This is a genomic window from Reyranella soli (genome assembly GCF_007992495.1).
Taxonomy (GTDB): domain Bacteria; phylum Pseudomonadota; class Alphaproteobacteria; order Reyranellales; family Reyranellaceae; genus Reyranella; species Reyranella soli.
This window is the reverse complement of the sequence record NZ_BKAJ01000004.1, coordinates 108,741-220,491: the sequence shown is the minus strand read 5'-3', so window position 1 is coordinate 220,491 and position 111,751 is coordinate 108,741. Positions and strand designations below refer to the sequence as shown.

Annotated in this window: 112 protein-coding genes (2 of these 112 only partly in view); 55 read left to right on the top strand and 57 right to left on the bottom strand. The window is 66.1% G+C overall.

Features of this window, described 5'->3' with window-relative positions; all coding sequences use genetic code 11:
* Window positions 1-272, bottom strand: partial view of a cupin domain-containing protein gene (locus RSO01_RS01730; RefSeq protein ID WP_170302787.1) — the 5' portion only. Its footprint begins 112 nt before the window's first position; only the first 272 of its 384 coding nucleotides appear in the window; its start codon is at window positions 270-272; the stop codon falls past the left edge of the window.
* 86 nt (window positions 273-358) lie between these two features.
* On the opposite strand from RSO01_RS01730, the gene RSO01_RS47060 reads away from it, so the two are divergent.
* From RSO01_RS47060 to RSO01_RS01690, 9 genes are all read left to right on the top strand, one after another.
* Complete coding sequence (locus tag RSO01_RS47060; protein WP_170302786.1) at window positions 359-523, top strand: hypothetical protein; 165 nt, start codon at window positions 359-361, stop codon at window positions 521-523.
* A gap of 8 nt (window positions 524-531) precedes the next feature.
* Window positions 532-978 (top strand): GNAT family N-acetyltransferase, encoded by a 447-nt coding sequence (locus RSO01_RS01725; protein ID WP_147145518.1) that lies wholly within the window; start codon window positions 532-534, stop codon window positions 976-978.
* A 49-nt stretch (window positions 979-1,027) separates the two neighbouring features.
* Window positions 1,028-2,914 (top strand): adenylate/guanylate cyclase domain-containing protein, encoded by a 1,887-nt coding sequence (locus RSO01_RS01720; protein ID WP_147145516.1) that lies wholly within the window; start codon window positions 1,028-1,030, stop codon window positions 2,912-2,914.
* Between the two features lie 70 nt (window positions 2,915-2,984).
* Window positions 2,985-4,529 carry a benzoate-CoA ligase family protein gene (locus tag RSO01_RS01715; protein ID WP_147145514.1) on the top strand — a complete coding sequence of 515 codons (1,545 nt, stop codon included), beginning with the start codon at window positions 2,985-2,987 and terminating at the stop codon, window positions 4,527-4,529.
* A gap of 60 nt (window positions 4,530-4,589) precedes the next feature.
* The gene (locus RSO01_RS01710; RefSeq protein ID WP_147145512.1) at window positions 4,590-5,765 is read left to right on the top strand and encodes an ABC transporter substrate-binding protein; all 1,176 of its coding nucleotides are present in this window, start codon (window positions 4,590-4,592) and stop codon (window positions 5,763-5,765) included.
* 98 nt (window positions 5,766-5,863) lie between these two features.
* The gene (locus RSO01_RS01705; RefSeq protein ID WP_147145510.1) at window positions 5,864-6,778 is read left to right on the top strand and encodes a branched-chain amino acid ABC transporter permease; all 915 of its coding nucleotides are present in this window, start codon (window positions 5,864-5,866) and stop codon (window positions 6,776-6,778) included.
* Window positions 6,779-6,863: 85 nt separating this feature from the next.
* A complete protein-coding gene (locus RSO01_RS01700) occupies window positions 6,864-7,853 on the top strand; it encodes a branched-chain amino acid ABC transporter permease (RefSeq protein ID WP_147145508.1) in 990 nt (329 codons plus the stop codon).
* Complete coding sequence (locus RSO01_RS01695; RefSeq protein WP_147145506.1) at window positions 7,846-8,598, top strand: ABC transporter ATP-binding protein; 753 nt, start codon at window positions 7,846-7,848, stop codon at window positions 8,596-8,598. Before RSO01_RS01700 ends, RSO01_RS01695 begins: the two co-directional genes overlap by 8 nt.
* A complete protein-coding gene (locus RSO01_RS01690) occupies window positions 8,598-9,299 on the top strand; it encodes an ABC transporter ATP-binding protein (RefSeq protein ID WP_147145504.1) in 702 nt (233 codons plus the stop codon). Before RSO01_RS01695 ends, RSO01_RS01690 begins: the two co-directional genes overlap by 1 nt.
* Here RSO01_RS01690 and RSO01_RS49395 read toward each other — a convergent pair whose 3' ends face one another.
* On the bottom strand, window positions 9,300-10,901 hold the full coding sequence (locus tag RSO01_RS49395) for a sensor histidine kinase (RefSeq protein ID WP_147145502.1): 1,602 nt from the start codon (window positions 10,899-10,901) through the stop codon (window positions 9,300-9,302).
* 1 nt (window position 10,902) lies between these two features.
* Window positions 10,903-11,577 carry a response regulator transcription factor gene (locus RSO01_RS01680; RefSeq protein WP_147145501.1) on the bottom strand — a complete coding sequence of 225 codons (675 nt, stop codon included), beginning with the start codon at window positions 11,575-11,577 and terminating at the stop codon, window positions 10,903-10,905.
* A gap of 131 nt (window positions 11,578-11,708) precedes the next feature.
* On the opposite strand from RSO01_RS01680, the gene creD reads away from it, so the two are divergent.
* The 7 genes from creD (at window position 11,709) to RSO01_RS01645 (ending at window position 18,772) form a co-directional block, all read left to right on the top strand.
* Window positions 11,709-13,058, top strand: a complete 1,350-nt coding sequence (gene creD, locus RSO01_RS01675) for a cell envelope integrity protein CreD (protein ID WP_147145498.1) — start codon at window positions 11,709-11,711, stop codon at window positions 13,056-13,058.
* 87 nt (window positions 13,059-13,145) lie between these two features.
* The gene (locus RSO01_RS01670) at window positions 13,146-14,228 is read left to right on the top strand and encodes a polyamine ABC transporter substrate-binding protein (RefSeq protein WP_147145496.1); all 1,083 of its coding nucleotides are present in this window, start codon (window positions 13,146-13,148) and stop codon (window positions 14,226-14,228) included.
* A gap of 1 nt (window position 14,229) precedes the next feature.
* Window positions 14,230-15,231 carry an ABC transporter ATP-binding protein gene (locus tag RSO01_RS01665; protein WP_147145494.1) on the top strand — a complete coding sequence of 334 codons (1,002 nt, stop codon included), beginning with the start codon at window positions 14,230-14,232 and terminating at the stop codon, window positions 15,229-15,231.
* Between the two features lie 129 nt (window positions 15,232-15,360).
* Window positions 15,361-16,197, top strand: a complete 837-nt coding sequence (locus RSO01_RS01660) for an ABC transporter permease subunit (RefSeq protein ID WP_147145492.1) — start codon at window positions 15,361-15,363, stop codon at window positions 16,195-16,197.
* Window positions 16,198-16,301: 104 nt separating this feature from the next.
* Window positions 16,302-17,063, top strand: coding sequence for an ABC transporter permease (locus RSO01_RS01655; RefSeq protein ID WP_147145708.1), 762 nt, complete (start codon window positions 16,302-16,304; stop codon window positions 17,061-17,063).
* Window positions 17,064-17,150: 87 nt separating this feature from the next.
* A complete protein-coding gene (locus RSO01_RS01650; protein ID WP_246157937.1) occupies window positions 17,151-18,335 on the top strand; it encodes a sulfite oxidase in 1,185 nt (394 codons plus the stop codon).
* Window positions 18,332-18,772 (top strand): hypothetical protein, encoded by a 441-nt coding sequence (locus RSO01_RS01645; RefSeq protein WP_147145488.1) that lies wholly within the window; start codon window positions 18,332-18,334, stop codon window positions 18,770-18,772. Before RSO01_RS01650 ends, RSO01_RS01645 begins: the two co-directional genes overlap by 4 nt.
* Here RSO01_RS01645 and RSO01_RS01640 read toward each other — a convergent pair.
* Window positions 18,765-19,073 (bottom strand): winged helix-turn-helix transcriptional regulator, encoded by a 309-nt coding sequence (locus RSO01_RS01640; protein ID WP_147145486.1) that lies wholly within the window; start codon window positions 19,071-19,073, stop codon window positions 18,765-18,767. The genes RSO01_RS01645 and RSO01_RS01640 overlap by 8 nt on opposite strands.
* 63 nt (window positions 19,074-19,136) lie before the next feature.
* Between RSO01_RS01640 and RSO01_RS01635 the strand changes: the two genes are divergently transcribed.
* Both RSO01_RS01635 and RSO01_RS01630 read left to right on the top strand, forming a co-directional pair.
* Window positions 19,137-19,679 carry a carboxymuconolactone decarboxylase family protein gene (locus RSO01_RS01635; protein ID WP_147145484.1) on the top strand — a complete coding sequence of 181 codons (543 nt, stop codon included), beginning with the start codon at window positions 19,137-19,139 and terminating at the stop codon, window positions 19,677-19,679.
* Window positions 19,680-19,740: 61 nt separating this feature from the next.
* A complete protein-coding gene (locus RSO01_RS01630) occupies window positions 19,741-21,285 on the top strand; it encodes a serine hydrolase (protein ID WP_147145483.1) in 1,545 nt (514 codons plus the stop codon).
* Here the strand turns inward: RSO01_RS01630 and RSO01_RS47055 are convergent, their stop codons facing one another.
* The 4 genes from RSO01_RS47055 to RSO01_RS01615 all read right to left on the bottom strand — a co-directional run bounded on the left by RSO01_RS47055 (window position 21,286) and on the right by RSO01_RS01615 (window position 25,098).
* Entirely contained in the window at window positions 21,286-21,510 is a 225-nt protein-coding gene (locus RSO01_RS47055) for a hypothetical protein (RefSeq protein ID WP_170302785.1), read from the bottom strand.
* A 145-nt stretch (window positions 21,511-21,655) separates the two neighbouring features.
* Window positions 21,656-22,810 (bottom strand): benzoate/H(+) symporter BenE family transporter, encoded by a 1,155-nt coding sequence (locus RSO01_RS01625; protein ID WP_147145480.1) that lies wholly within the window; start codon window positions 22,808-22,810, stop codon window positions 21,656-21,658.
* Window positions 22,807-24,051 carry a Zn-dependent hydrolase gene (locus RSO01_RS01620; protein WP_147145478.1) on the bottom strand — a complete coding sequence of 415 codons (1,245 nt, stop codon included), beginning with the start codon at window positions 24,049-24,051 and terminating at the stop codon, window positions 22,807-22,809. The genes RSO01_RS01625 and RSO01_RS01620 overlap by 4 nt, the downstream gene beginning before the upstream one ends.
* Before the next feature lie 63 nt (window positions 24,052-24,114).
* On the bottom strand, window positions 24,115-25,098 hold the full coding sequence (locus RSO01_RS01615; protein WP_147145476.1) for a ribose-phosphate diphosphokinase: 984 nt from the start codon (window positions 25,096-25,098) through the stop codon (window positions 24,115-24,117).
* Window positions 25,099-25,285: 187 nt separating this feature from the next.
* Between RSO01_RS01615 and RSO01_RS01610 the strand changes: the two genes are divergently transcribed.
* Complete coding sequence (locus RSO01_RS01610) at window positions 25,286-26,464, top strand: CaiB/BaiF CoA transferase family protein (RefSeq protein WP_147145474.1); 1,179 nt, start codon at window positions 25,286-25,288, stop codon at window positions 26,462-26,464.
* Between the two features lie 88 nt (window positions 26,465-26,552).
* Here the strand turns inward: RSO01_RS01610 and RSO01_RS01605 are convergent, their stop codons facing one another.
* A complete protein-coding gene (locus RSO01_RS01605; RefSeq protein ID WP_147145472.1) occupies window positions 26,553-26,843 on the bottom strand; it encodes a hypothetical protein in 291 nt (96 codons plus the stop codon).
* A gap of 322 nt (window positions 26,844-27,165) precedes the next feature.
* On the opposite strand from RSO01_RS01605, the gene RSO01_RS01600 reads away from it, so the two are divergent.
* From RSO01_RS01600 to RSO01_RS01590, 3 genes are read left to right on the top strand one after another with little or no spacing between them, the layout of a single operon-like run.
* Window positions 27,166-27,453 carry a hypothetical protein gene (locus tag RSO01_RS01600; RefSeq protein ID WP_147145470.1) on the top strand — a complete coding sequence of 96 codons (288 nt, stop codon included), beginning with the start codon at window positions 27,166-27,168 and terminating at the stop codon, window positions 27,451-27,453.
* Entirely contained in the window at window positions 27,444-27,932 is a 489-nt protein-coding gene (locus RSO01_RS01595) for a hypothetical protein (RefSeq protein ID WP_147145468.1), read from the top strand. The genes RSO01_RS01600 and RSO01_RS01595 overlap by 10 nt, the downstream gene beginning before the upstream one ends.
* Window positions 27,933-27,966: 34 nt before the next feature.
* Complete coding sequence (locus RSO01_RS01590; RefSeq protein ID WP_147145466.1) at window positions 27,967-28,995, top strand: histone deacetylase family protein; 1,029 nt, start codon at window positions 27,967-27,969, stop codon at window positions 28,993-28,995.
* A gap of 49 nt (window positions 28,996-29,044) precedes the next feature.
* Here RSO01_RS01590 and RSO01_RS01585 read toward each other — a convergent pair whose 3' ends face one another.
* Window positions 29,045-29,386: a hypothetical protein gene (locus RSO01_RS01585; RefSeq protein WP_147145464.1), complete on the bottom strand. Its 342-nt coding sequence runs from the start codon at window positions 29,384-29,386 to the stop codon at window positions 29,045-29,047.
* Between the two features lie 203 nt (window positions 29,387-29,589).
* Here RSO01_RS01585 and poxB point away from each other — a divergent pair, with 203 nt between their 5' ends.
* A complete protein-coding gene (poxB, locus tag RSO01_RS01580; protein WP_147145462.1) occupies window positions 29,590-31,308 on the top strand; it encodes a ubiquinone-dependent pyruvate dehydrogenase in 1,719 nt (572 codons plus the stop codon).
* 20 nt (window positions 31,309-31,328) lie between these two features.
* On the opposite strand, the gene RSO01_RS01575 is transcribed toward poxB, so the two are convergent.
* From RSO01_RS01575 to RSO01_RS01560, 4 genes are all read right to left on the bottom strand, one after another.
* Window positions 31,329-32,216 carry a sulfurtransferase gene (locus tag RSO01_RS01575; protein WP_147145458.1) on the bottom strand — a complete coding sequence of 296 codons (888 nt, stop codon included), beginning with the start codon at window positions 32,214-32,216 and terminating at the stop codon, window positions 31,329-31,331.
* A gap of 24 nt (window positions 32,217-32,240) precedes the next feature.
* On the bottom strand, window positions 32,241-33,290 hold the full coding sequence (locus RSO01_RS01570; protein WP_147145456.1) for a zinc-dependent alcohol dehydrogenase family protein: 1,050 nt from the start codon (window positions 33,288-33,290) through the stop codon (window positions 32,241-32,243).
* 62 nt (window positions 33,291-33,352) lie between these two features.
* Window positions 33,353-34,375: an amino acid ABC transporter substrate-binding protein gene (locus tag RSO01_RS01565; RefSeq protein ID WP_147145454.1), complete on the bottom strand. Its 1,023-nt coding sequence runs from the start codon at window positions 34,373-34,375 to the stop codon at window positions 33,353-33,355.
* Window positions 34,376-34,392: 17 nt separating this feature from the next.
* On the bottom strand, window positions 34,393-35,715 hold the full coding sequence (locus RSO01_RS01560; RefSeq protein ID WP_147145452.1) for an aspartate aminotransferase family protein: 1,323 nt from the start codon (window positions 35,713-35,715) through the stop codon (window positions 34,393-34,395).
* A gap of 121 nt (window positions 35,716-35,836) precedes the next feature.
* Between RSO01_RS01560 and RSO01_RS01555 the strand changes: the two genes are divergently transcribed.
* Entirely contained in the window at window positions 35,837-36,715 is an 879-nt protein-coding gene (locus RSO01_RS01555) for a LysR substrate-binding domain-containing protein (RefSeq protein WP_147145706.1), read from the top strand.
* Here the strand turns inward: RSO01_RS01555 and RSO01_RS01550 are convergent.
* Both RSO01_RS01550 and RSO01_RS01545 read right to left on the bottom strand, forming a co-directional pair.
* Complete coding sequence (locus RSO01_RS01550) at window positions 36,690-37,475, bottom strand: aminoglycoside phosphotransferase family protein (RefSeq protein WP_218037208.1); 786 nt, start codon at window positions 37,473-37,475, stop codon at window positions 36,690-36,692. The two genes, RSO01_RS01555 and RSO01_RS01550, sit on opposite strands and share 26 nt — an antisense overlap.
* 8 nt (window positions 37,476-37,483) lie before the next feature.
* Complete coding sequence (locus RSO01_RS01545) at window positions 37,484-38,317, bottom strand: MBL fold metallo-hydrolase (protein WP_170302784.1); 834 nt, start codon at window positions 38,315-38,317, stop codon at window positions 37,484-37,486.
* Window positions 38,318-38,619: 302 nt separating this feature from the next.
* Between RSO01_RS01545 and RSO01_RS01540 the strand changes: the two genes are divergently transcribed.
* The 6 genes from RSO01_RS01540 to RSO01_RS01520 are packed head-to-tail and all read left to right on the top strand — an operon-like array spanning window position 38,620 to window position 45,923.
* Window positions 38,620-39,456: an ImuA family protein gene (locus tag RSO01_RS01540; RefSeq protein ID WP_147145446.1), complete on the top strand. Its 837-nt coding sequence runs from the start codon at window positions 38,620-38,622 to the stop codon at window positions 39,454-39,456.
* Window positions 39,377-41,020, top strand: a complete 1,644-nt coding sequence (locus tag RSO01_RS01535; RefSeq protein ID WP_147145444.1) for a Y-family DNA polymerase — start codon at window positions 39,377-39,379, stop codon at window positions 41,018-41,020. The genes RSO01_RS01540 and RSO01_RS01535 overlap by 80 nt, the downstream gene beginning before the upstream one ends.
* Entirely contained in the window at window positions 41,017-41,259 is a 243-nt protein-coding gene (locus RSO01_RS47050; protein ID WP_170302783.1) for a FitA-like ribbon-helix-helix domain-containing protein, read from the top strand. Before RSO01_RS01535 ends, RSO01_RS47050 begins: the two co-directional genes overlap by 4 nt.
* Window positions 41,256-41,693, top strand: a complete 438-nt coding sequence (locus RSO01_RS47045; protein WP_170302782.1) for a type II toxin-antitoxin system VapC family toxin — start codon at window positions 41,256-41,258, stop codon at window positions 41,691-41,693. Before RSO01_RS47050 ends, RSO01_RS47045 begins: the two co-directional genes overlap by 4 nt.
* A 4-nt stretch (window positions 41,694-41,697) precedes the next feature.
* On the top strand, window positions 41,698-44,991 hold the full coding sequence (locus RSO01_RS01525; protein ID WP_147145440.1) for an error-prone DNA polymerase: 3,294 nt from the start codon (window positions 41,698-41,700) through the stop codon (window positions 44,989-44,991).
* Entirely contained in the window at window positions 44,991-45,923 is a 933-nt protein-coding gene (locus RSO01_RS01520; protein WP_147145439.1) for a TIGR03560 family F420-dependent LLM class oxidoreductase, read from the top strand. Before RSO01_RS01525 ends, RSO01_RS01520 begins: the two co-directional genes overlap by 1 nt.
* A gap of 191 nt (window positions 45,924-46,114) precedes the next feature.
* Here RSO01_RS01520 and RSO01_RS01515 read toward each other — a convergent pair whose 3' ends face one another.
* Window positions 46,115-48,595 carry a ligase-associated DNA damage response DEXH box helicase gene (locus RSO01_RS01515; RefSeq protein WP_147145437.1) on the bottom strand — a complete coding sequence of 827 codons (2,481 nt, stop codon included), beginning with the start codon at window positions 48,593-48,595 and terminating at the stop codon, window positions 46,115-46,117.
* Between RSO01_RS01515 and RSO01_RS01510 the strand changes: the two genes are divergently transcribed.
* The 3 genes from RSO01_RS01510 to moaA are packed head-to-tail and all read left to right on the top strand — an operon-like array spanning window position 48,585 to window position 52,215.
* Window positions 48,585-49,601 (top strand): ligase-associated DNA damage response exonuclease, encoded by a 1,017-nt coding sequence (locus tag RSO01_RS01510; RefSeq protein ID WP_147145435.1) that lies wholly within the window; start codon window positions 48,585-48,587, stop codon window positions 49,599-49,601. The two genes, RSO01_RS01515 and RSO01_RS01510, sit on opposite strands and share 11 nt — an antisense overlap.
* A complete protein-coding gene (locus tag RSO01_RS01505; RefSeq protein ID WP_147145433.1) occupies window positions 49,601-51,226 on the top strand; it encodes a cisplatin damage response ATP-dependent DNA ligase in 1,626 nt (541 codons plus the stop codon). The genes RSO01_RS01510 and RSO01_RS01505 overlap by 1 nt, the downstream gene beginning before the upstream one ends.
* The gene (gene moaA / locus RSO01_RS01500) at window positions 51,223-52,215 is read left to right on the top strand and encodes a GTP 3',8-cyclase MoaA (RefSeq protein WP_147145431.1); all 993 of its coding nucleotides are present in this window, start codon (window positions 51,223-51,225) and stop codon (window positions 52,213-52,215) included. Before RSO01_RS01505 ends, moaA begins: the two co-directional genes overlap by 4 nt.
* Window positions 52,216-52,458: 243 nt before the next feature.
* On the opposite strand, the gene RSO01_RS01495 is transcribed toward moaA, so the two are convergent.
* The 3 genes from RSO01_RS01495 to RSO01_RS01485 all read right to left on the bottom strand — a co-directional run bounded on the left by RSO01_RS01495 (window position 52,459) and on the right by RSO01_RS01485 (window position 54,645).
* On the bottom strand, window positions 52,459-53,385 hold the full coding sequence (locus RSO01_RS01495) for a DMT family transporter (protein ID WP_147145429.1): 927 nt from the start codon (window positions 53,383-53,385) through the stop codon (window positions 52,459-52,461).
* A 62-nt stretch (window positions 53,386-53,447) separates the two neighbouring features.
* Window positions 53,448-54,167, bottom strand: coding sequence for a gamma-glutamylcyclotransferase (locus tag RSO01_RS01490; protein ID WP_147145427.1), 720 nt, complete (start codon window positions 54,165-54,167; stop codon window positions 53,448-53,450).
* Window positions 54,168-54,177: 10 nt separating this feature from the next.
* A complete protein-coding gene (locus tag RSO01_RS01485) occupies window positions 54,178-54,645 on the bottom strand; it encodes a MaoC family dehydratase (RefSeq protein WP_147145425.1) in 468 nt (155 codons plus the stop codon).
* A 239-nt stretch (window positions 54,646-54,884) separates the two neighbouring features.
* Here RSO01_RS01485 and RSO01_RS01480 point away from each other — a divergent pair, with 239 nt between their 5' ends.
* Entirely contained in the window at window positions 54,885-55,709 is an 825-nt protein-coding gene (locus RSO01_RS01480; protein WP_147145423.1) for an enoyl-CoA hydratase, read from the top strand.
* A gap of 79 nt (window positions 55,710-55,788) precedes the next feature.
* Here the strand turns inward: RSO01_RS01480 and RSO01_RS01475 are convergent, their stop codons facing one another.
* The 7 genes from RSO01_RS01475 to RSO01_RS01445 form a co-directional block, all read right to left on the bottom strand.
* Window positions 55,789-56,526, bottom strand: a complete 738-nt coding sequence (locus RSO01_RS01475) for an ABC transporter permease (protein WP_147145704.1) — start codon at window positions 56,524-56,526, stop codon at window positions 55,789-55,791.
* 61 nt (window positions 56,527-56,587) lie between these two features.
* Complete coding sequence (locus tag RSO01_RS01470) at window positions 56,588-57,409, bottom strand: ABC transporter ATP-binding protein (protein ID WP_147145421.1); 822 nt, start codon at window positions 57,407-57,409, stop codon at window positions 56,588-56,590.
* Window positions 57,409-58,443, bottom strand: a complete 1,035-nt coding sequence (locus RSO01_RS01465) for an ABC transporter substrate-binding protein (RefSeq protein WP_246157935.1) — start codon at window positions 58,441-58,443, stop codon at window positions 57,409-57,411. The genes RSO01_RS01470 and RSO01_RS01465 overlap by 1 nt, the downstream gene beginning before the upstream one ends.
* 63 nt (window positions 58,444-58,506) lie before the next feature.
* Window positions 58,507-59,370: a crotonase/enoyl-CoA hydratase family protein gene (locus RSO01_RS01460; RefSeq protein ID WP_147145419.1), complete on the bottom strand. Its 864-nt coding sequence runs from the start codon at window positions 59,368-59,370 to the stop codon at window positions 58,507-58,509.
* Window positions 59,371-59,398: 28 nt separating this feature from the next.
* Window positions 59,399-59,731 carry a DMT family transporter gene (locus RSO01_RS01455; RefSeq protein WP_147145418.1) on the bottom strand — a complete coding sequence of 111 codons (333 nt, stop codon included), beginning with the start codon at window positions 59,729-59,731 and terminating at the stop codon, window positions 59,399-59,401.
* 3 nt (window positions 59,732-59,734) lie between these two features.
* Window positions 59,735-60,778, bottom strand: coding sequence for a glycosyltransferase family 2 protein (locus RSO01_RS01450; protein ID WP_147145416.1), 1,044 nt, complete (start codon window positions 60,776-60,778; stop codon window positions 59,735-59,737).
* Window positions 60,771-61,511 carry a class I SAM-dependent methyltransferase gene (locus RSO01_RS01445; protein ID WP_218037207.1) on the bottom strand — a complete coding sequence of 247 codons (741 nt, stop codon included), beginning with the start codon at window positions 61,509-61,511 and terminating at the stop codon, window positions 60,771-60,773. The genes RSO01_RS01450 and RSO01_RS01445 overlap by 8 nt, the downstream gene beginning before the upstream one ends.
* Before the next feature lie 61 nt (window positions 61,512-61,572).
* Here RSO01_RS01445 and RSO01_RS01440 point away from each other — a divergent pair, with 61 nt between their 5' ends.
* Window positions 61,573-63,189 (top strand): hypothetical protein, encoded by a 1,617-nt coding sequence (locus RSO01_RS01440; protein ID WP_147145415.1) that lies wholly within the window; start codon window positions 61,573-61,575, stop codon window positions 63,187-63,189.
* 39 nt (window positions 63,190-63,228) lie between these two features.
* On the opposite strand, the gene RSO01_RS01435 is transcribed toward RSO01_RS01440, so the two are convergent.
* From RSO01_RS01435 to RSO01_RS01415, 5 genes are all read right to left on the bottom strand, one after another.
* On the bottom strand, window positions 63,229-64,326 hold the full coding sequence (locus RSO01_RS01435; protein ID WP_147145413.1) for an ISAs1 family transposase: 1,098 nt from the start codon (window positions 64,324-64,326) through the stop codon (window positions 63,229-63,231).
* 245 nt (window positions 64,327-64,571) lie between these two features.
* A complete protein-coding gene (locus RSO01_RS01430) occupies window positions 64,572-65,033 on the bottom strand; it encodes a PaaI family thioesterase (RefSeq protein ID WP_147145411.1) in 462 nt (153 codons plus the stop codon).
* Complete coding sequence (locus RSO01_RS01425) at window positions 65,030-65,473, bottom strand: acyl-CoA thioesterase (protein WP_170302781.1); 444 nt, start codon at window positions 65,471-65,473, stop codon at window positions 65,030-65,032. The genes RSO01_RS01430 and RSO01_RS01425 overlap by 4 nt, the downstream gene beginning before the upstream one ends.
* 4 nt (window positions 65,474-65,477) lie before the next feature.
* On the bottom strand, window positions 65,478-66,323 hold the full coding sequence (locus tag RSO01_RS01420; RefSeq protein WP_147145407.1) for a VOC family protein: 846 nt from the start codon (window positions 66,321-66,323) through the stop codon (window positions 65,478-65,480).
* The gene (locus RSO01_RS01415) at window positions 66,320-66,778 is read right to left on the bottom strand and encodes a MaoC family dehydratase (RefSeq protein ID WP_147145405.1); all 459 of its coding nucleotides are present in this window, start codon (window positions 66,776-66,778) and stop codon (window positions 66,320-66,322) included. Before RSO01_RS01415 ends, RSO01_RS01420 begins: the two co-directional genes overlap by 4 nt.
* Window positions 66,779-66,861: 83 nt before the next feature.
* Here RSO01_RS01415 and RSO01_RS01410 point away from each other — a divergent pair, with 83 nt between their 5' ends.
* Entirely contained in the window at window positions 66,862-68,532 is a 1,671-nt protein-coding gene (locus tag RSO01_RS01410; RefSeq protein ID WP_147145403.1) for an adenylate/guanylate cyclase domain-containing protein, read from the top strand.
* Window positions 68,533-68,579: 47 nt separating this feature from the next.
* On the opposite strand, the gene RSO01_RS01405 is transcribed toward RSO01_RS01410, so the two are convergent.
* The gene (locus RSO01_RS01405) at window positions 68,580-69,737 is read right to left on the bottom strand and encodes an acyl-CoA dehydrogenase family protein (protein ID WP_147145402.1); all 1,158 of its coding nucleotides are present in this window, start codon (window positions 69,735-69,737) and stop codon (window positions 68,580-68,582) included.
* A gap of 103 nt (window positions 69,738-69,840) precedes the next feature.
* Here RSO01_RS01405 and RSO01_RS01400 point away from each other — a divergent pair, with 103 nt between their 5' ends.
* Window positions 69,841-70,272, top strand: a complete 432-nt coding sequence (locus tag RSO01_RS01400; RefSeq protein ID WP_170302780.1) for an acyl-CoA thioesterase — start codon at window positions 69,841-69,843, stop codon at window positions 70,270-70,272.
* An 84-nt stretch (window positions 70,273-70,356) separates the two neighbouring features.
* The gene (locus tag RSO01_RS01395) at window positions 70,357-70,560 is read left to right on the top strand and encodes a (2Fe-2S)-binding protein (RefSeq protein ID WP_147145399.1); all 204 of its coding nucleotides are present in this window, start codon (window positions 70,357-70,359) and stop codon (window positions 70,558-70,560) included.
* A gap of 46 nt (window positions 70,561-70,606) precedes the next feature.
* On the opposite strand, the gene bfr is transcribed toward RSO01_RS01395, so the two are convergent.
* Both bfr and RSO01_RS01385 read right to left on the bottom strand, forming a co-directional pair.
* Entirely contained in the window at window positions 70,607-71,092 is a 486-nt protein-coding gene (gene bfr, locus RSO01_RS01390) for a bacterioferritin (protein WP_147145397.1), read from the bottom strand.
* A 223-nt stretch (window positions 71,093-71,315) separates the two neighbouring features.
* On the bottom strand, window positions 71,316-71,495 hold the full coding sequence (locus tag RSO01_RS01385; protein WP_147145395.1) for a hypothetical protein: 180 nt from the start codon (window positions 71,493-71,495) through the stop codon (window positions 71,316-71,318).
* Window positions 71,496-71,562: 67 nt separating this feature from the next.
* On the opposite strand from RSO01_RS01385, the gene RSO01_RS01380 reads away from it, so the two are divergent.
* Together RSO01_RS01380 and RSO01_RS01375 are read left to right on the top strand one after the other, a co-directional pair.
* On the top strand, window positions 71,563-72,174 hold the full coding sequence (locus RSO01_RS01380) for a superoxide dismutase (protein ID WP_147145393.1): 612 nt from the start codon (window positions 71,563-71,565) through the stop codon (window positions 72,172-72,174).
* A gap of 12 nt (window positions 72,175-72,186) precedes the next feature.
* Window positions 72,187-72,342, top strand: a complete 156-nt coding sequence (locus RSO01_RS01375; RefSeq protein WP_147145391.1) for a DUF3309 family protein — start codon at window positions 72,187-72,189, stop codon at window positions 72,340-72,342.
* Window positions 72,343-72,360: 18 nt separating this feature from the next.
* Here RSO01_RS01375 and RSO01_RS01370 read toward each other — a convergent pair whose 3' ends face one another.
* Window positions 72,361-73,455 carry a lipid A deacylase LpxR family protein gene (locus RSO01_RS01370; RefSeq protein ID WP_147145390.1) on the bottom strand — a complete coding sequence of 365 codons (1,095 nt, stop codon included), beginning with the start codon at window positions 73,453-73,455 and terminating at the stop codon, window positions 72,361-72,363.
* Window positions 73,456-73,490: 35 nt separating this feature from the next.
* Window positions 73,491-74,741, bottom strand: coding sequence for an MFS transporter (locus RSO01_RS01365; protein WP_147145388.1), 1,251 nt, complete (start codon window positions 74,739-74,741; stop codon window positions 73,491-73,493).
* A gap of 305 nt (window positions 74,742-75,046) precedes the next feature.
* Between RSO01_RS01365 and RSO01_RS01360 the strand changes: the two genes are divergently transcribed.
* The 3 genes from RSO01_RS01360 to RSO01_RS01350 are packed head-to-tail and all read left to right on the top strand — an operon-like array spanning window position 75,047 to window position 78,545.
* Window positions 75,047-76,861 carry a B12-binding domain-containing radical SAM protein gene (locus RSO01_RS01360; protein WP_147145698.1) on the top strand — a complete coding sequence of 605 codons (1,815 nt, stop codon included), beginning with the start codon at window positions 75,047-75,049 and terminating at the stop codon, window positions 76,859-76,861.
* 56 nt (window positions 76,862-76,917) lie between these two features.
* Window positions 76,918-77,406, top strand: coding sequence for an acyltransferase (locus RSO01_RS01355; RefSeq protein ID WP_147145386.1), 489 nt, complete (start codon window positions 76,918-76,920; stop codon window positions 77,404-77,406).
* Entirely contained in the window at window positions 77,403-78,545 is a 1,143-nt protein-coding gene (locus RSO01_RS01350) for a DegT/DnrJ/EryC1/StrS family aminotransferase (protein WP_147145384.1), read from the top strand. The genes RSO01_RS01355 and RSO01_RS01350 overlap by 4 nt, the downstream gene beginning before the upstream one ends.
* Here the strand turns inward: RSO01_RS01350 and RSO01_RS01345 are convergent.
* From RSO01_RS01345 to RSO01_RS01305, 8 genes are all read right to left on the bottom strand, one after another.
* A complete protein-coding gene (locus tag RSO01_RS01345; RefSeq protein WP_147145382.1) occupies window positions 78,542-79,243 on the bottom strand; it encodes a class I SAM-dependent methyltransferase in 702 nt (233 codons plus the stop codon). The two genes, RSO01_RS01350 and RSO01_RS01345, sit on opposite strands and share 4 nt — an antisense overlap.
* Complete coding sequence (locus RSO01_RS01340) at window positions 79,240-80,259, bottom strand: glycosyltransferase family 2 protein (protein ID WP_147145380.1); 1,020 nt, start codon at window positions 80,257-80,259, stop codon at window positions 79,240-79,242. The genes RSO01_RS01345 and RSO01_RS01340 overlap by 4 nt, the downstream gene beginning before the upstream one ends.
* A gap of 7 nt (window positions 80,260-80,266) precedes the next feature.
* Entirely contained in the window at window positions 80,267-81,241 is a 975-nt protein-coding gene (locus tag RSO01_RS01335) for a class I SAM-dependent methyltransferase (RefSeq protein ID WP_147145378.1), read from the bottom strand.
* The gene (locus RSO01_RS01330; RefSeq protein WP_147145376.1) at window positions 81,238-81,891 is read right to left on the bottom strand and encodes a hypothetical protein; all 654 of its coding nucleotides are present in this window, start codon (window positions 81,889-81,891) and stop codon (window positions 81,238-81,240) included. Before RSO01_RS01330 ends, RSO01_RS01335 begins: the two co-directional genes overlap by 4 nt.
* A gap of 13 nt (window positions 81,892-81,904) precedes the next feature.
* The gene (locus RSO01_RS01325; RefSeq protein WP_147145374.1) at window positions 81,905-83,263 is read right to left on the bottom strand and encodes a class I adenylate-forming enzyme family protein; all 1,359 of its coding nucleotides are present in this window, start codon (window positions 83,261-83,263) and stop codon (window positions 81,905-81,907) included.
* Window positions 83,264-83,501: 238 nt separating this feature from the next.
* A complete protein-coding gene (locus RSO01_RS01315) occupies window positions 83,502-83,750 on the bottom strand; it encodes an acyl carrier protein (RefSeq protein ID WP_170302779.1) in 249 nt (82 codons plus the stop codon).
* Window positions 83,734-84,468 (bottom strand): LbetaH domain-containing protein, encoded by a 735-nt coding sequence (locus tag RSO01_RS01310; RefSeq protein ID WP_147145368.1) that lies wholly within the window; start codon window positions 84,466-84,468, stop codon window positions 83,734-83,736. Before RSO01_RS01310 ends, RSO01_RS01315 begins: the two co-directional genes overlap by 17 nt.
* Before the next feature lie 3 nt (window positions 84,469-84,471).
* Entirely contained in the window at window positions 84,472-85,251 is a 780-nt protein-coding gene (locus RSO01_RS01305) for a polysaccharide deacetylase WbmS family protein (protein ID WP_147145366.1), read from the bottom strand.
* A 139-nt stretch (window positions 85,252-85,390) separates the two neighbouring features.
* Between RSO01_RS01305 and RSO01_RS01300 the strand changes: the two genes are divergently transcribed.
* Window positions 85,391-86,395, top strand: a complete 1,005-nt coding sequence (locus RSO01_RS01300; RefSeq protein WP_147145364.1) for a GNAT family N-acetyltransferase — start codon at window positions 85,391-85,393, stop codon at window positions 86,393-86,395.
* Here RSO01_RS01300 and RSO01_RS01295 read toward each other — a convergent pair.
* Genes RSO01_RS01295 through RSO01_RS01280 form a run of 4 tightly spaced genes read right to left on the bottom strand, consistent with a single transcriptional unit; the run spans window position 86,392 to window position 90,591 of the window.
* Window positions 86,392-87,336 (bottom strand): lysylphosphatidylglycerol synthase transmembrane domain-containing protein, encoded by a 945-nt coding sequence (locus RSO01_RS01295; protein WP_147145362.1) that lies wholly within the window; start codon window positions 87,334-87,336, stop codon window positions 86,392-86,394. The two genes, RSO01_RS01300 and RSO01_RS01295, sit on opposite strands and share 4 nt — an antisense overlap.
* Window positions 87,333-88,520, bottom strand: coding sequence for a DegT/DnrJ/EryC1/StrS family aminotransferase (locus RSO01_RS01290; protein ID WP_147145360.1), 1,188 nt, complete (start codon window positions 88,518-88,520; stop codon window positions 87,333-87,335). Before RSO01_RS01290 ends, RSO01_RS01295 begins: the two co-directional genes overlap by 4 nt.
* Complete coding sequence (locus RSO01_RS01285; RefSeq protein WP_147145358.1) at window positions 88,517-89,560, bottom strand: NAD-dependent epimerase/dehydratase family protein; 1,044 nt, start codon at window positions 89,558-89,560, stop codon at window positions 88,517-88,519. The genes RSO01_RS01290 and RSO01_RS01285 overlap by 4 nt, the downstream gene beginning before the upstream one ends.
* A complete protein-coding gene (locus RSO01_RS01280) occupies window positions 89,557-90,591 on the bottom strand; it encodes a Gfo/Idh/MocA family protein (protein ID WP_246157933.1) in 1,035 nt (344 codons plus the stop codon). The genes RSO01_RS01285 and RSO01_RS01280 overlap by 4 nt, the downstream gene beginning before the upstream one ends.
* Before the next feature lie 288 nt (window positions 90,592-90,879).
* Between RSO01_RS01280 and RSO01_RS01275 the strand changes: the two genes are divergently transcribed.
* Window positions 90,880-93,072, top strand: a complete 2,193-nt coding sequence (locus tag RSO01_RS01275; protein WP_147145356.1) for a hypothetical protein — start codon at window positions 90,880-90,882, stop codon at window positions 93,070-93,072.
* 36 nt (window positions 93,073-93,108) lie between these two features.
* Here RSO01_RS01275 and RSO01_RS01270 read toward each other — a convergent pair whose 3' ends face one another.
* A complete protein-coding gene (locus tag RSO01_RS01270) occupies window positions 93,109-93,987 on the bottom strand; it encodes a TauD/TfdA dioxygenase family protein (RefSeq protein ID WP_147145353.1) in 879 nt (292 codons plus the stop codon).
* A 269-nt stretch (window positions 93,988-94,256) separates the two neighbouring features.
* Between RSO01_RS01270 and RSO01_RS01265 the strand changes: the two genes are divergently transcribed.
* The 3 genes from RSO01_RS01265 (at window position 94,257) to RSO01_RS01255 (ending at window position 96,919) form a co-directional block, all read left to right on the top strand.
* Window positions 94,257-95,039 carry an NAD kinase gene (locus RSO01_RS01265; RefSeq protein ID WP_147145351.1) on the top strand — a complete coding sequence of 261 codons (783 nt, stop codon included), beginning with the start codon at window positions 94,257-94,259 and terminating at the stop codon, window positions 95,037-95,039.
* Window positions 95,036-96,118 (top strand): AbrB family transcriptional regulator, encoded by a 1,083-nt coding sequence (locus RSO01_RS01260; protein ID WP_147145349.1) that lies wholly within the window; start codon window positions 95,036-95,038, stop codon window positions 96,116-96,118. Before RSO01_RS01265 ends, RSO01_RS01260 begins: the two co-directional genes overlap by 4 nt.
* 96 nt (window positions 96,119-96,214) lie before the next feature.
* On the top strand, window positions 96,215-96,919 hold the full coding sequence (locus RSO01_RS01255; RefSeq protein WP_147145347.1) for a hypothetical protein: 705 nt from the start codon (window positions 96,215-96,217) through the stop codon (window positions 96,917-96,919).
* 389 nt (window positions 96,920-97,308) lie between these two features.
* Here the strand turns inward: RSO01_RS01255 and RSO01_RS01250 are convergent, their stop codons facing one another.
* The 4 genes from RSO01_RS01250 to RSO01_RS01235 all read right to left on the bottom strand — a co-directional run bounded on the left by RSO01_RS01250 (window position 97,309) and on the right by RSO01_RS01235 (window position 101,116).
* Complete coding sequence (locus tag RSO01_RS01250) at window positions 97,309-98,124, bottom strand: SDR family NAD(P)-dependent oxidoreductase (protein ID WP_147145345.1); 816 nt, start codon at window positions 98,122-98,124, stop codon at window positions 97,309-97,311.
* Window positions 98,125-98,128: 4 nt separating this feature from the next.
* Complete coding sequence (locus RSO01_RS47040) at window positions 98,129-99,001, bottom strand: CobW family GTP-binding protein (protein WP_170302778.1); 873 nt, start codon at window positions 98,999-99,001, stop codon at window positions 98,129-98,131.
* 64 nt (window positions 99,002-99,065) lie between these two features.
* Window positions 99,066-100,700 carry an amidohydrolase gene (locus RSO01_RS01240; RefSeq protein WP_308933079.1) on the bottom strand — a complete coding sequence of 545 codons (1,635 nt, stop codon included), beginning with the start codon at window positions 100,698-100,700 and terminating at the stop codon, window positions 99,066-99,068.
* Complete coding sequence (locus RSO01_RS01235; RefSeq protein ID WP_147145343.1) at window positions 100,697-101,116, bottom strand: DUF1801 domain-containing protein; 420 nt, start codon at window positions 101,114-101,116, stop codon at window positions 100,697-100,699. The genes RSO01_RS01240 and RSO01_RS01235 overlap by 4 nt, the downstream gene beginning before the upstream one ends.
* An 85-nt stretch (window positions 101,117-101,201) precedes the next feature.
* Between RSO01_RS01235 and RSO01_RS01230 the strand changes: the two genes are divergently transcribed.
* Genes RSO01_RS01230 through RSO01_RS01215 form a run of 4 tightly spaced genes read left to right on the top strand, consistent with a single transcriptional unit; the run spans window position 101,202 to window position 105,842 of the window.
* Entirely contained in the window at window positions 101,202-102,197 is a 996-nt protein-coding gene (locus tag RSO01_RS01230) for an extracellular solute-binding protein (RefSeq protein ID WP_170302777.1), read from the top strand.
* A gap of 1 nt (window position 102,198) precedes the next feature.
* Window positions 102,199-103,191 (top strand): ABC transporter ATP-binding protein, encoded by a 993-nt coding sequence (locus RSO01_RS01225; protein WP_147145340.1) that lies wholly within the window; start codon window positions 102,199-102,201, stop codon window positions 103,189-103,191.
* Complete coding sequence (locus RSO01_RS01220) at window positions 103,188-104,846, top strand: ABC transporter permease (RefSeq protein WP_147145338.1); 1,659 nt, start codon at window positions 103,188-103,190, stop codon at window positions 104,844-104,846. Before RSO01_RS01225 ends, RSO01_RS01220 begins: the two co-directional genes overlap by 4 nt.
* A 27-nt stretch (window positions 104,847-104,873) precedes the next feature.
* Window positions 104,874-105,842: a Bug family tripartite tricarboxylate transporter substrate binding protein gene (locus RSO01_RS01215; protein ID WP_147145336.1), complete on the top strand. Its 969-nt coding sequence runs from the start codon at window positions 104,874-104,876 to the stop codon at window positions 105,840-105,842.
* A gap of 437 nt (window positions 105,843-106,279) precedes the next feature.
* Here the strand turns inward: RSO01_RS01215 and RSO01_RS01210 are convergent, their stop codons facing one another.
* The 3 genes from RSO01_RS01210 to RSO01_RS01200 form a co-directional block, all read right to left on the bottom strand.
* Window positions 106,280-107,641 carry an MFS transporter gene (locus RSO01_RS01210; protein WP_147145334.1) on the bottom strand — a complete coding sequence of 454 codons (1,362 nt, stop codon included), beginning with the start codon at window positions 107,639-107,641 and terminating at the stop codon, window positions 106,280-106,282.
* A gap of 64 nt (window positions 107,642-107,705) precedes the next feature.
* Entirely contained in the window at window positions 107,706-108,365 is a 660-nt protein-coding gene (locus RSO01_RS01205) for a dienelactone hydrolase family protein (protein WP_147145332.1), read from the bottom strand.
* Window positions 108,366-108,446: 81 nt separating this feature from the next.
* Window positions 108,447-109,967 (bottom strand): AMP-binding protein, encoded by a 1,521-nt coding sequence (locus RSO01_RS01200; RefSeq protein WP_147145330.1) that lies wholly within the window; start codon window positions 109,965-109,967, stop codon window positions 108,447-108,449.
* A gap of 57 nt (window positions 109,968-110,024) precedes the next feature.
* Here RSO01_RS01200 and RSO01_RS01195 point away from each other — a divergent pair, with 57 nt between their 5' ends.
* The 3 genes from RSO01_RS01195 to bufA2 (RSO01_RS01185) form a co-directional block, all read left to right on the top strand.
* Window positions 110,025-111,164: an NAD(P)/FAD-dependent oxidoreductase gene (locus RSO01_RS01195; RefSeq protein WP_147145328.1), complete on the top strand. Its 1,140-nt coding sequence runs from the start codon at window positions 110,025-110,027 to the stop codon at window positions 111,162-111,164.
* 97 nt (window positions 111,165-111,261) lie between these two features.
* Window positions 111,262-111,507 (top strand): BufA2 family periplasmic bufferin-type metallophore, encoded by a 246-nt coding sequence (gene bufA2 / locus RSO01_RS01190; RefSeq protein ID WP_147145326.1) that lies wholly within the window; start codon window positions 111,262-111,264, stop codon window positions 111,505-111,507.
* A 230-nt stretch (window positions 111,508-111,737) separates the two neighbouring features.
* Window positions 111,738-111,751, top strand: the 5' portion of a protein-coding gene (bufA2, locus tag RSO01_RS01185) for a BufA2 family periplasmic bufferin-type metallophore (protein WP_147145324.1). It continues 220 nt past the right edge of the window; 14 of the gene's 234 nt are visible here — the first part of the coding sequence; the start codon lies at window positions 111,738-111,740; its stop codon lies beyond the right edge, outside the window.

Here is a 111,751-nt window from a genome sequence, read left to right as displayed (position 1 = left end):
CAGGCATGCGCGGCGTTGGCAGGAATGATCACGCACTGCCCGGGCGTCGCCGTCGTGCGGACCTTGTCCATCTCGACCCAGATCTTGCCGGCCTCGACGAGGATGATCTCCTCGTACTCGTGGCGGTGCAGCGGCGCCCCGCAACCGGCCTCTATGGTGTTGGAGAGGACGCCAACGCCGGCGGCGCCGCGTTCGCGACTGGCGATCCACTTGCCGGTGATGCCCGGTCGCATGGGAAATTCCGGCAGCGCTCCGTAGTCAACGACCGGCATTGCGTTTCCTCCACCCCATTGAGACGCAAACTCTGCCATTTGGTACGGGCCTGGGCTACTGAAGAAGCCTCCAATCTGGTCGGACCATGACGCTCTGTTCGATTCGCCAGGTCGAGGCGAAGGACCTCGACGCCTGCTACGCGATTTCCCTGGCGACGGGGCTTGCCGGCGGCGATGCCTCGCATCTCTACTGCGATCCGCGAATGATGGGATTTACATCGCCCCGTATGCGCTGCTCGAGCCCGGCCTGACGCTCGTCGTGGAGGACGAAGCCGGCGTGGCAGGCTTCGTGGCCGGCACGGAAGATACCGTCGCCTGGGAGGACAGGCTCGAACGTGACTGGTGGCCGTCGCTGCGAGAGCACTGTGTCGATCCCTCCGACATTCCATCGGCATCGCGGACTGCCGATCAGCGCCGGGCGTTCATGATCCATCATCCGGCTAAAACCCCGCCTGCGGTTGTCGCGCGATATCCGGCCCACCTCCATATGAACCTCCTGCCGCGCTTGCAGCGTCGTGGCATGGGATCGAAGCTGCTGGACGCTTGGTTGGGCCTCGCGACCTGCCGCGGCGCCCGGGCATTTCACGTTGGTGTGAACCGCGAGAATACGGGAGCCGTGCAATTCTGGCGGGCGCGCGCTTTCGAGGTGTTGGCATTCGACAGTCTGCCGGAAGGACGAACGCTCTGGATGGGCCGCAGCGGCTAGTTGCGGACCGCGCCACTTTTTTGACGCGCTCTTGCGCGAGCGTTCCCGGATGGTGCTTGAACTGACGGGCCCCGGCCCACGATCGACGAGGCCCTCAGGCTGGCCGATCACGCGACTGCTGCCCGTCGTGCTCGTCGGCCTGATCTTCCTCGCCATGGTGCCAGTGATCGGCATCGCCTACTACGCCGCCCAGAGCAATTTCGAGAGTTCGTCACGCCAGCTCAACGAGGTCATGGTCGACATGATCGAGCAGCGTCTGCAGGCCCACGTCAGCCCGGTGCGCGACCAGCTCGCCTATATCAGCGACGCCGTCGCCAAGGGCGAGATCGACTTCGACAACCGCGAGCAATGGAAGGCCTTCGCGCTGGGTACGCTCGCCGCCGCACCGCAGGCCGTTGGCTTCGTCGTCATTCCCGTCGACGGCGAGCCGATGCGCTTCACCCGCACCGACCGCAGCGTGCAGCTCGAGCGGCGCGAGAACCTGCCCTTCACCGACGCCCTGTTCGCCCAGGCCCGCAACTTGAACGGCCCGCAATGGGCCGAGCCGCAATGGTCGCTCGTGGTCGGCGAGCCGATCCTGCCGATCATCGTGCCGATCCGCGTGCGTGGGCAGTTCCGCGGCGTCATCGGCGCGGCCATCGGCACGTCGGACCTGTCGCGCTTCCTCAAGAGCCTCGAGCTCGCGGGTGAGCGCAAGCCGTTCATCCTGGCCGGGCGTGACAAGGTGCTGGCCCATCCCTGGCTCGGCAAGGAGCAAGGCACAGTCGAGCAGCGCGCCCGTGGGCGGCTCTCTGGCCTGAACGAGGTCAACGATCCGGTGCTGGCGGCGATGTGGGGGCCTGAGCCCAACGAGATCTCCTGGCTGAACGGCGGCAGCACGGTGTCAGGCCATTGGAACTGGGTCGGCGACAGCAGCCACGGCTGGATCTACCGCAAGATCGACGAGTACCAACCCGCGTCGCTGATCATCGGCTATCACATCGCCGGCCGCGAATCGGCATGGGCGCGCTGGATCGTGCGCGGCATCCTGATTGCGGGCGCCGTCCTGATGCTGTTGACGGGCATCATCGCGATCATGGTCGGCCGTCGCCTGTCACGGCCCATCCTGGCGCTGGCCGACGCCGCGCGCGCCGTCGAACGGCTGGAGCTCGAGAAGGTGCCGAAGCTCAGCGACAGCAAGGTGCGCGAGCTCAACCTCGCGAACCGCGCCTTTGAGCGCATGGCGCGTGGTCTGCACCTCGCCGCCACCTACCTGCCGCGTGCCCTGGTCGCGCGACTGATCGCTCAGCAGGGCGCCCTGCCACCCGCCGAGGATCGCGCTATCACCATCCTGTTCTGCGATCTCGAAGGTTACACCGCCTACTCGCGCGGCCGCCCGGCGACCGAGACCGCCACTTATCTCAACGACCTGATGGCGCGCGTCGGTCCGGCGATCGAAGCGACGGGCGGCACCATCGATAAATACATGGGTGACGGGCTGATGGCCTTCTGGGGCGCACCCGAGCCCAACGCCCAGCATGCGCGCGCGGCCTGCCTCGGCGCGCTGTCCATCGCGCACGAGGTCGAGGCGTTCAATCGCGAGCGCCGCTTCGCCGGCCTCGCCGCCTGCCGCATGCGGGTTGGCCTGCACACCGGGACGGTCCTGGTGGGCAATGTCGGCTTCGCCGGCCGCGTCGACTACACCGCGATCGGCGAGGCGGTGAACGTCGCCTCGCGGCTGGAGCAGTTCGGCCGCCGCGCGCCGCGGCACGGCGAGGTCACGATCGTAGCCAGCGCGAGTTGCCGGACGGCCGCGCTCGACGGTTTCCTCTGGCTGCCACTCGACGGCGGCCCGGCCGATGTCGCGGCCGATGCCGTCCCGTTGTCCCTGCTCAGGGGCCGGTTAGATGGCTTGATAGAGGGCGGTCTAATAAGGGACTTGCGAGGGGAAGCTTAAATAGGTATTTCAGTACCAAATTACGCAATAAGAAGCTCAACAGCCGAAGCATGGGAGGAATGGGATCGGCATGATCGAAGGCATTGAATTCGGGTCGGACCTCAAGGTGAGGTTACCCGCCCGCTTCAACGTCGCCGTGCCGTTCGTCGACCGGCACATCGCGGAAGGCCGCGGCGCCAAGGTCGCCATCCGCACGGCCAGCGAGACCGTCACGTATGCCGAGCTCGCCGAGCGCGTGAACCGCGCTGGCAATGCCTTGCTGGCCTCCGGGCTGAAGCCCGGCGACCGCGTGCTGATGGTCGTGAAGGACTGCCCGGCCTTCTTCTATCTGTTCTGGGGAGCCATCAAGGCAGGCATCGTCCCGGCGCCGCTCAACACCATGCTGCGCGCCGCCGACTACGCCTACCTGTTCGAGGATTCGGGCTGTGGGCTCGTGGTCTATTCCACCGAATTCGCCGCCGAGGTCGAGCCGGCCTTGACGCAGGTCGGCGTCAAGGCGAGCACCATCGACGCCTTCCTGGCCGAGCTGCCCAAGGCCTCCGACAGGCTGGAAGCGCGGCTCGCCTCGCCGACCGCCGACTGCTTCTGGCTCTACTCCTCCGGCTCGACCGGACGGCCCAAGGGGGCCGTGCACCTGCAGCGCGACATGGTGGTGACCAGCGAGTGCTACGGCGTGCGAGCACTGGGAGTACGCGAGGACGATGTGAGCTACTCCGCGGGCAAGCTCTTCTTCGCCTACGGGCTCGGCAACTCCATGACCTTCCCGCTGTGGACCGGCAGCACCGCGGTGCTCGACGACCGCCGTCCGACGCCCGACTCGACCTTCGAGACCATCGAGACCTTCAAGCCCACGCTCTACTTCGGCGCACCGACGCTCTTTGCCGCCCAGCTCGCGGCGCTGGAGAAGAAGCCGCGCGACTTCTCCAGCATCCGCGCCTGCGTCTCGGCAGCCGAGGCGCTGCCCTCCGACATCTTCCGCCGCTGGAAGGAGAAGACGGGCACCGTGATCCTGGACGGCATCGGCTCGACCGAGTGCCTGCACATCTTCATTGGCAATCGGCTCGACGAGTACAAGCCGGGCACCAGCGGTAAGCCGGTGCCGGGCTACGAGGTCAAGATCGTCGACGAGCACGGCAAGCCGGTGCCCCAGGGCGAGAGCGGCCGGCTGTGGATCCGCTCGGAATCGGCGGCCAAGTACTACTGGAACAAGCCCGAGAAGACGGCCGAGACCATGGTCGAGGGCTGGCTCAACACCGGCGACACCTATCGCCAGGACGAGGATGGCTTCTTCATCTATGACGGCCGCAGCGACGACATGCTGAAGGTCGGCGGCATCTGGTGCTCGCCGGTCGAGGTCGAGAGCTGCCTGATCACGCATCCCGCGGTGCTGGAGGCGGCCGTGGTTGGCCATGCCGACGAGCATAGCCTGATCAAGCCGAAAGCCTTCGTGGTGCTGAAGCAGGCGGGCGTTGGCGGGCCGGCGCTCACCGAGGAATTGATGGCGGTCTGCAAGAAGACGCTCGCACCGTACAAATATCCACGCTGGGTCGAGTACGTACCCGAGCTGCCCAAGACCGCGACTGGCAAGATCCAGCGCTTCAAATTGCGCAGCTAGGCGTTTTCGGGTTTTATGCCGTCATCAGGGGACGGGGATCACGACAGGGAGCGAGAACCCATGAAAATCAGGTTGTTTGGTACCGCAACAATTGCGGCGCTGGCCTTTGGCCTGCCCGCGGTGGCTCAGACGCCGATCAAGATCGGCTTCGTCAGCACCTTCTCAGGCCCGCAGGCCGCGATCGGCGAGGACATGCGCCGCTCGGTCGAGCTCGCCAAGGAGCATCTCGGCGGCAAGATGGGCGGCGTGCCCTTCGAGATCATCTACGAGGACGACCAGTTCAAGCCCGACGTCGGCAAGGCGCGCTCGGAGAAGCTCGTCCAGCAGGACAAGGTGAACGTCATCGCGGGCTACATCTGGTCCAACGTGCTGCTGGCCTCGCTGAAGAGCGTGACCGACGAGGGCGATACCATCCTGATCTCGTCCAACGCTGGCCCCTCGCAGATCGCGGGCGAGCTCTGCAACAAGCACTTCTTCTCGACCTCGTGGAACAATGACCAGACGCCGATGGCGATGGGTCAGTACCTGCAGGAGAAGGGCGTCAAGAGCCTCTACCTGATGGCCGGCAACTACGCCGCCGGCAAGGACATGCTCGCGGGCGTGAAGCGCACCTTCAAGGGCGAGATCAAGGGCGAAGACCTGACCAAGTGGCCCGACCAGCTCGACTTCTCGGCCGAGCTCGCCAAGATCCGCGCCGCCAAGCCGGACGGCATCTTCATCTTCTATCCCGGCGCGCACGGCGTGCAGTTCCTGCAGCAGTACGTGCAGGCCGGTCTCAAGGGCCAGATCCCGCTCTACCAGGTGTTCTCGATCGACGCGATCACCCTGCCGCAGCAGAAGGAGCTGGCGCTCGGCACCCTGGGTGCGCAGGAGTGGGTCAACGACCTGCCCAACGACGCCAACAAGAAGTACGTCGCCGACTTCAAGAAGAAGCATGGCGTCTACCCGTCCTACTATGGCGCGCAGAGCTACGATTCGATCATGCTGATCGCGTCGGCCGCCGAGGCGCTGAAGGGCGACCTGTCGAACAAGGACAAGGTCCGCGCCGAGATGAAGAAGGCCAACTTCAAGTCGCTGCGCGGCGACTTCAAGTACAACACCAACCAGTTCCCGATCCAGAACTTCTACATCCAGGAAGCCGTCAAGGATCCGGAAGGCATGATGACGGTGAAGACCATCGCCACCGCGGTGAAGGACGGCAGGGATCCGTACTACGAGAAGTGCCCGATGAAATGACAGCGGCGCGCAGCGTCGCTGTCATCCCGAGCGTAGCGAGGGATCTTTGAGGCAGCGGAAAAGGTCCCTCGACTACGCTTCGCTCCGCTCGGGATGACATGGATTACTTACTGCTCCAGATGCTGAACGGCGTGCAGCTCGGTCTGCTGATGTTCCTGCTCGCCGCCGGACTGACGCTCACTTTCGGCATCATGGACCTGGTGAACCTGGCGCACGGGTCGCTCTACATGATGGGCGCCTACATCGCCTGGACGCTGATCGGCTGGACCGATTCGTTCGTGCTGGGCGCATTGCTGGCGCTGCCCGCCACCTTCCTGCTGGGCATCGTCGTCGAAGCCGTTGTGATGCGAAGGCTCTACGTGCGCGACCATCTCGAGCAGGTGCTGGCGACCTTCGGCCTGATCCTGTTCTTCAACGAGCTGGTCCGCGTGATCTGGGGCCCGGCCGGCAAGAGCATCGCCGTGCCGGCATTCCTCAACCGCACCGTCGAGATCCTGCCCGGCGTCCCCTACCCCGCCTACCGCTTCGCCATCATCGTCGTCGGTGCGGTGGTGGCGGTCCTGCTGGCCTGGCTGGTGGCCCGCACGCGCATCGGCATGCTGATCCGCGCCGGCGCTTCCAATCGGCGCATGATCGGCGCGCTCGGCATCAATATCGAGCTGCTGTTCAGCCTGGTGTTCGGCCTGGGCGCGGTGTTCGCCGGCCTTGCGGGCCTGATGGCGGCGCCCCTCACCTCGGTGAAGATCGGTATGGGCGACGACATCCTGATCCTCGCCTTCGTCATCATCGTCATCGGCGGCATCGGCTCGATCAAGGGCGCCTTCGTCGCCGCCATGGTGGTTGGCCAGATCGACATCGTCGGCCGCGCGTTCCTGCCCGATCTGCTGAAGACCTTCCTCAGTGCCAGCGCCGCCTCGAGCGCCGCGCCGGCGATCTCGCAGGTCCTGATCTACGTCGTCATGGCGGGCGTTCTGGTGTGGCGCCCGACCGGCCTGTTCGGGCAGCGCACGTGATCCGGTTTTCATGCTCTTCCGGACCGCGAGCCTTTGGCTCGCTCATGAGCTTGAGCGAGCCAGAGGCTCGCGGTCCGGAAGAATCATGAGCTTCATCGCCTCCCTCCGCACGCCGCGCGGGCTCATCACCGCCCTGCTGCTGGTCATCCTCGCCGTCCTGCCGTTGCTGACCCAGGCCTTCGACCAGCGCTATCTCCTGTCGATCGGCACCCGCATCGTCATCTGGGCGATCGCCGCCGTCAGCCTCAACATGATCCTGGGCTATGGCGGCCTGGTGAGCTTTGGCCACGCCGTGTTCTTCGGCATCGGCGGCTATGCCGTCGGCATCCTGAGCCATCACGGCGTCGCCAGCGGCTGGATCCAATGGCCCGTCGCCATCATCGCGGCGACGCTGTGGGCTGCGCTGGTCGGTGCGCTGTCACTGCGCACGCGCGGCCTCTACTTCATCATGATCACCTTGGCCTTCGCCCAGCTCGTCTTCTATGTCGGTGGCGGGCTGGAGGCCTACGGCGCCGACGACGGCCTCAATATCAGCCGCAGCCGCTTCCCCGGCGTCATCGACCTGCGCGACAAAGCGTCGTTCTACTGGCTGTGCTTCGCGCTGCTCTGCGGCACCCTTTGGTTCTGCAGCCGCTTCGCCAACTCGCGCTTCGGCCTGGTGATCCGCGGCGCCAAGTCCAACGACCTGCGCATGACGGCGCTGGGCTTCCCGGTGTTCCGCTATCGCCTGGCTGCGTTCACGCTGTCGGGCGCCTTTGGTGGCCTCGCCGGCATCCTGCTCGCCAACGAGGGCGCCTACATCTCGCCCGCCATGATGTCCTGGGTGAAGTCGGGCGATCTCATCGTCATCGTCGTGCTGGGCGGCATGGGCACCTTGTTCGGACCGCTCTACGGCACCATCGCCTTCTTCGTGCTGGAGGAATCGCTGAAGCCGATCCTCGACCTGTTCCACAAAGGCTGGGGCGAGTACTGGCAGATCGTGTTCGGCCCCATGCTGGTGCTGATCGCGCTCTACGCCAAGGGCGGCATCGATTCCCTGTTTGGTTCACCGAAAGAGTGGCGCCGCCATGGCTGAGCCGCTGCTCTCCGCCACCGGCCTGATCAAGCGCTTCGGCGGCTTGGTCGCGACCGACAACGTCTCGATCGACGTGCGCCCAGGCGAGATCCATGCCCTGATCGGCCCGAACGGCGCCGGCAAGACCACCTTGGTGAGCCAGCTCACCGGCAACCTCAGGCCCGACACCGGCACCATCCATTTCGCCGGCCGCGACATCACCCATCTGCCCATGCATGCGCGGGTGCGGCTCGGCCTCGCACGCTCCTTCCAGATCACCTCGGTGCTGCGCGAGTTCACCGCCCTCGACAACGTGGCGCTGGCCGTGCAGGCCCATGCCGGCCATTCCTTCCGCTTCCTGGCCGACACGCGCCGCGACGAAAGCCTGCGGGCGCCTGCGCGGCGCGGTCTCGAAGCGGTCGGACTGCCCGCCCGCGCCAACACGCCCGCCTCGGCGTTGAGCCACGGTGAGCAGCGCCAGCTCGAGATCGCCATGGCGCTGGCGGGCGATCCCAAGCTGCTGCTGCTCGACGAGCCCATGGCCGGCATGGGTGTCGAGGAATCGCAGCGCATGATCGGCTTCCTGCAGGGGCTGAAGGACCGCCGCGGCATGCTGCTGATCGAGCATGACATGGATGCCGTCTTCCAGCTCGCCGACCGCATCACCGTGCTGGTCTACGGCCGCGCCATTGCCTCGGGCACGCCGGCCGAGATCCGCGCCAACGCCGAGGTGCGCCAGGCCTATCTCGGCGAGGGAGACGCCTGATGCTGCGCGTCCGCGAGCTGGAGGCCTTCTATGGCGCCAGCCAGGCGTTGTTCGGCATGGAACTCGGCATCGATGCCGGCGAGGTCGTAACCCTGATGGGCCGCAACGGCATGGGCAAGACCACGACGGTGAACACCATCATGGGCCTGCTGCCGGCCCGCCGCGGCACCGTCGAATTCCTGGGCCAGCGCGTCGAGCATCTGCCGTCCTTCCGCATCGCCCGGCTGGGTCTGGGCCTGGTGCCCGAGGGCCGGCAGATCTTCCCCAACCTCTCGGTGCGCGAGAACCTTGTCGCCGCCGCGGCCAACCGGCTGGGCGCCAACGAGCCCTGGACCTTGGCCCGCACCTTCGACTTCCTGCCCCGGCTCGCCGAGCGGCAGCGCAACATGGGCAACCAGCTATCGGGCGGCGAGCAGCAGATGCTGGCGATCGGCCGGGCGCTGATGACCAATCCCAAGCTCCTGATCCTCGACGAGGCAACCGAAGGCCTCTCGCCGCTATTGCGCCAGGAGATCTGGACCTGCCTCGCGCGGCTGAAGCGCGACGGCCAGGCCATCCTGGTGATCGACAAGAACGTCGGCGCTCTGATCAAGCTCGCCGATCGCCATCACATCGTCGAAAAAGGCCGCGTCGTCTGGACCGGCACCTCCGATGCCCTGGCCCGCGACAGCGACCTGCAGCACAAGTACCTCGGCGTCTAGCTAGGCCGCCCGCAGCCTGACGCGAAACGCCGCGCCGCGCTCGGCCGGCAGCAGGGTGATGTCACCACCGAACGCCGCCACGCGCTGGCGAGCGATCGCGAGGCCAAGGCCCGTGCCGCCGGCCTCGCGCGCCGTCGTGAAGAAGCGGTCGAACACGCGCTCGCTGTTGCCCGATGAGATGCCGCGCCCATCGTCCGAGACCTCGACCACCACGCCGTCTGGCGCGGCGCGCGCCGCGATGCGTACCGACGCCGCGGGCCCGCCGTGTTGCCAGGCATTCTCCAGCAGGTTCGAGAGCACGATATCGAATGACTCACGGTCAATCGCGGCGGCGAGCGGCTCCGCGCCCTCGACCGACACCTTCTGCCCCTTGCCGCGCGCGGTCTCCGCCATCTCACGCACGATGCCGGCCACGTCGCAGGTCTCCTTGCCGCTCGGCATGAGAGCATCGGCCCGCGCCAGTTCGAGGATGCGGCGCACCAGCCGCTCCAGCCGCGCGGTATCGTCCAGGATGTTGGCCAAAAACTTGGCGCTCTCCTCCGCGGACATCTCCTCGAGATGGTCGCGCAAAAGCTCGGTGCTGCCGCGGATGCCGGTGAGCGGCGTCTTGAGCTCGTGGCTGACGCTGAGCGCCAGTTCGCGCACATAGTCGGCACGCGCCTGCAGGGTGCGCGCCATGACCATGATCGAGTCCGACAGCGATTGCGCCTCGCGCGTCATCGGCGCCGCCAGCGGCTGGACGGCGCGCACATCGCCTGCCGCCACGCGCTCGGCCATTGCCGCCAGCTGGCGCGTCGGCCGCACCACCGTATAGCCCGCGAACCAGGCCAGCACCGCCACCGCAGCGATCAGCACCACCGCCAGCGCCAACAGGGCATGGCGCTTGCTGTACAGCGTCTGCACGATGTTGCGCGGCGTCCGCGACACCAGCACGGCCCCCAGCACGTGCCCGTCCGCCACCACCGGCACCGTGACGAACACGCGCAGCGTCGTGGCGCGGCTGATCGATTCCCAGCTCGGGCTGCCGGTGATCGGTGGGCGTTCGCGCAGCACTGCCACCGGTGCCCCCTGCAGCGCCTGCGCCACCTCCTGCTGGCCGATCAGGCTCCGGCCGAGATCGGCATCGGCGGTCGCCGCGACCACGATCCCGTGCGCATCGACGACGCGGATGGCAGCCAGCGTCATCTCGCGCACGTTGGCGAGCACCGGTGTCAGCGTCTTGGCCACGGCGCGCGCAATCGGGTCGGCCGGCTCGTTTGCCGGCGCAGCTTCGGGCGCGCGCGGCAGGATGGGCGAATCGGCGAGATCGAGTTGCGGTAGCAGGGCGCGCCAGCGCTCCGGCGAATAGGGCGTGGGCGTCACATTCCAGTCCGCGGTTGCGCGCGGCGTGGCGACGAGTTCGGCCGGCGTAGCGCGCTCGAGCCAGGCCGTGCGATAGGCCGCCGACAGCACGGCGGCCTGGGCCAGAAGCTCGGCCTCGGTCTGGCGGATCAGCGCGCTTTCATAGAGCCGCAGGAAGGTGATGCCGCCCACCGGCAGCAGCAGCACGGCGAGATACGTCGCGAGCAGCAGCGTGCGCGCGCGCGGCAGGCGGCGGCGCATGTCAGGTCGCGGCCAGGCGATAGCCTACGCCATGCACCGTCTCGATCGGATCGCCGCCCGCCGACTGGAACTTGGCGCGGATGTGGCGGACGTGGCTGTCGATGGTGCGGTCGCTGACGAAGCGGGCGCCGGCATAGGAGGCGGTCATCAGGTTCTCGCGCGTGAAGACGCGGCGCGGCTGGGCGGCGATCGCCTTCAGGAGCGCGAACTCGGTGGCGGTGAGCGGCACCTCGGTGCCATCCCAGCGCGCCGCGATCGCCTCGACGTCGATCACCAGCCGGCCGCGCACCAGCCTCTGCTGCTCGCTCTCCACCGGTGCCTTGCGGCGCAGCACAGTCTTGACGCGCGCCACCAGCTCGCGCGGGCTGAACGGCTTCACCACATAGTCGTCGGCGCCGAGCTCGAGGCCCAGGATGCGATCCAGTTCCTCGTCCTTGGAGGTGAGGAAGATGATCGGCACGTCCGAGCCCTTGCGCAGGCGCTTGCACACTTCGGTGCCGTCGAGCTCGGGCATCAGGATATCGAGGACCACCAGCGCCGGTCTCTCGCGCCCGGCAACGTCGAGGGCGGCCATGCCATCGCCCGCGGTCAGCGGCTGGTAGCCGGCGCGCCGCAGGGCAAAGCACACGACATCCCGGATATGCGGATCGTCGTCGACGACCAGGACCTTCTGCATGACAGGAGTCTAGCGCCCGGCCCGACGGTGTCGACGGGCGTGAAGGCATTTGCACCAAATCTCCACAAACGCTCCACCGGTGCTGCACGCCGCCAACCGATCCTGCCGCCTCCGCCCCGTGGAGGTATTCGATGACCGACGACGCCCTGCCCCCGCCCCTTCCGACGCCGCCGCGGCAAACCGCGCCCGGCGGGCTGCAGCAGCTGCGGACGTTCCTGGCAAGCGACAACCTTGTCGCGCGCCTGGCCGTGCTGGGCTTCCTGACGCTCGTGCTCACCATTCCCCTCAACATGATCGGCGGCGTCATCGCCGATCGGCTCACCTTCGAGGCCGAGGCGACCAAGAGCGTCAGCGAGGCATGGGGCGGCGAGCAGACCTTCGTCGGCCCGATGATCGTGGTGCCCTACCGGCGCACCTACCTGGGAGCACTCACTCTCCTGCCCGAGAAGCTCACGATCGACGGCCATATCCAGCCGCAGCAGCGCCGGCGCGGCCTGTTCAGCGTCAACGTCTACACCGCCACGCTCGACGTCACGGCCGAGTTCCAGACCAGCGCCCTGCGCGAGCTTCTCGCCGACCAGCGCGAAGCCGAATGGTCGGCGGCCCGCCTCGAGATCGGCGTCAGCGATACGCGCTCGATCGACGGCGACGGCGTCGAGATCGATGGCCAGAAGGTCGACTGGACGTCGATCTCGGGAGGCTCGCTGTCGTCGCTCAAGGCCGCGGTTGCCGCCGCCACGCTCAGCGACCGCGAGGTCGTCCAGGTGCGCTTTCGCATCGCCATCGCCGGCAGCGGCAAGCTTGCCCTGGTGCCGCTCGGCCGCCGCACGGAGGCGACGCTCGACGCCCCATGGCCCTCGCCCAGCTTCTTCGGACGACTGCCCCTCAGCCAGACGGTCGCCACCGGCGGCTTCAGCGCCAAATGGGCGACGTCGGATCTCGGCCGGCCCTACGGCCAGCTCTGGGACACCCTCAACGTGCGCAACGACCCTTCGGCGAAAACCGTGCTGGGCTCGGCCTTCGGCGTGACGCTGCTAACGCCGGTCGACGCCTATCGCGAGACCGACCGCGCTATCAAGTACGGCATCATGTTCATCGGGCTCACCTTCGCGGCCAGCCTCCTGTTCGAGCTCGCCACCGGCACGCGCCCGCACGCCGCCCAATATGGCCTGATCGGCCTGTCGCTCTGCGTGTTCTACCTGCTGCTGCTGTCGATCAGCGAACAGATCGGCTTTGCCCTGGCCTACCTGGCGAGTGCGGCGGCCGTGGTCATCCAGGCGACGATCTACAGCCGCGCCCTGCAGGGCCGCACCGCCCCGGCGTTGGCCTTCGGCACCATCCTCGCCGGCCTGTTCGGCGGTCTCTACGGCCTGCTCCAGCTCGAGGATGTGGCCCTGCTCACGGGCTCGGTAGTGCTGTTCGCGGTGCTGTCCATCGCCATGTGGCTGACGCGCAATCTGCATCGGCAGCAACTGGCCTGAAGGACGAAAGGGCGCGGCCGTCCGGCAGGGGCCGCTTGCCTTTCACAGGGCCCGCCGGAATGATGCCGCGTCGTTCCGGAGTATTTAATGCGCCTGCCTCGTCTCGCCTCGCTGCTTGCCTTCGCGGTCGCCCCCGCCTTCGGCCAGGGGCAGGTCAACGTCTACAACTGGTCCGACTATATCGCCGAGGATCAGCTAAAAGCCTTCGAGAAGGACACCGGCATAAAGGTCAACTACACGACCTACGATTCCAACGAGATCCTGGAAGCCAAATTGCGCGCCGGCCGCTCGGGCTACGACGTCGTGGTGCCGACGGCCTCGCCGTTCTTCGTGCGCCAGCTCGCCGCCAACCTCTACAAGCCGCTCGACAAGGCCAGGCTCAAGAACCTGAAGAACCTCGATCCCGAGATCATGGGCGCGCTGGCCAAGTACGATCCGGGCAACGCGCACGCCATCCCCTGGATGTGGGGCACCACGGGCATCGGCTACAACGTCGACGCCGTGAAGAAACGCATGGCCGACGCGCCGGTCGATTCGCTGAAGATGATCTTCGATCCCGCGATCGTGTCGAAGTTCGCCGATTGCGGCGTCATGATCCTCGACAGCGCCACCGACGTCTTCCCCGCGGCGTTGAAATATCTCGGGCTCGACCCCGATTCCAAGAAGCCCGAGGACCTCGCCAAGGCGGCCGACGTCGTGAAGGCGGTGCGACCCTTCATCCGCAAGTTCCATTCCTCGGAGTACATCAACGCGCTGGCCGGCGGCGACATCTGCCTCGCCTTCGGCTATTCCGGCGACATCTTCCAGGCGCGCGATCGCGCCGCCAAGGCCAAGGACAAGCAGACCATCGCCTATGCCATCCCGCGCGAGGGCTCGCTGCTGTGGATCGACGTCGCCGCGATCCCCAAGGATGCGCCCAACGCCGACAATGCGCTGCGCTTCCTCGACTTCCTGCTCGAGCCCAAGGTCGCGGCGGCCTCGAGCGAGCTCACCGGCTACGCCAACGCCAACCTGCCGGCGACGGCACTGCTGCCCAAGGACATTTCCAGCAACCCGCTGATCTATCCGCCCGCCGACGTGCGCGCCAAGTTCTATACCATCACCGCCGGCAACGCCGAGCAGACGCGCGAGCGCACCAGGCTGTGGACCACGGTGAAGACGGGTCGATGAATTGAGCGCCGGGCCGATCGTCAGCATCGCCGGGGTCGCCAAGCGCTTCGGCACGGTCGTCGCCGTCGACGGCGTCGATCTCGACATCCAGCGCGGCGAGCTGTTCGCCCTCCTGGGTGGCTCGGGCTGCGGCAAGACCACCTTGCTGCGCATGATCGCGGGCTTCGAGACGCCCGATACCGGCCACGTCCTGATCGATGGCCAGGACATGACCGGCGTGCCGCCGCATCGCCGGCCGGTCAACATGATGTTCCAGTCCTACGCCCTGTTCCCGCACATGGATGTGGCGGCGAACGTGGGGTACGGCCTGCGCCGCGAGGGCCTGCCGGCCAGCGAGATCGCGCGACGCGTCGGCGAGGCGCTGGACCAGGTGCGGCTTGGCGACCACGGCAAGCGCCGGCCGGCGCAGCTCTCGGGTGGGCAGCGCCAGCGCGTGGCGCTGGCCCGCGCGCTGATCAAGCGGCCGAAGCTCCTGCTGCTCGACGAGCCGCTGGCCGCGCTCGACCGCAAGCTGCGCGAGGGCACGCGCTTCGAACTGGTGCGCCTGCAGGAGCAGCTCGGGCTCACCTTCGTCATGGTGACGCACGACCAGGAGGAGGCGATGTCCATGGCGGGCCGGCTCGCCGTCATGAACGAGGGCCGCATCGCCCAGGTCGGCACGCCGCACGAGGTCTACGAGCACCCGCGCTCGCGCTTCGTCGCCGACTTCATCGGCATCGCCAACATCCTGCCCGTCGACGGCGGCCGCGCCTGGCTGGCGCTGCGGCCCGAGAAGATCGCCCTGTTCGCCGCCCGGCCCAGCACCGACCACGCCGAGCAGGGCTGCATCGTCGAGATCGCCTACGAGGGCGACCGCTCGCTCTACCGCGTGGCGCTGACGGACGGCAGCACACTGCTGGTCTCGACGGCCAACATCGCGCGTCATCCGCGCGAACCCTGGCCGCGCGGCCAGCAGGTGTGGCTGGGCTGGGCCGCGGATGCGGGGCAGAGGCTGGAAGAATGATGACGCATAGCCGCGCGAACAGCGACCACTGCCATCCCGAGGGCGAAGCCCGAGGGACCTTTAAGGCAACAGGAAAGGTCCCTCGCTACGCTCGGGATGACAGCTTTCTCGCGGCGGGCACCTAGAGTCATGCGCCTCGTCATCGCGCTCCCCTACCTCTGGCTCGCCACCTTCTTCCTGCTGCCGTTCGCGCTGGTGTTGGCGATCGCCTTCGGCGTCAACAATCCCGATGCCGTGCCGCCGGTCGATCTCGGCGTGTCGCTGAAGAACTTCCGCCTGCTCTTCACCGACGATCTCTACCTCGCGGCCTGGCTGGGCTCCTTGCGCATCGCCGCGGCCTCGACGGTGCTCTGCCTGCTGCTGGGCTATCCCATGGCCTACGCCATCGCCCGCGCGCGGCCAGGCCTGCGGCCGCTGCTGCTGATGGCCGTCATCCTGCCCTTCTGGACGTCGTTCCTGATCCGCGTCTATGCCTGGATGGGCCTGCTTGCCAGCAACGGCATCTTGAACCAGTTCCTGCGCGCCACCGGCCTGGTCGACAATCCCGGCACCATCCTGGGCACCGAATGGGCCGTCCATCTCGGCATCGTCTACGCTTACCTGCCCTTCATGGTGCTGCCGGTCTATGCGGCGCTGGAGAAGCTCGACACCAGCCTGCTCGAAGCCGCGGCCGATCTCGGCGCCAGCCCGCTGGTCGCCTTCCTCACCGTCACCCTGCCGCAATCCCTGCCCGGCATCCTCGCGGGCTGCCTGCTGGTCTTCATCCCGGCCGTCGGCGAGTTCGTCATCCCCGACCTTTTGGGCGGCACCGGCACGCTGATGATCGGCAAGGTGCTGTGGGACGAATTCTTCCTCAATTCGGATTGGCCGCTCGCTTCCGCGGTGGCGATCTGTCTTCTGGTGTTGCTGGTCGGTCCGATCGCGCTCTTCCAGCGCCAGCAGGCCAAGAACCTGGAGCGGCAGTGATGCCAGGCCGCGCGCGGCTGCCTTCGCCGAAGCGAAGCCGAGACGTAGGCACGGCATCGCCCCAGTCCCGCTTCGGCTTCGCGCAGGCAGGCTTCGCCTTCACGATGCTCGCCTTCGGCTACGCCTTTCTTTACCTGCCGATCGCGCTGGTGATCGTCTATTCGTTCAATGAATCGCGGCTGGTCACGGTATGGGCCGGCTTCTCCACCAAATGGTGGAGCGCCCTGTTCGCCAATGAGGCGATGCTCGGCGCCGCCTGGCTGTCGCTGCGCATCGCGCTGGTGAGCGCCACCGTCGCGGCCGTCATCGGCCTCGCGGCCGGCTATGCGCTCGCCCGCGTGCCGCGCTTCTTCGGCCGCACCCTGTTCGGCAGCCTGGTGATCGCGCCCATGGTCATGCCCGAAGTGGTGATGGGCATCTCCATGCTGCTGCTGTTCGTCGGCTCCGACCGGCTCATGGGCTGGCCGATCCGCGGCTTCCTCACCATCGCCATCGCCCACATCACCTTCTCGATCGCCTTCGTGGCCGTCGTCGTGCAGGCCCGCCTCGCCGACTTCGACCGCTCGCTCGAAGAAGCGGCGATGGATCTCGGCGCCACGCCGTGGACCACCTTCCGCACCATCACCCTGCCCCTGATCGCGCCCGCGGTCGGCTCGGGCTGGCTGCTCGCCTTCACGCTGTCGCTCGACGACCTGATCCTCACGCAGTTCGTCGCCGGCGCGCAGTCGGAGACCCTGCCGATGCGCGTCTATTCCAGCGTGCGGCTGGGCGTCGATCCGCAGATCAATGCGCTCGCCACCATCATCATGGTCGTCGCTGCCTGTGCGCTGATTTTTTCCGGATGGCTGACGCGACGAAAAGCTTGAGCTAAGTTCGGCCCCAAGAACAGAAGAATTTTCTGTAGTGGGGGAACCAGGATGGCATCGCGACGTAATGTGCTGAAGGGGGTGGGAATGGCCACTATCGGTGCGTCTCTGCCGATCAGCGGTGTCCTGGCGCAGAACGCGCCGGCGGCCGCACCAGCCGCCAAGGCTCCCAAGCTCCTCGAAATGGAAGGCAAGGCCAAGCTTGCCGTTCTCGGTGATCGCCCATTGGTCGCCGAGACGCAGGCGGCGCTGATGGACGACGACGTCACGCCGACCGCCAAGCTCTTCGTGCGCAACAACGGCCAGGTGCCGGAAGCGACGCGCGATCCCAAGGCGTGGAAGATCAAGGTCGACGGCGAGGTCAACACGCCGCTCGAGATCACGCTGGGCGACTTGATGAGCCGCTTCCCCAACGTCACCTACCAGCTCGTGCTGGAATGCGGCGGCAACGGCCGCTCCTTCTTCGAGCCCGAGGCGCGCGGCAACCAGTGGACCAATGGCGGCGCGGGCTGCCCGCAATGGACCGGTGTCCGCCTCGCCGACGTGCTGAAGGCCGCCGGGCTGAAGTCGAGCGCGGTCTTCACCGGCCACTACGGCGCCGATCCGACGCTGGCCGGCGAGACCGACAAACCGACCATCTCGCGCGGCATGCCGATCAAGAAGGCGATGGACGAGCACACGCTGATCGCCTTCAAGCTGAATGGCCAGGACCTGCCGTTGATCCATGGTGCGCCGGTGCGCCTGATCGTGCCGGGCTGGGCGGGCTCGCTCTCGACCAAGTGGCTGACCCGCATCTGGGTGCGCGACAAGGAGCATGACGGTCCGGGCATGGGCGGCTTCTCCTACCGCACGCCGAGGAAGCCCATCGTGCCGGGCAGCAAGGGCGACGAGAAGGACATGGCCATCCTGGAATCGATGCCCGTGCGCTCGGTCATCACCTTCCCGGCCGATGGCACCAAGCTCGCCGCCGGCACCAAGAAGCTCGACCTGCGCGGCAATGCCTGGGCGGGCGACTGGGACATCAAGACCGTCGACATCTCGATCGATGCCGGCAAGACGTGGAGGAGCGCCAAGGTCAATCCACCGGCCAACAAGTTCGCCTGGCAGCGCTTCACCGCGTCGATCGACCTGCCGAGCTCGGGCTACTACGAGGTCTGGTCGCGCGCGACCGATAGCAACGGCGTCACCCAGCCCTTCCTGGCGACCAACTGGAACCCGCAGGGCTACGGCGCCAACCCGATCAGTCGCATCCGCGTCCTCGTCGAATCTTGAGAGAGATCACCGTCACCCACGTCGTCGTCATCACCCTGACCGCGACGTTCGTCCTGCTTGGCCTCGACCGCGCGGGCGAGTTGCGGCCGAACCGGCCGGCCTATGTGCCGCCGGCGGCCAAGTCCGCGACCGTGGCGGCGCCCGAGCACGATCCCGACAAGGGCAAGCCGCCGCCGCACAACGACAAGCCCGAGGACCTGCCCGACGGCAAGGGCCGCGACGTGACCTTCTATACCTGCACGGCCTGCCACGGCGTGGCGCTGATCAAGGCGCAGGGCCTGACGCGCGAACTGTGGGATTCGACCTTCGACCTGATGCTCGAGAAGCATCGCATGCCGCCGGTGCCGGCAGCCGAGCGTGGCGAGATCCTCGATTATCTCGCCGCGACCTTCCCGCCGCGCCGGCGCGGACGCGGCGACGACAATCCGTTCAAATAGCCTTCGCCCATTTTTCCGACCAGACATGGAGCGGCAGGAACAGCCGCAGCAGCTCCTCGCCCAGGGTCGTCAGCCGGTAGCCCGCCGCTTCGTCGAGGAGCACCAGCTTCGCCTCCCTGAGCTCGGCCAGTCGCGTGTTAATGATGGTCGGGCTGGCGCCGATCGCGTCCTGCAACTCGCGGAACCGCCGCGGCTCCTCGCGCAGCTCCCAGACGATGCGTAGCGTCCACCGCCGACCCAAAAGGTCGAGCAGCACCATGATCGGCCGGCCGGTGCGCGAACCGCGTACGCGCTTCACCATCTATTACACTCCGTTACTACAATTTCTGTAGCAAGTTTGCTACAAGAAGTGTAGCACAACGGCATGCCCCGCATCGCCCCCGCTGAACCGCCCTACGAGCCCCAGATCGCCGCCGCGCTCGAGCGCATCATGCCGCCCGGCGTGCCGCCGCTCGGGCTGTTCCGCGCCATGGCGAAGAGCCCGCGCGTCTTCGCCCGGATGTTCGCCGGCGCCCTTTTAGACAAAGGCCCGCTCTCCCTGCCCCAGCGCGAGATCGTGATCGACCGCACCACGGCACGGCTGGGCTGCGAATACGAATGGGGCGTCCACGTCACCTTCTTCGCCGAGCGAGCCGGCTTCACGCCCGAGCAATCGGCCGCCACGATCAGCGGCGCGAGCGACGCGCCATGCTGGACGGCCGACGAGCAGGCCTTGATCGCCCTGGTCGACGACCTGGTCGACCGCCGGTCCATCGGCGACGACACCTGGCGCCGCCTCACCGCGCACTTCGACGAAGCGCAGATCCTCGAGGCGATCGCGCTCGTGGGCTACTACCACACGATCAGCTTCCTCTGCCGCGGCCTGAAACTGCCGCTGGAAAGCTACGCCGCGCGCTTTCCCCGTTGAGCGTGCGCACGGGCGCGTCCTGTGCCATCGTTCGATCGTGTTGCTTCCAAGGGAGTACGCGATGTTCCGGCGGACGTTCCTTGTCGGCGCCGCAGGGTTGCTGGCTCCATTGCCCGCCCTTGCACAGTCCGCAACGCGCGAGAAGGTCGCTGCGGCGCTGCCGAAGCTCAAGGACTTCGCGCGGCAGATCACGGACAAGGCGCAAGTGCCCGGCCTCTCGATCGCCATCGTCCATCGCGACGAGGTCGTCCTCCTCGAGGGCTTCGGCCTGCGCCAGGTCGGCAGGCCCGAAACCGTCGACGCCGACACGGTCTTCCAGCTCGCCTCGCTGTCCAAGCCGTTGTCCTCGACCGTCGTCGCCGCCCTGGTGAGCGACGGCAAGGTCTCGTGGGACAGCCGCCTGCGCGACATCGATCCCGGATTTGCCCTGCAGGACGAGCTCGCCGCCGTGAACGTCACCGTCCGCGACCTGTTCGCCCATCGCAGCGGATTGCCGGGCCATGTCGGCGACGACATCGAGGAGCTGGGGTTCAGCCAGGGCGAGATCCTGCATCGCCTGCGCCTGGCCAAGCCCGCCTACGGCTTCCGCAATGGCTACTCCTACAGCAACTTCGGCCTGACCGAGGCCGCCGTCGCCGCGGCCCGGATCTCGAGCCAGGGCTGGGAGGAAGCCGCCGAGGACAAGCTTTACAAGCCGCTGGGCATGGCCTCGACCAGCTCGCGCTACCGCGACTTCCTGGACCGTCCCAACCGCGCCGCCCTTCATGTGCCGGTCGACGGCACGCCGGACGGCACTTGGGCCTCGTTCACAAAGCGCAACCCGGATGCGCAGGCGCCCGCCGGCGGCGCCAGCTCGAGCGCGCGAGACCTCGCGCGATGGCTGCGCCTGCTGCTGGCCGAGGGCCGCTATGGCGCCCGCCAGCTGATTGCCAAGGAGGCCCTGCAACAGGCGCACATTCCCGCGACCGTGCGCAGCGTCGACCCGAACACCGGCGCCGCGTCGTTCTATGGCCTCGGCTGGAACATCGACTATCGCGCGCACGGCGTCGAATGGAGCCATGCCGGCGCCTTCAGTGCGGGGGCGCGCACGCTGGTCCACCTGATCCCGGGCGAGCAGCTTGGCATCGTCGTGCTGTCGAACGCCTTCCCGACGGGCGTACCCGAAGGCATCGCGATGACCTTCTTCGACCTGGTCTTCGAAGGCCAGCCGACCAAGGACTGGGTGACGATGGCCAACGATGTCTTCCAGGCCGGCTACGCCGCGATGCTGAAGCCGTCGATGGCCTATGCGACGGAGCCCGCCTCGCCGGCGCCGCCGCTGCCGCCCGAGGCCTATCTCGGCGACTACGGCAACGATTATGTCGGCGATGCCAAGGTGACCGACTCAGGAGGAACGCTCTACCTTAGCCTCGGTCCGGCCGGCCGGCGCTTCCCGCTCAACCCCTTCAATCGCGACGTGTTCACCTACGCGCCGATGGCGGAAGCGCCGAAGGCACGCAGCGGAGTGAGCTTCCTGATCGGACCGGACGGCAAGGCGAGCGAGGTCACGATCGAGGACCTCAACGAATACGGCATGGGACGCCTGGTGCGCGTCCCTGCCAGGTGATCAGGAGGCTGCGCAACGCCTCGGCGTCGCGACGTAGTTCGGAAGCCCGGCGAACCAGAGCTGCAGATCGACATTGTCGATCGGCACCCATTCATGGTTTTCGCGCTGGGCCTTGTCCCAGGCCATGACCACGGCGCCGGTGGCGCTGCGATCGATGTAGAGACCGCCGTCTCGGAATGAGCGGCTGGTTTGCGAATGCCCCGAGCGTCGATGTGATCTCGCCACGGGCCGATGCAATACTAAAAGCGTCATAGGGCACCTCAGCACTCGTAAAGTCATGCGAGCGTAGGCCCGGGCTCTCAGGCGTACTGTGATTTTGCTCACGTCCACATTTAGTCTGCACGCCACATCGCGAACACAATCTGTTCTCTTAGCGCCTCACGTAGCGATCGATGCCGAGCACGACGACGCCGAAGACGAGGCCCCAGAAAGCAGAGCCCACGCCCATCAACGTGACACCTGAAGCAGTCACTGCGAGCGTGCCGGCCGCGGCGAAGCGATCCTGGTCAGCCGAGAGCGCGGAGCCCATGGCGCTCGCCATCGAGCCCAGCAGCGCCGTGCCGGCGACGGTGGCCAGCAACGCCGGCGGCAAGGCGCCGAACACGCCAACCAGCGACGCGCCGAACAGGGCGATCAGGCTCCACCACACGGCATAGAAGACGCCGGCTTTCCAACGCTCGGCAGGATCGGGATGCGCCTCGGGACCGGTGCAGAGTGCGGCGGAGATCGCTGCGAGATTGGTGGTGTGGGCGCCGAGGAAGGCGCTGCCGAGCGAGGCCGCACCGGTGGCGGCGAGCACGGCTTGCGTCGGCGGCTCGTAACCGGAGGCGCGCAGCACGGCAAAGCCAGGCAGGTTCTGCGACGCCATGGTGACGAGATAAAGCGGCACGCCGAGCCCGATCAGCGTCGCGACATCCCAGGCCGGCATCACCAGTTCGGGCTGCGACAGGCCGAGCGCCGGTATCGGCTTCACCAGGCCGAGGCCGACCGCGATCAAAGCGCCGGCGACCAGCACGATCAGCGAGGCAAGTGTCGGCGCCAGGATGCGCGCCACCAGGAACAGCGCGACCATGGGCAGCACCAGAAGCGGCGCGCTGGGCACGTGCTCGACCATGGCGATGACGAGGCGCAGCAGGATGCCCGCCAGCATCGCCGCGGCGATGCTCGCCGGTATCTTCTCGATCAGGCGAGCCAATGGCCTGATGGACGCCGTCAACAGGATCAACACCGCCGCCAGCACGAAGGCGCCCACGGCGGCGCCGATGCCCGGCACGCCCGAGGTCGAGGCGATCAGCGCCGCGCCCGGCGTCGACCAGGCGGTGATAATGGGCATGCGATAGCGCACGCTGAGCCAGAGACCGGAGAGCGCCATGGCGATGGCGAGCCCCGAGACCCATGAGCTCGCTTGCGCCGGCGTGGCGCCGACGGCCGCCGCCGCCGCCAGCACGACGGGCAAGGTCCCGCCGAGCCCCGCCACAGTCGCGACCAACGCCGCGGTGGCGGTCGAGACAAGGCCGGATTTCACGGAGAGTTCGCTCGGTCGACCATCGCCTGCAGGAGGATCTGGGCGCCGGCGCCGATGTCGGCCTTGTCGGCGTCCTCGATCTCGTTGTGGCTGATGCCATCCTTGCACGGCACGAAGATCATGGCGGTCGGCGCGACGCGGCTGACGTAGCAAGCGTCGTGGCCCGCGCCGCTCACGATGTCCATGTGGGCATAGCCCGCCTGCTCCGCCCCGCGTCGCACCGAATCGACCAGCTCGCGGGCGAAAGGCGACGGCGGGAAGTACCAGATCTGCTCGATCTTCACCTCCAGCCGATGGCGGCTCGCGATGTCGGCGGCCGCCGCCCGCATCTCGGCGTCCATCCTGGTCAGCTCGCCGTCGTCGGGATGGCGGAAGTCCACGGTCATGAACACGCGGCCGGGGATGGTGTTGCGCGACTGCGGCTGGCTTTCGATCACGCCGATGGTCGAGCGCCCGTTCGGCCGATTGCCGATCCTGCGGCACTCGACGATCAGCTCGGCCGCGCCGACCAGCGCATCGCGGCGGCCTTCCATGGGCGTGGTGCCGGCGTGGCTTTCCATGCCGGTCCACGAGATCTCGTACCAGCGCTGGCCCTGCGCGCCGGTAACGACGCCGATGGTCTTGTTCTGCTGCTCGAGGATTGGCCCCTGCTCGATATGCGCTTCGAAGAAGGCGCCGACCTTGCGACCGCCGACCGGCTCCTTGCCGTCATAGCCGATCGCCTTCAATGCCTCGGCGAAGCTGACGCCGTCGCGATCCTTGATGCCGAGCGCATGGTCGAGCGTGAAAGCGCCGCCGAACACGCCCGAGGCCACCATGGCCGGCGCGAAGCGGCAGCCCTCCTCGTTGGTCCACACGGCCACTTCGATCGGCGCCTCGGTGACGTACCCCGAATCGTGCAGCACGCGCAGGACCTCGAGCCCGGCCATCACGCCATAGGCGCCATCGAACTTGCCGCCGGTCGGCTGGGTGTCGAGATGCGAGCCGGTCATCACCGGCGGCTTGGCCGGATCGCGGCCCTCGCGGCGGGCGAAGATGTTGCCGAGCTGGTCGACCTTGATGCTGCAGCCCGCCTCCTTTGCCCAGCGCACGAAGAGATCGCGGCCCTGGCGGTCGAGGTCGGTCAGGGCGATGCGGCACACGCCGCCCTTCTCCGTGCCGCCGATCTCTGCCAGCTCCATCAGGCTCGACCACAGACGGTCGGATTCGATCTTTAGGTTGGGACGGTCGGAGGGCTTCATGCGAATTCCATTAGGCAACTGGTGTTGGAAGGCAGATCACTGCTGCCAAACCTAGCACGCCTTTCAGGCCCGCAACGCGGGCCTCGCATTGTCCTGGACTGTCGGATCCGAATGGAACAGGGCGCTGACGGATTCACCGCTGTTGATCCGACGCATGGCTTCAGCCAGGGCCGGCGCGATTGACAGTACCGTGAGCTTCGGCACCCGCTTCTCGGCGGCAATGGGCACCGTGTTCGTGCAGACGATCTCGAGCACGTCGGGTTCCGCCGCCAGCCGCCGGGTGGCAGAACCGGAGAGAATTCCGTGCGTGCAGGCGATCCGGATGGAACGGGCCTTGTGGTCGCGCAGGTGCCGCAGCAGTTCCAGGATGGATCCGCCGGTCACGATCTCATCATCGAGGACGATGACGTCACGGTCGCGGACATCGCCAATCAGCATCGAAATCCTGACCTCGGTGTCGCTCAGCCGCTCCTTCGCTCCCGCGGCCATGGGTACTCCCAGCCGCTTGGCGAAGGCCGCGGCACTCTTGGCATTTCCCAGGTCGGGCGACACCACGACGCCATTGGCGAGGTCGTAGCGCTGGAAATGCTGCGCGAGCTCGCCCAGCGCATGCAAGTGGTCGACGGGAACGCTGAAAAACCCGTGAACCTGCGGGGAATGGAGCGTCATCGTGAGAATCCGGTCGGCCCCCGCTGTCGCCAGCAGGTCAGCGACGAGGCGGCCACCGATCGAGATGCGTGGTGCATCCTTCTTGTCGGATCGCGCATAGGCATAAAAAGGGATGACGGCCGTGATCCGCGCCGCCGACGCGCCGCGGGCGGCATCGAGCATCAACAGGAGTTCGACGAGGTGGTCCTGGACGGGCGAGCTCAACGGTTGAATGAGAAAGACATCCTGCTCGCGGCAGTTGGCCTGCAGCTGCACTTCTATGCAGTCGTTCGAGAACCGCTTCAGCCTCGTCGGCAGCAACGGAACGCCAAGCTTCGCGCAAATCTCTTCAGCCAATGCGGGATGAGCGCTGCCACTGAAGATGGCGATCGGACTCAAACGGCGTCCTCCTCGCGACGATGTCGGCGACTTGCGTGGTGCTTATGGCAGACCGGGCACTGCCGGGCAACGCGCTATGCGAGCGCAACTGGCCAGCCGCCTCCTGAACGCCTAGGCCAAGGCTGGCCGGACGGCCCTGGCGAGGCTATGGGTCGATGCTTCGCCACCTGGGACACTATTCCGAAAGATGCTTCCGCTCTCCGACACGCTCGTCCTCGACCTTACGCAAGTCATCGCCGGTCCGACCGCCGGCCAGATCCTGGGCGACATGGGCGCCGATGTGATCAAGGTCGAGCCCCTGCACGGCGAACATTTCCGCCCGCATTTCGGCGGCGCGTGGGTGCCGTCGATGAACCGCAACAAGCGCGGGCTGGCCGTCGATCTGCGCACCGAGGGCGGCCGTGAGGTGCTGATGCGGCTCGCCCGCAAGGCCGACGTCTTCATGGAGGCCTTCACGCCGGGCGTCATCGACAAGCTGGGCTTCGGCTGGGAGAAGCTGTCGAAGGAGAACCCGCGGCTGATCTACGCCTCCGTGTCGGGCTACGGCCAGACCGGCCCCTACGCCAGCCGCGCCGGCTACGATCCCTGCATCCAGGCCGAGATCGGCCTGATGGATGCGACCGGCCCCGACGGCGGCGAGATGTGCCGCGTCGGCACCGCCGCCATCGACTACTCGACCGGCTCGTTCTGCGCCGCCGGCATCGCCTTCGCCCTGCTGGCACGCCACAAGACCGGCCGCGGTCAACGGCTCGACCTGTCGCTGTTCGATGTCGGCATGCACCTGATGAGCCACTGGATCACCAACCACGGGCTGACCGGCGAGGATCCCATCCGCATGGGCACGTCGAACTCGATCATCTGCCCCTTGCGCGTGTTCCCGACAAAGACCCAGCCGATCTTCATCGCCGGCACCAACGACGCCTTCTGGAAGATCCTGTGCACGGCGCTCGGCAAGAAGGACTGGCTGGAGGACAAGCGTTTCACCACCAACGCCGACCGCGTCGCCAACCGCGCGATCCTCGAGCCGCTGATCGAGGCGCATTTCCTGCAACACACCTGCGACGAGCTTTTGGACAAACTGATCCCCGCCGGCATGGCCTGCTCGGCCGCGTACAGGATCAGCGAGGCCATGGTGAGCCCGCACGCCCAGGCGCGCGGCAGCGTTCTGGAGATCGACTATCCGGGCATCGGCCCGGTGAAATCGGCGAACAATCCCATCAAGCTATCCGACGTGCCGGTCGAGACGCGGCTGAAGTCGCCCGGCGTCGGCGAGCACACGGTCGAGATCATGCGTGAGGTGGGTTTCAACGACGCCGAGATCGCCGCCCTGCGCGACGCCAAGGCGATCGCGACGCAAGCCGACTAAAGAGGCATCAAGCTCGCGGTCCGGAAGAGCCTGAAGAGAATGCGGCGCCGCCCGGGGGAAGGACGGCGCCGCACCCTCGCTGGACCTCTTAGCCGCGCGGCGGCAGGGAGATCTTGGCGTTCTGCAGCGCCTTCTCGATGGCGGCGATGCCGCTGGTGTCGCCGGCCTTGCAGCGCTCGACGGCATCGCGGGTCTCGACACCCACCGGCGGGCGGCTCTTGGCCGAACCGCCGGCGAGGTAGCGCTCGTACTTCTGGACCACGGCATCGCAATAGGCGGCCTGCTTGGTGTCGGCTGAGGCGCCGGCGGCCAGCAGGAACGCGGCGGCCAGAACGCTGCCGACGGTCAGGGTCATCGTCTTGGTGATCATCTTCGTCATGTGAGCCTCCACTGCTCTTGTTGTGCCCGCGTGTTTGCGAGCGGCGTGCTTTTCGACGGCGGCCGCGGCGGGAATCTGGCGGCAGAATTTCGGCAGGCTTACAAGCCCGCATGCGTTGTACGCAGGCGCAGCATGATCAACCATGGTTGTTGCAATGCGGGGTTTGAAACTGTCGCTACGGCATTGCGGAATGCTCGATGGCGTGCGCCCCGGGCGGCGTCTACGAAACGCGGCGAGGCGCGCCTCCAGGCTGATGTATTTGCGCAACACCGACAGCGCGGGCTCAGCCTCCGGAATAATTTGAGCGCGCTTGAATCGATGTATGGCATTCTGCGCTTGCCACATGACGCCGCTCAGCCACCAAGGCCTCTATCGCAACTCACCGCTGATGTTCGGCGGATTGCTCGGAGCGATCGCGCTGCTGATCGGCGGGATCGCTGCTTCCATGCACGTCGCCACTACGGGCGACGAGCTGTTGCCCCTAATGTTCGGCACGTTGGGCCTGTTCGTGCTGGTGTTCTTGGTGTTCCTGCTGATGGCGCTGCGCCAGCATCGCTGGACCATCGAGGCACAACCGTGCTGGTCGAGGAGCGTCCTCTGGTGCCGCTGACCGGCCGCCGTCGCGTGCGGCGCGTGCCGTTCGCTGAGATCGCCGGCCTGAACTCGGTGCAGAACGCCACCGACGATCTGCTGACGCTCACCACCCGCGACGGCGAGCGCTTCGTGCTGCCGCCCAGCCTGGCGCCGGGCCAGGGCCTGATCCGTGCGCCTGACCAGGCGGGGCTTGGCGCCTTCGCCGGTGCGCTGCAGGCGGCGATGACGGCGGCGGGTAGCGCTGCGCCGCCGGTGGCCGACGGGCTCTGCTTCTGGAATCGCCCGGTGGGGCTTAGCCTGTTCGGCATCATGTTTCTGGCAAGCCTGGCGTTGGCCGTCGTCGCCTTGTGGGGCATGTGGGAAGGCGCGGCCACCCGCCACCGTGGCGGCGAGGCCGTGGCCATCCTCGTGATGCTGCCGGTGGGCGTGGCCTGGATGATACGCCGGTCGTGGAAGCGCCGGCGCGCTGTGCTGCGGGCGCTTCGCGAGTCGTAGTATATGGACCACCGATCAAGGAGCCGTTTGTCCCGTGAAAATCATCTATTCCGACAAGCACGCCCAGCACGACCCGCAGTCTTTCTTCGTGCGCGGCGTCAAGCAGCGCAGCGCCGAGCAGCCCGAACGCGCCGAGCGCCTGCTGGCCGCGGCCAAGGGCGCCGGCCACGAGATCGTCGGCGCCAAGGCGCATGGCACGGCGCCAGCCGAGACTGTGCATACGCCCGAATACATCGACTTCCTCAAGACCATCGCGCGCGACTGGGCGAAGCTGCCCAACGCCTCGGTCGAGGTCATGCCCAACGTCCATCCGGCACGCTATCCCGCGACGTACCCGAAGGCGCTGGCCGGCCGTGCCGGTTGGCATCAGGTCGATCTCGCCTGCCCGATCGGCCCGCACACCTGGGATGCCGCCCTCGCCGCCAGCGAATCGGCGGCAACGGCCACTGATCTCGTGCTCGACGGCGCGCACGAGGCCTATGCGCTCTGCCGGCCGCCCGGCCATCACGCCTATGCCGACATGGCGGGCGGCTTCTGCTTCCTGAACAACACCGCCATCGCCGCCCAGCGCTTGCGGCAGAAGCACCAGCGCGTCGCCGTGCTCGACGTCGACGTCCACCACGGCAACGGCACGCAGGGCATCTTCTTCGAACGCGACGACGTGCTCACGATCTCGATCCACGCCGATCCGGACAACTACTATCCCTACTTCTGGGGCCATGCCCACGAGACCGGCGTCGGCAAGGGCCACGGCTTCAACCTCAATCTGCCGCTGCCGCTTGGTTCCGGCGATGCGCCGTGGCTCGCCGCGGGCGACAAGGCGCTGGCGCGCATCCGCGACTTCGCGCCGACGGTGCTGGTCGTGGCGCTGGGCCTCGACGCCAGCGAAAGCGATCCGCTGCAGGGGCTCAAGGTGACCGGTGCAGGTTTCCACGCCATGGCCGGCAAGATCGCAAGCCTCGGCCTGCCGACCGTCCTGGTGCAGGAAGGCGGCTATCTCAGCGACGACCTCGGCCGCAACCTGGTGCAGTTCCTGTCCGGCTTCGAGAAAGGCCGCTCATAGCTGGGGGCGCGCCACTAGAGGCGAAGTAAACTCCGCCGTAAGTGGCGCGTCATACTGGAGTGCGGATCTCCAGAAAGATCGACAGCGCAGCAAGCACCGGCCCGAGCAGCGCCGCCTCGGTCCACATCTGGAAGACGTACACATACAAGTACGAGACGGCGAATCCGCCCAGGACCGGCACGATGGCGTACGGCCATCCCAGAGACGATGCGAAAAGGATCGCGAAGACCATCAGTGCCGTTCCCAGGATGCCCGGAAGGTGCGGCTTGTAGCCGAACTCGCCGAGAGACCAGCCATGATAAACCACGTAGAACCTGTGCGAGAGCAGAGCCGCACCACAGGCAAAGATCGAAATCGTCAGGGCAAGCAATACCGCGTCGCTTGAGGGCATCGGTCATCCTTTGGCCGGAGGCTGCGCCTTGGTGTGTTGTCCGTACGCCCATTGCGGCATCCGGTCTGTCTCCTATTGCACATGGACCGATGCGGCTCCTAATGCTCTTCCGGACCGCATGGCGCTCCCGTGAGGGGACGAGCTTCGCGCGCGGGTCGGCGCGTGGCATAGTCCGCGCCCAGTCACCAACAACGGAGCACGCCATGCCGACCGTCGCCGACCTGATGGCCCAGACCCTGACCGTCGCCGGCGTGAAGCGCATCTATGGCGTGGTCGGCGACTCGCTGAACGGCTTCACGGATTCCCTGCGCAAGCAGAAGAAGATCGACTGGATCCACATGCGCCACGAGGAGGCCGCGGCCTTCGCTGCCGGCGCCGAGGCCCATCTGACCGGCGAGCTCGCGGTCTGTGCGGGCAGCTGCGGGCCGGGCAACCTGCACCTGATCAACGGCCTGTTCGACTGCCAGCGCAGCCGCGTGCCGGTGCTGGCGATCGCCGCCCACATCCCGAGCTCCGAGATCGGCGGCTCGTATTTCCAGGCCACGCATCCCGAGCACCTGTTCGCTGAGTGCGCGCACTATGTCGAGCTGGTCTCCAACGTCGACCAGATGCCGCGCATTTTCGAGAAGGCGATCCGTATCGCCATTGCCGAGCGCGGCGTCGCCGTCGTGGTGATCCCGGGTGACATCGCGCTGCAGTCGACCGACGCCAAAGCCGCCAAGTGGCTGGCGCCGAAACCGCCCATCGTGCGGCCCTCCGAGCCCGACATCGATGCGCTGGCGAAGATCCTGAACGACGGCGAGCGCATCACCCTGATGTGCGGCGCGGGCTGCGCTGGCGCGCATGCCGAGATTGTGAAGCTCGCGGAGGTGCTCAACGCGCCGATCGTGCACTCACTGCGCGGCAAGGAGTATGTCGAGTACGACAACCCCTACGACGTCGGCATGACCGGCCTGATCGGCTTCTCTTCGGGCTACGCCGCCATGAAGGCCTGCGACACCCTGCTGCTGCTGGGCTGCGACTTCCCCTACCGCCAGTTCTATCCCGAGGGTGCCACGGTGGCGCAGGTCGACATCCGGCCGGAGAGTCTCGGCAACCGCTGCCATCTGGCACTGGGTGTGGTGGGCGACGTGTCGGCAACGGTGGTCGCGCTCCTGCCCAAGCTCAAGAAGAAGACCGATTCGAAGTTCCTCGATGCCGCCCGCGCCCACTACGGCAAGGCCCGCGCCGATCTCGACAAGCTGGCCGAGGGCAAGCCGGGCGGCAAGATCATCCATCCGCAGTATGTCGCGCGGCTCTTGAGTGACCTCGCCAGCGACGACGCGGTCTTCACCTGCGACGTCGGCACCCAGACGGTGTGGGCGGCGCGTTACCTCAAGATGAACGGCAAGCGGCGGCTGATCGGTTCGTTCAACCATGGCTCGATGGCCAATGCACTCCTGCAGGCGATCGGCGCCCAGGCGGCGTTCCCCAAGCGGCAGGTCGTATCGATGTCGGGCGACGGCGGCTTCTCGATGATGATGGGCGATTTCATCAGCCTCTCGCAGCTCGGCCTGCCGGTAAAGGTGGTGGTGCTGAATAATGGCACGCTGGGCTTCGTCGAGATGGAGATGAAGGCGAGCGGCTTTCTGGACGTCGGCTGCGAGCTCAAGAACCCCAACTTCGCCGCCATGGCCGAGGCCATGGGCATCAAGGGCGTGCGCGTAGAGGCACCGGGCGATCTCGAAGGCGCCCTGCGCGATGCCCTGGCGCACGACGGACCTGCTCTGGTTGACGTCGTGAGTGCGCGACAGGAGCTCGCCATGCCGCCCAAGGCCACGATCGGCCAGGCGCTGAACTTCAACCTCTTCCTGCTGAAGGCGGTGATGGACGGCCGCGCTGCCCAGGTCGTCGACCTGGCGCGCGTCAATCTCCGGATCTGACTTCAGGATCTGCCCCGGGGTCAGTCCCTCTCTATCGGCAGCGACTCCGTCTTCGCCCATTCGCCCATGGAGCCGTCGTAGAGCGTGATGTCGTCGTGGCCGAGCTGGTGCAGCAGAAACAGGTCGATCGTGGCCGAGATGCCACCGCCGCAATAGCAGATCGTGCGCTTGTCCTTCGAAATGCCCTGGGCGGCGAATTTCGCCGCCGCGTCGGCCAGCGTGGTGAAGCCCTTGGTCGCGGGATCGACCAGCGTGGCCGCCGGAACGTTGACGCTGCCGGGTACGCGGCCGGGGCGACCGTAGCGGCTGGGCTCCAGCCCGCGATGGAACTGCGGCCCCAGCGCGTTCACGGTGACGGTGTCGCGGCGCCCGATGGCGGCCTTGACCCTGGCGGCATCGACGAACAGGCCCTCGCGCGGCGTTGCTGCGAAGGTCGCCGGCGGATAGCCGCGCGGCGCGCCTGTTTCGAGAGGACGGCCTTCGGCCTTCCATTTGTCGAGGCCGCCGTCGAGCACGGCTGCGTCGTCGAAACCGAGCGAGCGCAGCATCCACCAGAATCGGGTCGCCCACATCATCGTGCCGATGCTGTAGAGCACGACGCGCGTGGCCGGGCGCGTGCCAGTCCCGATACCGTGCCGGCCGAACGCGGCCTGCAGCCTGGCGACGGACGGCATCATGAAATGGAGATGCGTGTCGGTATCGGAGAACTCGCCCTGGAGGTCGAGGAAGTCGGCACCGGGGACATGACCGTCCTCGAACGTCTTGCGGCCGGGTACGGCGTTGTAGGGCTCGGCCGAGCCAGCGGGCGTCGGCTCGAGGTAGGTCGTGCAATCGAACACGCGCAGCGACGGATCGCCGAGCGAAGCGGCCAGGGTATTGGTGTCGATCAAGGCGCGCGGGTCACGCATCGCGGTATCCTCCAAGTTCTGGCCTCAAATCAGGAAGACGCCTTTGCCGTCGGCCTGCTTGTCGAACAGCTTATAGGCCTCGTCCGCCTGGTCGAGCGACCAGCGGTGCGTGAACAGCTTGTCGACGTCGACCTTGCGCTCGACGCAGAAGGCGGCGCACTCGGCCTGGATGACGGTCGAGAACGTCCAGGAGGCGATCAGCGTCATCTGCCGCCGCAGCAGGTGCGGGCTGACGTCGATCGTGATGTCCCCGCCCTCGCCGACGAAGCACATGGTGCCCCAGACCTTGGTGCTGCGAATGGCGTTGAGGCGGGCGTCGCGGTTGGAAGACGTATCGAGCGTCAGGTCCGCATATTTACCGTGTGTCAGTTCCTTGATCGCGGCGACCGGATCGTTGGAGCCCGGGTTGACCAGCTCGTCGGCGCCGAACTCGCGGGCGCGTTCCAGCCGCTGCGCGCTGGTGTCGAGCGCAATCACCCGCGCGCCCATCGCCTTGGCGAATTGCGTGCCGGCGAGGCCCACCGGCCCCTGCCCGAAGATCGCGATCGTGTCGCGGCCGGAAACGTTCATGCGTCGCAACGCGCCATAGGCGGTGCCGGAGCCGCAGGAGATGGCGGCACCCGCCGTGAAGCTCAGGGCTTCATGCAATGGCACCATCGTGTTGGCCGGCACCTTCAGATACTTGGCGTGACCGCCATGGGCGTTGTTGCCATAGACCTTCACCGGCACCTCTTGGCAAAGCTGCTGCCAGCCGGAGCGGCAATGGCTGCACTGGGTACAGCCCTGATAGTGATGCACCATCATGCGGTCGCCGACCTTGGCTTCCGCGGCGGTGACACCGGGTCCGACGGCAACGACCACGCCACAGGGCTCGTGCCCGGCGATGACGGGCTCGGAACTGGCCGGGATACCCGAGGCCCGCGGCACGGTCTTCGAGCGGCGGTACTGGTGCAGGTCAGACCCGCACATGCCCGATGCCTTCATCTCCAGCACCACTTCGCCCGGTCCCGGCGTGGGATCGGGGAAGTTCATGATCTCGACAGCACGCTCGCCGGGAAAGGTAACGCCACGCATGGTTTCCTCCGCTATTCGTTGCGGGGAAGCCTATCGGATCGGTGCGAAGCCGGCGACCGTCGTCAGCGCATGGGTGGCGCGAACATGAGACCGCCGTCGCGCCACAGCCGATTGAGGCCGCGCTCGACGCCCAGAGGCTCGAGATTGCGGCGGAAGCTCTCACCGTAGTTGCCGACCTGGGCGACGACGTTCAATGCCCAGACCGCATCCAGTCCCAGCATCTTGCCGAGGTCGCCCGATTTGCCGACCAGCCGTAGCACGCCGGGATCGGTGCTGGATGCCGCCTGCGCCTTCACGTTGTCGGCGCTGAGACCGAGCTCCTCGGCGTTGACCATGGCCCAGAAGCTCCATCGGACGATGTTGGCCCACTGGTCGTCGCCGCCGCGGACCGCGGGGCTGAGCGGCTCCTTGGTGACGATCTCCGGCAGCAGCCGATAGTCGGCCGCATTGGCCAACGTCGAGCGGATGCCCATCAACTGGGTCGAATCGCTGGTCATCGCATCGCAGCGGCCGCCGACGAACGCCGACTTCATGGTGTCGACATGCTCGAAGGTGACCGGCGAGAACTTCAATCCGTTGCGCGAAAAGTAGTCCTGCACGCCGACCAGCGTGTCCGTGCCGGACTGCGCGCAGATCGTGCCGCCGTTCAGGTCCCTCGCCTGCTTCGCCGGCGAGCTTTTCGCGACCAGGAAGGCCGTGCCGTCGTAGTAGTTGACGCCGGTGAAGGTGAGGCCGAGCTGGGCGCTGCGTTGATAGGTCCAGGTGGCGTTGCGCGCCAGCACGTCGACCTCGCCCGATTGCAGGGCAGTGAAGCGCTGCACGGCCGTGAGTGGCACGAACTTCACTTTCGCGGCGTCGCCGAAGACGGCGGCGGCGACGGCGCGGCACACATCGACATCGAGGCCGCGAAAGACGCCCTGGCTGTCGGCCAGGCTGAAACCCGGAAAGCCGGTCGACACGCCACACCGAACGACGCCATTGGCCCGCACCGTGTCGAGCATCGGCGCGGCCTCCGACGGCGTGCCGGCAAGCGCCAGTGCAAGAAGGCCGCACAGGCCCGCAGAGAACTTCGAACGTGACGACATGGCATCCCTCCCGATGATCACTCGATCCCCGCCGTGCCGATCTCGGCGAGGCTGTCGCGGAGCGACTTGTCGAGGATGTCGACGGCCCGATCGATCTCGTCGGTCGAGACGGTCAGAGGCGGGGCGATGCGCCACACCGAGCCGCGCTCGGGACGCCGGCGGATATTCATGCTGAGGCCCTTCTCGAAGCACTTGGCCGTGGTCAGGGCGCCGAGCTTGTGCGCCGGCAGGCGCGACGCACGATCGCGCACCAGCTCGACGCCCAGCAGCAGGCCGAGGCCGCGAACGTCGCCGATCACCTCGTGGCGCTGCTGCAGCTCCTCGAGCCTGCCGCGCAGGTAGGCGCCCATCTGCCGCGACCGGGCGACGAGTTGCTCCTCGGCGATCACCTTCAGCACCGCCAGGCCGACTTCGGCACCCAGCGGGTCGGAAACGTGGCTGGTGTAGAAGGTGAAGTGCTTGTCGTGCAGCACCTCCTCGATGGCCGCCGTCGTGGCCACCGCGGCGAGCGGCAAGCCGCCGCCAAGGGTTTTCGACATCGTCATGATGTCGGGAACGACGTCGAAGTATTCGGCTCCGGTGCGCGTGCCGATACGGCCGAAGGCGGTCTGGGCCTCGTCGAAGATCAGCAGCATGCCGCGGTCGTCGGCCGCCTTGCGCAGCGCCCGCATGAAGGCCGGCGGCGGCACCAGGACGCCGCCTGCGCTGATCACGGGCTCGACGAGGATGGCAGCACCTCGCCCGGCCGACTGCATGTCGAACATTTTCAGAGCGATATCGAGGTTGGCGAGGGCCGCCTCTTCCTCGTTCATGCCCGCAACGTACGGGCGGTAGGCGTTGGGTTCCGGAATGACGAAGACGCCGGGTGGCGGGACGCCGTAGCCCTTGCGGTCGCTCGCCATCGAGACCGCGCTCGCGCCGCCGGTGATGCCGTGCCACGAGCCGCCGAGGACGAGGACCTCGTAGCCGTCCGTGTACATCTTGGCCATCCGCAGCGCGACCTCGGTGGCCTCCGACCCGGTGTTTATGAAGATCGTCCGCTCGAGGTCGCCCGGCAGCCAGTCCTGCGCCAGCGTGCGGGCGAGTTCGACGACGACCTCGGGGATCATGCCGCTGAAGAAGTGGAAGGCTTTTTGGCCCGCCCGATTTACAGCCTCGACGATGGCCGGATGGTTGTGGCCGATCGTGGCGCACATCTGGCCGGACGTGAAATCGAGGTACTCGCGACCGTCGCTGTCGGTCACGACGGTGCCCTTGGCCGTCCTGAACAGGTTGGGAAACGAATCGCCGCCGTAGCGTACAAGGTATTCCTTCGCCGCCTGCCGAAGTTCCTCGCTCATTGGCCCATCCTGTGCGTTTCAGTACTGTGAGCGTCGATACGGAGACCCTCCGATGGGAGCCAGAGCAAAAAACTCAGCACCTCGTGAAAGCAGCTCAACAGTAGCCGCGGTTCGGCCGCGCCTGCCGCCGCTCAAGGCGCTGCTGGCGTTCGAGGCGGCGTGCCGGCACGGCAGCTTCTCACAGGGAGCTACGGAGCTCGGCGTGACGCCGTCCGCCGTCAGCCACCAGATCCAGCAGCTCGAGGACTTCCTCGGCGCGACGCTGTTCCAGCGCCGGGCGGGACGCGCGGTCCTGACCGATGCAGGGCGCCGCTATGCTCATGAGATCGAGCACGCGCTCGGCGTCATCCGCCAGGCCACCGAGCTGGTCGCTCCGCAGTCGCAGTCCGGACATCTCGTGATCGCCGCCGGCCCGAGCTTCGCCGCCAAATGGCTGCAGCCGCGGTTGCCCGACTTCCTGCGCGCCCATCCGTCGATCCGCGTCCGGCTGTCGACGATCTCGTCGGCCGCCGACCTGGAGGACACCCGCTTCGACCTCGCCATCGCCTATGGAGCGCCGCCGGCCGGCCAACCTCACGTCGAGCCGTTGTTGGTCGAGCGGCTGCGCCCGCTCTGCAGCCCCGAGCTTGCGGCCCGGATCGACCTCAGGACGCCGCATGATCTTGCGCGCGCGACGCTCATCCACTCGGTCAACGCCTTCACCTGGGCGGAGTATCTGCGGCAGGTCGGTGTCGGCCAGCTGCATGCCGGCAACGAGCTGTGGCTCGACCGCTCGACGATGGCGATCGAAGCGGCGGTCAGTGGCCTGGGCGTCGTCCTGGAGAGCGAATTGCTGGCCGCGCAGGAGCTCAGCGATGGCCGGCTGGTCGCGCCGTTCGGTGACCAGGCCAGCGCCGTCGAAAGAACGTCCTACTTCCTCGTGCGGCCGCGCGGCGGGCGAGTCGGCCGCCAGACCGTGGCCTTCGAGAAATGGCTCAGAACGGCGATTGCCTCAAGCTGAGCGCGGCGACGGCGAGATCGAGGTCGGCTGCCGTACCGTCGGCGAGATGCCACGCTGCCGACAGGCCGGCGAAGGCCAGCGCCCACTGCAGGAGCCGACGACGATCGAGCGACGCGGCAGCGACCAGCACTTCCAGCTGACGGTCGAAACGACCCGGCGCCAGCGTCGTCGCGGCATCGGGATTGCGCAGGATGTTGACGAAGTCGAACGTCCGCTCGCCAAAAAGGCCCTTGGGATCGATGGCGACCCAGCCGCGCTCGCCAGCGTCGAGGACGTTGCCGTGATGGATGTCGCCGTGCAGGACCACGACGTCGTGCGGATCGGCCATCAGCGCCTGCGCCGCTGAATCCGCTTGAGCGAGCAGGCCGCCGTGCGTCCGTGCAGCGGGCGCCAGGGCCTCGAACCATCGCGGCAAGGGCACGAGTTCCGGCGGCTGCCCAGCACGCGGCGCATGCAGGCGCGCCGCCACGCTGCAAAGGATGCGACTTGCTTCGTCGTCCTGGCCATCGGCGACCATTGCGGCGAGCGAACGCGATCCAGTGGCGCGCTCCAACAACAGCGCCTCACCGTGCCGGGCCAGAATCTGCGCCGCACCGTCGCCCTTCCACCAGGCCATCAGCGCGCCGCCGCGGCCTTCCTCCTCCTCGCGCGCGATCTTCAACATGGCGGGCACGCCGTTGTGGCGCACCGGCAGCAGCAGGGACGAAGGTGTTTCGATCGGCTCGCCGTCGGGAACGAGATCCCAACGGGCGAGATGCACTCCGAGGCTCAATCGCCGCCGTTGCCGCCGACCACCATGACGGTGAGCTTTTCGGGCAGCTCCTCGCGCACGACCTCGATGGTGCGCCGGTCGGGCCAGACGAAGTCGGCGTCGAGCTCGGACATCAGGCTCTCGAAGCGGTCGACCTGGGCGCGGCCCCAATAGTGCATGGGCAGCACGATCTTGGGCTGGACCTGCTTGATGACGTCGACCATCAGCGGCATGCCCATGGTGTAGGCGCCGTCGATCGGCACCATCAGCACGTCGATGCGGCCGAGCTCGTCGAGATGTTCCTTGGTCAGGCGATGGTGCAGATGGCCGAGATGGGCGATGCAGAGATCGGCGATGGCGTAGATGAAGATCGAGTTGCCGTTGATGCGCGCCGAGTTGCCGCCCCAGTCGCGGGCGTTGGTCGGCACGTTCCACACCTTCATGTCCTTGAGCTGGACGTCGTGCTTGGCCTCGGTCTCGCCGGGCTTGGAGGGCCAGCCGCGCAGTACATAGGTGATGCCCTCCTCCGGCTCGTCGGTGAAGTGCGTGGAGTGCGCGTTGTTCATGGTGACGATGTCGGGCTTGCGGCCGAAACCGTTGACGCCGTTGTAGTCGGTGATGGCGCGCACGCCCTGCGGCGTGTCGATCTGGTAGCTCGAATGGCCAAGGAAAGTGATGATGGCGCGGCTCGGCGAGCTGCCGGCGGCGAACGGCACGCCCTCGAGCGAGGCGACCCGGATGCCGAGCCGTTCCAGCCCCGCCACGTTCTGCGAGCAGCGCGCCAGGACAGGTCCGGCAATGAGGGCGAAGGCGGCGGTGAGCAGGGCCAGCAACGGAAATCGACGGCTCATCGGGACCTCTTTCGCGCGCATGATGCGGCCGACCTTCGGTGCCTCGCAAGCATCGTGCCCGGGGATGAGTCGGTCAGTGCGATGGAAGAACAGCTGACGGCACTGCCAGCATGCATCCACGAATAGTAGTGGTATGCGCGCATCGACTACCATTAGTCGTAGGTTAGTGCGCCCTTATGGGACGCAAAAATTCAACGCCGACTGCATCGCTGACTCTCGTTGACTCCGCGCTTTTAGAGGCATAGAACAAAACAAGAACAATTAATCCCCACCGCGTTTCCATCAGCCTATTCGAGGGGGCGATGCCCGTCATTTCCCCGAGTGCCTTTGCTCCCTCTGCCGCCAACGATGCGGCAACTCCGGTCGCGGCGGATTTGCGCGAAAAGGTCCGCCGCCTGGAGCGGGCGCACAGCGCCCAGCGCGCCGGCCAGCAGGCCGTGTCGCTGGGTGTGCCGGCAATCGACGCTCTCCTGCCCAGCAACGGTCTGCTGACCGGCGCTCTGCACGAGATCGAAGCGGGACCCGCGCCGTCCGGCCGCGTCGCCTCGCACGACGGCGCCGCACTGGGCTTCGCCGCTCATCTTCTCGGACGCTTCGGCACGCTCAGGCCCAACGGCACCCTGCTGTGGTGCCGCCGTCCCTTCGGCGCTTCCGATGCGCCGCCCTATGCGGCCGCGCTCGCTGCCTGGTTCGATCCGGCACGGCTGCTGATGGTCACGGTGCGGCGCGACGAGGATCTGTTCTGGGCCATGGAAGAAGGCCTGCGCTGCCCCGGCATGGCGGCCGTATTGGGCGAGACTCGCGCGACCGATCTCACGGCCGGCCGCCGCCTGTCGCTCGCCGCCGAGAAGAGCGGCGTGCCGGCATTGCTGCTGCGCGGCCAGCCCGCTCCGCCGCAAAGCGTGTGCACGACGCGCTGGCGCGTCGCTTCGGCCGCCACGCATTCGACGCCCGGCCTCAACGACGTCGGCGCATCGCGCTGGCGCACCGAGCTCAGACGCAACCGTTTCGGCGCCCCCTCTGTCACCGAAACACCCACCTGGCTTCTGGAGTGGAACGATGAAGCGCATTGTCTCTCTGTGGTTCCCCAAGCTTTCCACGGATCGACTCGCGAGAGCGACGCCCGACTGGTCGGCTAGGGCTGCCGCCACCGTCGTCTGGCTGGAAGGCTGCCCGCGCCTGATCGCGGTCAACCCGCATGCCCGCACCGCCGGCTTGCGCCCACACATGCGGCTCGCCGATTCGCGCGCGCTGGTCCCCGATCTGGTCACGACGCCGGGCGAGCCGCAGGCCGACCATCGCCTGATCGAGACGCTGGCCAACTGGTGCGACCGCTACACGCCATGGGTGGCGATCGATCCGCTGGGCGGCGCCCTCGCCGAGGAAGGCACGGAAGCCTGCAGCACCGGCGGCTTCGGCGGCGATGCCGGCTTGCTGCTCGATATCACCGGCTGCACCCATCTCTTCGGCGAGGGCGAGGCGGGCGAACGTGCCTTGCTGGCCGATCTCACCGAACGCCTGGCGCGCCACGACCTCACCTGTCGCGCAGCGATGGCCGACACCGCGGGTGCGGCCTGGGCGCTGGCGCGCTTCGCCGAGCGCCAGGCCGATCTTTACTGCCCGCCGCGCGGCCATCGCGAAGCGCTCGCCCGGCTGCCGGTCGAAGGCCTGCGGCTCGACGCGCCGATCGTGGAAACCCTCCTGAAACTCGGCCTGCGCCGCATCGGCGATCTCTATCCCCTGCCGCGCGCCCCGCTGGCACGGCGCTTCGGCGACCAGCCGCTCACCCGGCTCGACCAGGCGCTGGGCACGATCGTCGAGCCGATCGAGCCGCGCCGCACGCCGCCCGCCTTCCGCACGCGGCTCGCCTTCGTCGAGCCGATCGGTCGGCCCGAGGACATCGCCGCCGCGACCAGCCGCCTGCTGGCGGCCCTCTGCCGGCAGTTCGAGCAGGCGGGCGTCGGCGCACGCAAGCTCGAGATAGCGCTCTATCGTGTCGACGGCTCGGTCGATCGCACCTCGATCGGCACCAGCCGCCCCAATCGCGACAATCCCCGGCTGATGAAGCTCTTCGAGGAGAAGCTGGGAGAGCTCGACCCAGGCTTCGGCGTCGAGCTGATGATCCTCGCCGCTCCCGAGGTCGAGACCTGGAGCGGCACGCAGGATGCGCTGCCCGATTCGGGCGCCATCGCGGCTTCGCTGGGCGAGGACGGCACCATCGATCTCGCCGACCGCCTGGCCTTGCGACTGGGCGCGGAGAACGTCGTGCGCCTGCTGCCGCGCGACAGCCATCTGCCCGAGCGCGTGCAGACGGCCGGCGCGGCGGCCTTGCCCGCCGCAACCGGCGCCTGGCAGCGCGTGGCCGGGATGAAGGGAGCGCGGCCGACGCGGCTGCTGCAGCGGCCCGAGCCGGTCGACGTCATGGCCCACGTGCCCGACGATCCGCCCTCGGTCTTCCATTGGCGCCAGCACGCCCATCGCATCGTGCGCGCCGAGGGGCCCGAGCGCGTGGCCGACGAATGGTGGCGGCCGCGTCCCGACGGCAGCCGGCCGCCCGCCAATATCGTGCCGCCCTACCGCGACTACTATCGCGTCGAGGACGACGATGGCGGCCGCTTCTGGCTGTTCCGAGACGGGGCCTATCGGATGGCGGCCAATGGCCGGCAAACGGCCCGCTGGTTCCTCCATGGATTCTGCGCATGAAAAAGAACACGCTCACCATCCGCGGGCTCGACGACAAGGTCGTCGAAAACCTGAAGGCGCGCGCCCGCACGCGCCGTCATTCCCTCGAAGCCGAGCTGCGCGAGATCCTGAGCCAGGCCGCGCGCCAGCCGCTGGTCCTCGACCCGCTGGCCGAGGCCGATCGCATCGCCGCCATGACGCCGCTGGTCCGGCCCATGGCCGAGGAGCGGCCGCTCCTGTGCGCGGGAGGCGAGCCATGATCGTGGTCATCGATCCCGGCGTCGCCATCAAATGGTTCGTCGAGGAACCGTTGCGGCAACAGGCACGCTCGCTGCTGGTGCATGGCCACGAGGTAGTGGCGCCCGACATCCTGATCGCGGGCGTGGCCGAGCTCGCCTGGAAGAAGACCGTCGCGGGTGAGATCGCGCCCGACCAGGCCGAGCCCATCGTGCGCAACATCGGCCTGCCCGCCTTCGTCTCGGCCTTCGTCGAATCGACCCGCCTGCGCAACCGCGCGCTGGCGCTGGCCCTGCAGTGCGGCCGGCCGGTGCATGACTGTTTCTACGCCGCCTGCGCCGAGGCAGTGGGCGCGCCGCTGGTCAGCAGCGACGAGACCTTCCTGCAGGCGCTCAAGCTCGAGGGCATCGCGCTGCGCGGCGTGCCGCTGGCGCGCATCCACGAACTGAAGCAGTAATGTCATGTATGCCGAGCTGCAGGTCACGACCAACTACAGCTTCCTGCGCAGCGGCTCGCATCCGGGTGAGCTCGCGCTGCAGGCGGTCGAGCTCGGCCATACCGCCATCGGCATCGCCGACCGCAACACGCTGGCCGGCGTGGTGCGGGCCTATGCGGCGCTGAAGGAATATTACGAAGAGCATCCGACGCCAACGGAGCAGCAGACCAGGCTTCTGGTCGGCTCCCGCATCGAGACGCGCGACGGCTATTCCCTGCTCGCCTATCCCACCGACCTCGAGGCCTACAAGCGCCTGTCGCGCCTGCTGACGGTCGGCAACCGCCGTGCCGCCAAGGGCCAGTGCGATCTCACCTTCGACGATCTTTCAGCCCACGCCGAAGGCATTTTGGCCATCGTCCTGCCGCCGCGCCGGCCCGACGATCCGGCCTTCCGTGAACGCCTGCGCGGGTTGGCCCATCTGTTCGAGGACCGCTGCTACCTCGCCGGCACTGCGCTGTTCCGCGGCGACGATGCGCGACGGCTCGCCCAGCTCGACAATCTCGCGGCCGAGATGGGCGTGGGCCTGGTCGCCACCAACGACGTTCACTATCACGTGCCCGAGCGGCGGGCCCTGCACGACGTGGTGACGGCCATCCGCGTGGGCTGCACCGTCGACGGACTGGGCTTCCGCCGCTTTGCCAGCGCCGAGCGGCATCTCAAGGCCCCCACGGAGATGGCGCGCTTGTTCCGCCGCCATCCGCGCGCCGTCGAGCGCACGCAGGAGATCATGAATCGCTGCAGCTTCACGCTCGACCAGCTCACCTACCAGTATCCCATCATGTACGAGGGCGGCGAGACGCCCATGGATAAGCTCATGCGCCTGACCTGGGAGGGCGCGGCCCGGCGCTATCCCAAGGGCGTGCCGGAAAAAGTCGCCAACACCATCCGGCATGAATTCGATCTCATCGATCGCAAGAAGATCGCTCCCTACTTCCTGACGGTGCACGAGATCGTCACGCAGGCCCGTAAGATGAAGATCCTGTGCCAGGGCCGCGGCTCGGCTGCCAATTCCGCCGTCTGCTATTGCCTTGAGATCACCTCGGTCGATCCGGACAAGACCGACGTCCTGTTCGAGCGCTTCCTGTCCAACGAGCGCAACGAGCCACCCGACATCGACGTCGATTTCGAGCACGAGCGGCGCGAGGAGATCATCCAGTGGATCTACAACGAAAAAGGCCGCTCGCGTGCCGCGCTGGCGGCCACGGTGATCTCCTACCGAAGCCGCAGCGCCATCCGTGAAGTCGGCAAGGCGCTCGGTCTCTCGCCCGACACGGTCGGCGCCATGGCCGACACGGTGTGGGGCATGGGATCGAGTGGCGTCGATGTTGGTCATGTACGTGAGGCTGGCCTCGATCCCACCGATGCCCGCCTGATGCTGGCGCTCGAACTGTCGGCCACGCTGTGCGGCTTCCCGCGCCATCTCTCGCAGCATGTCGGCGGCTTCGTGCTCACCGAGGATCGGCTCGACGAGCTGATCCCCATCCAGAATGCGGCCATGGACGACCGCACCGTCATCGAATGGGACAAGGACGATCTCGACGCGCTTCGGATCTACAAGGTCGACGTGCTGGGACTCGGCATGCTGACCTGCCTGCGCAAAAGCTTCGACCTGATCGAGAAGCATTATGGCGAGAAGCGCACCATCGGCATGGAGGCCAAGGACCCTGCCGTCTTCGACATGCTGTGCAAGGCCGATTCGGTCGGCGTATTCCAGGTCGAGAGCCGTGCGCAGATGTCGATGCTGCCGAGATTGAAGCCGCGCACCTATTACGACCTCGTCGTCGAGGTGGCGATCGTGCGGCCCGGTCCCATCCAGGGCGGCATGGTTCATCCCTACCTGAAGAACCGGGCCGACCCAAGCAAGGTCACCTATCCCAAGCCCGAGCTCGAGAACATCCTCAAGCGTACCCTGGGTGTGCCCCTGTTCCAGGAACAGGCGATGCAGATCGCCATCGATGCCGCAGGCTTTGAGCCGGCCAAGGCCGACAAGCTGCGCCGCGCCATGGCGACGTTCCGGCGCGCCGGTACGATCCACAAGCTCAAGAGCGACTTCATCGAAGGCATGGTCAGCAACGGCTATGAGCGGGCCTTCGCCGAGCGTTGCTTCAAGCAGATCGAAGGCTTCGGCGAGTACGGTTTTCCCGAAAGCCATGCCGCGAGCTTCGCCATCCTGGTCTACGATTCCTCGTGGGTGAAGCACTACTACCCCGAGGTCTTCGCAGCCGCCCTGCTCAACTCCCAACCGATGGGCTTCTATGCCCCGGCCCAGCTCGTGCGCGACGCGAAAGAACACGGCGTCGAGGTGCGGCCGCCCGACGTGAATGCCAGCGACTGGGACTGCACGCTCGAACCCAGCCAGAACAATCGTTGTGCGTTGCGGCTGGGCCTGCGCCAAGTCACGGGCCTCTCCGAGGACGACGTCAAGCTCATGGTCGAACGCCGCACCGAACCTTATCGGGATCCGGCCGACCTGTGGCGGCGCTCCGGCCTCACCAAGCGCCAGATCGTGGCGTTGGCGCGCGCTGACGCCTTCGCCTCACTAGGCTTGTCGCGCCGCGACGTGTTGTGGGCCGTACGCGGCTTCTCCGACGCCAAGCTGCCGCTGCTCGACGGTCCGGGCGAACTGCGCGATCTCGAGCCCAAGGTCGCCCTGCCCTCGCTCACGCTCGGCGAGCAGGTGGTGGACGATTACGGCTCGTTCTCGATGTCGCTGCGCTCCCATCCGTTGGCGCTGTTGCGGCCGCGCTTCGGCGAACGAGGCGTGTCCCCTACCGCGGTCCTGGCCGATTCGAAGAACGAGGACGAATTCGTCCTGGCCGGCCTGGTCCTGGTGCGCCAGCGGCCGGGCACTGCCTCGGGCGTGGTGTTCGTCACCATCGAGGACGAGAACGGCATCGCCAACCTCGTGGTCTGGCCCAAGGTCTTCGAGGCTCATCGCCGCATCGTCATGGGCTCGCGCCTGCTCGGCGTGCGCGGGCACGTGCAGCGCGAAGGGCTGGTGATCCATCTCGTCGCCGAAGAGCTGTGGGACTGGTCGACCGAGCTCGATTCCATCTCCGAAATCGACCAGGATTTCCGCCTGACCCACGGCCGCGGCGACGAGGTGCGCACCGATCCGGGCGACCGGCGCGTCATGGTTCCGGAAGCCAACGCCACCCGTCACCGCGTCAAGAAAGGCCAGGCCGCCAAGGGCTACGACCGCAGCCGCATCCATCTCGACCGGCCCAAGATCAAGATCGCCTCGCGAGATTTCCACTGATGAAGTTCGGCATTCACCACGCGTCCTGGCTCGACTCTCCCGATCCGGCCGAAATCTTCGAGACGACCAAGGCGAAGGCACAGTGGGCAGAGGAGCATGCCTTCGACTGGTTCTCGGTCATGGATCACATGATCCAGATCCCGGGCGTCGGCCCGCCTGAGGAGCCCATCCTGGAAGGCTGGGCTGCGCTCGCGGGACTCGCTGCCGTCACCAGCCGCATCCGCCTTGCCACCCTGGTCACGGCAGTCAGCTATCGCAATCCCGCGCATCTCGCCAAGATCGCCGCGTCCGTCGATCTCATCAGCCGGGGACGACTGACGCTCGGCATCGGCGCCGGCTTCTTCGAGGATGAATACCGGCAATACGGTTGGGCATTTCCGCCGAAGGCAGCAACCCGCATCCGGCAGATGGAAGAAGCGGTCGAACTGATCCTGAAGATCTGGACCGAGCCGCGCACGACCTTCCACGGCCGGTATTTCCAGGCCGAGGACGCGATCCTCGAGCCCAAGCCGCTGCAGAAGCCGCATCCGACGGTGATGATTGCGGGTGGCGGCGAGCAGATGACCTTGCGCGCCGTCGCGCGTCTCGCCGACGCCTGCAACCTCACCCGTAGCGACATTCCCGAGACGCAGCACAAGCTTGCCGTGCTGCGCCGGCATTGCGACGCGCTGGGCCGCGACTATGACACGATCGAAAAGACCCTCGTCCTGCGCTGGTTGCTTGCCCGCGACACGGCAGCACTGGCGGCCAAACGCGAGCGCCTGCTCCCTCGCGGATCATCGCCGGGCTTCGTCGGTACGGTCTCGGAAGCCATCGACCTTATGGGCCAATATCGGGATGCCGGCATCGACCTGCTGATCCACAGCGACGGTCTGAACGACGTGGAGAGTCGCGAGCTCTTGGTCTCAGATGTCATGCCGCACTTCGCTTGACGACGGCTTATTCGGTAGCCGCTTTGGCGTGCATCCTATTTTCACAAAACCACCTCACCCTGAGGAGCGCACGCAGTGCGCGTCTCGAAGGGTGGGCCACAACGATGCTGTGGCCCACCCTTCGAGACGCCGTGCTCCGCACGGCTCCTCAGGGTGAGGCGCGGTGTGGTATCGGCTTTTCAGAGGGTGCTCTACGAAAGCCGCGTCGCCTCGTCGATGAGCTCTTGCGCGGCGATGTCCAAAAGTTCGTCCTCGGCGGTGCCGTCGAGCACGCGTTCCTTGCCGATCTCGAGCAGCACCGGCACGGCGAGCGGCGAGATGCGGTCGAGGCGGCGGTAGTCGATGCGCCCCTTGGCGCGGCGCAGCAGTTCGCCGAGACGGCGCAGGTCGGCGAGCTGCCAGGCGGCGTCCTGGCGGGTGGCGCGCAAGAGGATGTGGTCGGGCTCGTGCTTGCGCAGGGTGTCGTAGATCAGGTCGGAGCTGAAGGTGACCTGGCGGCGGGACTTCTCCTCGCCCGGGAAACGGCGCTCGATCAGGCCAGCGATCACCGCGACGTTGCGGAACGAGCGGCGCAGCATGGTCGATTCATCCATCCAGGCTTCGAGATCGTCGCCCAGCATGTCCTCGTCGAACAGCTGGTCGAGCTGCGCCTTGGTCGGCGGCCGCAAGCCCCAGATGCCCAGCACGTAGTCAGTGGCAACGAAGCCCAGCGGCTTCAGGCCCATGCGCTCCATCCGCCGCGTCAGCAGCATGCCGAGCGTCTGGTGCGCGTTCCGGCCCTCGAAGCAGTAGGCGACAATGAACTGCTTGCTGCCGCGTGGAAAACCTTCGATCAGCAGGCGGTTGCCGGCCGGCAAGGTCGAACGGATGCGCTGCACACGCAGCCATTCGCGCACCTCGGGCGGCAACTTCGGATGACGCGACGGGTCCTGCAGGATGCCGCGCACGCGTTCAGCCAGGAAGGTCGAGAGCGGCAGGCGGCCGCCGCCATAGGCCGGCACCTTGGGATCGCCGCTAGTCGCGGGCGAGCATTGGGCTATCAGCTCCTTCACACCCTCGAAGCGCAGCAGGCGGCCGCCGAAGACGAAGGTGTCGCCTTGCACCAGCCCCTGGATGAAGGACTCCTCGACCTCGCCCAGGATGGGGCCGCGCTTCAACTTCACCTTGATCAGCGGCAGCTCGACGATGGTGCCGACATTCATGCGGAACTGCCGCGCCACCAGGGGCGACGCCAGCATCCAGCGGCCATCGGGCAGCTGCTTCAGCCGATGCCAACGCTCATAGGCCGCCAGCGCATAGCCGCCGGTGGCGACGAAGTCGAAGGTGTCGTCGAAGTCCTTGCGCGGCAGCTCGCGATAGGGCTGCGTCGTCAGCACCTCCTCGTAGAGCTGGTCGCGGTCGATCGGCTGGGCACAGGCGCAGCCGACGATGTGCTGCGCCAGCACGTCGAGGCAGGCCGGGCGCGGCGGATCGCCGTCGAGCTCGCGCGCCTCGACGGCTTCGAGGGCTGCCAGCGATTCCAGCACCTCGAAGCGATTGGCCGGGGCGATCATGGCGCGACTGGGCTCGTCCAGCCGATGGTTGGCGCGGCCGATCCTCTGCATCAGGCGGCTCACGCCCTTGGGCGCGCCCATCTGGATCACGAGATCGACGTCGCCCCAGTCGATGCCGAGGTCGAGCGAAGAGGTCGCCACGACAGCGCGCAGCTTGCCGGCGGCCATCGCCGCCTCGACCTTGCGGCGCTGCTCGACGGCCAGCGAGCCGTGATGCAGGCCGATCGCCAGGTTCTCCTCATTGATGCGCCACAGCCGGTCGAACACCAGCTCGGCCTGCGCGCGCGTGTTCACGAACACGATCGAGGTCTTGTGCTGGCGGATGATGTTGTAGACCTCGGGCACCGCGTGATGGCCCATGTGGCCGCCCCATGGCAGGCGCTCCTGGGCGTCGATGATCGACACGACAGGCTGCGCTCCGGGCTCGCCCTGCACGATCTCGACCTCGTCCTTGACCGCCAGGAATTGTGCCATTTCCGGCGGGTCGGCGACCGTGGCAGAGAGGCCGACGAAGCGTACTTGCGGAGCCAAGGTGGCGACGCGCGCCAGGCAGAGCGCCAGGTGATGCCCACGCTTGCTGGTGGCGAAGGAATGCAGCTCGTCGATGATCACGCAGCGCAGGCTGGCGAAGAACTGCGTGGCGTCGGGGTAGCTCAGCAGCAGCGCCAGCGATTCCGGCGTCGTCATCAGAAGGTCGGGCGGCCGCTCGCGCTGCCGCAACCGTCGGCTCTGCGGCGTGTCACCCGTACGGCTTTCGGCGCGCACCGGCAGGGCCATCTCGGCGATCGGCATCTCGAGGTTGCGGCGGATGTCGGTGGCCAGCGCCTTGAGGGGCGAGATGTAGAGCGTGTGCAGCTCGCCTTTGCCCTTCTTGTGCGCCAGGTCCTTGCCGGCCAGCCGCCGCTCGGTGAGCTCGATCAGCGAAGGCAAAAAGCCCGCCAGGGTCTTGCCGCCGCCGGTCGGTGCAATCAGCAAGGCGCTCTTGCCCTGGCGCGCCAGGTCGATCAGGGCAAGCTGGTGCGGCCGCGGCGCCCAGCCACGGCTCTCGAACCAGCGTGAAAACAGGTCAGGAAGACCTATATCTCGCCGGTAGGATGCATCAGCTTCAATGACCGACACCCTCGATCCTCGCTCCTGGCTCTATCCGACACCGCGCGGCCTCTACTGCAAGCCGGGGGACTTCTACATCGATCCGGCCGTCGCCGTGCCGCGGGCGGTGATCACCCATGGCCATGGCGACCATGCCCGCCCTGGCCATCGCAAGGCGCTCGCCACACCGGAAACGCTCGCCATCATGCGCACGCGCTTCGAAGGCATGGCGGACACCAGCCAGCAACCCCTGAAGTATGGCGAAAGCGTGCGGATCGGCGAAGTGGATGTCGAGTTGGCGCCCGCGGGCCACATCCTGGGCTCGGCGCAAGCAGTGCTGGCATTCAAGGGTCAACGCATTGTGGTGTCGGGCGATTTCAAGCGCCGGCCCGACCCGACCTGCCCGCCCTTCGAGCCAATCCCCTGCGACGTCTTCATCACCGAGGCCACATTCGCGCTGCCCGTGTTCCACCATCCCTCCGACATGGGCGAGATCGGCAAGCTTCTGCGCTCGGTCGCGACCTTTCCCGAACGCACGCATTTGGTGGGCGTCTATGCCCTCGGCAAGTGCCAGCGCGTCATCAAGCTTCTGCGCGCCGCCGGCTGGGACAAGCGCATCTGGCTGCACGGCAGCCTGATGGCGCTGTGCAAGCTCTACCAGGAACAGGGCGTCGATCTCGGCGACATCGCCCATGTCGGCGATGCCATCCTGGAGACGTTCCGCGGCGCCATCGTGCTCTGCCCGCCCTCGGCCCTCGCCGACCGCTGGTCGCGCCGTTTCGCCGATCCGGTGCCGGCGGTGTGCTCGGGCTGGATGCGCGTACGCGCCCGTGCCCGCCAGAGCGGCGCCGAGCTGCCGCTGATCATCTCCGACCATGCCGACTGGGGCGAGCTCTGCCAGACGCTGAAGGACGTCGGTGCACCCAAGGTCTGGGTGACGCACGGTCGCGAGGAGGCCCTGGTCCACATGGCGCGCTCGCTCGGCATCGACGCCGAGGCGCTGCATCTCGCCGGTCGCGAGGAGGAAGGCACCTGATGCAGGCCTTCGCCGCCCTGCTCGATGCCCTCTCCTACCAGCCGGCGCGCAACGCCAAGCTCCGGCTGATCGAGACGTACCTGCGCGAGACGCCCGATCCCGATCGCGGCTGGGCGCTGGCGGCGCTGACCAGCGGCCTCGACTTTCCCGCCGCCAAGCCTGCGCTGCTGCGCGGCTTCGGCGAGGACAAGATCGGGGCCGAGCTGTTCCATCTGTCCTACGACTATGTCGGTGACCTGGCCGAAACGCTGTCGCTGATCTGGGAGACCGATCCCAATGCCGGGCCGCCGCCGACCTTGGGCGAGGTCGTCGACACGCTGCAGACCGCGACCAAGATGCAGACGCCGGCGATCCTCAAGCGCTGGCTCGATTCGCTGGACGCCACTGGCCGCTGGGCGTTGCTGAAGCTGTTGACCGGCGCGTTGCGCGTCGGCGTGTCGGCGCGGCTCGCCAAGCAGGCGGTCGCCAACATCGGCAACCAGCCGGTCGATGCCGTCGAGGAGATCTGGCACGGCCTCACGCCGCCTTACCGGCCCTTGTTCGATTGGCTGCTGCACGATGCGCCTAGGCCGAGCAGCAATGCCGGCGGCGCCTTCCTGCCGCCGATGCTGGCCAACGCCATCGAGCGCGCCGAGCTCGATGCGCTCGATCCCGCGCATTTCCGCGCCGAATGGAAATGGGACGGCATCCGCGTGCAGGTCGCCTCCTCCGGCGACGTGAAGCGGCTCTACAGTCGCGCCGGCGAGGACGTATCGGCCGCCTTCCCCGACATCATCGAGGCGATCGACTTCGAAGGCGTGTTCGACGGTGAGCTTCTGGTGCGCCGCGATGAGACCGTGGCGCCGTTCAACGACCTGCAGCAGCGGCTGAACCGCAAGGTCGTGACGCCCAAGATGCTGAAGGATCACCCTGCGCACATTCGGCTGTACGACGTGCTGTGGCTCGAGGGCGAAGACCTGCGGGCGCTCTCCTTCGACCAGCGCCGCGCCCGGCTGGAAGCCTGGAACGCCGAGAAGCCCAGGGCGCGGTTCGACGTCTCGCCGCTGGTGGTCTTCACCGATTGGGCCCACCTCGCCCAGCTGCGCGAGCAGATGACCAGCGACGGCATCGAGGGGCTGATGCTGAAGCGTGGCGATTCGGCCTATCTCGCCGGCCGGCCCAAGGGCCCGTGGTTCAAGTGGAAGCGCGATCCCATGCTGGTCGACTGCGTGCTGATGTATGCCCAGCGCGGGCACGGCAAGCGCAGTTCGTTCTATTCCGACTTCACCTTCGGCTGCTGGCGCGAGGCGGCGGGCAAGCGCGAGCTGGCACCGGTCGGCAAGGCCTATTTCGGCTTCACCGACGAGGAGCTGCGCTGGCTCGACAAATGGGTGCGCGACCATACGACCAACCGCTTCGGTCCTGTCCGCGAGGTGGCGCCCGAGCTGGTCCTGGAGATCGCCTTTGACGGCATCGCCCGCTCGACCCGCCACAAATCCGGACTGGCAATGAGGTTTCCCCGCATCAACCGCATCCGGACCGACAAGCCGGCCGCCGAGGCCGACACAATAGATAATCTCCTTAGGCTCCTAGGCACGGCAGGGGTCGAAAACCCCGCCGAAAGTGCCTATGTTACGGCACCATGATCGACCCGTTCGGCCGGCACATCACCTACCTGCGCGTCTCAGTGACGGACCGCTGCGATTTCCGCTGCGTCTATTGCATGGCCGAGGACATGACCTTCCTGCCCAAGGCCGAGGTCCTGTCGCTGGAGGAGCTGGAGCGGCTGTGCTCGGCCTTCGTGCGCCGCGGCGTGAAGAAGCTCCGGCTGACCGGCGGCGAGCCGCTGGTGCGCAAGAACGTGATGTCGCTGATCCGTGGCCTGGGTCGCCATCTCGACAGCGGCGCGCTCGAGGAGCTCACCCTCACCACCAACGGCAGCCAGCTCGCCAAGTACGCCAAGGAGCTGGCGGCGGTCGGCGTGAAGCGCCTCAACGTCTCGATCGACACCCTCGACAGGGACAAGTTCCGCGAGCTCACCCGCTGGGGCGATCTCGACCAGGTGCTGCGCGGCCTCGACGCGGCCCAGGACGCCGGGCTGCACGTCAAGATCAACGCCGTGGCGCTGCGCGACGTCAACGACATGGAATTCGACCAGTTGATCCGCTGGAGCCATGGCCGCGGCATGGACCTCACCCTGATCGAGGTCATGCCGATGGGCGAGATCGGCGATGCGGCGCGGCTCGACCAGTACCTGCCCTTGTCGCTGGCCCGCGCCAACATCGCCAAGCAGTTCACCCTCACCGAGACCGACTATCGCACCGGCGGCCCGGCGCGCTACTTCAAGGTCGAGGAGACCGGCGGCCGGCTGGGCTTCATCACCCCGCTCACCCACAATTTCTGCGAAAGCTGCAATCGCGTGCGGCTGACCTGCACCGGCACGCTCTACATGTGCCTCGGCCAGGAGGACGCGGCCGATCTTCGTGCGCCATTGCGGGCGTCGGAAAGCGACGAGGTCCTCGACCAGGCGATCACTGCCGCAATCGCGCGCAAGCCCAAGGGCCACGACTTCATCATCGACCGCCGCCACTCGGGCCCGGCGGTGCCGCGGCACATGAGCGTGACCGGCGGCTGAGGGCATTTCCTCGGGGTCTGTACTGATAGTTCTGCCAGCACTGCTGGCACCGATGCTTCGACCCCGACCAGTTTTTGCGTCGTTTAGCCCCTTATGGGACGCAAAAATAGAACCGCAGTTGACTCGCTAGATTACTTGGGTTATCATCACCGATGCGCTCGCCTTCCGGCGGCTCCGCTCTATGCATCGTTCATCCGATTCCCATCGCGCCCGGCCGCAGCTGCGCCGGCAGGCAGAAGTCGTTCACGACTCCGGCCCTGCCTTCGTGTCTGCCGTCTTGATCTGCGCCCGCCGCACTGCCTCGCGATGCGAGATGTACATGGCACTGCCGAAGATCACCGCCGCGCCGACGAAGGTCCAGGCGTCGGGCGTCTGGACGAACAGGAAGTAGCCCAAAAGCGTGTTCCAGATCAGCGACAGGAAGCCGATCGGCTGCAGCAGCGTGATGTCGGCAAGCTGATAGCCGCGCTGCTGGCAGATGTGGCCGAGCGTGCCGCACAGGCCGGCGGCCAGGAACCACAAGAGATCCACCCAGCTCGGCGTCTGCCAGAACCAGATGGCAAGCGGCGCGGCGCAGACCACGATCACGATGTTCTGCCAGATGACGATGGTGCTGGCCGAATCGGTCCGGGCCAGCGCCTTTGAGATCAGGTTGGAGGCCGAGAAGATCGGCGTCGAGACCAGGATGCAGATGACGCCGAGATGCAGCGCCGAGAAGCCTGGCCGGATGATGATCATGGCGCCGATGAAGCCCACGATGACGGCGAGCCAGCGCCGGAGCCGCACGTCCTCGCCCAGGAACAACGCCGCGCCGACGGTGACGAAGATCGGGCCGGTGAAACCCAGGGCCGTGATCTCGGCCAGCGTGGTGAGCGGCAGGGCCACGAACCACAGCATCATGCCGACCGTGTGGATCGCGCCGCGCGAGATGTGCAGGCCGAGCCGGTTGGTGTGCAGCGAGCGGTAGGGCCCCAGCCGGATCACCAGCGGCAGCAGGAACATGGCGCCGAACAAGTAGCGCAGGAACGCCATGACGTAGGGATTGAGGTGTTGCGAGGGGATCAGCGTGAAGACGTTCAGGAGCGCGAACACCACCCCCGACATGCCGACCCACAGGATTCCGCGAAGATTGGGCGGCAGCGCCAACCAGCGAGCGACGAAAGAAGACACGCCGCGACTATGTCACGACGTATGAAGCGTCGCACGCTTACCGATGTTTTTGTTCCGCAGCGCTACGCCTCGCCCACTGCCTCGCCCTCGGCTTGCACCGTCGGGACGACGTAGGCGCCGTCACGCAGGCCGGCGACACGCTCGACCAGCTCCTCGAGGTAGGGATCGTGGATGTGCAGGGCGCGTGCGTGAGCCGCGGTATTGGCGAGGTAGTCGCGGCAGGCGCCGCGGCGGCCCTCGGCGAAGGCGATGTGATGCGCCGCCCGCTCCATCGGCAGGTCGCCGCAATACTGGCAGTGAGCGGCGTCAACGACGAAGGTGATGGCGGTGACGGTACGACCATCGCGCAGCGTCGTCGGCACCCAGGCGGGCTGATAGATGCCGGCCAGCATCTCGCGATTCCACACCAGGCCGAGTTCGCTCTCGACCTGATGCGGCGACAGCCGGTAGGCGATGCCCTCGCACGCCCCGCCCTGCTCGAGCGCCAGCATCAGGCCAGGCAGCTCGGGCGTGCCTCGGCCCATCGGCATCCAGAAGCAGAAGGAACGGCGCCAGCCGTCGACGCGGCAGGGCTGCTGCTCGGCGAACTCGATGGCCGGGTTCCACATCAGCGAGCCGTAGGCGAACACCCACAACTCATCGCCAGGCTGATACCGCGCCATCGCCGTCTTGAAGCTCGCCGCGCGCTCGGCGGCCGACAGGAAGAAGTGGTAACCGGCCTTGTGGGCGTCCGCGACGATCTGATCGACGTTCTCGGATGTCAGGTCTTCGCGCTTCAGCACGACCGACCTCTCAGGCGCCGTACACGATGGACATGGTCTCCGCCACGCAGGCCGGACGATCCTTGCCCTCGATCTCAATGGTGACCTGGTTGGTCAACCGCACGCCGCCCTTATCCATGGGATCGGCGGCGAGAAGCTTGGCGCGGGCGCGCACCCGCGAGCCCGCCGGCACGGGGCTGGTGAAGCGCACCTTGTTGCAGCCGTAGTTGATGCCGTTGCGCACGTTGTTGATGTGCGAAATCTGGTGATTGAGCATCGGGATCAGGGACAGCGTCAGGAAGCCGTGGGCGATGGTCTTGCCGTCCGGCATGTCCTTCTTGGCCCGCTCGACATCGACGTGAATCCACTGATGATCACCCGTCGCCTCGGCGAACTGGTTGATCCTGTCCTGCGTAACCTCGACCCAGTCGCTGACCCCAATTTCCTGGCCCACGTATTTGTGCATCTCGTTCGGGTGGGCGAATTCCCTTTTTGCCATTTTCCCTAACCTCGGCGATGTTTTTATTGCCTTATCCCTGCAATATACCACGGAACCGTTCGCAAACGGACAATTCTCTGATCGCGGAACACCCCCTGTCCGCGGGGCGATCATAGTTCAGTGGTATTCGACACCGCCCTCCAATCGAGTGCCATTTGTAGCGATCCGGTCGCATTTGTATCGTCGCGCCCTTTTGCCCATCATGCACTCCACAAGATTGCACATGAGGGAGCCCCGGGATGGCATACGACACGGTTTTGTACGATGTAGCCGACCGTATCTGCACCATTGCACTCAACCGTCCCGAGAAATTGAATGCCTGGACACGCCAGATGCACATCGACCTCAAGGACGCCATGCACAGGGCCGGCGCCGATCCTGAGGTCCGTGCGATCATCCTGACGGGTGCCGGTCGCGGCTTCTGCGCCGGCGCCGACATGGGCGGGCTGCAGGCCATCGGTGCAGGCGGCGGCAGTGCCGATCGCTCGACCAAGGCCGCACAAGCACTGCAAGGGGGTAGCACCCTGCCCGAGTTCAAGATGAGCTACTCCTACTTCCCGGCGATCCCGAAATTCATCATCGCTGCCATCAACGGACCGGCGGCTGGGCTCGGCTTCGTCATCCCGCTCTATGCGGACCTGCGGTTCGCGGGTGAATCGGCGGTCTTCACCACGGCGTTCGCCCAGCGTGGCCTGATCGCCGAGCACGGCGTCAGCTGGCTGCTGCCGCGACTCGTCGGCCTGCCGGCAGCCATGGATCTGTTGTGCTCCGCCCGTAAGTTCCGCGCGCCGGAAGCCCTGGCGCTCGGTTTGGTCAGCCGAGTTATCCCCGACGACAAGCTGATGGCCGAGACCCGGGCCTACGCGACTCTGCTCGCCAATACCGTCTCGCCGCGTTCGGTGACGGTGATGAAGCGGCAGATCTGGGAAGCCGAGTTCCAGACCCTGGCCGAGGCCACCACCCAGGCCAATCACGAGATGGAGCTTTCGTTCCAGACCGCCGACTTCAAGGAAGGGGTCGCCCACTTCCTGGAGAAGCGCGCGGCGCGGTTTACGGGTCAATGATGCTGTCATCCCGAGCGTAGCGAGGAACCTTTCCTGTTGCTTAAAGGTCCCTCGCTACGCTCGGGATGACAGCGCTCCCTTAAACCTTCTCCGTCTCGCTCGCCCTGGGCTGCCAGGTCATCAGCCGGCGCTCGACCGAGCCGACGGCGGCGTCGAGGGCCAGCGCGAAGGCGGTCAGCACCAGGATGCCGGCGAACACCGTGTTGATGTCGAAGGTGCCCTCGGCCTGCAGGATCAGGTAGCCGACGCCGCGCGAGGAGCCGAGATACTCGCCGACCACAGCGCCGACGAAGGCGAGGCCGACGGCATTGTGCAGGCTGGCAAAAACCCAGCTCATCGCCGATGGCAAGTAGATCGAGCGCAGGAGCTGGCGCCGCGAGGCGCCCAGCATGCGGGCGTTGGCGATCAGGTTGGGGCTGACCTCCCGCACGCCCTGATAGACGTTGAAGAACACCACGAAGAACACCAGCGTGACGCCCAACGCCACCTTCGACCAGACGCCGAGGCCAAACCACACCGCGAAGATCGGCGCCAGCACCACGCGCGGCATGGAGTTGAAGCCCTTGATGTAGGGATCCATCACCGCCGAGGCGGTCGGCGACAAGGCGAGCCACAAGCCGATCGCCAGGCCGAACGCCGAACCGATGAAGAAGCCCAGCGCCGTCTCGAGCAGGGTGATGCCGAGATGGCCGAAGATCTCGCCGGTCGTGAACCATTCGACGATGACCCAGAAGACCTTCTGCGGCTCGCCGAAGAAGAAGGCGGCTCGGTTGGCCTTGTCGAAATAGAACGGCGGGATCAGGCCGGGCGCCGTCATGACGTACCAGAAGGCGACGAGAAGACAGACGACCAGGATTTGCAGGGAACGCAGCCTCACGTCACGCCGCCTTCTGTGCTGCGTAGGCCTTCAGCACTTCTTCCTTCATGGCCGCCCAGATCTCGCGATGCAGCGCCAAGAAGCCCGGCGTCATGCGGATCTCCGACACGTCGCGCGGCCGCGGCAGGTCGACCTTGAAATCTCCGATCGGTCGCGTCGCCGGGCCCGCCGACAACACCACAACACGGTCGGAGAGTGCGATCGCCTCCTCGAGGTCGTGGGTGATGAACAGCACGGATTTCCTGTCCTCGGCCCACAGGGCCAGAAGCTCGTTCTCCATGAGCTGGCGTGTCTGCACGTCGAGCGCCGAGAAAGGCTCGTCCATCAGCAGGATGTCCGGGCTCAGGATCAGCGTCTGGGCGAGCGCCAGCCGCTTGCGCATGCCGCCCGACATCTGGTGCGGATAGCGATCGCCAAACCCCGCCAGTCCGACGCGGCGCAGCCACGCCTCGCCTTGCCCCACTGCCTCGGCGCGCGGCACGCCCCTGAACTCCAGGCCCGCGATCACGTTGTCGATGCCAGTGCGCCACGGCATCAGCGCGTCGGCTTGGAACATGTAGCCGGCGCGGCGGTTGACGCCGTCGGCGGCGATCAGTGGCTGGCCGAACACCGAGACCGACCCTTGCGATGGTGCGAGCAGGCCGGCCGCGATGTTGAGCAACGTGGACTTTCCGCAGCCGGTCGGGCCGACGACGGACACAAACTCGCCCTCGGCGATGCTGAGCGAGGCGTTGGCCACCGCGGTGTAGGCTCCGCCGCCATCGCGGGCAGCGAAGCGGCAGGTGATGTCCTCCAGCTTCAGCGCCGGAACGCTGCTGTTCATCAGCTGCGCTTGCCGGCGCGCGCCGCGAACTCGTTGGTCCAGGTGTCGGCGAGCTTGATGCTGGCCGGCTTGATGGCGGGATCGCCTTCGGCCAGGAATTTCAGGCAGTTCTCGGGACCACCCGCCGGCATCTGGCCATCGGGCGAGATCGTGTCGCGCACGGCGGCGAAGGCCTTCTCGTAGAGCGCGCGATCGCCCAGCAGGTAGGCTTCAGGCACCGCCTTGGCGACATCGGCGGGCGACGCCGTCTGCAGCCACTGATCGGCGCGCACGATCGCCGTCGCCAGCGCCTGCGCCGTGTTCGGCGTCTTCTTCAGGAGCTCGGGCTGGCCATAGAGGCACGCCGCCGGGAACGGACCACCGAACAGCTCCTGGTTGCCCTTCATGGTGCGCGTGTCGACCATGATCTTGATCAGCTTCTTGTCCTCGAGAATGGTGACCGCGGGATCGGCCTGCGAGATGCCGTCGACCTCGCCCTTCTCGATCGCAGCCACCACGGACGCACCGGCGCCGACGCCGATCGCCACGATGTCGGTCGGCTTGAGGCCGCCTTTGGCCGCCCAGTTGTTGACCAGCATATGGGTCTGCGAGCCGGGCGCGGTGACGCCGAACTTCATGCCCTTGATGTCCGCGGGTCCCTTGACCTTGGCGGCGACGTCATTGCGCAGGCCGATGGCGAGCTGCATGCCGCGGCCGATCAACGCGAAGCCCACGATGTCCTGGCCGCGCTGCTGCATGCGGATGGTGTGCTCGTAGGCGCCGGCGACGACATCGACGCTGCCTCCCATCAGGGCCTGCAGCGACTTGGCGCCGCCCTGGAAGTCGTTGATCTCGACGTCGAGGCCGGCCTCTTTGAAGTAGCCCTTGGTCTCGGCGATGGTGAGCGACAGGTAGTACAGCGCCGACTTGCCGCCGACCGCCAGCACCACCTTGGTCTTCTCAGGCTTGCCCTGCGCGCGGGCGACGTATGGCGCGGCCACCAACACCGGGGCCGCAGCCAATATCGTCCGACGCCGCATGTGCAGCTTGGTCATCGTTTCCTCCTGAATGGAATTTATTGGCGGCGAGAGTGCCGCATGCCCCGTTGGGCGGCAACCCTACTTGAAAGGACGCTCCTTCCACCACGGGAAATAAGACGGCATGCCGCTGGTCACCTTCATGGGGAAGTTCGCCGGGCGCTTTTCCAGGAAGGCCGTTACGCCCTCCTTCACGTCGTCGGACTTGCCGCGGGCGTAGATGCCCTTGGAATCGACCTTGTGCGCCTCCATGGGATGATCGGCTCCCAGCATCTTCCAGATCATCTGCCGGTTCAGCGCCACCGAGACCGGCGCGGTATTGTCGGCGATCTCGCGGGCCAGCGCATAGGCCGCGGGCAGGAGCTCGTCGGGCTTGTGGATCGAGCGCACCAGGCGACCCTTCAGCGCCTCGTCGGCCGGGAAGACGCGGCCGGTCATGACCCATTCCAGTGCCTGCTGCGGGCCGACCAGCCGCGGCAGGAACCAGCTCGAGCAGGCCTCCATGACGATGGCGCGCCGGGTGAAGACGAAGCCGTAGCGCGCGGCCTCTGACGCGAGCCGCACGTCCATCGCGAGCTGCATGGTGACACCGACACCGACGGCAGGTCCGTTGCAGGCGGCGATGGTGGGTTTCAAGAGATCGAACAGGCGCAAGGTGAACAGGCCGCCGCCGTCGCGATGGCCGTCCAACCCGGGATCGATCGGGCCGCGATTCTCGGAGTTGAACGTGTTGGCGCCGCCCGACAGATCGGCGCCGGCACAGAAGCCGCGGCCCGCGCCGGTGAACACCACGGCGCGCACATCGTCGTCGCGATCGGCGCGGTCCATGGCATCGAGCAGTTCCGAGAGCATCCTGCCGGTGAAAGCGTTGAGCTTGTCCGGCCGGTTCAGCGTGATGGTGAGGATGCCGTCCTTGGTCTCGTACTTGATCTGCTCGTAATCCATTTGCTCCCCGACTTTGACGGCTGCGCCGTCAATGCTGATTGATCAGGACGACGCCACCCATGATCAGGACAATGCCGCCGATCTGCTTGATGCCGAACGACTCGCCGAAAAGGAAGTGCCCGAGCACCGCCACGATCGCATAGGAGAGCGACACGCTGGGAAAGGCGACCGATACGGGGATCTTTCGCAACGCGATGATGTAGAGGAAGGCCGCCGAACCGTAGAGGGCCAGTCCGCAAAGCGTCGAGGGCCGCAACAGCTGGCTGACGAAATCCGGGGCATCGGCGCCGGCCTTGAGCAGCATCTGTCCGGCGATGCCGGCCAAGATGCCGATGCCCAGCGCCACGTAGTACACCGTCATCGCTCAGGACTCCCCTCGAGAAGGCTCGCGATGCGGCTGGCCCGCGGCGCGCGTGTCGACCTTGGGCCGCTCGATCTCCAGGCCGCCCTCCAGCTCACCGGTGCCGCGATGGAAGACCTCGCGCACGAGGTACTGCGGCTTGCGGTTCACGGCGAGGAACATGCGACCGAGATACTCACCGATCAGCCCGACCACCACGAGCTGCACGCCGGCCAGCACCAGCACCGCCACCATCAGCGAGGCCCAGCCTTGCGGCGGCTTGTCCGACACGATCGCCTCGACGACGACGATGACGGCGGCGATGGCGCCCAGGGCGCCGAAGCCCAGGCCGAACAGCGTGGCCAGCCTGAGCGGCATCACCGAGAAATTGAGGAACATCGACAGCCACAGCCGCACCAGGCGACGCAGTGTGTAGTTCGAGCGGCCTTCCACGCGCGGCAGATGCTCGACCTGCAGGCGCCCGACATTCTGCGTGACCTGGAACACCAGGCCGTCGACATAGGGATAAGGCCCCTCGTAGTTCGCGGTGATGCGCTCGCGCACGAAGGCGGAGATGCAGCGGAAGCTCGAGAGATAGAGGCCGGGCGGCTTGTCGATCAGGCGATCGGCACACCAATTGGTGAAGCGGCTGCCGAGGTTGCGCCAGGCGGCGTGCTGCTTCTCGGCATAGTAGGTGTAGACCGCATCGTAATTGCCGTCGCGCGCATGCTCGAACAGGCGCTTCACCTCGCTCGGGGGGTTCTGCAGGTCGTCGTCCATGGTGATGGCGTAGGCGCCTGTCGCCCGCGCCAGTCCTGCCATGACCGCGTTGTGCTCACCGAAATTGCGACTGAGGCTCAGCACCGTGACCGGCGCGCCGGGCTCGCCGGCGAGCTGCTTGCAGACGGCAAGGCTGTTGTCGGGCGGGCAATCGACGACCAGGACGATCTCCAGCCCGCCCTCGATGTCGAGGCCGCGCAGCGCATTCACGAGCTCGCCGACGGTGCTCGCGCCGTTATAGACCGGAACGACCACGGACAGCGCCGGGAATGGCAGGACCTCAGCCATCGCGCGCGGCGACCACGATCAGGGAGCCGCCGAACGGCAGGCTGATGCCGGCTGCGATCGCCGAGCGCTCGACGGCAAGGGCCGTCGAAAACAGGGCGTCCAGCCAGCGCGGGTAGTCGCGCACGTCGCTTTCGGCGTCGTCACGCTCGATCAATCGGTGAACAAGCATCAGGGGAAACAGCAAGGTGTTCCAATAGCTGGACCTCAGGACGCGAAAGCCGTTGCCCGTGAGCAAGGCTCGCGCCTGCCGGCCGGTGAAGCGGCGCACATTGTGCACGCGCCGGTCATGCGCCGACAACAACCAGCCATAGGCCGGCAGATTGAAAACCGCGATCGCGCCCGGCCGCAGGCAGCGGTGGGCCTCCTTGAGGGCAAGCGCCGGCTCCACTCCGCCATGGCAGAGGACATCGAGCGACAGGTAGCCGCCCAGCGCCCCGTTGCCCAAGGGCATTTCGGTGACCGAGCCGGCGGCCACCGGCCGGCCGGCCTTGGCCGCGGCAAACGACGCAGCCACTTGGTCATACTCCAGCCCGAAAGTGGGGTTACCCGCCACCACCGGCCCAAGCTTCCGCAGCATGCCGCCGGTGCCGCAGCCGGCATCGAGCACGGGCCCTGCGCTCTGCGAGCGCGACAGGGCACGCGTGAGCTGCTCTGCGGCGAGTGTGCGCAGGCCGCGATACCACCACATGCGGTCCTCGACCTCGTGCATGCGCTCGTATTCGACCCGTTCCACGCCCCTCGTCCGTCCCTGCGAGTGTCTTCTTCCCTCCCGCTTATGATATCTTCGTCCTGCCTTGCCAACCGCCGCGACCAAACCCCCGACAGTTCCGCCGAGCATTGAACGGCTCCTGCTGCTGCCGCTGATCGCCCTGCCGATCCTGTGGCTGGCAGGCTATTTCTTCCCGCCCATCAACCACGACGTCGCCGCCATCCTCGACGTGTCGGCGCGCTGGGTGAACGGCGAGCGACTCTACGTCGAGGTGATCGACGAGAACCTGCCGCTCACCTTCGTGGTGCATGCACTGCCCGTGTTGACCTCCAAGATCCTGCCGGGCGATCCCTCGTTCTGGTTCACCGCCTGGGTGGTGGCCGGCATCTTCGCCTCGTTCTGGGCCTGCCGGCGGCTGGTGAAGCTTGTGCCGTCGGCCGACCATGCGCTCACCGAGGCACTGTTGCCGCCAGTGCTGCTGTTCCTGTTCACCGTGCTGCCCAACGAGCATTTCGGCCAGCGCGAGCACATCCTGTTCGTGGCCTGCGCGCCCTACATGATCGCCTCGATGGCCCGCGGCGAGGGCATCCTGCTCAGCCGCGGCTCGTCGATCGCCATCGGCATGGTCGCAGGTGTCGCCCTGGCGATGAAGCCGCACTATCTCGCGATCCCTGCAGCCCTCGAACTCTACCTGCTCATTCGCCGCGGCTGGCGCACCACGCTTACCGACCCCATCCCCTGGGCGATCGGCTTGGTTGCGGTCGCGCATTTCGTGTCGATGTACACGATCTTCCGCGAATACGGCGAGTTCGTCATGCCGCTGGCTGTCGAGGCCTACGCGCCAATCGGCGATACCGGCTGGCGCGGCGTCCTCACCAGCAACGTGCTCGCTCCGACACTGATCGCGCTGCTAATCTTCGGCCTGATCGCCGTGATCTTCACCAAGACCGCGGCGGCGCGCGTGCTGGTCGTGTTCGGCATCGGGGCCGCGATCTCGGCGATCGCCCAGGCCAAGGGCTGGCCCTACCATGTGCTACCGGCGCTGTCGGCGGCGATCCTGCTGGCGGCCCTCACCGTGTCGCAGACGGTCGACCGCTACCTGCCGATCAGCCGCAGCGGCCATCACCTGCCGGTGGCGGTGATCTCGGCCACACTGATGGTGCTGCTCTACTTCCAGGCGGCGCTCTACACGCCACCCTTCTACAAGCAGCGCCAGTTCGAGGATTCGATCGGCGGACGCCTGCAGCACATCATCGAGCAGAACGCGCCCCATCGCACGATCATGGCGCTGTCGCCCGGCATCTATCCGCTGTGGCCGATGATCAACTACATCGGTGGCCGCATGACCATGCGGTACCTCACCATGTGGGTGCTGCAGGGAGTCTATGCGACCTGCGACGACTTCCCCGCGCTCTACAATCCGCCCGACACGATGGGCGATTCGGAAAAGCTGGTGTTCGACAATGTGAGCGAGGATTTCGCCCGCGAGCAGCCCGACCTGCTGATCGTCGACCGCATCGCCGGCATCCCGCGCTGCCAAGGCAAGGAGTTCGATTATCTCGAATACTTCATGCAGAACCGCGTCTTCGCCGATGCCTTCGAGGGCTACGAGCACCTGATGGATTTCGACCGGTATCGGATCTATCGGCGAAAGAAGAATGGCCCTCCTCCCCCGTCACACGGAGAAGGCAAGGAGGGGTGAGGCTCTCGCTCTTCCTCCTCCCCCGTTATACGGGCAGGGCTATCGCATGTGTCCGATGAGGTCGAAGAGGAATGTATCGTTCCATCCGGCGCGTTTGAGCTTGGCGCGCAAGGATGTTTTGGTATCGGGATGAGCGCGGGCGATGTTGAGGGCGAGCCTGCGCATGACGGCCAAGTTTGCCGGCGCGTTGTCTTTGCGATTGCGCGCCAGATCCTCGTCGAGAACGACGTCGAGTGGCCAGTGCAGGCCATTTTCGATGGTCCAGTGGGTGCGGACGATCCGCAGGACCTCGTCTGGACTGTAGAGTTGGCTCATCAGGAAGTAGCGTTCGACGGTGTCGTCCTTGCCGCGCTTGCTGGTGATCCTGGCGACAGCTTTAAGGCCGGGGAAGTCGTGGTCTTGGGCCATGGCTTTGACGGCGGCGACCAGGGCCGTCCGGCGCTCCTTGCGGCCATGCGCGGCGTCGATCGTGGTTGCCGATCTGGCGGCGGAGCGCACCGCCGCCTGGACGGCAGCCTTGGCGTCGCGCGACAGGGCAGGCTGGTTGTCCTTGACCGCCAGCACATAGTTGCCGCCCCGGTCGACAATCGCTTTGGCCATGGCCCGATGACAATGCAGCGCATCGGCCGTCACCACGCAGCCCTTGAGCTGCAGCAGCTCGAGCAGTTGCAGGGCGCCGGCGGCTTCGTTGTTGTTGGGCGCCAGGACATTGGCCAGCGCCATGCGGGTTTGCGCCGCCCACGCTGTCACCATGACCGGCGGCATATGGCTTTTGCCGCGCTCGTAACCACGCCTCAGCGCCTTGCCATCGAGGGCGATGACGCCGCGCGGCCGTTTTATGTTCGCCCCCTCGGCAAAGGCCTTCATGAAGCGCCGGAACGAGGCCTCGAAGGCCTGCGGGTCGAGCATCCGGAACACCCGACTGAAGGTGTCGTGGCTGGGCAGGCCGTTCTTGAGCTCCAGCACGTCTTGCCAAAGATAGGCCTTCATCCGGGCAAACAGCGCCATATCCGTGCAGCTCGTCGCCACACACAACGTCGCCAGCAGGGCGATAAACAGCAACTCCGTCAGATCGTGCAGGGCGTTGTCGGCGCGCGGATCGGGAAGCTCTTCGAAGCACTCGGCAAATCGCTCCATCGTCGGCTCCCTCAAGACAAGGAGCCTCCTTCAGAATCCATTTCCCCAAATCGCGCAATGACTTACAGAAAGCCACATGCGATTCCCCTGGTTATACGGGGGAGGGCAGGAGGGGGAAGGCGTCAGTCGTGGTCTTCTCTTGGAAGAAGATCATGATCTTCTCCTGTCTCAGAACCTCATTGCAGCTGTCCCCCTCCCGGCCTCCCCCGTAAGACGGGGTAAGACGGGGGAGGTGAATGAGGGTATCACTCCCACTTCGCCAATGCTGTCGCCCGCATCGCCTCGGGGATCTTGTCGACGTCCGGGACCTTGAACACGCCCGATGCCACCAGGACGATCTCGCCGCCGCAGACCAGATCGCAGCTGCAGAAGCAGAAGTTGAGGGTGCGCCGGGCGATGCGGGCGCTGCCTTCCAGCCACTGGCCGAGTCTCGCGCCGCGCACGAACTCCGTGCTGAGCGACACCGTCGGATGCGGCCAGCGGATGCCGGTGGCGTGGCCCGAACCCACGCCCATCACCATGTCGGCCACGGTAACCAGCAGGCCGCCATGCGCCCAGCCCATGGGATTGCCATGGCGCGGCTCGAGCGGCAGGCCGACCCGGAGCTTCTCGCCCTCGACCTTGAACCACAGCGGCCCGATCAAGCCGACGAAATCGTCGGAAACGTCGAGCTTGCGAAAGCCTTCGGGAATGAGCGCAGCGGTCATGAACCAAGTCCGTCCTTGGAGGCAGCATATTTCTCGAGCGCAGCGCGCACCGCGGGCTCGAACGTCATGCTGCGATGGGTCTCCTCGTTCAACGAGACCATGATCGCCTTGAGCACGGCGGTGCAATTGCCCTCGCCGTCGAACAGGCCGTGGCCGATCACGCACTTGCGCTCGTGCACGTCGAGCAGGCGGGCGCAGGCGGTGGCGCGGCCGGGAAAGAACATCTGCCGCTTGAAGTCGATCTCCAGCCGGCCGACGACGACGCGAAAGCGCGGCAGCCCGGAGCGCACGATCGCGCGCATGTAGGAGACGCGGGCATTCTCCAGGAGCTGGAGGAACGCGCCGTTGTTGATGTGGCCGTTGGCGTCGACGTCGGCGAAACGCAGATGCTCCTCGGTGGCGAATCCGTAGATCCGCCGATCCGTCAGGTCGAGACTCACCGGCTCAGTTCTCCCTGAATTCCACGGTGAGATCGGCCGCCTCTGACGGCGGCACAAGGAGCCGGCCCGAATCGGGATTCATCACCTTGACGCCGTTCTTTTTCAGCAGTGCCTCGCAGGCCGCTAGGTTCTCGACCTTGATGCTGAGCAGCGCCGGATGGTCGACCGGGCGTACCGGCGTGATGCCCGGATAGCGCCGCAGATAGTCCTGTCGGTTCATGTAGTGGACAGGCTGCGTGCCGGTATCGGCGACGATGCCGTCACCCTCGCCGCGCACCGATCCCTTGCCGAAGTACTTCTCGAGCTCGGCCGTCCACTTGGCCGGCTGCTCGGCGATCACCGTGACACCCAGGATGCCGCGTGCACCGTTGGGATGCTGCGCCCATTCGCTGCGGTAGACGAACTGCGGCGTGAGATGCTCGCAGACGAAGAAGCCGACCACCGGCATGTGCGTCTTGGGAATGCGTACGGTGCGGAACTGCGCATGCTCTGTCTTGCCTTCGATCTCAACCGCACGATCGAAGAACAGCGGCGCATCGGGCTGCAGGCCGGCCGCCTTGAAGGCCTCGAAGGAGATGTCGGCGCCGTCGGTCGCGAGCGCGACGTTGGCGAGCCCGCCGCCGCCCTTCAGCCATTCGCGCCGCTCGGCGTTGAACTCGGTGTCCTCGACGATGCCTAGAATCTCGAAGTAGTCGGTATCGAAGATCATCAGGTGGTTGGCCGTGCCGAGCTTCTTGTGGAAGCCGCGCGGCTGGACCTGGAAGCCGAGCTTGGCGTACGCGGCCTCGGCCGCGTCGATGCCATCGACCATGACCACGACATGGTCGAGCCCACGCACCGCGCGCTTCATACTGGCCTCCGTCGCACCATGTTGGTCCCCTTCAGCGTCATCACCAGCTCACCCTTCTGGTTGGTGGCCTGCCACTGCTCGTGAATGATGCCCATCTCCGGACGACTCCGGGACGGCACCTTGCCGGCGCATTCGACCCAGGCAGTAAGGGTGTCCCCTGGACGCACGGGTTTCAACCACCGGACCTCATCGACGCCCGGCGAGCCCAGCGCCGTGCGCTGGTCGACATAGTTGTCGACGAACAGCCGCATCAGCTTGGCCGTGACGTGCCAGCCCGAGGCGATCAAGCCGCCGAACATCGATTGGCGGGCGGCGTCGGCGTCGACATGGAAGCTTTGCGGGTCGTAGTGGCGGGCAAAGTCGACAATTTCGTCAGCGGTGAAGCTGGTCGAACCGAGATCGAATTTCTGGCCGACCTCATAGTCGTCCCAGTAACGCGGGGCCTTGGATAGCATGCAAACCGGTCTTCGCAGAGGGTGGCCGCCGAGGCAAGGACCTCCTATGGCCTGCCAGACGGCCGTCGGTTAGCCTATCGGCCATGACCGAATCCGACCTCGTCCGGCGCCTGACCACGATCATGGACATCGACGTCGTCGGCTTCAGCACGATGTCGGCCCGCGATGAGGAACATGCGCTCGGCCTCCTCAACGCCCGCATGGCCATCGCCCAGGGCCTGGTGAAGCATCACCGCGGGCGCGTCTTCAAGCTGACCGGTGACGGGCTCCTGGCGGAATTCGCGAGCCCGGTCGAAGCGGTCCGCGCCGCCCTGGAAATCCAGGAGGCGATGCGCGCCGCCAACGACCAGGCCGAACCGAATGACCAGTTGGTCCTGCGCATCGGCGTCAATCTCGGCGACGTCGTGGAAAGCGGCGACGACCTGATGGGCGATGCGGTCAACGTCGCGGCGCGGCTCGAATCGATCGCCAGGCCCGGCGGCATCTGCGTCTCGGCCGCCGTCTACGAACAGATCGAGGGCAAGCTGACGCTGGGGGCGGAGGACCTGGGCGAGCAGCACGTCAAGAACATCCCGCGGGCCATCCACGCCTACCGGCTGACGCTCGGCGGAGCGCCGGTCGTCGCCGCGCCTGCAGGCGATGGGCGTAAGGCGAAGCGCCTCGCCGTCATCATCGGCATCGCCGCAACGGCGGCCGTGCTGGCGATCGGCGGCACTTGGCTGCTGCATGAGCGGTCGGAGGCGCCGACCTCGACACGCACGGCCCAGGCTCCCGCACCTGCCCCTGCGCCCGTGGCGCCGGCAACGCCGCCGGCGACCCAGACGGCACCTGTTCCGCCGGCCAATCCACCGGCTGCGGCCGCCACACCGCCGGTTGCGCCACCGCCGGCCGCAGCTCCTGTTCCAGCGCCGCCGTCAGCGGCGGCTCGGCCCTACGTCGCCTCCGAGGTCCCCTTCGTGCCGCAGTGGCGCGAGCGGCGCCTCGAGGAGTACGCCCTGGCCGAGGGCGACAAGGCGATGGCGATCAATGTGCGTGGCTGGTTCGCCGTGGCCACGCGCAGGCTCGACGAGACGGAAGCCCGCCGCAGGGCCCTCGAGGAGTGCAATGCGCTGGTCGAACGCGAAGTGCCGATCGTGCGCGATTTCGACCGCTGCGTGATCTACGCCGTCGGCAACAAGGTGGTATGGCCGTACCAGGCGCCGCCCATGCCGCCTGCACCTCACGTGCCCGCGACCAGACCCTCGCCGCCCCTCCCGTTCGATCCCGCCACCGTGCCCCTGATCACCGAACGTGCCCGCCTGAATCTCCAGGAGCACTACATGAGGACGACACGGCATCGCGCCCTCGTGCTGGGCCGAGGTCCGCTCGAATGGTGGTCACCGAGCGAGAGCGATGCCGATGCGATCCGCCGCAACCTGCAGACCTGCGGCCAGATCACCGGGCACCCCTGCGCCGTCTATTCGGTCGACGACCAGGTCGTGGTGCGCGTGCCGCAGCTCCATCGTGTGATCGGCATCTTCACGCCCGAGAATGCGCAGTCGGCCGATGCCGGCCGGCGAGCCGCCGTCGAACGCTACCTGATCGCCGACGACTGGCGCGCGCTCGCGGTCTCCGACAACGGCCCGGTCGGCCTTGTATCCGGCCGTGCGAACGAAGCGGCGGCGGTGACCGATGCGCTCAACGAGTGCGAAAGGACGGGCGGCATCGGGTGCATGCTGCTGGCCATCGGACCGTTCCTGGTGGGGCCGAAGTAAAACGAACCTCTTCCACCTCCCCCGTAAGACGGGGGAGGAGAAGATGGTCAGTCCGCCAGCACCACCCCAAACCTCTTCGCGATCTCCTCGAGCATGACCTCCGACGCGCCGCCGCCGATTGCCTGGACACGCGCATCGCGCGCCATGCGCTCGACCGCGGTCTCGCGCACGAAGCCCATGCCGCCATGGAACTGCACGCAGTCGTAGAGGACCTGATTCACCAGATCGCCGGCCAGGGCCTTCACCATCGACACCTGGGCGACGCTGTCCTGCCCCTGGGCATCGAGCCAGGCCGTGTGATGCACCAGTTGGCGGGCCGCCTCGACCTCGGCCAGTCGGCGTGAGAGGCGCTGGCGGATCGCCTGCTTGTCCCACAAGGGCTTGCCGAAGGCGGTGCGCTGGCTGACGTGATCGTAGGTGAGCCGGATCGCCTCGCGCGCCTCGGCCATCGCCATGGCGCCGATCACCAGCCGCTCGGTCTGGAAGTTGGCCATGATGGAGTAGAAGCCGCGGTTGGGTTCGCCCAGGACGTTCTCGGCCGGTACGCGGCAATCCTCGAAGATCAGCTCGGCGGTATCCGAGGAGCGCCAGCCCGTCTTGTCGAGGGCGCGGCCGACCTTGAAGCCCGGCGTGCCCTTCTCGACGATGAACATGGTGATGGCGCGGCTGCCCTTGGCCTCGGGATCGGTGCGGGCGGCGATGAAATAGAGATCGCCGTGCACGCCGTTGGTGATGAACATCTTGGTGCCGTTCAGCACATAGTCGTTGCCATCGCGCACGGCGCGGGTACGGATGCCGGCGACGTCCGAGCCGGCGCCGGGCTCGGTGACGCCGACCGCCGTGATGGTCTTTCCCGCCAAGACGCCGGGCATGTACTTCTCGAGCTGCCGCTTGGTGCCGAAGCGCACGAGATGCGGGCTCGCCATGTCGGTGTGCACCAGCACGGTGATGGCGAAGCCGCCATGGGTCGAACGGCCGACCTCCTCCGCCAGGACGACCGAGGCACGCGCATCGAGGCCCGCGCCGCCCATCGCCTCGGGCACGCGCAAGGAGAAGAAACCGAGTTCGCCCATCTCGCGCAGCACCTCGCGCGGCACGAAGCCCGCTTCCTCCCATTTCGGCCCGTGCGGCTTCACCTTCTCGTCGACGAAGCGCCGGAGCTGGCTGCGGATGAGGTCGTGCTCTTCGGTGAAGATGGGCGACATGGTCTCTGTCATCCTGAGCGTAGCGAAGGATCTTTGGGCGGCCGAAAGATGCTTCGCTGCGCTCGGCATGACAAGGCGCATGGCGCTCCCCTACACTCGCGCCATGTCACGCGACAAACGCCTGCAAGATCGCTCGATCTACCCGCACTGGTGCACCGACACGGTGCGCTTCTCCGACCAGGACGCCGCCGGCCACGTCAACAACGTGGCGATCTGCGCCTATCTCGAAACCGCGCGCCTGACCTTCATGCGCGACATGGGGCTGACGACGGCGACGGACGGCACGCGCGGCATCTCGGCCGGCATGACGGTGAGCTTCCTGGCCGAATCGCACTGGCCCGGCCAGGTCGAGCTCGGCACCGGGATGGTGAAGATCGGCACCAGCTCACTCACCGTGGGCTCCGGCGCCTTCAAGGACGGCACCTGCATCGCCGCGGCCGAGATGACGGTCGTCCGGCTCAGGGGCAAGACGCCCCATCCGATCGACGGGGCGCTGCGGGCAAAGCTGGAAAAGTATTTATTGCCAGGGTTTTAGCCCCTGCTTGACCGGCTCGGGCCGGGCCTCTATCTTTGCATCTGCGAGTAAGTCGCATCTGCATAGGAAACGCGGCGCAAGGGCATGTTCATCTGCATCTGCCAAGCCATTCGGGAACGCGAAATCGATGCCGCCGTCCGTGCGGGCGCCCGCCGTCCCGCCGACGTCTTTCGCGCCTGCGGCAAGGCCCCTCAATGCGGCAGCTGCGCCTGCGACATGCGCGAGCGCATCTCACAGACCATTGCCCGCGACCAAGCCGTGGCGCCCAACCTTCTGGCGGCTGATTAGTCTTTGGGAGCGCGGGCCTCTGGCCCGCCAGAGGCCCGCGCTCCCGCTAGCTCGATTCCTTGCCTTCGCCGATCTGCGTCTGCAGGTAGTTCTGCTCGCCGACCTTGTCGACCAGCGACAGCTCGGTCTCCAGGAAGTCGATGTGCTCTTCGGCATCCTCCAGGATGTCGACGACGATCTCGCGGCTGACATAGTCCTTGCTCGACTCGCAGAGAGTCACCGCGGCGACGAGCGCGGTGCGCGCCTCGGTCTCCAGCTGAAGATCGGCCCGCAGGCATTCCACCACGGTCTCGCCGACGGCGAGCCGGCCTAGATCCTGCAGATTGGGAAGGCCGTCGAGCACCAGGATGCGCTTCATCAGCTTGTCGGCGTGCTTCATCTCACCGATCGATTCTTCGTAGATCTTCTTGGCCATCCGCTCGAAGCCCCAGTGCCCCATCATGCGGGCATGCAGGAAGTACTGGTTGATCGCGGTGAGCTCGTTCTTCAGCAGCTTGTTGAGCTCGGCAACGATTTGTGGATTGCCCTGCATGGCGGCCTCCTCGGTACGCGTTCGCCTAGAGAGATACTCCGCGAATACATTGATGCAACCGAAGAGTGCGCGACTGAGAACCGTTCGCTAAAAAAATCTGCGTGCAACGCACTCGATCGCGCAAGTCGTTCTCACTTGCGCGCTGTTGGCTGTCATCCCGAGCGATAGCGAGGGACCTTTCCGGATCGTTAAAGGCCCCTCGCTTCGCTCGGGGTAACAGCGATCAGCGGATGCCGACGAACGAGAGGATCGCCATGACGATGACGATCAGGCCGACCAGATAAATGATCCCGTTCACGGGGGTCTCCTTGCGCGCGAACTCGCCGCAGGCCCTAACGTCATGTTTCTGCCAAGGTTGCTGTGGCACCCTGCCGCCGTCCGGCGCGCCGCAACGTCGGCGCAAGTCGGACGTTCAACCATCCATCCACAGCCCACTCGACCTGTTCGTCGGGTTAGCCGGAGTACGCGTTATGCCCCTGGACCAAGGAAAGTCCCCGTTCACCCTCCCCAAGCTTCCCTACGCCGATGACGCGCTGGCGCCCGTCATTTCCGCGAACACCATCTCCTTCCACCACGCCAAACATCACAAGGCCTATGTGGACAATCTCAACAAGCTGATCGAGGGCACGCCGTACGCCGAGCTGTCGCTGGTCGAAATCATCAAGAAGTCGGTCAAGGACGAGAAGGCCAAGGGCATTTTCAACAATGCCGCCCAGGTCTGGAACCACGACTTCTACTGGCACAGCATGACGCCCAAGGGCAGCACGCCGACGGGCAAGATCAAGCCGCTGATCGAGGAGAGCTTCGGCGGCCTCGACAAGTTCATGGCGGCCTTCAAGACCGCCGCGGTTGGCCAGTTCGGCAGTGGCTGGGCGTGGCTCGTCGCCAAGGACGGCAAGCTCGCCATCGAGACGACCTCCAATGCCGACACGCCGCTGGCTCACGGCGGCAAGCCGCTGCTGGTCGCCGATGTGTGGGAGCACGCCTACTACCTCGACTTCCAGAACCGCCGCCCGGATCACATCCAGGCGTGGATGGAGAAGCTCATCAACTGGTCGTTCGCCGAGCAAAATCTCGGCTAGGAAGGAGTCGTCATGCTGGGCACCATCCTGCTGATCATCCTGATCCTCATCCTGATTGGTGCCCTGCCGACATGGCCGTACAGCAGCGGCTGGGGCTACTACCCCAGCGGCGGCGTCGGCCTGATCCTGATCATCCTGATCATTTTGCTGCTGATGGGACGCCTCTGACGTCCCCTCGGCAGCTCGTCAGTACCTGAATGTCACGTTGATCGAGCCGAACTGCGTCCAGCGGTTCTGCTCGTAGAAGTCCGGCGTGCGCAGCACCTGCGTGTAGGTGAGGCGCACGCCGTGATACGTGACGGCAAGGCCCGCCTGGGCTTCGGCGACGAACGGCCGGTGCGACACCCGCAGGCTGTAGCCGTCGGTATTGCCGTCGAGGAAGATATTGCGGCCGACCACCTGGCCATCAACGCCGGCGAACAGATACCAGCCGAAGCTGCCGTCGCCGATGAAGGCTTCCGAGCCGGGCAGCGCGGGCCGGGGGCGCGGTGGCCCGAAATCGTCACGCAGGTTCTTGCCAATGCGGGCCGTGCCGCCGACATCGCCGTAGATCGCCACGTTTCCCAGCGCCGCGCCGATGCGCGGGATGAAATCGACCTCGAGCTTGGGATCGTCGAACAAGACCGTGCGGCCGGTGCGCCAGCGCCGTTCGAAGCCGAGGCCGATGGTCGGCTCGTTGTGCAGCTGGTTGGCCCAGCCGTTGGCCTGGGCGACGCCGATGATGTTGTGGAAGTTGTTCTGCACGAACTCGCCGCCGGCCGCCGGTCCGATCACGCCGAGGTCGAGTTGCAGCGTGTCGAGCCGTACCGGTTCCTGAATGCCCGTTTTCTCGTCGCGTCGCTTGTAGGTGTATTGCAGGGCGAAGCTGGCATAGAGCCACGCCGCATAGGGCCGGTCGTTGTAGATGGGCTGCGAGGTGAACGTATTGTCGGGTGTGTAGATGTTCTGGCCGAACGACACGCCGACGCGGCGCACCACCGAGTCGGACTGGGGCTCGCCAAAAAAAGTCGGCACCGTGGTCATGGCGACGATCCCGGGCGGCATGACGGTGATCGCCGGTGACAGCCAGCCGATGCGCACGCCGTTCGTATAGTCGCGGTCGGTCGGGCTGAATCGATTGAAGACGTCGTTCTCGACCTGGAAAACGAAGATGCTGCGGCTTTCGCTTTCGGTCGCCGAGGGTGGCGGCGGTGGCGGGTCGTCGGCCCACGCCTCGGCGGCGAAAAGGCCCGCCGTGAACATTGTCGCGAGGAGGGCGGCCTTGGCGATACGGACCTGCATCGCCTGCCAACGTGGCCGAGGCCACGGGGTTGCTCCTAGCGCGCGTTGGCGTCGGCGCCGACATCCCAGAGATGACGGCGCCAGCACACGCCGACCACCACCGTGAAGACGATTCCGACCAGGCTGAAGATCGTGCCGGTCACGGCGAAACCAGTGTGCTCGACCAGCGGCCCGGCCGCCAGCAGGCCGATGGCCATGCCGTAGACCGCCAGCATGCGCACGCCCATGACGCGGCCGCGGAAGGCCGGATTGGCGACGCGCAACAGCAGCACCGCCATGGGGATCATGCAGAAGCTTTGTACGAAACCCGAGACGAACAGGACGATCTGCCCCAGGAGCGGGATCTCGATCCAGGAGAAGGCGAGGTTGAGGGAAAACCACAGGACGGCGCAGACCAGCGTGGTGCGGGCGGGACGGATGACAGCGCCGAACGTCGAGATCGCGATCGAGCCGGTGAGGGCACCGCCGGCAAAGCAGGCGATCAACCAACCGAGCCCGGTCTGGCCAAGGCCGTAGATGTCCTTGGCGACATAGGCCAACAGCGAGCCGATCAGCGGATAGGCGGCGAGGTTCACAAGGAAGGCGAGCAGCATCACCGCCCGCATGTCCGGTGTCGACCAGACATAGGCGAAGCCTTCGCGCAGGGCGCGCAACGGCGAGGCGTGGGCAGGCTCCTCGCCCAGCACGCGCAGCCGCCTCACGCCGACATTGAAGGTCAGGGCGAGGCTCGCCGCATAGAAGAAGCAGACACCGAGATAGGCCATACCCGATCCAAGCAAGGCGACCAGCCCCGCTCCCGACAGCGCACCTACGATGCGTGCCGAATCCGCCGTCGTGCGCGACACGCCCATGGCGCGCATCAGGTAATTCGACGGCATGGTCTCGCCGACCAGCAGGTTGCGCAGCGTGATGTCGGACGGCCTGACCAGGCCCATGATCGTGGCCAGCACGAAGACCGACCACGGCGCGGCCAGGCCGCTCAGGAACAGGGCCGCCAACGCGCTCGCCACGGCGAGATAGGTGGCGCGCATCAGGCACAGCACCTTGCGGTTGCCGACTCGGTCGCCGGCCATGCCGAACAGCGGCGAGATCAGGGTGCCGAGGAACTGGAGGGAGCCGAAAACGGCCAGCGCCAGGACCGACCCGGTGGAGACCAGCACAAACCAGCCCAGGATCACGCCTTCCATCTCGAAGGCCCAGGAGGCCAGCAGGTCGGCCGGCCATTGATAGCGGAAGCTCCGGACCTGGAACGGCGCCAGCGCCGGTACACGCGCAGTGAGACTCACGTCTTGTTCGTTCCCTCCCCCGGCCAACGCCTTGCTGGCGCCTCTCAGGGACGCCGACCGTGCGCTTTTGGGCCGCGGACTGCAATTACCGGCTCGGCATGGGGCAGTCTCGCCAATCGCGTGGCTCGCCCTATGAAAGCCCTAGATGTTGTGGCAATAATCCTACCAGGAAACTGTGATTATCTGCCTGGTGCAGTTGCGTTGTAGGGCGGCGCAGCGCATTGTGGCCGGGGGATGCCGTTGAGCGGTGGCAGTCGCTCGAGAAGAGCCGCACGCGGGATTGTGCCTTGGGAGATATTTCCGCGATGGGCGGTGCCGTGCAGAAGCGTACTAATTTTCACTTGGTCCTGATCAAGCCGACGCACTATGACGACGACGGCTATCCGATCACCTGGCTCAGATCCCACATTCCGTCCAACACGCTGGCCGCCCTCTACGGCCTGGGCGCTGATTGCCGGCAGCGTGAGATTTTCGGCCCGGATGTAGACGTCCTCATCAAGCCGTACGACGAGACCAACACCCGCGTACAGGCCGACCGCATCGCCGCCGAGGTCCGCCGCAGTGGTGGCAAGGCGCTGATCTGCATGGTTGGCGTGCAGTCCAACCAGTTCCCGCGCGCCGTCGACCTCGCCCGCCAGTTCATCAAGCTCGGCCTGCCGGTGGCGATGGGCGGCTTCCATGCCGCCGGCTGCCTGTCGATGCTGCCCGTCGTCCCGCCCGAGATCCAGGCGGCGATGGACATGGGCATCTCGATCTTCGCCGGAGAGGCGGAGGAAGGCCGGCTCGACACGATCCTGCTCGATGCGTGGAACGGCACGATGAAGCCGCTCTACAACTACATGGACGACCTGCCGGGCATCGAGAATGCGCCGACCCCTCACCTGCCGCCCGCGGCGCTGGCGCGCAACGAGGGCAAGAAGTCGAGCTTCGACCTGGGCCGCGGCTGCCCGTTCCAGTGCTCGTTCTGCACCATCATCAACGTGCAGGGCCGCAAGAGCCGCTTCCGCACCGCCGACGACCTCGAAGCGATCGTGCGCGAGAACTACAAGCAGGGCATCACGTCGTTCTTCATCACCGACGACAACATGGCCCGCAACAAGCATTGGGAGGACTTCTTCGACCGGCTGATCGAGCTCAAGGAGAACGAGGGCATCTCGGTCTCGCTGATCATCCAGGTCGACACCCAGTGCCATCGCATCCCGAACTTCATCCATAAGGCGCGCTGGGCCGGCGTCTATCGCGTGTTCATCGGACTGGAGAACGTCAACCCGGACAACCTGCTGGCCGCCAAGAAGCGCCAGAACAAGATCACCGAATACCGCAAGATGCTGCAGGCGTGGCACACCAGCGGCGCCTCGACCTGGGCGGGTTACATCCTGGGCTTCCCCGGCGACACGCGCGAATCGATCCTGCGCGACATGGAGATCATCAAGAAGGAGCTGCCGCTCGACATCCTCGAGCTCTTCATGCTGACGCCGCTGCCGGGCTCCGAGGACCACCAGACGCTGTGGAAGAAGGGGGTCTGGATGGACCCCGACCTCAACAAGTACGACCTGCATCACCGCGTCGTCCATCATCCCAAGATGAGCGATGCCGAGTACGAGCAGACCTACCGCGACGCCTGGCGGACCTATTACACGCCCGAGCACATCGAGACGGTGGCGCGCCGCCACGGCGCCATCCCCGGCCGCAACCCGGCCGAGCCGGCCCAGTTCATGACCATGTTCAAGATCATGTTCGAGGCCGAGGGCGTGCATCCGCTGGAAGGCGGCATCATCCGCATGAAGTACCGGCGCGACCGCCGCTACGGCATGAAGATCGAGCCGGTCGGCGTGTTCCACTACAAGCTGGCGCTCGAGACCTGGAAGAAGCTCAAGATCTACGGCAAGCTCGCCTGGCAGGGCTGGCGCATCGGCCAGAAGGTCATGCACGACCCCAAGCGCCACGAGTACATGGATCTCGCGCTGTCGCCGGTGGTCGAAGAGGACATGGACAAGCTCGCGCTGTTCAAGGACACGGCAGGCGGCGGAGCGGCGCTCAGCAAGCGGCGCGGCGAGGATCTGGCGCGTGCCAAGATCGCAGCCAAGCAGAACCAGCAGCGGCTGGAAGCGGCGGAGTAGCAGAGGCCGATCTCTCAGCTTCGCACTCGCTCGACACAACGATCTGGGGAGGCCCATTGTCGATTACTGAAGACGTTGTGCTCGGTCCCGGCGTCAAAATTCCGCACCCGGAGCTGGTGAACTTGTACGGATGTCGCATCGGCGACGGCAGCAAAATCGCAAGCTTCGTGGAAATACAGAAAGGCGCCACGGTCGGCCGCAACTGCAAGATTTCGTCCCACAGCTTCATCTGCGAAGGGGTGGAGATCGAAGACGAGGTCTTCATCGGTCATGGCGTCATGTTCATCAACGACCATCACCCCCGGGCAACCACCGACACCGGCGAGATGCAGACGGAGCAAGACTGGGTCTTGCTGCGAACGCGTGTACGGCAGCGCGCTTCGATCGGAAGCAACGCCACCATTTTGGCCAGTCTCACGATCGGCGTCGGCGCCCTGGTTGGGGCGGGAGCCGTGGTGACCCGGGACGTCCCGGATTATGCCGTCGTCGCCGGCAATCCGGCGCGGGTGATCGGGGACGCGCGTGCGGAGAAAAATACAGCATGAAGGCAGCATCTTCCTTGCGAAACGTGGCGCCGGTCAGCCGCGTGCCGTTTGCCGACCTTTCGCATCAGTGGAACCCCATTGCCACTGAGGCAATGGCCGAATTGCGCCAGCTCTTCAGCGACAGCGCTTTCTCGCTCGGTCCCTGGGTCGAACGTTTCGAGCAATCCGTCGCCGGGTATCTGGGTACGCCGCATGCGATCGGCGTGAATTCAGGGACCTCCGCCCTGCACCTTGCCCTGATTGCCGCTGGCATCGGCCCAGGCGACGAGGTTCTCCTGCCGTCGCATACCTTTATCGCAACAGCCTGGGCGGTGCTCTATGTCGGCGCGACGCCAGTGCTTTGCGATGTCGAGGAGGGCAGCGGCACGATCGACGTCGCCGACGCCGAACGACGCCTCAGCTCTGCGACCAAGGCGATCGTGCCTGTGCACCTCTACGGCCAGCCAGCGGACATGGCGGCCGTCGAGAGCCTTGCCCAACGTCATGGCCTCACCGTGATTGAGGACGCGGCCCAGGCGATCGGCGCCACCTATGACGGGCGCCGCGCCGGCACCCTCGGAAAGTTCGGTTGCTTCAGCTTCTATCCGGCAAAGAACCTCGGCGCTGCCGGCGAGGCGGGGTTGGTGGTCACTTCGGATGGCGCCGCCGCCGCCCGCATGAGGGCCCTACGCCACCATGCGCAAAGCGAACGCTATGTCCATGCAGAGCTCGGCTTCAATTACCGGATGGAGGGCGTGCAGGGCCTGGTGTTGGACCACAAGCTTCGGCTGTTGCCCGATTGGATCGAGGAGCGGAAGGGCTTGGCCAACGCCTATGCCGAGCGCTTGTCCCACCTGCCGCTCGCGCTGCCGCGCGTCGCCCACAAGGATCACGTGTTCCATCTCTACGTCGTGCGTACGCCCGAGCGCGACGCGCTCCGCGCCTTTCTCCAGGAACGCGGCATCGAGACGGGATTGCACTATCCGGTGCCGCTGCACCGGCAGCCCTGCTTTTCCGCCTTGGATCTCGACCGTGACAGCTTTCCGGTCAGCGATCGCTACGCGTCGGAATGCCTCTCCCTGCCCTTGTTCACGGGCATGGACAAGGCGCAGCTCGATTATGTTTGCGAGGGCGTTCTCGCCTACTACGGGAAAAGCTAGGCAGCAGACTTTCTCAGCGCGAGCAGCCGGTGTGGCGTCTCGAACGGCGTGCAGCGCATGACGCCGTAATCCTGCTCGACCGTCAGGCCGTGGCGCGCCAGCACATCATAGAACTTGCGCCCCGCAATGCGCCGCGGAACGACGTACATGTAGATGACTCGGTCCGCCAGAGTGTCCTTGTCGACCCCCGGCCGCAGCCGCTGGGCCAACCAAAGAAAGAAGGCGTCGAGCGGCCTGGACCGCAGCCGGCGCAGGGTCTTCTTGAGAGTGAAGTGCGCCGTCGTGCACAGACAAGAGGCAGGTAGCGTCACCACGGCCACGCCGCCCGGCTGGAGGTCAGAGGCCAGCTTGCTCGCCAGCGCATCATCGCTGCACTCGAAGACCGACAACGAGCGCTCAGAAATGATCAGGTCGAACGAGCGCTCCTGGAAGACCATGTAGTCGGAGGCGGCCCATTTGGAGTTCGGGTAGAGCTTTGTCGCTTCGCGGATATTCTCCTGGGAGATATCGAGACCGACAAATTGGCTCTCCGGAAAGCCGCGCAGGAGCGGGGCAAGATCCAGACCTGTTGCGCAGCCGATCTCGAGAACCTTGAAGCGACCCTTGTTGGCCATGTAGCTTGCCGCCCAGGCGTGAGCGTTCGACTTTCTCGTTGGATCGGGACGGTAGGTCGTCTCGTCGAAGCGCGCCTCGGTCATTCTGTTGACCTATGTTTTTCCGATCGCAGGAGGTCAATCGGTGCGGTGTAGTGGGCCGGCGGCAAGGGTGGCGTGTAGGACAGGAAGTCGCCGTGAACTTGCCGCACCAAGAACAATGGCCGCCGGCGCGTGTCGTCGAGCGTCCTCCACAAATACTCGCCGAGCACGCCCAGCATCAGCAGCTGCAGCCCGCCAAGAAAGAGCACGAGGACGCTGAGCTGCGTGAGACCCGGGACTTCCGTTCCATGGATCAACCGGTTGACCACTTGGATGACGATGAGGATGAACGCCAGCACTGAGCATACGACGCCCGCGATCGAACCGATTCGCAGGGGCAGCATCGAGAACGATACGATGATGTCGACGGCCGCGCGTACCTTGCGGCGGAAGGACCACTTGGATTTCCCGATCTCGCGCCGATGGCGGTGATAGGTGATCTGGGTTTGACGGAACCCCGAATAGAGTACCAGCGCGCTAACACCGCGGTTGCGCTCGGGAAAGGCATTGAGTGCCAAAAGCACCACACGGGAGAGCAAGACGAAGCCGCCGCTGCCGGTCTTAGGGAAATTGGGCAGCGCCACGACCCTGATCAGTTTGGCGAACAATCCGGAGAACAAACGGTCCATCGCCGGATCGTCACGCGTTGCACGAACCGCCCACACCACGTCTGCCTCGCCGTCGCGCCATGCCTCGAGCAGTCGGGGGATCTCACGCGGGTGATCCTGGAGATCGCCGGCGATAACAATCGCTGCGTCGCCGGCGGCGAACTGCAAGCCAGCCGAGTCCGCGATCGCACCGCCGTAGTTGCGCGACAGCTGGACGATTTTTATGCGGCGGTCGCGCGTATGCTCATCACAAAGCAATTTGTAGGTGCCATCGACGCTGCCGTCGTCGACGAACACGAACTCCCATTCGTATCCTGAAGTTGAATCGACCATCTGCCGAAGCGCTTCGCACATCGGCCCTACATTTCCCGCTTCGTTGAACATCGGGACGACGACTGAGATCAGCGGCATATTCTCGTCAGGTCCTTAGCCCAGCCACGACGATATGGCACCGCCGCATTCGGCCTTCTCGTCCCAGTTTTCCGAGCATCGCCCGGACCGCCGGCAGGTGGACGGCATCCCCGTCTCCAATCAGTTGCCTGTTCCGCAGCCAGCCCAGGACGACCGAAAAAAGCGAAATTCCCTGCACGGATTGTACCGCGAGCCCGTTGGCGCTCAACAACGCAATCAGCTCCGGCTCCGTGAAGCATCGGCTGATCATGGGCTCATGGGCCAAGCCGTCGACGACCGCACGCGTATGGCTTGCCTCGATCATCTTCGCCACCCCCTGATAGAGCAGCTGAAGCAGCAGGCCACCTTCGTAGTCGCGCTCGGACAGAAGCAGCCGGCCATGGGGCGCGAGCAAGGCCTTGCATTGACGCAAGCCCAGCTCGTAGTCGTCGTTGAGATAGAACAGGCTTTCCACCGCGATTACCGTATCGGCGCAGCCGGCTTTCAGCGGCAGTCTTCGCGCATCCGCTTCGATCAGCAGGATATGGTCGAGCCACTCGGGGTGATCTTTGCCGATGCGGGTGCGGAAGCGCGCCAAACCCTCGGCCGTCGCGTCGACGACGACGACACGGCGATAGCCCTTCTCGAGCCATGGCCGCGAATTGCGCCCATCGCCGCCGCCGACATCGACGATCACGCCGTCAGGAGAGGCCGGACGCACGTCCTGCAGGAAGTCGTGATAGACGGGCGTGTCGAGGGCGCTCATGGCATAACCGGCGTTCGCCCGTTCCCAGAAGTGTGCGCCACCGAGCTTCCGGTAGATCCGGACATTATCGTCGGCGACGAGAACCGGAAAGCGCACGATGCCGTCTTCGATGCGGCCAACCTCGCTGCCGTTCGCCAGAACCAGCCGATCGCGATCGCGCCGGAGCGCGTCGCCGGATTCCGGACAGCGCAAGAGGTCGAATGCCCAATCTGCGATGTCGGCTGGCACCCGGGTCATGCGCTCCCTGCCAATGCAGGCGGTGCGGTCCCTACCATGAAGTCCATGCTGCCGATCACACCTTCCGAGACCGAGATGCTGGAGCGGGTCATGGTCCTGCCGATCTCGTGAGTGATGGCAATCTTCGTTCCGGCGACATCGGTCGGGCGCAACGGCCGGTGCAGCGACAACCGCGCCAGCAGCCAGCGGCGGCGCGCAGGAGGCTTGAGGATGGTGTTGTGCAGCAGCGCGCAAAGCGAGGTGACCACCTGGATTGGCGCATATCCCGCACCGGTCGACAGCGAAACCGATCGTCCATCGATCTTCGCAACGTCCCAGATGCCGCTTTCGTCGTAGGGCTTTCGGTCGAGCACGGGTTTGCCGGTGCCAACGATTCTTCCGAACACGATCCGATCCCCCTCCCCGACCGCAAATCGGGCCGGAGCGGCGCTCGCCTCGAGAGACTCGACCACGCCGTCGAAATGGATCTCCACCATCGTGGTAATCGCCTGCTTGAAGCGCATCTCGACGAGGCCATCCAGCGCCAGGCCGAGCGCGGCAGCAGCCGCCATCAGCTCGGTGTAGAGAGTGGTGGAATGGACGTAGGTTCGAGCGCCGCGGTATGCCACGGCCGGGACGTGGCGCACAGGAAAAGACGGATCGCCGCTCACACCGCCAGCTCCCTCATCGCGGCCGCTGCTTCTTCGCCCGGGTATTGGCCTGGGCATCGGCCTCGACGATCTCGAAGCTCATTGGAACCTTGAACCTCGCCAGATTCTGCCTGCAGAACTCCCGCAGCCGCTGCACGACCACGTTGCTGTCCTCTTTGCCGGCGATCGATACCCGCGCTGCCACCGCCTGGCCGAGCAGGGGGTGGGGGCGGCCGTGAACGGTGGCCTCGACGACATCAGGCGCGTCGAGAAGCACGCTCTCGACTTCGGACGGGAATACCTTCTGGCCTCCGACATTGATGATCTCGGACTTGCGGCCGAGGAAGCGGTACATGCCGTCCTTTTCCTCGACCAGATCGCCCGTGTTCATCCAGCCTTCGTCGTCGATCGGTGACGGAGCGTTGAGATAGCCGACCATGTTCGAAACCGAGCGGATGTGCAGCTGGCCGTCGACGATCCTCGTCTCGAAGCCCTCGCCGCCGACGCGAAGCCACAGCGACTGGCGGTCTTTCGAACGCGAATGCAGCACGCCAAGCTCGGAGAGTCCGTAGGTCTGCTTCAGCTCGACATTGGGGAAAGCCGCGGAAATGCGTTGCAACGTCGGCTGCGGCATCGGCTCGGCGCCATAGGTGATGAGGCGCAGCGACGACAGCTGCGACTTCCGAAGGCTGCCGGAGGCCAGCAGCATATTGAGGAATGTGGGCGTCGTCGGCAGCAATTCGGCCGCCGCTTCCTCGATCGCGTGGCACACCGGTTCGGGCAGGCGTTGCGGCACGGTGATGCCGACGCCGTCGTAGGCGAAGCACGACAGCAACGTGTTGAAGCCCCCGAAATGATCCATCGCCAGGAACAGGATCGTCCGCCAGCCCGGGCGCACGGTCGCGAACTTTTCCAGGACCTTCTCACAATCGTGCAGTATCCCCTTGGGACCGCCGGTCGAGCCCGACGTAAAGACGATCAGCCCGGCGTGACCGGTTGCCTGGAAGCGCTCGATCAGTGCGTTCTGCGGCGACGCGCCTCGGACCTCGACGGTGGCACTCGCGGCCGACATGTCGGGCCCGAAACGCACAAGCAAACGAGCGCCCGCGATTGCCAGAAGGTCATGCATGTTCGCCAGCGCGCTTTCAGCGAGCGGCATGGCCGTCGCGCCGAGCTGCATGATCGCGAATGTCAGCGACACAGTCCCGTCGCCATAGTCACCGACATAGGCGCAGACGGTCCCTGGGCCGACAGCATGTCCTCGCAGCCGCTCCACCCAGGCGTCGACCTCACCCCTCAGCCGGGCGCCGCTGAACGGTACGCCACGGTGGACAAGCACCGTTTGCGATTCCCGTTCGACGAGGCGGCCGAGGAAACATCCGACGTTGGTCATCGCATCAGGCACGTCGACAGCGCCGCGTTCCGGATGACAGGTCTGCCGAAACTGGCGGCGCGGGCGAATCGCGGATCATTATGCTCCGGCGCACGGTTGCTGGTCACGGCCGCAAAGGCGCCCAGCATCGCGTCAGAAGGTGACGTGCTGTAACGCTGCATCGACCATCGCGGGGTCGCCAATGCCGAGCCGGCGCGACGGAGTATCGTCAGCGACCGTCAGGCCTCGCAAAGCGACGTCAACGGCTGGCACCCAGTCGCTCCTCGACCAAGGCCGTGATGCTGTCGATCGATCCCACTCGCTCGAGATCATCTTCGCTGATCGAGACCTTGAAACGATCCTCGATCTCCATCAGTAAAGATGCGAAATCCATCGAGTCGAGCCCGCATTCGAAGAGCGGCCGCGCGTGATTGGACAGGTCCCGGGAGGGATCAGGCCGGCACACATCGGTGATTATCTCGACCAAAACGTCACGAACCTGGGCCACGCCCTGCCTCCTTCCTTGTTGCAGCCATCGGCTTCCCGTCATCGGCAACGCCCGCCACTGTCGGGCGGCGCATGACGCGAAGCGGCCGAGCGGGGTTGCCCATGACCACCGTGCCTGCAGGCACGTCCTTGGTCACCGCCGAATTGATGCCTGCAACAGAGTATCGGCCGAGTATCTTGTGTTCAAGCAAAACCGCATTGGGACTGAGGCAGGCGCCCAGTTCCAGCCGGGAATACCCGCACATCGTGGCATTGGGCCCGACATATCCGTGCGGCCCGATCTGGGCGTGATGGCCGATATTGGCGCCCGCCCTGACGCCTGCGAAGGGGCCCACAACCGCCATCGGCTGGATGCTCACGAACGAGGCGATGTACGTCCCGGCGCCGATGCTTGCCGTCGAGGCTACGAAGGATTGGGGATGACGCACCGAGACGAAACGGCTCTCCGGGATGGCGAGTTGCCGCAGCCGTTCGACCCGCTCGGCCATCAGCCCGACTCTTTGCAAGGCCCAGGCGAAATGAACGTCGTCACCAAGCTCCTTCCACTTTTCCAGTTTGCCCAGAACCGGCACGCCGTAGATTTTCTCGCCCGGCGACATCGCGTCGTTCAGGAAGCCGACGAGCGTGTCTCCTGCTCCTGCCGCGCGGGCCTGCATCATCGCTTCCGCCATGACCGAGCCGTCGCCGGCGCCTCCCAGGATGATGACGCGTCGTTCCATCGCTCACGACCATTTCGGCAAGGTGCGCCACGCGGCGTTCACGCTCTGCAGAAGCGCGGTCGGAATGTCGTGGCGGCGCACATACTCAAGCGTCTCGATCAATAACGTCCGGACGCCCCGGCCGTCGTTGCGCGCGGCGCGAAGCTTCTCGGCATCGCGATAGAACACTCTCGTGGCGGCCTCTGCCGCATTGCTACCGGCGTTGATGTAAACGGTGTTGGGATGGAAATTCAGCACTTTCAATCCTGGACGATCGAGCGCCAGCCTCGCCACTTGGAAGTCAGTCATTTCCATGGAAAGGTCCAGGCTGTCGCCGTAGTAGATGGGAAGCTCTACCAAGGAGCCGTATATCCAAAACGGCCGGATCCCCTCAACGAGGGGCATGTGATAACAACTATCATACTCGAGCCCCAACTCGCGATAAAGCGGTAGCAGGGTCGAATCGAAGTGCAAGCAGTGCGCGCGCACGCCCTTCGCTTCGGGCGCAAAGGCGTGCGTCGCGGTAATGATGTGCCGATTGATGGCCTCATCCGTCATGCGGCCGGCGTCGGCGAGGCTGCGATAAGTGTCCCCGTTGCGCCGAAAGTTCGGATGAAGGCCGCGTTCGTGGCCTGGCACGGCGACGTCGGCGTGGGTCACGAAGAACGTCGCCTTGACGTCGTAGCTGTCGAACAGGGTCCTGACGTCGTCGACCACTGTCTGGACGGCCCACTCGACATCGACCGTGAAGCAGACCGTGTTTGCGGCGAGCTGCGCTGGCCAGCGGAGAGTGCCCTCGGTCATCTATATGTGCTGGAAAGGCGCGTTCGTGTCGTGGAGATGATCTTCATAGTATGAGGTGGGATCTGCTTCGGCAACAGGCAGACATTGTTTTGGCTTTGGCGTCTTAGTAGAGTGCCGCGCGAATACTCAAGTCTCGCTCGTGAGCCAATCCCAAAACCCGATAGAGATAACCCTGCTTGAAAAGGGTGGCGAGGCTGAGTGGGCAAGCTTCCTCGAGACCGCCGATCGCGCGACCCTTTTTCATGATCTGCGTTTTCTTGCCTACCATCCGCACAGCCGCTTTCGCTTTGCCCATCTCATGGCTCGGCGCGGCGGCAAGCCGATTGCCGTCATCCCGGGCGGCCTTGTAGGCGCCGACGATCGGCCGACCTTCGTTTCTCCCCTTGGCGCCTCCGTCGGTGGACCGGCAGTCTCTCCCGATCTCAATACCGACGGATTGCTGCGGCTGGTGGTGGCGCTTCAGGACCACGCTCGCGCGCAGAGCTGGGCAGGCATCGAAATGGTGCTGCCACCGCCCCTGTATCATGCCGTGCCGTCGGACGGCGTGGAATTCGCCCTCTTCTTCCACGGCTTTCACCTGGTCAACCGCCAGCTGTGTCCGATGATCCCGATCATGACCGGCGAGGATGGCCGATATGCGCATCTGTTCCGTAGCAGGTTCACGAGCCGCGTTCGGGCCGGTCTGCGGGACGGCGTTCGCGTGGTACGTGGCGGGCTCGACCTGCTGGAAGACTTTCTCGTGGTGTTCGACGACACGTACCGACGACACGGCGTGAAGGCCACCCACGACGCCGCGGAGATCGCCGACCTGCTGCGTCGGCTACCGGAACGCGTACAGCTCCACGTGGCTTTCGCCAATGAGATCCCTGTGGCCGGCCTGCTGGTGTTTCTGCTCAATTCCCGCGTCGCCTACAGCTTCTATATCTGCACGAGCACCGAACATGCGCGCCAACCAGGTGGTGTCGTGGTGTTCGCGTCGCTGATCGATTCGCTGGGCGCTGCGGGCTATCGCTGGCTCGATCTCGGGCCGACGGCGCGGCCCGGCAACTTCAACACGGGCGTCACCCAGTTCAAGGAAGGCTTGGGCGGCATCGGTCATTGCCGCGACAGATGGCTTTGGTTGGCCGACGAAAGCGCGCTTTAGGCGCGACGGCGTGCGAGCGCCGAAAAGCGTTGTGCCAGCGGCACGACCAGCTCGAACACCGCGCCGGTCAGCGGCCCCAGCAGGCCCATCACCACGGAGACCGCCACCGCTCCGCCGACACTGCCGCCTACCAACGCAAAGCCAGCCGCCAACGCCCCCTCACGCACACCCCAGCCCCCGAGCGAAATCGGCAGCGTCGCGACCAAGAGCGTCGGCGGAATGATGAGAAGACAGGCGAGAAAGCCCACCGGGGCATCGAATGCCTGCGCCAGGAGGTAGGCGACGGGCACGCTCATCAAGTGGTTGACCACCGCAAGGGCGACGCAGAACGCGCCCGTCTGGCCGGCCGTCAGCACCGTTCGCAGATCCGTGCCGACGGTGGCGGCATAACCTCCGATCAGCGGCGCCTTGGTGAGCAGTTGAGGCGCGACCACCAGGCCGGCGAAGGTTACCAATCCGGCCGCACAGGTTGCGGCGGCCGCGCCGAAGGCGATGCCGCTGTCGATGCGAAGGGCAAAGAACGGCAGCAGGACGGCGACGAGAACAATGAGCGAGGCCAGCCCGAGGATCCTGTCGCAGACGACTGAGCGAGCCGCCATCGCCAGGCCCAACTGAGGGGTCAGCACAGCGACACGCAGAACATCACCGCCGACAGTCGACGGCAAGGGAACGGAAAACAGCAGGCTGCGTCCCATGCCAAGCGTCAGTTTGCCGAACTCGACGGTGACGCCCGATAGCAGCCGGGTCATGATCTGCCACCGCCACACCAGGCTCAAGGTCTGAGCGACAGAGACGATCGCCGTGGCGACGAGAAGAGCAGGCTTGGCATCGGCAAGTCGGTCGAACACCTGCGCGGCGCCCGCGATGTACAAAACGAAAGCCAGCAAGCCTACCGTGACAACCGCTCGCAAGACCACGACGGCAGCACGCCGTATGGTCATCGATGGTGCTCGTTGGCCAGCGCCTTGAGTGCACCGATCACACGGTCCTGTTGGGCAAAGCTGAGCGCCGGATGCATCGGCAACTGCAGGCTGTTGACGGCCACGCGCTCCGTGTTCGGCAGATCGGCAGCAGCTACGCGGTATGGCGCTTCCAGGTGCGAAGCCATGACCCCTCGGCGCGTGGGAATGCCCAGTGCATGCAGGCGATCCATCACCTCGTTGCGGGACATCGGTGCGTCCGGCAACAGCATGATCTGATAGCTCTGCCAGTTCGGCACGACATCGGGCGGCACGCTCGGCGGCGCGAGCCACGGATGTTGGGCGAGCGCCGCACTATATCGCTCTGCAAATGCACGACGGCTCTGCAGCATGTGTTCGAGGCGATCGAGCTGGGCCAGGCCGATGCCCGCCTGGATGTCGGTGATGCGGAAGTTGTAGCCGATCTCCGGATAGCTCTCGAACACGGTCGGCGCCGCGCCGTGCCGTGCATAGTCGGACAGCGACATCCCCTGGTGACGCAGGCGACGCAGGCGATCGGCAAACGGTCGATCGTCGGTGACGATCATGCCGCCTTCACCCGTCGTCACCACCTTGCGCGCATGCAAGCTGAACACCGTGACCCCGGCCAGTGACCCTACTGGACGGCCGCGATTGGAGCTGGCGAAGGCGCAGGCAGCATCGTCTAGAACGACGAGGCCATAACGGCTAGCGATCTTGTTGACGGCATCGATGTCGCAGGGCAGCCCGAGCTGGTCGACCGGCATGATCGCCCGGGTGCGCGGCGTGATCTTTCGCTCGATGTCAGCGGGATCGATGTTGTACGTCCCCGGATCGACATCGGCGAAGACAGGCGTGGCGCCGGCGTGACGGATCACGTTGACGGTGGCGATGAAGGTCAACGAGGGCACAATCACCTCGTCGCCGGCACCAATCCCCCAGGCATGCAGCACGAGAAAGGCGCCTGTCGTCCAGCTTGATACGCCGATTGCCTCGGCGGCCCCACAGTGGACAGCGAAGCGCTGCTCGAATTCGGCAAGCCGAGGACCACCCACCACCCAACCGCTGCGCACGGCCGCTGCCGCCGCATCGGCTTCCGCCTCGCCGAAGCAAGGTCGACTGAAGGCGATGGAATCGTCTGCATCGGCACGCTGCGGCGAGGGCAGCGGCTTTTGGCCGGCGCTCATGCCGACGCGCTGGACGACCGCGCGACCACCTTGGGCGCCTCGTCCGTCGGCAATTGCCAGTTACGGACTTCGGCTTCGAGCAGGCTGGCTGGGTCGGGGTGGTGCTGGCGGAACCAGTCCACGTAGCGACGAAGCCCCTCGGCAAAATCAATCGCCGCCGAGAAGCCGAGCACGTCGCGGGCGAGCGCGGTGTCCGCCTGCAAGGCAATGACATCGCCGGGCCGCGGCTCGATGAACACGGGTTCCAGATCGGGCCGACCGCAGGCATGCGCCACCGCATGGGCGACTTCCCGGATGGTCACCATCTTGCCGTAGGCAAGGTTGACCGTCCGGCCAACCAGCACGTCGGCTTGGCCGGCCATGGCAATGCCGCGCGCCGTCTCGGTGACATAGGTGAAGTCACGGCCATTGGCGCCGCTGCCGAAGATTACCGGGGATTGCCCGTTGAGCACGCGAATTACGAAACGCGGGATGACCTCGGCGAGGTCGCCCTGGCTGTGCTCGCGCGGGCCGTACGAATTGAACGGCCGCACGATGATGGCAGGCAGCCCATAGGTCTGGTGATAGGCACTGGCGTAGTACTCGCCGGCCAGCTTGGCCGCACCGTAGACGGTGACAGGCTTGCAGTGGCTGTCCTGCTCGCTCAGGCGCTCGTCGCCGCAATTGCCGTAGACCTCGGAGGACGAGCAATAGACGAAACGGCTGATGCGCTGGCGACGGCCCTGTTCGAGCACCAGCAGCGTGCCGGTAGCATTGATCTCATGGTTCGCGATCGGCTGCCCCAACGAGCGGCGCACGCACTGAACGGCAAGATGGAACACGCGATCGCACCCGCGCATCGCCGTCTCGATTGCCCGATGATCGAGCACCGAGCCTTCGACAATGCGCAATCGACCGGAGCGGCCGGCCAAGCCGAGATTGTCCCGGGTGCCGGTCGAGAAATCGTCGAGCACCGTGACGGCCTCGCCTGCCGAGACGAGGTGGTCGACAAGGTGACTGCCAATGAAGCCTGCGCCACCGGTGACCAGGACGCCGTTCATCTCGCGACCCGCAGCGCCGGCGCGATGCCATGAACGGTGTTGCGCGCCAGGCCGGCGGCAATCGCGCGCTGGGCCGCCTCGAGCTGCCGCACGACGCGCAAGCCGCGCTCGCCGCTCATCACCGATTCCTCCCGACCTGCGATTACGCGGTGGAAGTGCTCGACCACGCGAACCAGCGGCTCGCTGTTCGGCAGGCGCGGCGAGTAGATGTCGCCGATCCGGTAGCTCGGCACGATCGTGCCTCTCTGGTCCTCCGGTTGGACGTCGATGCCGCTGTTGTAGATCTTGAGCTTTTCGTCCTGGTCGAGATCGTCCCAGACGACCATCTTGCTGCTGCCGCCGATGGCTATGCGTCGAACCTTGACCGGCGACATCCAGCTCAGATTGAGATGCGCGATCATCCTCGAAGCGAAGTGGAGGGTGACGTAGGCGATGTCCGGCAGGCCCGGATTGAGATGGCAATACCCGGTCGCCTCGACATGCACGGGCTCTTCGTCGAACAGGAAGTCGATGATCGACAGGTCGTGTGGCGCGAGATCCCACAGCACGTTCATGTCGGGCTGGAAAAGGCCGAGATTGACGCGCAGGGAATCGTAATAGGAAATGGCGCCGAGGCTACCCTCTTGCTTGAGCTCGGCGAGCTTGGTCACAGCGCCATGGAACAGATAGGTGTGATCGACCATGAGAACGCGGCCGTTGGCACGGGCCAGCGCTATCAGCTCCTCACCTTCCGCCGAGGTGGTGCACATGGGCTTTTCCACCAGCACGTGCTTGGCCTTAGCTAGGGCGCGTCGCGCCAGAGGGAAGTGCGTGCTGACGGGCGTTGCAATCGCCACGGCGTCGATCGACGCATCGTCGATCATCTCCTCGGCGCTTTCGAACAGGCGAAGCTGCGGGGTTTCGGCGGCGGCAGCACGAGCCGCAGGCAAGCGATCGGCGATCGCCACGACCTGGAACCCGTGGTTCTTGCCGAATGTGCGCAGGAGATTTGGGCCCCAGTAGCCGAAGCCGCAAATTCCGACTTTGATCATTGCGCGATCCGACGCCTTCTTATGATGCCGGGTTACTGAGAAGCAAGGTACAACCCCGCATCGTTCTTAGCGTACCAGAGCTGATCGTCGCAAGGCCGGCTTTCGGCGGAAACGAGCCGTCGACAAAGACGCCTCGTCGCAGCGCCTGCTGCCGGAGGGCTTCCGCCGGGGCTGGCTTGCGCCCTATTGGCCGCTTTGCCAAGATGCCGACGCTTAGGTTGCTGACTATTGGCGGTGGCTGAGCACATCGAACGCACGTTCGAGTCCTCCGATGGGCTGCGAGTCCGAATGTCAACCAAGCAGTATCAGCATTACCTGATCGCCGCCTCTGCCGTCCTGTTGGTCGTTATCTCGTTCTTCACCTTCGCCAATAACGCCGGATACCTGTTCCCCGGCGGAGACGGAATGGGCGTTCTCGTGCGGATCGCGGGCATGCCTTTCCAGTCTGCGACGGCGTTCGGCGTTTCGGCCAACATGCTCGAGGGGCTGGGCGACATGGCGCCGGTGAACTATAGGTTCGAGCCCAGCTACAACCTCGGATTGCTTATCCTGGGCGCCGAACGCGCCTATGCGCCGGAGTTCCATGTGCTCGTCAACACGGTGTTGGCGCTGGAGCTTTTCCTGGCGACGTATGTCGCTGCGCGGTGCTTCGGCTTTGGCCTGGTGGTCTCGTCGATGGCGGCGTGGATGACGCCCTTGCTGCTCCTGCCGTACTTCGGGTTTCCGCTGCTTTACCCGCTTCTGACGTTCTCGCCACACGCCGCGACGACCATGAGCGAGAACCTGCTGATATTGGCGGCGTTCACACGCTTGGGTCGGCCGTTGAAAGACGGCACGTCGTCGCTTTGGAAGGATGCGATGCTGTGCGCCGCCATCACGCTGATGCTGGCCCACATGACCATATGGAGCCCGCTCGCCGTGAGTTTGTGGCTGCCCAGCTTGGTGGTGCTGGGCTTCGGACTGTTCCTGACCTCGGCCACTCGTGGAGAAGTCCGTTCGAAGATCATGTGGGCTGTCGTGGCCTTCCTGATCTGGGTCAGCTTCTTCGGTGTCTACGCCTACGGTCAATTCATCTATACGACGACACGGTTCTGGGGACCGGAGCTGGAAAACTACACGGCAGAGTGGCAATTCGTGTCGTCCTGGTTCAGGCCTCTTGAGCAGGCGGGCAAGATCGTCATCAGCGTGGCCCTCTTCGGATTGTTGCTGGCGCTGTTCACGCAGCGCCTCAGGGCGTTGGCGATAGCCGTGCTCGCGTTAATGGCGATACTGTTCGGTGGCGGTACTCTGATGATCTATACCAACGTGTGGCGTGGCCCGGCGCCCGTCTACGCCGAGGTATTCGTCATTCCGGTCTACGCGATGTTCGTCGCCTACGCCGTTGTGCGCAGTGGCGCTCTCCTGCGCGATGCGGTGCTTTTCATCCAACCGAATGCGACGCGCCTGTTCCAGCAGCTGCAACCCATTGGCAGTGGAATCGCCGTCGGCATCATACCGGCGGCTGTCGTTGCCGTCGGCACAATACCTGCGTTCGCCATTGGTGGGCCCAACCACGAGCCGGGAAGGCTGCGCATCTACGGGCCCGCGCCGCCGACACGGCCGCAACTCGTCTCGATGCTGGCCGACAGGATCGCGCTCTCTCCCGGTTCGCCTTTTCGCGGCCGGGTCGCGACGCTTTCGCTACAGACCAAAGAAGATGCAGCGCGCTGGGTCGACGTAATTCGCGCCAATGTCGTCCGCGTCGATCACACCGGAAACGACTATTATTGGTCCGGCCTGTGGCCTCTCAATATCCCGACATTGTTTGAATATAGCCAAGTCATGTCGCCTGCGTACTTTCGCACGGCAGTGGACCTGTGGGCGCGGCCCGGCGATCAACAGGTACGGAACATCGTCGTGCTCCGCCAGGCCAATGCGAAGACGCTGGCGCTGTTCGGCGTGAAGTTCGTCATCTCCGATGCGGCCCTGCCGTCGCCATTTCGCCTCGAAGCCACAGAAAAGACCTCAGCCAGCGAGACGCTCTATCTCTATGAGGTGCCGGACGTAAATCTTGGCGGCTATTCGCCGACGGAAGTCACGAAAGCCGCTACGTTCGAGGAGGCGCTCAAGGCCGTATCGGCCCCCGCTTTCGACGCGCAACGGACCGCCGTCGTGTTCGACAACGATGGTGATTTGAAGCGCAGCCTGGTAGCTGCAGCCGATTTCCGGGTTCGAATCGAAGCGGAAGCGCTCATGGTCAGCGCTTCGAGCTCCGGTTCCTCGCTGCTGATTCTTCCGTTCGAGTTCAGCCGCTGTCTGCGGGTGAGTTCCAACAGTCCCGACGCGTTGGCACCGACCATCTTCCGTGCGGACGGACCGCTCACGGGCTTGCTTTTCAGCAACCGGCTGAACGCTCGCATCGAATACTTCACAGGCCCCCTGAGCCGCCCGGGCTGTCGCATCCAGGACGCTGCCGAATTCAGCCGACTGATCGGGCGCTGAACTCAGCGATGATCTGGTCGACGCGCCTCTTTGCCTTCAGTGCACAACCGGGGGACGCACCTCCGCCAGACCGTCGGCGTCGGTCGCCGAGATGGTGGTGCGGATCATCGAGCGTTCCCGGCGATAATCCCATGGCCGGCCGCGATGGAGCATGGCGCGGTTGTCCCACATGACGGCGTCGCCCTGACGCCACTTGTGGCTGTAGACGAACTCGCGCCGCGTCGCCTCGTCGAGCAGCTCGGCCAGCAGCTGGCGGGCATCGCGGTCGTCCATGCCGTCGATCGCATAGGCATGGCTCGCGACATAGAGCGCGCGCCGGTCGTTGGCCGGATTGCGCCAGTTCAACCGCCAGCGCACCGGCGGCAGGGCCTTGCGCTCCTCGGCATTGGCAAGGTCGGGATGAATCTGGTCGCGGCTGTTGGCGTAGGAATGGGTGGCCACGGCGTCCTTGAGGCGCGCCTGCAGATCGGCCGGCAGGCGTTCCCAGGCGAGCCTGGTCGAGGTGTACTCGGTCTCGCCGCCTTCGCCCGGCAGCACGCGCGCCGTCAGCACCGAAGCCAGCGCCGGCGTCTTCTTGAAGGAGGAATCGGTGTGCCACAGCGCATTGGCCTTGGCGACCAGCACCTGGCGATGGTCGGGCGGCACGATCTCGCCCTTCTGGCCGATGTTGCTCAGGATCGAGTAGAAGCCGCCGGCGCCCAGCGAGGCAACCTTGGTGAGCTCGAGCGGCCCGAAGGCGCGGCTGAAAGCGACCTGGATGTCGTCGGCGATCGGCTGGTCGCGGAACACCAGCAGCGAATGCTCCTCGAAGGCGGCGCGCACGGCCTTGTAGGCGTCGGCGTCACTGGCCACGTCGAGCATGGTGACGCCCTTGACCTCGACTCCGAAACCAGGCCCCAGCGGAACCAGCTCCATCGCGTCCTCCTTCGCCGTTCTTGTGGGGGCGATTTTAGCGCAGGCCAACCGCGCCCGGCTACAGGACGCGGGCTAGAAGACCAAGCTCGCCGCCAGCAGCGTGCCATTCTTGATCCGCGGGGACCTGCGAAATAGGCCAGCAGGACGATCGGCAAGGGGGCGAAAATGAAGAAGTTCGAGCTGAACGCCAATCTGCTGAAAAAGGCCCAAGTGAAAGTCCGCCAGCAATATAGTACGAAACTTGCATCTACCGCATTGCAGACACCCTGATGGCATCCCCCTCCAATTCCGCCCCCCGCCTCGCTTTCGTCGCAGCGGCGACCCCTCTCGCCCGCGACGCCCGCGCCAAGCTCGAGAAGCGCTATGGCGCGGTGCCGCCGGCGCAGGCCGACATCGTCGTGGCGCTGGGCGGCGACGGGCTGATGCTGCAGACGCTCCATCGCCACATCCATCGCGGCACGCCGATCTACGGCATGAATCTCGGCACCATCGGCTTCCTGATGAACACCTTCAAGGAAACGGGGCTGCTGCAGCGCCTGCGCGAGGCGCGGCAGGTCAGCCTGGCGCCCCTGCGCATGCTGGCCATCAACACCCGTGGCCACGCACACGAGGTCATCGCCATCAACGAGGTGTCGCTGCTGCGCTCCAGCCGGCAGACCGCGCGCATTGCCATCTCGGTCGATGGCCGCAAGCGCCTGCCCGACCTCTATTGCGACGGGGTGCTGGTCGCCACGCCCGCGGGCTCGACGGCCTACAATCTGTCTGCGCACGGCCCGATCCTGCCGCTGGGCGCGGGCCTGCTGGCGCTGACGCCCATCAACGCCTTCCGGCCGCGACGCTGGCGCGGCGCGCTGCTGCCGCGCCATTCCAAGGTCGAGCTCACCGTGCTCGATCCGCGCAAGCGGCCCGTCGCCGCCGCCGCCGATTCCGTCGAGATCGCCAACGTCGCCCGGGTCACCGTGACGGAGGCGACCGACATCGATCTCACCCTGCTGTTCGATCCCGAGCACGATCTGGAGGAGCGGATCCTCAAGGAGCAGTTCGACCATTGAGCAAGGCGCTCCCCGTCAAGTCTGAGAAGAAACACATCATCGGCCACGAGGGGCTGAGGCCGCTCGTGCTCGCAATCGTGATCGGCACGGTTGGCGGCTTCGTTTTCAACTGGCTTAAAATGCCGCTCGCCTGGATGCTGGGCGCCTGCGTCTTCTCCACCATTGCCGCTTTCTCAGGCCTGCGCATCGGCATGAACGCGCGCCTGCGCCAGGGCATGGTGATCATCATGGGCGTGCTGCTGGGCTCGGGCTTCTCGCCCGACCTCATCCATCAGCTCGGCAAATGGGTGGTGAGCCTCGCCGTCATGACCGGCATGACCACGACCGGCGCGAGCTTGAGCTACTTCTGGTTCCGCCGCTTCACCATGTGGGACAAGGTCACCTGCTACTTCGCCGCCATGCCGGGCGGGCTGAACGACATGACCATCATGGGCGGCGCCATGGGCGGCCAGGAGCGCGCCATCGCTCTTGCCCATGCGCTCAGGATCCTCACCGTCGTGCTCACGATTCCGGTCTGGTACCGGCTGGTGAGCGGCACGCAGACCAGCGTGCTCACCATGCCGCATCCGACCCACAACGACTGGCGCGACTGGGCGATCCTGATCGCCTGCGGCCTGATCGGCGCGGTGGTCGGCCGCGTCCTGCGCATGCCCGCCGCCTTCATGATGGGGCCGATGCTGATGAGCGCCATCGCCCATCTCTCGGGCTTCACCGATTCCAAGCCGCCGGGCGAACTGGTGGCCGCGGCGCAGGTCGTCGTCGGTTGCGGCATCGGCTGCCGCTTCGTCGGCACCGCCCTCAACCAGCTGCACAAGGAGATCGGCGCCTCGATCGGCGCGGCCGTGCTGCTGATCGGCTGCGCCGTGGCCTTTGCCGAACTCACCCACGCGCTCACCGGCCTCAGCATCGACGCGACGGTGCTCTCCTACGCTCCCGGCGGCTTTGCCGAAATGAGCCTGATCGGCCTGGCGCTCGGCGTCGAGGTGGCGATGGTAGCGACCCACCATCTGTTCCGCCTGTTCCTGATCATCCTGACCAGCCCGTTCGTCTCGCGCTTCGTGCTTACGCGCGGACGGTGAGGCCTGCCCGGCCAGAGGCGACGCCACCCGCCGTCGCGGAAAAGCCTCGGTCGAGTAGTACACATCGCAGGCCGCCACAGTTCGGGAGCGAAGTCGATGGCCATACCGTGGGAAGACAAAGTCAGGGATCGCAATCCCAAGCAGCTGACCATCTTCGTGGCGCCGACACTGAACAAGCCTTGGCGCCGGGCGTTTGACGACGCGCTGAACACGTTCAACCAGCTATCGCAGGACAATCGACTCGGCGTCACGCTGGTGGCGCCCGAGAATGCGGCAAAGCCGGACCCGAATGGAGACGGCGGAGCCGATGTGCACTTCGACATGGGAAAGGGCGACATCACGTTCTCAGCCCTGGGTCAGGATTTTCAGATCAAGAACTTTCCGGCCACGGGGATGCACGGCAAGACACAACTTCTTCACAGTAGGGTCGCCAATCAAGGGGAACGGATCCGAAAGGCGTTTGTATATGTGCCTCAGACGCCGATGGTCACGGCACAGATGGCGGTCGGTCGCGGCAAGTTCAAAGACGTGCAACGAGAGGTCGGCCACGGAATCAAGCACTTCATCGCGGCGCACGAACTCATCCATGTCTGTGGCCTGGACAATTCCGACCATACGAAATACGGCCCCGATGCCGACCTGTTCATCGAACAGCCGCAACCGTTCTCGGGAGATTTCAACAAGCCCGACGACGACAGGCTGGTGCTCCACAATCCGGCCACTCCGCAGCCCCAGGTCCTTGCGCCTCCGATATTCCTCAAGAAGGCGGTCGCCGACATGATAAGGGACAATTGGAAATAGCTGGGCTTGAGGGCTTGAGGCGCAGGCGATCTGGAGAAAATCTGAACCTGCCGTCCATCGTTTCTCAAGACTCGCGCCGCGAGCCGGTCGAAATGCGCTGGCTTAATTCCTTTTCGAGGGGCAGTGCCATTGAGTCCCCAAGGAGAGCGATCCGTGACACTTCTCCAGCGCACCAGCGACATGGAAGTCAGCGTCAGTCCGCAGTTCGACAGGGAATACAAGCCGGGCGAGGCCCCCAGTCATTCCGGCATCTATCGCTGTCGCGGATGTGGATGCGAGATCCTCGCCGACCCCGTTTCCGCTGGACGAACATCCTGGCCACTCACCGGCTCAGGGAACAATCCGATGGCGACTGTGTGTAGCGCCACAACTGGTGCCGCACTGAGGGGTTAGGCGCGGACGGTGATGCCGCCGTCGACCACCAGCAGATGGCCGTTCACATAAGCCGCCTCGTCTGACGCGAGAAAGAGCGCGGCGTTGGCGGTGTCCCATCCGGTGCCCATCTTGCCGGTCGGCGAGGCGCGGTTACGGATGGCGATCATCTTGTCGTAGGCCTGATTGTGGTCCTTCTCGTTCTTGGCGTACTGCTCGGCGAGAAAGTCGATCATCGGCGTGTGCATCAGGCCGGGCAGGATGGCGTTGCAGCGGATGCCCTTCTCGGCGTACTGCGAGGCGATGGCCAGGGTGAGTGAATTCACCGCGCCCTTGCTGGCATTGTAGGCGATGTAGCTCACGCCCTTGGGGCTGCGGATCGAGGCGATCGAGCTCACATTGACGATCGCGCCCTTGCCCTGCTTCTCCATCACCGGGATGACGTGCTTGGCCGTCAGGAAGAAGCTTTTGACGTTGACGTCGAACACAAGATGCCACTCGTCCTCGCTGAGTTCGACAGGTCCGCCGGTCGAGCCGATGCCGACATTGTTGTCCAGGACGTCGATGCGGCCCCACTTCATCATGCAGGCATCGACCATCGCCTTCACGTCGGCGTTGTTTGCCGAGTTCGCCTCGAACGCGAAGGCCTCGCCGCCTTCCTTGGCGATCAGGCCGGCCGTCTCCTCGGCAGCGGCGCGCTTGAGGTCGACGCACATCACCTTGGCGCCTTCACGGGCGAAGGTGACGGCGGTGCATTTGCCGTTGCCCCAGCCGGGACCGCTCGAGCCCGCCCCCACCACGATTGCCACCTTGTCCTTCAACCTGCCGGCCATTCCGTCACTCCCTTTGCAGCGAGCCTAGCATGCCTAGCGTGGGCTTCAGCCCCAGCAGCACCAACCGAGATGTTTCGCTTTCGCGCCACGGTTCGTCGTCGACAATGTCGAGCCGGTTGCCGACCTGATGGATCACCGAACGGCGCGCCGGCGAATCGATGAAGCGCACGATGCCCTTGGCCCGCAGGACGCCGGCGGTTCGCAGCATTCCCAGGACGATGCCGCGCTCGACCGGCTCGGCCCATTCGTAGGACCAGCTCGCGAAAGCATCCGGCGCATCGGCCGGCGCGGCTCCACCGAGACGCGGCAGACCGAACAGCAGGTCGATCGCCACGTCGGCGTGTCTTGCTTCGAGTACCGGCGCTGGCGATTGCGTCGACAGCCAGCCACGCAAGGGTGGCAGGTCGTCCGCCAGATCTGTCTTGTTGAGAAGCAGCAGGTCGGCGGCGGCGAGCTGCCGCGTGACCGTGTCGCCGACCCGCCGGTCGGCAGAGCGCTCGCGGACACTCCCGGCATCGACGACCACGATCACGCCATCACGGGCAAGTCGCTGGTCGAGCACGGCGAGGTCGGCGATGCGGCCCGGGTCGGCGACGCCCGACGCCTCGACGACGATATGGTCGAAGCGGTCTGGCTGCTCCAGCAACGCCAGAATCGTCGTCACCAGGGAATCGCCGATCGTGCAGCACAGGCAGCCATTGGCGAGCGCGATCGTGTCGCCGCCATGCGCGACCACCAGGCGGCTGTCGATGTCGAGGGCGCCGAAGTCGTTGACCAGCACGGCGAAGCGGCGGCCGGTGTCGGCCCGCAGCAGCCGGTTGAGCAGCGTCGTCTTGCCGGCGCCGAGAAAGCCGCCGATGACGGTGAAGGGAGTCATGGGAGCGCGGCCCTCCGGCCCGCCTCATGATCATGAGCGGGCCGGAGGCCCGCGCTCCCGAAGATCATGACTTCGGCGCCTCGAACACCTTGCCGCCGAGCACCGTGCCCCATACGCCGATGTCCTTCAGCTTCTCGGGCGGCACCGACAGCGGATCGTCGTCGAGGATGGCAAAGTCGGCGCGCTTGCCGACGTCGATGCTGCCCAGCTCCTCGTCGAGCTTCAGCGTGTAGGCGGCACCCAGCGTGATGGCGCGCAACGCGTCGGCGACGGAGATTCTCTCGGCCTCGCCCAAGGTGCGGCCGGAGGCCGTCAGGCGATTGACGGCGCACCAGGCCGTGAACAGCGGTCCGATCGGCGTCACGGGTGCGTCGCAATGGATGGCGAAGGGCACGCCGGTCGCCAGCGCCGTGCCGCAGGCATCCATGCGCTCGGCGCGCTCCGGCCCCAACGTCTTCGCGTAGTGGATGTCGCCCCAATAGAAGAGGTGGTTGGCGAACAGGTTGGCGCACATGCCGAGCGCCTTCATGCGACGGAACTGACCGGCATCCGCCATCTGCGCGTGCTGCAGCGTATGGCGATGGTCCCAGCGCGGTGCGGCCATCAGGGCCCGCTCGACCGCCTCGATCGCCACCTCCGAGGCCTCGTCGCCATTGGTGTGGATATGCACCTGGAAGCCCGCGCTGTGCCAGGAGAGCAGGATGCGGTCGATATCATCCGGCCCGACGTTCCACACGCCGTTGGGCGTGCCGTCGTAGTAGCCCGGCCAGCGCATGCGTGCCGACAGGCCCTGGATCGAACCGTCGGTCACGATCTTCACCAGTTGGAAACGCAGCCGGTCGTTGTTCTTCTTCATCAGCGCCTGCAGACGCGGAATGCCCTGTTCGGGCGGCACCGATGCCGCGGCAAAGGCCGGCAGCAGGCGAATCGGAAAGTCGTCCGAGGCGCTGGCTTTGAGATAGCCCTCGACGGTGCTCTCCGGCAGCTCGTTGTGCAGATCGGTCGCCGTCGTGACGCCAGCAAGCTGCGCCACCTTGGCGAAGCGCCACACCGCCTGCTCGTCCGACAGCACCGCCGCGATCTCCATGCCGGCCGCGCGATAGGCCATGTATTTGGCGGTCATCTCCTGCAGCTCACCCGTCGGCTCGCCGCTGGCGTCCTTCACGATGCCGTGCACGTTGGTGGTGCGCGTGATGCCGGCCTTGGCCAACACGACCGAGTTGGCATTGGCAACGTGGAAGTTGGAATGGACGATCACGACCGGCCGTCCGGTCGAGATCCTGTCGACGTCGGTCAGCACCATGCACCGGCCGCCGAAATAGATCGGATCGAAGCCCCAGGCGAGCAGCGAGGCGCCGGGCGCCAGGGTTTTCTCGTGCGCCTGCAGGCGCGCCACGACCTCGTCGATGTTCTTCAGGCCCTTGAAGCGCGTGCCATCGGGTGCAACACGGTCAAAGTAGCCGACATAGGGGAACTTCCACACGCCGCCTTCGTAGGCGTGGCTATGGCCCTCGACGAAGCCCGGCAGGATCACCTTGTCGGCAAAGCGTTCGTCGAGGTCGAACTTGCCCCAGCCCCTGAGCTCCTCCAGCGAGCCCGCACCCAGGATGCGGCCATCACGCACTGCGACGTGCGTTACCGAAGGACGGTTGGGGTTCATGGTGAGGAAGCGACGGGCTGGATAGACGACTGTGCTCACGATTTCGGTTTCTTCTTCCTGGAGTGATGGGTGAGGGCAAGCGCCAGGCAATGCCTTAGTTCCCGCACCGGCACGCGATCGCCAGCGGCGAAGACGATGGCGCGCTTGCCTTCGAACGTGAAGGTATCGGGATAGAGTTCGCGGAACTGACCCAAAAGCCCGCTCTGGCAATGGAAGTAGACGGCATAGCCGTCGGCAGCCTTCAGGCGGTCGATGCGCACCGTCGTCCCGCTGCCCGTCTCCTCGGTGAGATAGCTGGGCTGGCCCCATTTCAGCGTTTCGGTCAGCCGCCCCACGCCCTCTGTCCTGGCCGCCGCGTCGAACACCAGCTCGCGCAACGCCATCAGCTTGGCGCGCACGGTTGGCGGATAGGCCTTGAAGACCGATTGAACGTCGTTGCTGGAAAAACGCCTCATTGTCGCGACCCTAACACGAGGCTGGCGGCGTCGCGCGCCTCGTGGAATGCTCCGCCCGCCAGGTTGCCTTAGGGGTTTTATCGTCATGCTTCGTCGAACGTTCGCCGGCGCGCTGCCGCTTGCCATGCTCGGCCTGCCGGCCCGTGCCCAGGCCAAGAAGGTCGTCATCTACACCGCCAACGACAGCACGCTGAACGACCTGGTCTTTGCTGCCTTCAAGGCCGAGACCGGCATCGAGGTCGAGCCGGTCGCGGCGGGCTCCGGCGTGCTGGCGCGCCGCCTGCAGGCCGAGAAGGGGCGGCCGCTGGGCGACATCATCTGGGGCATCAGCCGTTCGCTGCTGCAGACCAACAAGGCGCTGTTCGAGCCCTACGCTTCCAAGAACATCGCCGCCACGCCGGCCGAGTACCGTGACCCCGACAATCTCTGGATCGGCAACAATCTCCACCTGCTGATCGTCCTGCAGAACACCAAGCTGCTGCCTGAGGCCGAGGCGCCGAAGAGCTGGGCCGACCTGCTCGACCCCAAGTGGAAGGGCAAGATCGCCTTCACCGATCCCGCCAACTCGGGCTCGGCCTACAGCACGGTCACCATGCTGGTCGACATGTGGGGCGGGGGAGACGCGGGCTGGAAGAAGGTCGCGGGCCTTTTCAAGAACCTGAAGGTGCTGAACCGCTCGTCGCTGGTCTTCCAGGGCGTGGGTAACGGCGAGTATCCGCTGGGCATCTCTTTGGAGTACGCCGGGCCGATGTGGGCGAAGGGCGGCGCACCGGTGAAGGTGATCTATCCGAGCGACGGCACGTTCGCTGCGATGGAAGGCGTGGCCGTCATCAAGGGCGGGCCCAACACCGACAACGCCAAGGTCTTCGTCGACTACATCAACCGCAAAGACGTGCGTGAGATGATCCTGAAGGCCACCTTCCGGCGGCCGACCCGCAACGACGTCGACCTCACCGCCCTGCCCGGCGGCATGCCGCCGCTCTCCCAGGTGAAGCTGGTCAACTACGACGAAGACGGCTGGACCGAGAAGCGCACCAAGACCCTGGAGCAGATCAAGGACGTGCTGCAGGACTCCCGCTAGCGTGGCCGGCATCGTCATTTCCGGCGTCAGCCGGACCTTCGGCGCCGTCCGAGCCGTCGACAATGCCAGTCTCGAGGTGGGTGAAGGCGAGTTCTTTACCCTGCTCGGACCCTCGGGCTGCGGCAAGACGACGTTGCTGCGCATGATCGCGGGCTTCACCGAGCTCAACGGGGGCGAGATCCGCTTCGGCAGCGAGCGCATCGACCGCCTGCCCGCCCATGTCCGCGACATCGGCATGGTGTTCCAGAACTATGCCGTGTTCCCCAACCTCACGGTCGCGGGCAACGTCGCCTACGGCCTCAGGGCGCGGAAGGTGGCGACGGCCGAGATCGAGCGCCGCGTCGAGGAAGCGCTCGCCCTGGTCCAGCTCACGGGCTACGGCACGCGATGGCCGCATCAGCTCTCGGGCGGCCAGCTCCAGCGCGTCGCCATCGCCCGGGCGCTGGTGATCCGGCCGCGCGTGCTGCTGTTCGACGAGCCGCTCAGCAACCTCGATGCCCGGCTCAGGGTCAGCATGCGCACCGAGATCCGCGATTTGCAGAAATCGCTCGGCATCACGGCGATCTATGTCACGCACGATCAGGAGGAGGCGATGTCGGTGTCCGACCGCATCGCGCTGATGAACGCCGGCCGGCTCGAGCAGGTCGGCGTGCCGGTCGACATCTACCGCCATCCGGTGTCGCGCTTCGCCGCCGAGTTCATGGGCACGACCAATCTCGTGCCGGCCCGGATGGTAGGCCGTGCCGGCGACCAGTTCGTCTCACTCCGACCCGAGGCCCTGCATCTTGCCAGCGACGCGCCGCAAGACTGGCCGGTGCTGTCGGGCACGCTGGCGCATGTCGAGTTGCTGGGACCGATCATGCGCCTCGACGTGAAGCTGTCCGACGGCACGGTCCTCAAGGCCGCCATGCTCGACGCACCGGACCGGTCGCTGCAGGCCGGTGCCACCATTAGCCTCGCTTACGATCCTGCTCGCCTGACGGTACTGCCGTGAAATTGGGCGTGCCGCATAATCTGCGCCTGCCGGTCGCCATCGCCGCGCTGGGGCTGCTCTTCCTCGGCCTCTTCCTGCTCTATCCGCTGTTCAACGTCTTCAGCGCCAGCGTCCTGGACGCCGACGGCGAGCGGCTGACCTTCGCCAACTACGCCAAGATACTCGGTCGGCCGTTCTACCGCGCCGCCATCGCCAACACGCTCGCCATCGGGGTCGCGGCGACGGCGATCACCACGGCGCTTGCCGTGCCCTTCGCCTTCGCCCTGGCGCGGCTGCCGGTCCCCGGCAAGGCCGCTATCCTCGCCATGGCCGCCCTGCCGCTGGTGCTGCCCTCCTTCGTCAGCGCCTATGCCATCGTCCTGCTGCTGGGCCGCTCGGGCATCGTCACCCAATGGCTGCAGTCGTGGGGCCTGGGCTTCGGCTCGATCTATGGCGCGGGCGGCATCATCCTGGTCTACACGCTGACGCTCTATCCCTACGTGCTGCTGCCGACCATCGCGGCCTTCAAGGCGGTCGACGTGTCCATGGAAGAGGCAGCCCAGGGGCTGGGCTCATCACCGCGCCGCACGGTGTGGACGGTGACCTTGCCCATCGTGATGCCCGCCGTGCTGGCGGGCGCGCTGCTGGTGTTCATCGAGACGCTGGAGAATTTCGGCGTGCCCTTCGTGCTGGCCGAGGACATGCCGATCTTCGCCGTCGAAGCCTTCAAGCTCTTCATCGGCGAGACCGCGCCCAATCCGGCATCGGCCGGCGTGCTGGGCGTGCTCCTGATCCTGACCACGGCGCTGGTGCTGCTGGTCCAGCGACGCTTCCTGTCGGCCCGCCGCTTCGCCACCAATACACGCCAGGCACCGCCGATCCTGCGGATCGGCCGTCCTCTGCAGGTCGCTGCCACGATCTATTGCTGGGCCATCGTGATCCTGGCCCTGGTGCCTTTCTTCGCCATCGTCGTGCTGTCCTTCATGGAGTTCCGCGGGCCCGTCCTGCATCCCAACTTCAGCCTCGCGAACTTCGGCGGCCTGTTCGACCGCTCGCTCAGGCCGCTGGTCAACACGCTGGTGTTCGCGACCCTGGCGGCGGCGTGCGTGACGCTGATCGGCGTGCCGATCGGCTATGTCGTGAGCCGCTGGCGCTCGGGCGTCGCCACGCTGCTCGATGTCGTGGCCACCCTGCCGTTCGCGGTGGCGGGTACCGTGCTCGCCATCGGCTTCGTCGTGTCGTTCAACAGCGGGCCGCTGGTGCTGACCGGCGGACCGCTGATCCTCGTGCTGGCCTATAGCGTGCGCAAGGTGCCGTTCGCCGTGCGCTCGGCCAGCGCCATCGTCCACCAGATCGACGCCTCGCTCGAGGAGGCCTCGATCAGTCTCGGCCGCTCGCCGTTCCAGACCCTGATGCGGGTCGTCGTGCCCCTGATGCTGGGCGGCATCTTGAGTGGCGTGGTGCTGACCTGGGTCACGGTGGCGTCGGAGCTCAGCGCCACCGTCGTGCTCTACAGCGGCCCGTGGCGGCCCATGACCGTCGTGATGTTCCAGGCGCTGGAGGGCAGCGGCGCGGGTATCGCCACGGCTGCCGCGTCCACCCTCATTGTCGTGACCCTGCTTCCCATAATCCTGCTCTATCGCCTGGTTCGGCGCTACGAATTGTCGATGCTATAAGGGTCGAAACAGACTCCGGGAGGAGACATGCGTCGTCGTGCTTTCACTGCCTCGGCCCTGGCAGGCCTTGCAGCGCCCCTGGCCGCGCCAGCAATCGCCCAGCAGGAATGGCCGACCAAGCCCTTGCGCATGGTCATCCCCTATCCGCCCGGCGGACCGTCGGACGTCTCGACGCGCATCGTCATGGATCGCGCCGCCCAGAGCCTCGGCCAGCCCATCGTGTTCGACAACAAGGCCGGCGCCTCGGGCATGATCGGCGGGGAGTTCGTGAAGAACCAGGCGGTCGACAACCACACCTTCCTGACCACGACGACGGCAATGGTCTGCATCACTCGCCATCTGCAGCCGATTCCGTTCGATCCCGACAAGGATTTCGTCACGGTGTCGCGCATGTGCACCTCGTGGGGCATCTTCGCCATCCACCCCTCGGTACCGGCGCGCACCGTCGCGGAGTTCGTGGCCTACGCCAAGGCCAACCCAGGCAAGATCAATTTCGGCTCGTCCGGCCTCGCCACCATCACCCATCTGTTCGGCGAGATGCTGCAGCTCGAGGCCGGCATCAAGATGACCCACGTGCCCTATCGCGGCAGCGCGCCCGCCACCAACGCCCTGGTCGCCGGCGAGGTGCAGGCGCAGTTCGACCAGACCTGCCTGCCGCATGTGAAGGCGGGCAAGCTCATCGGGCTTGCGATGCTGTCGAACGTCCGCCATCCCGACTTCCCCGACGTGCCCACCCTGCGCGAGGCGGGCTATCGCAAGGAGGAAGGCGATTCCTGGTTCGGGATCCTGGCCCCCACCGGCACCTCGCCGGCCGTCATCGCCAAGCTCGAGAAGGCGATCGGCGATGCCGTGCGCTCGCCCGATGTCGTCGAGAAGCTGCATCTCGGCGGATGCTACGTCACCTACCTGAACGCGGCGGACTTCCGCGGCCGCATCAACGACGAGTCCAGGATGTTCGGCAACATCATCCAGAAGGGCAATATCAAGCTGACGTGATGAAAACACGTCTTCTCATGACCGCACCCGATTGAAGGGGCGTTTGGTGCATGCACTGCTGTCGCCTCGCTCGTGAATTTCTGCATTTCCTGCATATTTTTTGCAGGTCGGCCGATGTCCACCAAACCATTGAATTTACGCCACTTTCGGATTTTATGCATTTTATGCATTTTCTGCAGGCCCTCCCCACGATGACCGGCTCTCGCGCAGGAGCCGTCCGACGCACGATCGGATGAACGCTGCATAGAGCGGGAACACCGGCAAGCAGTGCAACGAGGCACTTATATAACCAAAGTACAGTCTCGTCAATAACTTTGGTTGCAAGTCGCCAATTTCGTTTTCGCGAGTTTTTTCGCGCCGTACGGGGGCACGAAAAGGCGACCAAACCAGCCGGCCCGGCATTCGCTGTGTCGCAGGCCCGAGCTGCCCAGCAACAGTCAGGCTCTCCGCGACCACGCGCGCGGAACGACGAGTGACAGCAGGAGCGCCAGCAACAGGCCGCCGCCGGCGGCGAGGAAGGCGAAGCGATAGCCTGCAAGGAAGCCGTCGATCCCCGGAAGTCCTGCCGCGCCCATGGCATGCAGCGTGGTCAGCACCGAGGCACCGCTGACCGTGCCCAGCGTGCGCGTGAGCAAAGCGAGGCTGCCGGCAACGCCACGGTCGCGCACGGAGAGCGTCGACGTCACGATGTCCGTGTAGGCCACATTGAGCAGGCCCTGGCCCACGCCTTCGGCAAACAGCAGCACCGCCACCACAGCCACGGGTGTGCCGGCTCCCGTGAAGGCGAGCGGCAGGAGCCCGAGCCCGACCAGGGTGACGCCTGAAAAGGCGGTCGGCCGCTGGCCGATCCGCGCGACCAGCCAGGCCGACAACGGTGCGCCGGTCAGGCTGCCGACGAAGGCCAAGGCCAGCACCATGCCGCTGGCCAGCGCCGAGAGCTTCAGCACGTTCACGAGGTAGTAGGGCGTGAGCAGAAGGATCGAAAAGCCAGCCAGGCCGGCGAGCGCGTTCATGACGTTGGGCACGGTGAAGGCAGGATCGGCGAACAACGCCGGACGGATGATCGGTTCGGGTACCCGCCGGGCACGCTGGACGTAGACGAAGAGAACGGCCAGCGACGTCGCGAACAGGACGAGGACAGCGAGGCCCGGTGCCTCGCGGCGTTGCGACAGCACCAGCGACAGCAACAGAGTGCTCATGCAGACGGCGAGCAGCACGGCGCCCACGGCATCGAACGGCCGTGGATCGGGTTTGGGTGACGGCAGCAAGCCTGAAAGCGCCAGCGTGAAGAGCGAGATCGGCACGCGCACCCAGTAGACTGCCGGCCAGCCCCAGAGCTCGACCAGGACGCCGCCGAGAAACGGCCCCACTACGGCGGCGAGCGACATCGCCATGCCGAGGCCCGCCAGGGCGCGGGTGCGCGAGCTCTCCGGAAACAGGGAGGTGGCGAGAGCTGGCGTGCAGGAAATCGCCAGTGCCGTACCGACGCCCTGCCCGGCACGCGCCCACAGGAAGAGCGGCCAGTCGGGCGCGGCGGCACAGGCAGCGCAGCCAACTGCCGAGATGAGCATGCCGACGCGGAAGATCAGGCGGTGGCCGAGCAGGTCACCCAGCTTGCCGCACACCAGCATCAGCGAGCTGTAAACGAGCACGTAGCAGATCACGAGCCACTGCACGTCGCCCAGCGCCAGCTGGAAATGCCGGGTGATCTCCGGCAGCGCCACATTGACGGCGATGTCGAGCGGGGCAAGCGAGGCGCCCAGCCCGACGATCGCGAGGCCGAAAGTTGGGTGCTTCATGGTGGGAGCGCGGGCCTCCGGCCCGCTTCGTAATTCATGAGCGGGCCGAAGGCCCGCGCTCCCATCAGAGGTGCTTGCCGAGGAACGCCATCATGCGCTCCCACGACGCCTTGGCCGAGGGCGCGTCGTAGGCCGGACTCTTCTCATTGGCGAAGGCGTGCTGGGCGTCGTAGCGGAAGACCTCGGGCTTGGTGCCGCCCGACGTCATCTTCTTCTCGAAGGCGTTCACTACCTCGGGCGTGCACCAATCGTCCTGGTTGGCGAAGTGGCCCTGCAGGGGGATCTTGATCTTGGCGGGATCGGCGAGCTGCTCGGGCGGCACGCCGTAGAACGGCACGCCGCAGGCAACACCGGAGACGCGCGCCGCCGCCGCGATGGTCAGCGCGCCGCCCATGCAGAAGCCCATGACGCCGACCTTGCGGCTCATGGCGGCCAGATGCTTGACCGCGCCGGCAATGTCCTGGTCGGAGGCACCGACGAAATCGAGACCGCTCATCATGTGGTTCGCTTCGTCAGGCTTCTGCGTGACGCGGCCCTTGTAGAGGTCGGGCGCCAGCGCGTTGTAGCCCGCGGCAGCGAAACGGTCGGCCACGCCCTTGATCTGGTCGTTCAGGCCCCACCATTCCTGGATGACGACGATGCCCGGCTTGCCGCTGCCGGCTTCGGCCAGGTAGCCCTTGCAGGTCGAGCCGTCGGGACGCTTGAAGTCGATCATGCTGCCCATGTTCTTTCCTCCTCTTGATGAGAGCGCGGGCCTCCCGCCCGCATTCATGAGCGGGCCGGAGGCCCGCGCTCCCGCAGAAGACTAGAGCAGCTTGCGCAGCTCCGTCTTGAGAATCTTGCCGTAGTTGTTCTTGGGCAGGGCCTCGATGAACTTGTAGTCCTTGGGCCGCTTGAAGCGGGCGATGTTGTCGAGACAGAGCTTGTCGAGGTCGCCAGGCTTCACAGCCTTACCCTCGCGCGGCACGACGAAGGCCACCACCTCCTCGCCCCATTCGGGGTGCGGGCGGCCGACCACCGAACATTCGGCGACGGCGGGATGCAGGTTCAGCACGTCCTCGATCTCGCGCGGGTAGATGTTGGAGCCGCCCGAGATGATCATGTCCTTGGAGCGGTCCTTCAGCGTCAGCAGGCCTTCCTCGTCGAAGGCGCCGACATCGCCGGTCCACAGCCAGCCGTCGCGCAACGACTTGGCCGTCGCCTCGGGACTGTTCCAGTAGCCCGACATCACCGTGTCGCCCTTGACGATGATCTCGCCGACCTCGCCCACCGGCAGCTGCTGGCCGTCCTCGTCGACCACCTTCACCGCCACGCACGAATCGGGGCGGCCGGCCGAGGCCAGGCGCTGCTCCCAGCGTGGATGGGCACGGTCGGCATGCATCTCGCGGCTGAGATGGGTGATGGTCATCGGGCTCTCGCCCTGGCCGTAGAGCTGGGCGAGCTTGTCGCCCAAAAGATCGAGTGCGTGCTTGAGGTCGGAGACGTACATCGGCGCGCCGCCGTAGGAGACCAGGCGCAGCGCGTCGGGCTTCAGGTCGGCCACGCTGCCGTGCTCGATCAGGCGCTTCACCATGGTCGGCGCCAGGAAGATGCTGCACTGGGGCCAGCGGTTCATCAGCTCGACGGTCTCGGGCACCTCGTACTTGCCGCTCTCGGGACAGACCTGGACCGAACCGCGCGCCAGCATGGCGAAGTTCCACAGGCCCGAGCCGTGGCTGATGGGTGCCGCATGCACGATCGAACCGCCAACCGGCGGGCGGTCGACATCGGCAAAGTAGTTGAGTGTCATCGCCAGCAGATTGCGATGGGTGAGCGTGGCGCCCTTGGGCCGGCCGGTGGTGCCGGAGGTGTAGAACAGCCACGCCGGATCGGTCGCCTCGGCCTCGGCCATGGCAATGGGATCGCCGACTTCCATGAAGCTGTAGGAGCGCGTCGTCACGTCGACGATCTCCTTCAGCTCGGGCGCCTCCTTGGCCGCTTCGGCAATGGTGTCGGCGAGGTCGGGCGTGACGAAGCAGAGCTTCGCGCCCGAGTTCTCCAGGATGAAGGCCAACTCCTTGGCATGCAGCTTGGCGTTCATCGGCACGGCGCAGAGGCCGGCGTGCCAGACCGCATACATGACCTCGATTGCCTCCACGCAATTGGTCATCGCGAAGGCCACGCGGTCGCCGCGCTTGAGGCCGAAGCGCCCTGTCAGATGCATGCTCATCACCGAGACCTTGCGCCACAGGTCGCGGTAATTGAGATGGACCGACGTGCCACGCGCCAGCGCCGGCAAGGTGGAGAACTCGCGCGCCGAGCCGAGCAGGAGATGAGCAATATTCATGGCGGTACCCGGGTCCGACTATTGCAGGCCGGATGACGGCCTTGCAATGTGAGGCGCATGCAGGATTTCGATTTCGCCGTCATCGGCGCCGGCATTGCCGGGGTGTCCGTCGCCTATCACCTTGCGCCCAAGGCAAGCGTGATCATTCTCGAGGGCGAGCACGTGCCCGCCTATCATACGACCGGGCGTTCGGCAGCGCTGCACTCGGAGACTTACGGCAGCCCGGAGATCCGCGCCATCACCGTGGCGTCCGGCCGGTTCTACCGCAAGCCGCCCACGGGCTTTGCCGACCATCCCCTGCTGACGCCGCGCGGCGCGATCATCGCCGGACGTGCCGAGCAGCAGGCGGCGATGCAGAAGAACGCCGCCGACTTCGCCGGCCTGGTGCCGAGCGTGCGTTGGCTGGAGCCGGCCGAGGTGCTGCGCCGCCAGCCCCTGCTCAAGCCGGAGGCCGCGGCGGGCGGCGCGATCTTCGAGCCGGAGGCTGACGACATGGACGTCGCGGCGATCCATGGCGGCTTCCTCAAGGGCGCGCGCGCAGCCGGCGCCGTGCTGCGCCTCGATGCCGAGGTCATCGATCTCGAGGCCAGCGATGGACTGTGGACCATTGGTCTGCGCGACGGCGAGAAGCTTCGCGCCAGCAACATCATCAATGCCTCGGGCGCCTGGGCGGACGTGGTGGCGGCGATGGCGGGTGCCGAATCGGTCGGGCTCATTCCCAAGCGGCGCACGGCCTTCACCTTCGATTCGCCGGCCGGCCTCGACCTCACGCACATGCCGATGGTGATCGACTTCGACGAGAGCTGGTACATCAAGCCCGAGGTCGGGCAGTTCCTGGGATCGCTCGCCGACGAGACACCCTCGCCGCCCTGTGACGCACAACCGGAGGAGATCGACGTCGCCACCGCCGTCGAACGCATCGAGACGGCGACGACGCTGTCCATCCGGCGCATCAAGAACAAGTGGGCGGGGCTGCGCAGCTTCGTCGCCGACAAGAACCTGGTCGTTGGTTACGACCCCAAGGTTGAAGGCTTCTTCTGGCTCGCGGGACAGGGCGGCTATGGCATCCAGACCGGCGAGGCGGCCGGGCGCCTTGCCGCAAGCCTTGCGCTGGGCAAGGGCCTGCCATCCGACATCGCTGCATTGGGAGTGAGCGACGGTGCACTTTCGCCCGCACGCTTCATGCGCCTCACATGACAGTGATCGAAAAATCACGCATGGTCGCTCAGGCCTGACTTCACGTGGGGAAGCGCGGGAGTCATGGTCGATGGGCAATTTCAGTTGGGAGGGAAACATGACCAGGAAGACTCTCGCCGCCACGGCGACCGCGATCTTCGCCGCCGGCACTCTTGTCACCGTCGCGCACGCACAGACCGCCGGCTCGGTGAAGTGCACGGGCATCAATTCATGCAAGGGCACCAGCGCCTGCAAGACCGCCAACTCCGCCTGCAAGGGCCAGAACGCCTGCAAGGGCCAGGGCTGGACCTCGACCACCGATGTGGTGAGCTGCACCACCCGTGGCGGCAAGGTCGTGGAGTAGGATCGGTCAGCTCATCGTCTTCGTCCTCCGGACCGCCAGCCTCTGGCCGGCATCATGATCATGAGCCGGCCAGAGGCCGGCGGTCCGGAAGATCATGAGCGCTCTCTGTTTTCACCAAAGCGTGAAACCCGCCGGGTGATCGCCCCTGACCGACCGGCCGTAGATCGGCATGCAGGCCAGCCTGCCGCAACGGCACATCGCCGTTCGCGTCTTCCAGGGAGTCTCCCATCATGACCAAGCGTAC

Excerpts from the sequence above, each read along its gene's own strand:
- RSO01_RS47060 (WP_170302786.1), top strand. The coding sequence starts at position 359 with ATGACGCTCTGTTCGATTCGCCAGGTCGAGGCGAAGGACCTCGACGCC.
- RSO01_RS01720 (WP_147145516.1), top strand. The coding sequence starts at position 1,028 with ATGGTGCTTGAACTGACGGGCCCCGGCCCACGATCGACGAGGCCCTCA.
- RSO01_RS01715 (WP_147145514.1), top strand. The coding sequence starts at position 2,985 with ATGATCGAAGGCATTGAATTCGGGTCGGACCTCAAGGTGAGGTTACCC.
- RSO01_RS01710 (WP_147145512.1), top strand. The coding sequence starts at position 4,590 with ATGAAAATCAGGTTGTTTGGTACCGCAACAATTGCGGCGCTGGCCTTT.
- RSO01_RS01705 (WP_147145510.1), top strand. The coding sequence starts at position 5,864 with ATGGATTACTTACTGCTCCAGATGCTGAACGGCGTGCAGCTCGGTCTG.
- RSO01_RS01700 (WP_147145508.1), top strand. The coding sequence starts at position 6,864 with ATGAGCTTCATCGCCTCCCTCCGCACGCCGCGCGGGCTCATCACCGCC.
- RSO01_RS01695 (WP_147145506.1), top strand. The coding sequence starts at position 7,846 with ATGGCTGAGCCGCTGCTCTCCGCCACCGGCCTGATCAAGCGCTTCGGC.
- RSO01_RS01690 (WP_147145504.1), top strand. The coding sequence starts at position 8,598 with ATGCTGCGCGTCCGCGAGCTGGAGGCCTTCTATGGCGCCAGCCAGGCG.
- RSO01_RS49395 (WP_147145502.1), bottom strand. The coding sequence starts at position 10,901 with ATGCGCCGCCGCCTGCCGCGCGCGCGCACGCTGCTGCTCGCGACGTAT.
- RSO01_RS01680 (WP_147145501.1), bottom strand. The coding sequence starts at position 11,577 with ATGCAGAAGGTCCTGGTCGTCGACGACGATCCGCATATCCGGGATGTC.
- creD (WP_147145498.1), top strand. The coding sequence starts at position 11,709 with ATGACCGACGACGCCCTGCCCCCGCCCCTTCCGACGCCGCCGCGGCAA.
- RSO01_RS01670 (WP_147145496.1), top strand. The coding sequence starts at position 13,146 with ATGCGCCTGCCTCGTCTCGCCTCGCTGCTTGCCTTCGCGGTCGCCCCC.
- RSO01_RS01660 (WP_147145492.1), top strand. The coding sequence starts at position 15,361 with ATGCGCCTCGTCATCGCGCTCCCCTACCTCTGGCTCGCCACCTTCTTC.
- RSO01_RS01655 (WP_147145708.1), top strand. The coding sequence starts at position 16,302 with ATGCTCGCCTTCGGCTACGCCTTTCTTTACCTGCCGATCGCGCTGGTG.
- RSO01_RS01650 (WP_246157937.1), top strand. The coding sequence starts at position 17,151 with ATGGCCACTATCGGTGCGTCTCTGCCGATCAGCGGTGTCCTGGCGCAG.
- RSO01_RS01640 (WP_147145486.1), bottom strand. The coding sequence starts at position 19,073 with ATGGTGAAGCGCGTACGCGGTTCGCGCACCGGCCGGCCGATCATGGTG.
- RSO01_RS01635 (WP_147145484.1), top strand. The coding sequence starts at position 19,137 with ATGCCCCGCATCGCCCCCGCTGAACCGCCCTACGAGCCCCAGATCGCC.
- RSO01_RS01630 (WP_147145483.1), top strand. The coding sequence starts at position 19,741 with ATGTTCCGGCGGACGTTCCTTGTCGGCGCCGCAGGGTTGCTGGCTCCA.
- RSO01_RS01620 (WP_147145478.1), bottom strand. The coding sequence starts at position 24,051 with ATGAAGCCCTCCGACCGTCCCAACCTAAAGATCGAATCCGACCGTCTG.
- RSO01_RS01610 (WP_147145474.1), top strand. The coding sequence starts at position 25,286 with ATGCTTCCGCTCTCCGACACGCTCGTCCTCGACCTTACGCAAGTCATC.
- RSO01_RS01605 (WP_147145472.1), bottom strand. The coding sequence starts at position 26,843 with ATGACGAAGATGATCACCAAGACGATGACCCTGACCGTCGGCAGCGTT.
- RSO01_RS01600 (WP_147145470.1), top strand. The coding sequence starts at position 27,166 with ATGGCATTCTGCGCTTGCCACATGACGCCGCTCAGCCACCAAGGCCTC.
- RSO01_RS01585 (WP_147145464.1), bottom strand. The coding sequence starts at position 29,386 with ATGCCCTCAAGCGACGCGGTATTGCTTGCCCTGACGATTTCGATCTTT.
- poxB (WP_147145462.1), top strand. The coding sequence starts at position 29,590 with ATGCCGACCGTCGCCGACCTGATGGCCCAGACCCTGACCGTCGCCGGC.
- RSO01_RS01575 (WP_147145458.1), bottom strand. The coding sequence starts at position 32,216 with ATGCGTGACCCGCGCGCCTTGATCGACACCAATACCCTGGCCGCTTCG.
- RSO01_RS01570 (WP_147145456.1), bottom strand. The coding sequence starts at position 33,290 with ATGCGTGGCGTTACCTTTCCCGGCGAGCGTGCTGTCGAGATCATGAAC.
- RSO01_RS01565 (WP_147145454.1), bottom strand. The coding sequence starts at position 34,375 with ATGTCGTCACGTTCGAAGTTCTCTGCGGGCCTGTGCGGCCTTCTTGCA.
- RSO01_RS01560 (WP_147145452.1), bottom strand. The coding sequence starts at position 35,715 with ATGAGCGAGGAACTTCGGCAGGCGGCGAAGGAATACCTTGTACGCTAC.
- RSO01_RS01545 (WP_170302784.1), bottom strand. The coding sequence starts at position 38,317 with ATGAGCCGTCGATTTCCGTTGCTGGCCCTGCTCACCGCCGCCTTCGCC.
- RSO01_RS01540 (WP_147145446.1), top strand. The coding sequence starts at position 38,620 with ATGCCCGTCATTTCCCCGAGTGCCTTTGCTCCCTCTGCCGCCAACGAT.
- RSO01_RS01535 (WP_147145444.1), top strand. The coding sequence starts at position 39,377 with ATGAAGCGCATTGTCTCTCTGTGGTTCCCCAAGCTTTCCACGGATCGA.
- RSO01_RS47050 (WP_170302783.1), top strand. The coding sequence starts at position 41,017 with ATGAAAAAGAACACGCTCACCATCCGCGGGCTCGACGACAAGGTCGTC.
- RSO01_RS47045 (WP_170302782.1), top strand. The coding sequence starts at position 41,256 with ATGATCGTGGTCATCGATCCCGGCGTCGCCATCAAATGGTTCGTCGAG.
- RSO01_RS01525 (WP_147145440.1), top strand. The coding sequence starts at position 41,698 with ATGTATGCCGAGCTGCAGGTCACGACCAACTACAGCTTCCTGCGCAGC.
- RSO01_RS01520 (WP_147145439.1), top strand. The coding sequence starts at position 44,991 with ATGAAGTTCGGCATTCACCACGCGTCCTGGCTCGACTCTCCCGATCCG.
- RSO01_RS01510 (WP_147145435.1), top strand. The coding sequence starts at position 48,585 with ATGACCGACACCCTCGATCCTCGCTCCTGGCTCTATCCGACACCGCGC.
- RSO01_RS01505 (WP_147145433.1), top strand. The coding sequence starts at position 49,601 with ATGCAGGCCTTCGCCGCCCTGCTCGATGCCCTCTCCTACCAGCCGGCG.
- moaA (WP_147145431.1), top strand. The coding sequence starts at position 51,223 with ATGATCGACCCGTTCGGCCGGCACATCACCTACCTGCGCGTCTCAGTG.
- RSO01_RS01485 (WP_147145425.1), bottom strand. The coding sequence starts at position 54,645 with ATGGCAAAAAGGGAATTCGCCCACCCGAACGAGATGCACAAATACGTG.
- RSO01_RS01480 (WP_147145423.1), top strand. The coding sequence starts at position 54,885 with ATGGCATACGACACGGTTTTGTACGATGTAGCCGACCGTATCTGCACC.
- RSO01_RS01475 (WP_147145704.1), bottom strand. The coding sequence starts at position 56,526 with ATGACGGCGCCCGGCCTGATCCCGCCGTTCTATTTCGACAAGGCCAAC.
- RSO01_RS01470 (WP_147145421.1), bottom strand. The coding sequence starts at position 57,409 with ATGAACAGCAGCGTTCCGGCGCTGAAGCTGGAGGACATCACCTGCCGC.
- RSO01_RS01465 (WP_246157935.1), bottom strand. The coding sequence starts at position 58,443 with ATGACCAAGCTGCACATGCGGCGTCGGACGATATTGGCTGCGGCCCCG.
- RSO01_RS01460 (WP_147145419.1), bottom strand. The coding sequence starts at position 59,370 with ATGGATTACGAGCAGATCAAGTACGAGACCAAGGACGGCATCCTCACC.
- RSO01_RS01455 (WP_147145418.1), bottom strand. The coding sequence starts at position 59,731 with ATGACGGTGTACTACGTGGCGCTGGGCATCGGCATCTTGGCCGGCATC.
- RSO01_RS01450 (WP_147145416.1), bottom strand. The coding sequence starts at position 60,778 with ATGGCTGAGGTCCTGCCATTCCCGGCGCTGTCCGTGGTCGTTCCGGTC.
- RSO01_RS01435 (WP_147145413.1), bottom strand. The coding sequence starts at position 64,326 with ATGGAGCGATTTGCCGAGTGCTTCGAAGAGCTTCCCGATCCGCGCGCC.
- RSO01_RS01430 (WP_147145411.1), bottom strand. The coding sequence starts at position 65,033 with ATGACCGCTGCGCTCATTCCCGAAGGCTTTCGCAAGCTCGACGTTTCC.
- RSO01_RS01420 (WP_147145407.1), bottom strand. The coding sequence starts at position 66,323 with ATGAAGCGCGCGGTGCGTGGGCTCGACCATGTCGTGGTCATGGTCGAT.
- RSO01_RS01415 (WP_147145405.1), bottom strand. The coding sequence starts at position 66,778 with ATGCTATCCAAGGCCCCGCGTTACTGGGACGACTATGAGGTCGGCCAG.
- RSO01_RS01410 (WP_147145403.1), top strand. The coding sequence starts at position 66,862 with ATGACCGAATCCGACCTCGTCCGGCGCCTGACCACGATCATGGACATC.
- RSO01_RS01405 (WP_147145402.1), bottom strand. The coding sequence starts at position 69,737 with ATGTCGCCCATCTTCACCGAAGAGCACGACCTCATCCGCAGCCAGCTC.
- RSO01_RS01400 (WP_170302780.1), top strand. The coding sequence starts at position 69,841 with ATGTCACGCGACAAACGCCTGCAAGATCGCTCGATCTACCCGCACTGG.
- RSO01_RS01395 (WP_147145399.1), top strand. The coding sequence starts at position 70,357 with ATGTTCATCTGCATCTGCCAAGCCATTCGGGAACGCGAAATCGATGCC.
- bfr (WP_147145397.1), bottom strand. The coding sequence starts at position 71,092 with ATGCAGGGCAATCCACAAATCGTTGCCGAGCTCAACAAGCTGCTGAAG.
- RSO01_RS01380 (WP_147145393.1), top strand. The coding sequence starts at position 71,563 with ATGCCCCTGGACCAAGGAAAGTCCCCGTTCACCCTCCCCAAGCTTCCC.
- RSO01_RS01375 (WP_147145391.1), top strand. The coding sequence starts at position 72,187 with ATGCTGGGCACCATCCTGCTGATCATCCTGATCCTCATCCTGATTGGT.
- RSO01_RS01370 (WP_147145390.1), bottom strand. The coding sequence starts at position 73,455 with ATGCAGGTCCGTATCGCCAAGGCCGCCCTCCTCGCGACAATGTTCACG.
- RSO01_RS01360 (WP_147145698.1), top strand. The coding sequence starts at position 75,047 with ATGGGCGGTGCCGTGCAGAAGCGTACTAATTTTCACTTGGTCCTGATC.
- RSO01_RS01350 (WP_147145384.1), top strand. The coding sequence starts at position 77,403 with ATGAAGGCAGCATCTTCCTTGCGAAACGTGGCGCCGGTCAGCCGCGTG.
- RSO01_RS01345 (WP_147145382.1), bottom strand. The coding sequence starts at position 79,243 with ATGACCGAGGCGCGCTTCGACGAGACGACCTACCGTCCCGATCCAACG.
- RSO01_RS01340 (WP_147145380.1), bottom strand. The coding sequence starts at position 80,259 with ATGCCGCTGATCTCAGTCGTCGTCCCGATGTTCAACGAAGCGGGAAAT.
- RSO01_RS01335 (WP_147145378.1), bottom strand. The coding sequence starts at position 81,241 with ATGACCCGGGTGCCAGCCGACATCGCAGATTGGGCATTCGACCTCTTG.
- RSO01_RS01325 (WP_147145374.1), bottom strand. The coding sequence starts at position 83,263 with ATGACCAACGTCGGATGTTTCCTCGGCCGCCTCGTCGAACGGGAATCG.
- RSO01_RS01310 (WP_147145368.1), bottom strand. The coding sequence starts at position 84,468 with ATGGAACGACGCGTCATCATCCTGGGAGGCGCCGGCGACGGCTCGGTC.
- RSO01_RS01305 (WP_147145366.1), bottom strand. The coding sequence starts at position 85,251 with ATGACCGAGGGCACTCTCCGCTGGCCAGCGCAGCTCGCCGCAAACACG.
- RSO01_RS01295 (WP_147145362.1), bottom strand. The coding sequence starts at position 87,336 with ATGACCATACGGCGTGCTGCCGTCGTGGTCTTGCGAGCGGTTGTCACG.
- RSO01_RS01290 (WP_147145360.1), bottom strand. The coding sequence starts at position 88,520 with ATGAGCGCCGGCCAAAAGCCGCTGCCCTCGCCGCAGCGTGCCGATGCA.
- RSO01_RS01285 (WP_147145358.1), bottom strand. The coding sequence starts at position 89,560 with ATGAACGGCGTCCTGGTCACCGGTGGCGCAGGCTTCATTGGCAGTCAC.
- RSO01_RS01280 (WP_246157933.1), bottom strand. The coding sequence starts at position 90,591 with ATGATCAAAGTCGGAATTTGCGGCTTCGGCTACTGGGGCCCAAATCTC.
- RSO01_RS01275 (WP_147145356.1), top strand. The coding sequence starts at position 90,880 with ATGTCAACCAAGCAGTATCAGCATTACCTGATCGCCGCCTCTGCCGTC.
- RSO01_RS01270 (WP_147145353.1), bottom strand. The coding sequence starts at position 93,987 with ATGGAGCTGGTTCCGCTGGGGCCTGGTTTCGGAGTCGAGGTCAAGGGC.
- RSO01_RS01265 (WP_147145351.1), top strand. The coding sequence starts at position 94,257 with ATGGCATCCCCCTCCAATTCCGCCCCCCGCCTCGCTTTCGTCGCAGCG.
- RSO01_RS01255 (WP_147145347.1), top strand. The coding sequence starts at position 96,215 with ATGGCCATACCGTGGGAAGACAAAGTCAGGGATCGCAATCCCAAGCAG.
- RSO01_RS01250 (WP_147145345.1), bottom strand. The coding sequence starts at position 98,124 with ATGGCCGGCAGGTTGAAGGACAAGGTGGCAATCGTGGTGGGGGCGGGC.
- RSO01_RS47040 (WP_170302778.1), bottom strand. The coding sequence starts at position 99,001 with ATGACTCCCTTCACCGTCATCGGCGGCTTTCTCGGCGCCGGCAAGACG.
- RSO01_RS01235 (WP_147145343.1), bottom strand. The coding sequence starts at position 101,116 with ATGAGGCGTTTTTCCAGCAACGACGTTCAATCGGTCTTCAAGGCCTAT.
- RSO01_RS01230 (WP_170302777.1), top strand. The coding sequence starts at position 101,202 with ATGCTTCGTCGAACGTTCGCCGGCGCGCTGCCGCTTGCCATGCTCGGC.
- RSO01_RS01215 (WP_147145336.1), top strand. The coding sequence starts at position 104,874 with ATGCGTCGTCGTGCTTTCACTGCCTCGGCCCTGGCAGGCCTTGCAGCG.
- RSO01_RS01210 (WP_147145334.1), bottom strand. The coding sequence starts at position 107,641 with ATGAAGCACCCAACTTTCGGCCTCGCGATCGTCGGGCTGGGCGCCTCG.
- RSO01_RS01205 (WP_147145332.1), bottom strand. The coding sequence starts at position 108,365 with ATGGGCAGCATGATCGACTTCAAGCGTCCCGACGGCTCGACCTGCAAG.
- RSO01_RS01200 (WP_147145330.1), bottom strand. The coding sequence starts at position 109,967 with ATGAATATTGCTCATCTCCTGCTCGGCTCGGCGCGCGAGTTCTCCACC.
- RSO01_RS01195 (WP_147145328.1), top strand. The coding sequence starts at position 110,025 with ATGCAGGATTTCGATTTCGCCGTCATCGGCGCCGGCATTGCCGGGGTG.
- bufA2 (WP_147145326.1), top strand. The coding sequence starts at position 111,262 with ATGACCAGGAAGACTCTCGCCGCCACGGCGACCGCGATCTTCGCCGCC.